Consider the following 111,576-nt stretch of genomic DNA (forward strand, 5'->3'; position numbering starts at 1 on the left):
GGACCAGCGCGTCCACCTCTTCGCCCTCGACGCCGTACAGCTCAAGGAGGCCACGGGCGACCGGCGGCATGACGGAGACCTGGGCGTTCTCGATGCGGCTGATCGCCGACTTTGAGATGCCCACCTCCTTGGCGGCCTGGTCGGCGGTCATGCCGGTCTGCTCGCGGAGGCGACGAAGCGCGGCGGCCAAGCGTCGACGCCGAACGGTCGGACTTCCAGTCATGTCCGTCAGTGTGGCGGAACGGGACAGACTCCGCAACGACACACTCCCGGATCGGGAGTTGCGCAAAGGACGCGGTTCAATGCACGATGAGTGAGGCCACGGATCGACTGAGTCACGAACAGTGCTCGTCTTTCGGGCTGCTCGGCAGGCCCTGCCGTCGTACTGCTGGTTGAAGGCTGCGGTGGCAGGTGCCGGGGTGGGTCCGCCGGTGCGGGGCGGGCCGGTGGGCCCGCCCCTTCCACAGGTCAATCTCGACGGTGAGAGGCAGGTCCTGTCATGCGCGTCTTCTTCCGGCGTACCCGGCGTCGCCAGCGGTCGGTCAGCGGGCCGACCTGCTACCGCTCGGCGGCCTACCATCCGCTGCGCCCCTGGCAGGTGCGCGAGCGAGGCTTCCGGCCGACCCCGTTCGGGCGGCGTGGGCTCGACCCGCAGGAGGTGCGGGAGTTCCTCGACCGGATCGCCGGTGACCTGGCCGTCGTCTACGACGCGCTCGCGCAGAGCCGCCGGGAGACCGACCGGGTCAAGGACGCGCTGCGCCGCTGGCAGTCCGAGCAGGCCCGGGCCCGCAACGAGCGGGGGTACGACCGGTGACCGAGCGCTGGGTCATCCACCTGCCGGTGGTCGCGAACGACCTGCTCTCCGCCCAGCGCCTCGCCCGGGTGGTGGCGCACTGGACCCACGTCCTGCCGCAGACCGACCCGGGCGGCACCACCGTCTCGGCGGAGGACGACCAGGACGTACGCCACTGGGTCTTCTGCGACCGGATCATGCCCGGCGGCCCGCGGTGCCTGCTCCGGTCCGACCACGACGGCGCGTGTTCCCGGCGGTTCCGCTGGCGGTGACCGGCCGGGCCGGTCACCGCCGCGGCGCTCGCGGTGTACGAGGCCAGCATCAGCGGTCCGAAGGACGGTAGCTTCGCCTACGGGTACTACGTAGAAAAGAGCACTTCTCGTAGTCGGGCGCGAGGCCTGTTGATCTGTCTGAAGTGAGCCATGCGCGCGCTGCCATACGACGCCGGTACGGTTGCGAACCGCTTGTGCCCGGTATGCCGCGCCCCTCCGGGCACGACAACCGGGCATGAACGTCCGCGCCGGCGGTACGGCTCCCTACCAGGCTCGGTTACGCGGAGGCGGCGGTCAGCGCCGAGACCTCCGCCTCCGTCAGCGCGAGGTCAGCGACCGCGAGCAGTGCCGGCAGTTGCTCGACGGTCCGCGCGCTCGCGATCGGCGCTACGACGGTCGGCTGAGCGAGGAGCCAGGCGAGCGCCACGGTGGCCATCTCGGCACCCCGCGCGGTGGCGATCTCGTCGAGTGCTGCGAGGACCTTTTGCCCCCGTTCCGACTTCAGGTACTCCGAGGCGCCCTGCGCCCGTACGCTGTTCACCGTCGCGCCCGGCCGGTACTTGCCGGTCAGGAAGCCGGAGGCGAGCGAGTAGTAGGGAACGACTCCGAGGCCGTGCCGCGCGGCCGTCGTCTCCAGGTCCCCCTCGTACGTATCGCGCGAGACCAGGTTGTAGTGCGGCTGCAGAGCCACGTAGCGGGCGAGGTTCTGGCTGTCGGAGAAGGCGAGGGACGCCTCGAGTCGCTCGGGGCTGATGTTGGAGGCGGCGATTGCTCGGACCTTTCCCTCCTTCACCAGTTGGTCGAGCGTGGTGATGATCTCCTCGACCGGCAGGGTGGGGTCGTCGTAGTGGGTGTAGTACAGGTCGATGTAGTCAGTGCGCAGGCGGCGCAACGACTCCTCGACCCCGCCCTTGATGGTCGTGGCGGCCAGCCCCTTGTACGTCGGGTGGGCGCCGACCTTGGTAGCGATGATCATGGAATCGCGGTTGCCGCGTGCCGAGAGCCAGTTCCCAATGATGGCCTCGGACTCGCCGCCCTGGTTGCCGGGCACCCAGGCCGAGTACATGTCAGCGGTGTCGATGAAGTTGCCGCCCGCGGCGGCGTACGCGTCGAGCACGGCAACTGACTGCGCCTCGTCGGCCGACCAGCCGAAGACGTTGCCGCCGAGCGCGAGCGGGAAGACCTCGAGGTCTGACGAGCCGAGCTTACGAAGATCAACCATGTCTGGCACCAACATGCGTCACACGCCGTCCATTCCTACCTGGGAAAACATGTGAAAGACCTCATGTCGTGGTGGTGGCGAGGTCCACGCCGACGCCGCAGGCTGGTCGCCGCCGCTCTACTCGAAGCCGAAGAACTGGCCGAGTGCGACGCCGCGCAGTTGCGGCAGCCCTCGCAATAGGCGCTGATCATTACCACGCCAGCCCGGGACTGGGGACCTGCGGCGACGACGCCTTAGGGTCGCCGGTGACGCCAGCGTCACGGGGAGCGGTTGCGAGGCGTGAGATGACCCTGCTGCGGGACGTGATCGAGATCCCGACCTCGGTCGGGGACGGGGACTTCGTCGTCCGCGCCGCCGAGGGCGCCGACCTGCGCCGGTACGTCGTCACCGACCAGCTCCGGGACAACTTCGCCGAGGCGCTGCGCCGGATCGGCCACGCCGTCACCACCGGCCGCTCCCGGGCGAATGCCACGTTGACCGCCACGCTGGGCGAAGTCGTCGATCCGGTGGAGCGTTTCGACGGCAACAGCATCCGACTACGGGAAGATGTCACACCTGCGACCTGGCGGGCACTCACCGCGGACGCGGCCACCCGACTGTGCCTGCCGGAAGTCAACGACAAGGCCCTGGACGGTCTCAAGTTCGGCGCGGCCCTGCCGAAACGGTTGGCCGCAGCGACGCTCGCGGCGCGCCTGGCCGACCTGGACGGCGCTGCCGTGGTGCTGGACGAACCTGTGCGGTTCGTCGTCCTTTAGTAGTGAATGCGCTAGTTCCTTCGTGAGGATCGGCGATGGCCGCTCAGCGGCGGGGGGCCTCGCTGGCGATCGTCGCCTCGCGGGGCAGCGCCGCCGCGCGCAGCGCCCAGTCCAGGGCGTAGTCGGCGACCGCCTCCCAGCCGGGCGCCCCGACGGTGAAGTGCGAACGCCCGGGGAACTCCTCGTACGCGGTGAGCGCCCGGGACTTCTGGTAGAGCCCCGCGTTGGCACGGACCACCGACGCGGGCACCACGTGGTCCTCCCCGCCGGCCATCAGCAGCAGCGGCGCGCGGTCGTCGCGTCCGTTGTCGACGCGGGCGGGTGAGCGCGGGTCGAGGTTGGCGAACGCCCCCTCGAAGAACACCCGACCGGCGCCGGGGACCGCATAGCGCTGCCAGGCCCGGTCGGAGTCCTCGCGGCTGAGCGTGTTGCCGAAGGTGTAGGCGAAGTCGTCCGGGGTGAACGGGACGGCCCTGTTCCGGTTGGCGGGGCTGCGCAGGATCGGGAAGCCGGAGCGCAGCTGGCTCAGCGGCACCTTGAGCACCCCCTTCACCGCCGCGGGGTGCACCCCGACGGCCGCCGCGCCCAGGCCCCGATCCACGAGGACCTGCGTGAACAGGCCACCGAACGAGTGCCCCATGATGATCGGCGGTTGGGGGAGCGCCCGGATGATCCGGTCGTAGTGGGCGATGATCGTGGCCATGCTCTGCTGCGCGATCGGGGTGGGGTCGTCGCGCAACTGCTCCACGGACCGGTCCATCCCGGGCCAGGCGGGGGCGATGACGTGCATGCCGCGCTCGGTGAACCGCTCGACCCACCCCTGCCAGCTGCGCGGGGTCATCCAGAGTCCGTGGATCAGCACGACCGTGTCGACCCGGCCCTGCGGCGTGGCACCCATCGCGTCCTCCCGGTGTCGCTGTCCGGCCCGGCGGTTACCCGCTGCCGCGCTGGCAATGCCTGCCGGTGGGCTCGGACCGGGCGGAGCGCAAGAGCCAGGGGCGGTGGCGGACCTGTCGGAAGGCGATATGACGCAGAGGTATATCTATGACTCTGAGTCATATCGCTCTGGGCCGTATCTCCTGCCATGGCCGTCACACTCCGTGTCCGGCCAGGCGTGCCACATCGACCCGCCGGCGGGCCGTCCCTGACAAATGTCACGGCCGGAACGTGACGGCCGCTCCGGGAGCCGACGTCCCCGACGCCGGAGCATCTATTGCATGACCAGTACGCATCCGGCCGTCGAGCTGAACGGCCTCACCAAGACCTTCGGTACGGTCACCGCGGTCGACGGGCTGAGCCTGCGGGTGCAGCCCGGCGAGGTGGTGGCGTTCCTCGGCCCCAACGGGGCGGGCAAGACCACCACCATCGACATGCTGCTCGGCCTGGCCCGCCCGGACGCGGGCACGGTCCGCGTCCTGGGCGGCACCGCCGACGACGCGGTGGCCCGGGGTCGGGTCGCCGCCGTACTCCAGACCGGCGGGCTGCTCAAGGACCTCACCGTGGGCGAGACCGTGCGGATGACCGCCCACTTCTACCGGCACACCCGCCCCGCCGCCGAGGTGCTGGAGCGCGCCGGCATCGCCGACATCGCCGACCGGATCGTGGGCCGGTGCTCGGGCGGTCAGCAGCAGCGGCTGCGTTTCGCGCTGGCCCTGCTGCCGGACCCGGACCTGATGGTGCTCGACGAGCCGACCACGGGGATGGACGTCGAGGGCCGCCGGGACTTCTGGCAGGCCCTGCGCCGCGACGCCCGCGACGGCAGGACGGTCATCTTCGCCACCCACTACCTGGACGAGGCGGACGCGTACGCCGACCGGATCGTGCTGGTCCGGCAGGGACGGATCGTCGCCGACGGCACCACCGCGGAGATCAAGAACCTGGCCGCCGGCCGTACGGTGCGGGCCACCCTGCCCGGCGCGGACCAGGCGGCGCTCGCCGCGCTGCCCGGTGTGGACGCCGTGGAGGTACGCGGCGACAGCGTGCTGGTGCGTACCGGCGACTCGGACGCGATCGCCCGTCACCTGCTCACCCGGACCGCCGCCCGGGACGTGGAGATCACCTCCCGCAACCTCGAGGACGCCTTTCTCGCCCTGACCACCGAGCGCATCGGAGCCTGAGATGTCCAGCCTGCCGGCCACCCCCGCCGCCGCCCGCACCGACCGATCCGACCGACCCAGCCAGCCCGACCGCCGGCTGCCCGCAATGGGTGGCTTCGCCCCGGCCGTCCTCGGCATCGAACTGCGGCGGGTGCTGCGCAACCGCCGCACCCTCGCCTTCACGCTGATCATGCCGGCTGTCTTCTTCCTCATCTTCGGCCTGCCGCAGCGGGGGCAGACACTGGACAACGGCCGACCCGTGACGGCGTACGTCATGATCAGCCTCGCCGTGTACGCGGCGATGGTGGCGACCACAAGCGCGGGCGGCGCGGTGGCCACCGAGCGGGCGTTGGGCTGGAGCCGGCAGCTGCGGCTCACCCCGCTGCGCCCGACCGCCTACGTGGCGACGAAGGTGGCCACGGCGATGACCCTCGGCCTGATCGCTGTCGTCATCGAGTTCGTGGTGGGCGCCGCGGCCGGCGTCCGCCTCCCGCTGGACGTCTGGCTGCTGTCCGGGCTCGCCGCGTGGCTCGGCTCGCTGGTCTTCGCCGCGTTCGGTCTGTTCATCGGCTACCTGGTGCCGGCCGAGAACGTCATGCAGTTCATCGGGCCGATCCTGGCCGTGCTCGCCATGTTCGGCGGCCTGTTCGTGCCGGTCGAGGTGCTGCCGCACGTGCTACAGCAGGCCGCGAAGTTCACTCCGGTGTACGGCATGGGTGAGCTGGCCCGCGCCCCGCTGACCGGCGACGGGGTGAGCATGGCCGGGGTGGCCAACATGGTCTTCTGGACCGTGGCCTTCGGCGTCGGCGCGGCCCGGCTGTTCCGCCGGGACACCGCTCGGGTCTGACCGCCGCGACCGCTAGCGTGGAGCCGATGGACCTCCCGACGGGGCAGCCCCAGCCGATGAACCGCCAGTGGCGGTACATCGGCTGGCTGCTGGCCGCCGTGTGGCTGTTCTTCCTCAACATCCCGATCTCCACCGCGCTGCAGCAGCCGGAGCCGTGGCGGCGGGTCGTCGGGGTGACCGCCCTGGTCGTCTTCGGTCTGGGCTACGTGCTGCTGTTCCAGTGGGCCCGCCGACTGCGCCAGCTGCTGCTGCCGATCCCGGCGGGGCGCGCGCGGGTGGGCCTGCTGGTGCTGCTCGCGGTGGGCCTGGTCAGCATCCCGGGCACCGGCGGCGACTGGCTGGCGACCCTGGTCTACGTGGCCGCGGCCGGGGTGTTCCTGCTGCCGCCGTGGGAGGCGGCGGTCACCGTGGCGCTCTGCGCCGTGACTCCCGCGCTGGCGTCCTGGCTGGTGCCGGGCTGGGAGGCGGAGCACGGGATCGTCTTCGCGGTGCTGCTCGCCTCGTTCGCCATGTTCGGCGTGTCCCGGCTGGCCCAGCGCAACAGCGAGTTGCAGGCCGCGCAGCAGGAGATCGGCCGGCTCGCGGTCGCCGAGGAGCGGGCCCGCGCCGCCCGCGACCTGCACGACATCCTCGGGCACTCGCTGACCGTGGTGGCGATCAAGGCCGAGCTGGCCGGACGGCTGATCGAGGTCGACACCGTCCGGGCGGCCGCCGAGATCGCCGAGGTGGAGAGGTTGGCGCGGGCGGCGCTGGCCGACGTGCGGCAGACCGTCGGGGCGTACCGGGAGGTCACCCTCGCCGGGGAGCTGGCCGGCGCGCGGTCCGCCCTCGCCGCGGCGGGCATCGCGGCGGAGTTGCCGGCCGAGGTGCCGGAGCTGCCGAGGGAGTGGGACCGGCTGTTCGGGTGGACGGTACGCGAAGGGGTGACCAATGTGGTCCGGCACAGCGGCGCGCGGTGTTGCACGATCCGGGTGCGCCCGGACGGGGTCGAGGTGAGCGACGACGGCCGGGGGCCGTCCACGCCGGACGCCGGCGCCGCCGGGTACGGGCTGGTCGGTCTGCGGGAACGGGCCCGCCGGCTGGACGCCGTGGTGACCGTGGGCCGCGGCCGGGACGACGGCACCGGCTTCCTGCTGCGCGTGCACGCCCCGGCGGCGGCCCGGTGAGCGCGGCGGGTACGCCGATCCGGCTACTGCTCGCCGACGACCAGGCGCTCGTCCGTGGTGCGTTGGCCGCGCTGCTGTCGCTGGAGCCGGACCTGACCGTCGTGGCCGAGGTGGGCCGGGGCGACGAGGTGGTGCCCGAGGCCCTCCGGCACACGCCCGACGTGGCCCTGCTGGACGTGGAGATGCCCGGCCTGGACGGGATCGCCGCCACCGCCGCGCTGCGGGCGGCGCTGCCGGCCTGCCGGGTGCTGGTGGTGACCACGTTCGGTCGGCCCGGCTACCTGCGTCGCGCCATGGAGGCCGGCGCGAACGGCTTCGTGGTCAAGGACACCCCGGCCCGGCAGCTCGCCGACGCGGTGCGCCGGGTGCACGCCGGCCTGCGAGTGGTCGACCCGACGCTGGCCGCGGAGACCCTGGCCACCGGGGCGAGCCCGCTGACCGAGCGGGAGACCGAGGTGCTGCGGGCGGCCCGCGCCGGTGGCGCGGTCGCCGAGCTGGCGAAGGCGCTGCACCTGTCCGAGGGGACGGTGCGCAACCACCTCTCCGCGGCGATCGGCAAGACCGGCGCCCGCAACCGGGCCGCGGCCGTGCGCATCGCCGAGCAGAACGGCTGGCTCCTCGGCGACTGAGCGGCCCCGCTCAGGCGGTCGGCGGCGGGGTGGCGAGCCGGTCGACCACCACCAGGCTGCTGCCGGGTCGGACCTCGGCGAGCAGTTCCCGCTGGCCGCTGCGGTTGACCCGGATGCAGCCGTTGGTGGTGTTCTCGCCCAGTTCGTCGTCGTTGTACCAGGTGTGCAGGCCGATGTGCGCGCCGCGCAGCCCGGTGGGCACCGCCTCCGGGTCGTCGGGCACCGAGCCGAGGGCGTAGATGTCCACCCCGCCGTAGACCTCCCCGGGCGGTGGGGTGCGGCCCAGGACGAAGGTCCGCCCGAGCGGCGTCTCCTGCCCGGACTGGCCGAGACTCGTCTCCCAGGAGCGCACCGCCTTGCCGGACCGGTACCAGGTGAGCCGGTGCGCCTTGCGCTCGACCACGATCTGGTCGCGCAGCGCCACGGTGTCGAACCCGCCGGGTGGCAGCCAGGCGAGACGCCGGTTGGCCGAGGGCAGCAGGACGGCCGTCCAGCCGACCCGACGCTCGGCGATCGGCACGGTCAGCTCGACACCGGCGAGCGTCGGTTCGAGGAAGGCGCGCGGCCGTCCGCCGGGCGCGTCGTACGCGGCGATCCGCCGGGTCGGGTGCACGCCCTCGGTCAGGGGTGTGACGTCCATCGTGGCCGGGTCGGCGGGAAAACCCTTGGGCGCGGGGTCGTAGTCGAGCACTGGCAGACCGGCCGGGGCGGGCGCGGCCGGCGGGACCGACTCCTCCGGGCTCTGCTCGACGCTGCTCGGCGTCGGGTCGGCTGCGGCCACATTCTGCCTGTCGGGGGCCGTCGAGCGTGGGGTGAGAGCCTGGCCGACCAGCAGCGCGGCGGCCAGCAGCACGGGTACGGCGATGCCGGCGGCGATCCAGCCGGCACGGCGGCGGTACGGGGACATTCGGTCAAACGACACCAAACCACTCTATGGCGGTGGATGGTCCGGGGCCCCCGGTTCGGCGATACGCGCCGGCCGGAGGCCCCGGGGTCGGTCAGACCCGCGCGCCGATGTGGATGGCCACCGCGTCGTGCGCCGGCACGTTCGCGGCGAACCAGCCGTTACCGTCCACGGTGATCACCGGTCCGCTGCACGTGCCGCCCGCGTACGTGCCGTGGATGACGTCGCAGTACCGGCCGGCGGGCAGCCCGGTGTAGTACGAGCGACCGTTCACGGCGGAGTCCTCGTCGTTGAGCGTGACGAAGCCCTTGCCGCTGCGGCTGAACGCGATGTGGTTGTTGCCGTTGTCGTACCAGTTGGCCACGCCCGCGCCCTCGGTGGCGTTGCGGAAGCCGACCATGTTGGCGATCACCGGCCAGCGGTGCTCGCACTCCCAGCCGGAGTAGCAGGCGGTGTTCAGCGTCTTGTTGTTGCCGTCCGAGGGCGGGCCGGCGTCGCGGTTGCTGAAGGTGTAGCTGGACATGACGGTCGGCGAGCCGTACGGCCAGGCCAGCATGAAGGCGTTGGCGAGGGCGTAGATCCCCCGGTCGCGGTAGGTCAGCACCCCGCTGTTGTCCCGCTGGGTGTCGTGGTTGTCCACGAACACCGCGGCCGACCCGGTGGGCAGGTGACCCCAGCCCTCGCCGAAGTTGCTCAGGTACGCCAGCTTCTCCGAGCGGAAGACCCGGGCCAGGTCCTTGCCGTAGCGGAACTCGTGCACGTCACCGTTGCCGGTGTACTCGGTCGGCTGGACCGGCTCGCCCGCGCCGTAGATGACCTCCTGCACGATGTACGCCGAGCGGGACAGCTTGCTCTTGATCGCGGCGATGTCGGCGGCCGGCATGTGCTTGCTGGCGTCCATCCGGAACCCGTCGACGCCGAGGGAGAGCAGGTCGTTGAGGTACGACGCGATCTTCGTCCGGACGTAGTCCGACTCGGTCTTCAGGTCCGACAGGTTGACCAGCTCGCAGTTCTGCACCTCGTACCGGTCGTTGTAGTTGGCGATGTCGTCGCCGCCGTTGCGCCCGCAGTGGTGGAAGTCCTGGGTCTGGTAGATGCCCGGATAGTCGTAGTGCGAGTACGACGAGCCGGCCCAGCCGGTGCCGCCGTTGTCCTGGCCGGACATGTGGTTGATCACCGCGTCGACGAGCACCTTGACGCCGGCCGCGTGGCAGGTGTTCACCATCGACTGGAACTGGGCCCGGGTGCCCTTGCGGGACTCGATCCGGTAGCTGACCGGCTGGTACGCCAGCCACCACTGGTTGCCCCGCACGTGCTCCTGCGGGGGCGAGACCTGGACGTAGCCGTAGCCCTTCGGGCCGAGCGTGCTCTGGCACTCGCTGGCCACCGACGGCCAGTTCCACTCGAAGAGCTGGACGATGACCTTCTTGGCGCCGGACGGGCTGGCGGCGGCCGGGGGCGCCGCCGCGGTGAGGGGGACGAGCAGGCTGGCGACCAGGCCGAGGGCGAGGATCGCCGAGCCGCGTCGACGTCGGTGCATCGGGACTCCTGACGGGAGCGGGGGTGGGGGTGGTGGTGCGGCGGGGGATCGCATCGGCTGCTCGAATCTTGCAACCCATGCTGAAATTTGCCGAAAGGTTACAAGCGTGTTGCAACGACTGTCAATGTATGGATGTCGATCACTGTCCACGGTGGCCGTTACACGCGTCCCGGCGTCGGTCGGTTCGATCCGGCCCAGAAATTTCCGTCCCCGGGTGATCCGCTCGCCCCGCCGGTCCGTACTGGATGGGGGAGCAGGGGTCGGCCGGTGGTGCGCCGCCGCGAGACGATCGAGGAGCAGATGGCCCGGGCAAAGCAGAACCAGAAGGCCACCGAGGTCCGGACCAGCACCAGCAGTCGGGGGGTGCGGACCAGGTCGCGCTCGGCGACGACGTTGCTGATCGCGTCCGCGCTGGCCGCGCTCTGGGCGGCGACCATGCTGACCGGCGCCGGCCAGACGGCGTACGCGTACGGCTTCTTCTTCACCGAGTTCTTCGCCGGGGTGATCGCCCTGGTGTCGTTGAGTCTCACCGTGATGCTGGGCCTGCTCGCCACCGACCGGCTGGTGCTGGGCATCTCGCACCGGGTGCTGATGCAGTCGGCGCACCGCGCCACCGGCGTCCTGGGCGTCGCCGGGCTGTTCTTCCACGTCCTCACCAAGATCGCTACCGGTCGCGCGGCGGCGACCGACTCGCTGGTGCCGTTCGTCGGCGGCCGGGGCCTCTACGTCGGCCTCGGCACGGTGGCGGCCCTGCTCATGGTCAGCGTGATCTGGACCGGCATCATCCGGGCCCGCTTCGCCGGCGTCGGTCCGAAGTGGCTGTGGCGCGCCCTGCACTCCGCCGCCTACCTCGCCTGGCCCTTCGCGATCGTGCACGGCCTCAACGCCGGTCGGGCCGCGAAGTCCTGGGTGGTGCTCAGCTACCTCGCCTGCATCCTGTTCGTCGTGCTGGCGCTGCTGGTTCGGCTCTCGGTCACCATCGGCCGGCGCAGCCGGGAGCAGCACCAGGCCGCAGTGCGCAACGCGGTGCTGGCCGGGCGGGCCACCGAGGAGGGCCGCGGGCGGTCGCTGCTGGCCGGCCTCAGCCGTCGCCGCGACACCAGCGAGGACAAGCGCCCCGCCTGGGCGGAGGCGACCACCGCCACCTGGACGGCGCCGCCCGGCCCACGGCGGCGCGACCCCGAGCGGTTCACCGTTCCGGTGGTGCCCGAGCCCGGCTCGCTCGCCGAGCCGGCCCGGCCCAGTCGACGGCGGCGGGACGAGGCGCCGGCGGCTCGGCAGGACGCCGACCGGCCGACGCGTGGACGGCGCGACGAGGCGGAGACCACGACCCGCCGGTCGAGCCGGCGCAGCGTCGAGGAGACCGGCACCCGTCTTCGCGACGAGGAGGAGTTGGAGCCGGTGACCCGGCGGCGCGCGTCGCGTACCCGTGACGAGGAGACCGCCCCGACCCGGCGCCGTCGCGCCGAGGAGCCGGCCGCCGAGCAGAGCAGCCGCCGGTCCCGCTCCGAGGACGAGGGCACCCGTTACTCGGCGCCGCCCCGACGGGCCGTCGAGGAGCCGGAGGAGCCGTGGGACAGCCCGCGCCGCTGGCAGGCCGCCGAGCCGATCTCCGCCGGCCCGGTCTCCGCCGAGCCGATCTCGGCCGGCCCGATCTCGGGTGGCCCGATCTCGGCGGCGCCGCGCAGCGGCAGCGGCCGGCACAGCGTCGAGGACGATCTGCCGGAGGAGCCGGACTACTGGCGCCCGCCGGCGCGGTACGTGCCCGAGGAGGTGCCGCCGCCCGTCGACGACACCCCGACCCTTGTCGACCTGGCGTCGCGGCGAGCCCGGCGGGCCGCCGGCGAGGGCCGGTCCGCCAAGCGCCGCAAGGCCAGCGCGGACGCCGTGGACGGGGCGTACTGGGCCGGGCTGCGGGGTGAGGCGAAGTGATGCGCACGACCGTGCCGCCGGTGGCCTGCGTCGGTGAGCCTCGGCTGACCGCCGGCTTCGCCGAGTTCGGCCGGCTCGACCTGGCCGCGCACGAGGAGGTGCACGGGCCGATCGGCCCGATGGAGCCGGCGCAGTTGCTCCGGCTCGTCGAGGGCATGCAGCTCAAGGGCAAGGGCGGGGCGGGCTTCCCGTTCGCCCGCAAGCTGCGCGCGGTGCTGGAGTCCTGCGAGCGGCAGGACCTCGCCGCGGTGGTGGTCGTCAACGCCAGCGAGGGGGAGCCGGCCAGCTGGAAGGACAAGGTGCTGCTCACCCGCGCCCCGCACCTGATCCTCGACGGCGCGGCGCTGGCCGCGTACGCGCTGGACGCCGAGGAGATCGTTCTCGGCGTGGCCGACGACGGTGTCGGCCGGGACTCGCTGATGGAGGCCCTCGCGGAGCGCCGGATGCCGGTGCGGACCACCATCGTCACCGTGCCGCACCGGTTCATCTCCGGCGAGGGCGGCGCGCTGGTCAACGGCATCAACGGGCTGCCGCACATCCCGCCGGGCACCAAGAAGCGCTCCAGCGACTCCGGCGTCGGCGGCCTGCCCACCCTGCTGTCCAACGCCGAGACGTACGCCCAGCTCGCCGTCGGCGCGCGACTCGGCCCGTACGAGTACGCGGCGCTCGGCACCGACGACGAGCCGGGCACCGTGCTGCTCACCGTGACCGGCGCGGCGGCCCGGCCGGCGGTGGTGGAGTGCACGGCCGGCATGCCGCTGCGCGACGTTCTCGACCTGTGCGAGGTCCCGGACGTCCAGGGCATCCTGATGGGCGGCTACCACGGCAAGTGGATCACCCCGGAGGCGGCGGAGAAGGCCGAGGTCTCCCGCAAGGGCCTGGCCGCGGTCGGCGGCACCCTCGGCGCCGGCATCATCATCCCGATCGGCGTCGACACCTGCCCGCTCGGCGAGGCCGCCCAGGTGGTGCGCTACCTGGCCGGCGAGTCCGCCGGCCAGTGCGGCCCGTGCAAGATGGGCCTGCCGGACCTGGCCCGCGCGGTCGACCTGGCCGTGGCCGGCAGCCAACCGGCCGACGTGGTGCGGGCCGCCGCCGGCGACGTCAAGGGCCGCGGCGCGTGCAGCCACCCGGACGGCACGGCCCGGTTCGCCCTCTCCGCGATCGAGGTCTTCGCCGAGGACCTGCGGCTGCACAGCACCGGCGACGGCTGCGGCCGGCGGGTCAAGGGCGTCATGGGCCTGCCCGGCGCGCCCGACCCCAATCCGCAGATGCTCACCCTGGACTGGTCCCGCTGCGACGGGCACGGCCTCTGCGCACATGTGGTGCCGGACTTCATCCGGCTGGACGGCAACGGCTATCCCGCGTTCCCGACCACTCCCGTGCCGACCTGGCTGCGCGAGGGCGCCCTGAAGGCCGTCAAGGTCTGCCCGGAACTCGCCCTGCGCCTCGCCAAGGCCGAGTAGGGAAAGGCACTGACCACCACACCTGTCGAACGGAGCTGCGGATGCGCAAGCCGATCGGGCGGACAGCGGCGGCGTACCCGCGCCGCGCCGCCATCGTGGGGGCGCTCGTCGCCACCCTGCTCGCCACGGCGTCCTGCACCGGCACGGTGCCGCCCGACGCTGCCGCCGCCGGGACCGCGCCGGCCCCGGCCAGCTTCCCGGCCACCCCGGCTGCCTCCGCGACCGGCTCGCCGTCGGCCGCGCCGGCCCCGGTCCAGGTCCCGGACGTCCTGCGCTTCAGCGGGACCACCCTCACCGGCAGCGCGTTCGACGCGACGCGACTGGCCGGCCGGCCGGTGGTGCTCTGGTTCTGGGCGCCGTGGTGCGCCACCTGCGCCAGCCAGGCGTGGACGGTGGCCGAGATCGCGCCGAAGTACCGGGACACCGTGCCGATCGTCGGCGTCGCCGGGCTCGGCGAGCAGCGGGACATGAAGAACTTCGTCAGCGAGTTCGACCTCGGCGACACGCCGCAGATCGACGACCGCAAGGGCGTGCTCTGGAAGCGGTTCAAGGTGACCGAGCAGAGCATCTTTGTGATCATCGACCGGGACGGCAAGGTCGTCCACCAGGGTTTCCTGGACGGTGAGGCGCTCAGCGCCCGGGTCGCCGCCCTGGCCGGGGCGTGACCGCCCCGCTGCTGCTCGCGCTGACCGCCGGCATGCTCGGCGCGGTCAACCCGTGCGGCTTCGCGTTGCTGCCCGCGTACCTCTCGCTGTTGGTCGCCGGAGCGTCGGACGCCCGCGGCGCGGTCGGCCGCGCGCTCACCGCGGCGGCCGGGCTCACCCTGGGGTACGTGGTGGTCTTCGGCGCCTTCGGCCTGGCGCTCGCGCCGCTGGCCGGCTGGCTGCGTCCCCGGCTGCCGTGGCTGACCGTGGCGCTCGGACTGCTACTGGTGGTGGCCGGCTGCTGGCTGCTCGCCGGTCGACGGCTGCCCGCACCCGGGTGGACCGCGCGGGCGCCCCGGCTGACCAGGTCCTGGCCGTCGATGGCGCTGTTCGGCGCGGTGTACGCGCTGGCGTCGCTCGGCTGCGCCATCGCACCGTTTCTCGCCATCGTGGTGACCAGCCTCCAGGCCGGCTCGACCGGCCGCGGGCTGGCTCTGTTCGGCGCGTACGCCCTCGGGATGGGTCTGGTGGTCGCGGTCGCCGCGCTCGGTGTGGCGCTGCTGCGCGACGGGCTGGTGGCTCGGCTGCGCGTCGCCGGCGCGCTGGTGCCCCGGCTCAGTGGCCTGGTGCTGCTGCTCGCGGGCGGGTACGTCGCCTGGTACGGCTGGTACGAGCTGCGGCTGGCCGCCGGTCGCCGCGACGCCCTGCGCGACCCGATCATCCGAGCGGCAACACAGTTCCAGCAAACCTTGTCGAACACCGTCGACACGCTAGGCCCGGCACCACTCCTGGCCGCCCTGGCAGCACTCCTCCTGGCAGCCCTCCTGCTCAGGCGCCGCCGCCCTCCCAGCGTCGATCATGAAGTTGTTGCCGCGACACGCCGAGGCGGCGGGCAATAACTTCATGATCGACAGCGGGAGGCGGGGTTTAGCGCGGGGACAGGCGGTCTGTGCCCAGGCGGTCCTGGAGCACCTCGGGGACCAGGACTGAGCCGTCGGCCTGCTGGTACTGCTCCAGGATGGCCGGGAAGAGCCGGCTGGTGGCCAGCGCGGAGCCGTTGAGGGTGTGCACGAAGCGGGTCTGCTTGGCACCCGGCTCGCGGTAGCGGATGGCCGCCCGGCGGGCCTGGTAGTCGCCGGCCCAGGAGACCGACGACACCTCCTTGTACTTGCCGGTGCTCGGCATCCACACCTCGATGTCGAGGGTCTTCTTCATCGAGGCGCTCGCGTCACCCGCCGAGAGCAGCGTCCGCTGGTAGTGCAGACCCAGCCCTTCGACCAGGCTCTCGGCGTGGGCGAGCATCTCCTCCAGTGCCGCGTCCGCCTGCTCGGGCAGGGTGAACTGGAAGATCTCCACCTTGTTGAACTGGTGCCCGCGCACCGTGCCGCGCTCGTCCGAGTGCGACCCGGCCGACTCCCGCCGGTAGCAGGGCGTGTACGCGAACGCCTTCAGCGGCAGCTTCGTGGTCTCCAGGATCTCGTCCTGGTACGCGCCCAGGATCGCCGTCTCCGACGTGGGCAGCAGGAACTGCCCGCGCGGCGCGGAGTCGGCGTCCAGGTGGTAGACGTCGTCGTAGAACTTGGGGAACTGACCGGCGGCGAAACCGGCCGAGTCGAGCAGCAGGTGCGGCGGGAGCAGGAACTCGTAGCCGGCCCTGATGTGCTGGTCGACGAAGTAGTTGAGCAGCGCCCACTCCAGCCGCGCGCCGACCCCCGTGTAGATCCAGAAGCCGGAGCCGCCGAGCTTGACGCCGCGCTCATAGTCGACCAGACCCAGCGCGCGGGACAGCTCCACGTGGTCGCGGACCTTCTCGATCACCGGCGGCTCGCCGAAGGTCTTGACGACCCGGTTCGCCTCCTTGCCGCCGGGCAGGACGTCGTCGCTGGGCAGGTTCGGCAGCTCGCTCATCGCGTCGCGCAGCCGGGCCTGCACCTCGTCCAACTGGGACTCCAGCTCGGCGAGCTGCTTGCGCTCGGACTCCGGCGCGGTGACCTGCGGCTCGGTGCCGGCGCGCTTCGCCTGCGCGTACGCACGGGCCTCGGCCTTGCGGCGCTGCCGCTCGGCGTCGATCTCCGTGATCAGGGCGCGCCGTTCCTGGTCGAGCCGCTGGATCTCGTCCAGGGCCCGATCGACCTCGGCGGGATCCAGACGCTTCGCCAGCGCGGTCGCCACCGCCTCGCGATCCTTCCGGATCAACTCCATGTCGAGCATGCTGCTCCGTACGCCTCCGTCCGGGGTTCACTGGTGAACCACCAGATGCTACCGTCGCGCACGTTTCCACCCGGGGACGGGGAGCGCGACAGGTTTTACAGCCGGATCGGCATCAGCACGGAGAAGGTGTCCTCGTCGTTCGGGCGGCGCACGGCCAGCGGGGCGATCGGCCCGTCCAGCTCCAGCACCAGCTGCGGGCAGCCGGCCGCGTCCAGCGCGTCGAGCAGGTACTCGCCGTTGACCCCGAACCGCAGCCCGCTCACCGGATCGGGCGTCGGGTCGGCCGCGGCCAGCTCGGTGGGGTGCAGCAGGCGCAGGCCGCCGGAGTCGTCGAGGCCGAGGACGGAGACCGCCAGCGGCGTGCCGGCGTACTCGCGGGCCAGCGTGGGAGCGGCCGGGTCGCGCAGTGCCGCGCGCAGCGCCACCACGTCCACCGGGATGCGGTACGCGGCCGGCCGCTCGCCGACCGCCTCGCGCAGCAGCCGACGGTAGTCCGGGAAGTCGTACGGCAGGGCGGTGCCCGTGAGCGTCCGACCGGCCACCGTCACCCGCAGGTCGACGCCGGCCACGGTCAGCCGCACCTCCCGGGCGTCGGCGGTGTCGAGCAGCCGGCGCAGCCGGTCGACGAGGTCCACCGGCACGAGCACCCGCGCGGGCGGTCCGTCGACGGCCGCCGCCGCCCGGGCCAGCGCGAGGCGGTGCCGGTCGGTGGCGACCAGGCGCACACCGTCCGGCTCCACGTCGAGCAGCACCCCGGACAGCGCCGGCAGCTCCGGGTTGGCCCCGACGGCGAAGCGCACCGCGTCGAGGGCGGCGGCCAGCTCGGCGGGGGAGAGCAGCAGCGTGGTCACCGTCGTGGGCGCCGGGTCGACCAGGGCCCGGAGCCGGACGATCTCGCGGCGGGCGTCGGCCAACCCGTCGGCCAGCCGGCGCAGGTGCGCGTCGAGCAGCCGGTGCACCTCGGCCGGCTCGGCGCGGACGGCGGCGGCGATCTCGGGCACCGGCATGCCGACCCGGCGCAGCCCCGCGACCAGCCGGGCCGGGCCGATCTGCTCGTCGGTGTACCAGCGGTAACCCGTCACCGGGTCGACCAGGGCCGGCGTCAGCACGCCCGCCGAGTCGTAGAAGCGCAGCGCGCTGACGGTCAGGCCGCTGGCCCGGGCCAACTCGCCGATGCTGTGCAGGTCGCTCACCACGTCGGGCATCCTGCCCCCTCGACCTGGTCGAGGGTCAAGCCGCCGGCTCCGCGTCCCGCTGCGCCGTCGGCGTGGCATCGTCCCGCTTGAGCACCCGGAAGGTGAGTCCGGCCCGGACCAGCCGGTCCAGCAGCGCGTCACCCATCGCCGCGACCGGGGTGAGCTGGCCGGCGGTCGGCGGCAGGTCGTCGAACGCCAGGCACAGCGCCGACTCGGCGAGCATCTTCGCCGTCTCGTCGTAGCCCGGGTCGCCCCCCGCGACCTCGGTGACCACGCGCTTCCCGCCGCCGGTGCCGACGAACCGGACCCGGAACCAGGACGACGCCCGCTGCTGCGGGGTCGGGCCCTGCCCGGAGGCGAGCCGCCCGAGCAGCCAACGTCGGGTGGGCGGCACCTTCACCAGGCCGACCAGCGCGCCGAGCCCCACCGCGCTGACCAGCACGGTCGGCAGCCGCTTCACGGCGGCGAAGTGCCGGTAGCGAAAGTCCGGGCCGTACTCCGGGCGGCTGGCAGCCGTTCGGCGGATCACCTGCGGGTCGATGGTGGGCAGCGGCACGGTCCAGATGCCCAGCTCCGCCGAGCGGGCCAGCCGGCCGGGCACCGCCCGGACGCGGCGGTCGGTGGGGCGCGGCTCGACCGCCCGGCGGGCCCGGGCGGCCCGGCTGGCCTCCCCGGTCCGGGCGAACGCGGTGAGCGCGGAATGGTACGTCCCGGCGGAGAACCGGCCACCGGCGCGTACGTAGCCGTCCACGGTGATCGGGACGCCGGCGGGCAGCTGCTTGACGGTGAACCAGACGCCCAGATCGTGGGGGATGGAGTCGAACCCGCAGGCGTGCACCAGCCGGGCGCCGCTGGCGGTCGCCTCGGCGTGGTGGCGGACGTACATCAGGTCGACGAACTCCGACTCCCCGGTGATGTCCAGGTAGTCGGTGCCGGCTCGGGCGCAGGCCGCGACCAGTGGCTGCCCGTGGTGGACGTACGGGCCGACGGTGCTGGCGACCACCCGGGCGCTCTCCGCCACGGCGCGCAGCGACCCGGCGTCGGTCACGTCGGCGGTGAGCAGCGGCAGGTCGGCCAGCGTGGGGTCGATCGCGGCGAGCCGGCCGCGCACGGCGGCGAGGCGATCGGGGTTGCGCCCGGCCAGCGCCCACCGCAACCCGGGCGGCGCGTGCCGGGCCAGGTACTCGGCCGTCAGCCCCCCGGTGAAGCCGGTCGCCCCGAACAGCACCACGTCGTACGCCCGCTCCCCAGCCATCCCCCGAGTCTGCCACCCGCCATCGCCCAGCGCCGATCGGAGGGCGCGGTCACGGCGTGAACACGGCCCGGACGCAGCCGTCGGCGCGGTCGGCGAACAGCGCGTACCCGCGGAGGCCGTCCTCCAGCGGCAGCCGGTGGGTGGCCAGGTGCTCGGTACGCAGCTCGTCGCGGGCCATCCGGTGCAGCAGCATCGGCACGTCGCGCAGGTCCGGCCGGCGTGCCCCCCGCACCGTGAGCCGCTTGTCGGTCACCGCGCCCAGCGCGAACGCGTCCACGTGCCCCTGGGCCCCGCCGAGCACCACCACCACGCCGTCCTTGCGGCAGGCGTGCACCGCCTCGCGCACCGCGTCCGGGCGGTCGACGTCCCGGCCGGCCAACCGATCGACGACCGACCGCGTCGGGGGTACGCCCACCGCGACCACGCACACGTCCGGGCCGCGTCCACCGCTGCGCTCCCGCAGCTCCGCCGCGACGTCGGTACGGCGGTAGTCCAGCGGCTCCGCCCCGGCGTGCCGCTCGGCCATCCGCAGCCGCTCCTCGTGCCGGTCGACGACGAGCACCCGGGCGGCGCCGCGCAGCGTCGCGGCGCGAGCGGTCAACTGACCCACCGCCCCGGCGCCCCACACCGCCACCACATCGCCGGGTCGCACCTCGCCCAGCTCGGCCGCCAGCCAGCCGGTCGGCGCCGCGTCGGCGGCGAACAGCGCCCGGTCGTCGCCGACCGCGTCCGGCACCCGGAACGCGCCCACGTCGGCGTACGGCACCCGGACGTACTCGGCATGGCCGCCCGCGAAGCCACCCGCCGCCCGGGGCCGGCCGAAGCAGCCGGCGTCCGAACGTCCCCGGTCCGGATCGACGCTCGCCACGTCGGTGCCGCCGTTGTCGCAGCAGGAGTGCCGGCCCCGGCGGCAGTACCAGCAGCCGCCGCACGCGACACTCGCGCCGACCACCACCCGGTCGCCGATCCGGTGTCGCCGGACCGCCGGGCCGGCCTCGACCACCTCGCCCAGGAACTCCGTCCCCAGCACGTCACCGGCACGCAGCAGCGGGTCCCGACCGGCCAGCAGCGGCAGGTCGGCGCCGCTGGTGGCGCTGCGGCGGACGCGGACGATGACGTCCCGCTCGTTGCGCAGCTCCGGGTCGGGCACCTCACGTACCGCCAGCTCGTCGGCGGCCACCCAGCACAGCGCCCTCACCCGCGGGCCGTCCGGCGGTCCAGCGCCGAGCGGTCCGCGCGCAGCACCTCGCCGGCCTCCACGCGCTGCTTGACCTGGCGCAGTGTCCGGCGGACCAGCAGCTGCGGGTCGTCGCCGACCAGATGCGCGGCCAGGCCGGGCGCCGCGGCGGCGCCGGCCACCGGGCGGGCGGCCAACTCGGTGCCCCGGTCACCCGGCGCCGGCCGCACCCGCACCTCGACCGTGCCGTCCAGGTCGCGCAACGGCTCCGGCCACCGGCCGCCGGGAAGGACCTGGTCCGCGGGTCGGTCGACGGTCACGACCTCCCACCCGGCCGCCGTGGTCCGGTGGCGGTCCGCGCCGGGCCGGCCGCGCCGCCGGGGTACGCGCAGCAGCCGCGCCGCCCCGGCCCGCGCACCAGTGCCGAGGGCGGATCTCGCCCGCGCCAGCCGTCTGATCGGTCCCATCCGTCCTCCCGGTCCACGTCTCCCGATCGTCGGTCGCGCCGGGGTGAAGCGGGCTCGCCCGGAAGGGGTGAACAGGTTCGGGCCGGGTAACCGCTCGCCGACCGGGGGTGGAACGCGTCGTGGGGGTGGGGCCGGGTGCCGGAACAGCAGGATCACGCGCGAGTCGGCACGGCACCGCGACGCCGGGGGGAGCAGCCGGCGCTGCTGGCGTCGCGGCTGACCCCGACCGTGCCGCCCGAGCCGGTGGTGGCCCGGCCCCGCCTGCTGCGCCGGCTCGACGAGGGCAGCGCCGGGCCGGTCACCCTGGTGGCCGCGCCCGCCGGCTGGGGCAAGACCACCCTGCTCGCCTCCTGGGTCCGGCTGACCGAGCCCGGGTCGATGTCCGGGCCGGCGTGGGTCTCGGTGGAGGCCGGCGACGACGGCGACCGGCTCTGGGCGTACCTGGCGGCGGCGCTGCGAACGGCCACCGGGGCGGCGGACGACGACCTGGTGACGCCGCTGCCCACCGGCCCGCCGCGCCCGGACCAGCTGGAACTGCTGGCGGCCGGGCTCGCCGCCGCGGAGCAGCCCGTGCTGCTGGTCCTCGACGACCTGCACCGGATCACCGACCCGGCGGCGCTGACCGGGCTGGAGTTCCTGCTGCGGCACTCCGAGCAGCGGCTGCGCCTGGTGGTCGGTGCGCGGGCCGGGCTGCCGCTGGCCCTGCACCGGCTGCGCCTCGCCGGCGAGCTCACCGAGATCGGCCCGGACGAGTTGGCCTTCACCGACGACGAGGTGGCCGACCTGCTGACCGCGCACGCCGCACCACTGCCTGCGGCCGCGGTGCGCCGGCTGCGCGAGCGCACCGGGGGTTGGCCGGCCGCGCTGCGGATCGCCGCGCTGGCGTTGCGGGGGCAGCCCGACCCCGAGCGCTGGGTGGGGCAGTTCGGCGGCGACCAACCGGAGGTCGCCGGCTATCTGCACGAGGAGGTGCTGGCCGCCATCGACCCGGCCGACCGGGACCTGCTGCGCCGTACGGCCCTCGCCGAGACCGTCTGCGCCGATTTGGCCGAGGCGTTGACCGGCCGCGTGGACGCCGAGCAGGCGCTGGCCGACCTGGCCGGGGCCGGCGGCCTGCTGCACCGGGAGGAGACCCGCCCGCCCTGGTACCGCTGCGACCCGCTGCTCGCCGACCTGCTCCGCGCCGAGCTGGCCCGGATGCCCGCTGACGAGGTGCGGGAGCTGCACGCGCGAGCGGCCGACTGGTACGCCGGCGCCGGCCGCCCGGCCGACGGGCTGCGGCACGCCCTCGCCGGCGGCCGGTGGGGCCTGGCCGGCGACCTGTTCGTCGCGCACTGGCCGGAGCTGACCCGCTACGACCGCGACCCGGTCAGTGGGCCGCCGCCGTCCCCGCCGTCCCCGCCGCCGGAGGTGGTGCACGCCGACCCGGAGGTGGCTCTGGCCTGTGCCGCCGAGCGCGCCTACGCCGGTGACCTGCCCGCCGCCGCCGGCCATCTGCGCACGGCCGCCGGGCACGCCGGCGCGCTGCCCGTGCCGCGGCGGGACCGGTTCCTGCGGTTGACCACCGCGCTGGAGCTGACCCTGGCCCGGCTCGCCGGTGACCTGCCGCAGGCGCGTGCCGCCGCCGCCCGGCTGCTGCGCACCCGCCCGACCGACGGCCCACCCGCCGGGGTGCCGGATCGCCGCGCAGCCGGGTCGCCGGATGACCAGGCGGCTCGGGTGCCCGAGCCCACGTCGACCCGCCCGTCGGACGCCGACGACGCCGACCTGCGGGCCTTCACGGGCACCGCGCTGGGTCTCGTCGAGCTGTCGGCCGGCGCGCTGCCCGACGCGCGGTTCGTCCGTGCCCGGGCGGCGGCCCGGGAGGCGGGTCGGCCGCGCACCGAGCTGGTCGCCGCCAGCCGCTCCGCGCTCCTGCTCGCCATCCGCGGTGACCTGCGCGCGGCCGAGGCGGCGGCCCGCGACGCGCTGGGCATGTCGCCCTGCCGGGGCTGGTCCTCCCGGCTCGACTGCGGCTACGCGTACCTGGCGTTGGCAGTGGTGGCCCTGCACCGCGACCAACCCGAGGAGGCTGCCGCGAACCTCGCGCTCGCCGCCCCGGCGACCGGCGCGGCCTTCGCGGTCGGCCCGGCCGGTGCGGTTGGCGCGGTGGGCTCGGTTGGCGCGGTGGGCTCAGCGGGTCCGGGCGGTGGGGTCGGCCTCGCGGAGGCGGGTCCCGCCGACGGGTCGGGGTCGAGCGCGGAGCCGGTGGCGGCGGCGGTCCTCGCGTGGTGTCGTGCGGGGCTGGACCGGGACGCCGGCGACCCGGCGGCCGCCCAGCGGCTGCTCGCCCGCGCCCGGGAGGCTCTGCCCGACGAGCCGGCCGCTGCCGAACTGTCGGGCCTGCTCCGGGCGGCCGAGGTCGAGACCCGGGCCGAGCGGGGTGACCTGGACAGCGCCCGCGACCTGCTGGCCGGTGTGACCGGCGACGCGGCCACCCCGGCGCTCGACGTGGCCCTGGCCCGGGTGGAGCTGCGGGCCGGCGACCTCGGCGCCGCCGGGCGGGCGCTGCCGGACTGGCAGGCGCCGCCGGCCGCCGCATGGCCCCTTCCGGTACGCCTGGACGCCGGCCTGCTGGAGGCGGTGCTCGCCGAGCGGGCCGGGGACGTACGCCGGGCCGGGCGCGTCCTGGAGCAGGTGCTGGACCTGGCCGGCCCGCAGGGCTGCCGCCGGGCGTTCACCCGGGCCCAACCGTCGGTGCGGGACCTGCTGGCCGCCCACCTGGATGCGGGCACCGCGCACTTCTCGCTTGTCAGCGATCTGGTCCGGGGCGTCGAGGAGAGCGCGCCCCGGCCGGCGGTCGAACCGGGTGGCCTGCTCGACGAGCCGCTGACCGAGCGGGAGCTGACCATCCTGCGCTACCTGCAGAGCATCCTGTCCAACGTGGAGATCGCCGCCGAGCTGTCGTTGTCGATCAACACGGTGAAGACCCACGTGCGCAACATCTACCGCAAGCTCGGCGCGACCCGCCGGCGCGAGGCGGTCCGGCGGGCGCGCGAGCTGCGGCTGATCTGAGCGGCCGGGCAGCCGCCCCGGTCAGTCGTTCGCCGCCGCGTCCACGGCGGCCAGCAGGTCGGGCAGGTCGTACCCGCCGTCGTGCCGGACGTCGTTGACGAAGAGCGTCGGCGTGCCGTTGACCCCGCTGCGGATCCCGCCGACGAAGTCCCGGCGTACCCGGTCGGCGAACTTCCCGCGCTCCACCTCGCCGTTCAGCTCGTCCGGCGGCAGCCCCAGCTGCTCGACGCCGAGCGAGAGGTGCACGGGGTCCAGCTGGTCCTGGTGCTCGTACAGCCAGTCGTGCATCTCCCAGAACTTGCCCCGCGCCGCGGCGGCCTCCGCCGTCTCCGCGGCCCGTTCGGCGTACGGGTGGACGTTGGCGATCGGGAAGTACCGGTAGACCAGCCGTACCGTGTCGGCGCGCTGGCGCAGCAACTCGTGCAGGTTCGCGTACGCGGCACCGCAGAACCGGCACTGGAAGTCGCCGTACTCGATCATGGTCACCGGGGCGTTGGACGGCCCGCGGGCGTGGTCCTCGATGGTCACCGGCTCCCGGAGCCGGGCGGTGACCTGAAGTGGGGTGGTCATCGGGCCATCACCTTCCGATCGCGGGCGAGGTTGTCCAGCGCGTCGAAGATCCCGTCCGCGCCCGGGTTGACGTCGGGTGCCGACAGGTAGCTCCACGCCACCGACCCGGCCTGGTCGAGCACCACCAGCGCGCGGGCCGCCTCGCCCTGCGGGGTGTACGCGCCGTACTGGCGGGCCACCTCGCCCTTGGGCTCGAAGTCGGACAGCAGCGGGAAGGTGATGCCCCGGCTCTCGGCGAACGCGCGGTGCGACCAGATGCTGTCCACCGAGATGCCGAGCACCATCGCCTGGTACTGGTCGAACACCGGTGCCGCCGCCTGGTAGAGCGACATCTGGTCCCCGCAGACCGGGCTCCAGTCGGCGGGGTAGAAGACGAGCACGACCGGGCGACCCCGGAACTGCTCGGGGCCGGTCTGGCGCCCGTCCGGAGTGCTCGCCAGGGTGAAGCCGGGCGCGGGGCGCCCGGGTTGGATCAGCCCGTTCGGATCACTCATGCGCCCAGCCTGCCTCCGGGGCGGGTGAGGCCGGCTCACCCGCCCCGGGTGGTTGCGCGCTCAGCGCAGGACCGGTGCGACCGCGATGTGGTTCTGGACCTCCCGGATGCCCGGTGCGGACCAGGCCACCTGCTCCACCTCGGCGCGTTCGGGCATGGAGTTCACCAGTCCGGCGAGCACCGCCGTGTCGCCGTGCACCCGGACGGTGATCCGTTCGGCCTCGGTGGCGCCGGCCCGGGCCAGCGCGTCCACGATCCGGTCGGCCACGTTCGCGCTGTCCGGCGGCGCGCTCGGCCGCACGGTGACGCCGTTGCTGACGCCCCGCACGCCGGTGAGCCGGGAGACCGCCCGTTCGGCGGCCCGGCGCTGGTACTCCCACTCGACCTCGCCGTGCAGCGTCACCCAGCCGGCTGAGACGGTGACCTGGAGCTTCTCGATGGGCACGAACGCGTCCCACTCCAGGGCGTGGCCCGCCGCGGCGGCCACGTCCGGGTCGGCGCGCTCGTGGCTGCCGGGCAGCTGCACGGTCAGATCGTTGGCGACCGCGCGGACTCCGACGACCCGGTGCGCGGCCCGTTCTGCGGCCCACTTCTTCGCGTAGCTGTCCACCCGCCCGGTCAACGTGACGACGCCCTCGGCGACGGTCACGCCGATCTCGTGCGGCTGCACCCGGGGTTCCCAGGTCAACTCGTCGAGTACGGCGGACTGGATGTCCTGGTCGGTGCGCGTGATCGTCGCGATGGCCATCGGCCCTCCCTCGCTGCGTGCGCTGGCTGGCGGACCGGTTGACGCGAGTGGCCGGCTGGCCCGCCGGCTCCGATGGTGTCGGCCACCGGGGTGAGCGGACCTCACCCGATCCGGACGACGGACCCACCGGACCTGCCCGCGCCGCGCGTCGACCGGTCCCGCCGTCGATGGTGGGAGCGCTTCCATAGCGGCGTCGAATCGGTTAGGGTGAGTGCGTTCCTCGATCGCGGGAGCCTCGCGTCGGGTGGTTGGAGCCAGGGCAAGCTCCGATCCGTCACCCGCGTCGTCGTCCGTCCCCCGGGCCACGGCGCACCACCTTCGGTCGATCCTTCCCCGCGTCGTCGCCCGTCCCCCGGGCCGCGACGCCACCCTGGTCGATCCCGTCTCCCGGGTCTACACCCCCGAGAGGAACCACAGATGCCCAGATCACTGGCCGGCGCTCTCGTGTCGGCGTTGGCCGTCGCAACGGCCGTCGTGGCGGTCCCCATCACCGCCGCTGGCTCGGCGCCGGCCCCGGCCGCCGCCGAGGCGTACACCTGGCGCAACGTGCCGGTCGGCGGCGGCGGCTTCGTGCCCGGCATCGTCTTCAACCCCACCGAGAAAAACCTGATCTACGCGCGGACGGACATCGGCGGGGCCTACCGCTGGGAGCAGTCCAGCCAGTCGTGGACGCCGCTGCTCGACTGGGTCGGCACGGACCGCTGGGGCTACAACGGCGTGGTCAGCATCGCCACCGACCCGGTGCAGACCAACCGGGTGTACGCGGCGGTCGGCATGTACACCAACGGCTGGGACCCGAACAACGGCGCGATCCTGCGCTCTTCCGACAAGGGCGCCACCTGGCAGGTCACCGAGTTGCCGTTCAAGAACGGTGGCAACATGCCGGGCCGGGGCATGGGTGAGCGGCTGGCCGTCGACCCCAACCGGAACAACATCGTCTACTACGGCGCCGAGGGCGGCAACGGGCTGTGGCGCAGCACCGACTACGGGGCGACCTGGGCCCGGGTCACGGCCTTCCCCAACGCCGGCAACTACCGGGCCGACCCCAGTGACCCGAACGGCTACAACGGGCAGAACCAGGGCCTCACCTGGGTCAGCTTCGACAAGAGCACCGGCACTGCCGGCTCCACCACCCAGACGATCTACGTCGGCGTGGCGGACAAGGAGAATCCGGTCTACCGCAGCACCGACGGCGGTGTCACCTGGACGCGCATCCCCGGGCAGCCCACCGGCTACCTGGCGCACAAGGGTGTCGTCGACCCGGTCGGCGGTCACCTCTACATCGCCACCAGCGACACCGGCGGCCCGTACGACGGCGGCAAGGGCGACGTCTGGAAGTTCACCCGCTCGACCGGGGCCTGGACGCGGATCAGCCCGGTGCCCTCCAGCAGCGCCGACGACTACTTCGGCTACAGCGGTCTGACCATCGACCGGCAGCACCCGAACACGCTGATGGTGGCCACCCAGGTCTCCTGGTGGCCGGACGCGATCTTCTTCCGCAGCACGGACGGCGGAGCGACCTGGACCCGGATCTGGGACTTCACCAGCTATCCCGAGCGGTCCCGCCGCTACACCATGGACATCAGCTCGGTGCCCTGGCTGACGTTCGGCGTCAACCCGGCGCCTCCGGAATCCGCGCCCAAGCTCGGCTGGATGAACGAGTCGGTCGAGATCGACCCGCACGACTCCAACCGGATGATGTACGGCACCGGCGCCACCATCTACGGCACCACCGACCTCACCAAGTGGGACACCGGCGGTCAGCTCACCCTCCGGCCGATGGTCCGTGGCCTGGAGGAGACCGCCGTCCTCGACCTGGTCAGCCCGCCCAGCGGGGCACCACTGATCAGCGCGCTCGGCGACGTCGGCGGCTTCCGACACACCGACCTCGACACCATTCCGTCGATGCTCTTCACCCAGCCGATCTTCACGAGCACCACCAGCCTGGACTACGCCGAGAGCAAGCCCGCCGTGCTGGTGCGGGCGGGCAACTTCACCGACGCCGACCGGCCCAACGACAGCCACGTCGCCTTCTCCACCGACGGCGGCACGAACTGGTTCCAGGGCACCGAGCCGTCCGGGGTCAACACCGGCGGCACGGTCGCCGCCGCAGCCGACGGCAGCCGGTTCGTCTGGGCGCCCGGCGACGCCGGCCAACGCGTCGTCTACTCAGTAGGCTTCGGCAACTCGTGGGCGCCGTCCGCCGGCATCCCGGCCAACGCGATCATCGAATCCGACCGGGTCGACCCCAACCGGTTCTACGGCTTTAGCGCCGGGCGGGTCTACCTGAGCACCAACGGCGGCGCGACCTTCACCGCCACGGCGGCGACCGGCCTGCCCACCTCCGACGTCCGGTTCAAGGCGCTGCCCGGTCAGTCGGGTGAGCTGTGGCTGGCCGGGCCGGGCGGGCTGTGGCGCTCCACCGACTCCGGTGCCAGCTTCACCAAACTGGGCGGCGTCAGCGCCTCCGGCAACGTCGGCTTCGGCAAGGCGGCACCCGGCCGGACCAACCCCGCCGTCTTCCTCTACGGCACGGTGAACGGTCAGCCCGGCGTACACCGCTCCGACGACGGCGGAACGACCTGGGTACGCGTCAACGACGACCGCCACCAGTACGGCAACCCGACCGAGGCGCTGACCGGCGACCCGCGTGTCTACGGACGCGTCTACCTCGGCACCAACGGTCGCGGCATCCTGGTCGCCGACCGCACCGGCGGCACACCGACCACGCCTCCTCCCACCACGCCACCGCCGACCACGCCTCCTCCCACCACGCCACCGCCGACCACGCCTCCTCCGACCACCCCGCCTCCGACGACACCGCCCCCGACCACCCCGCCCCCGACGACACCGCCTCCGACCACGCCGCCCCCGGCTGGTGGGTGTGCGGCGACCTACCGGGTGACCGGGTCCTGGTCGGGCGGCTTCCAGGCCGAAGTGGTGGTCAGCAACCCGGGCACCCGGCCCATCGCCGGTTGGACGCTGGGCTGGACCTTCCCCAACGGCCAGCGGATCAGTCAGCTCTGGGGCGGCACCCACACCCAGACCGGGGCGGTCGTCTCGGTCGTGGACAGCGGCTGGAACGGCGCGCTCGGCGCCGGTGCCAGCACCACGATCGGCTTCCTCGCTTCCTGGACCGGCAGCAACGCGCCGCCGGCCACCGTGAGCTGCACGAGTCGCTGACCCGGTGGCCCGGCGTCGTCCGGGCCACCCGAGAACACCGGTCCGCCGGGGCTGCCTGAGGGGTCCGGCACCCCGGCGGACCGGCCCCATCCCGATCGTCGAGCCACCCACCGAGAAATGCGAACGGGCCCCGTCGACCAGAAGGTCGGCGGGGCCCGCTCGGGGCTAGTCGTCCAGGCCGACGGGGGAGTTGGGGCGGTCGACGTCGACGAACTCGACGTCGTCCACCGCGCGGTCGTCCCGGCTGCCGGCGGCACGGGCAGCGGAGCCGACGGCCCAGCCGACCGCCGCGCCGACCAGCGCGGCCCCGATCAGGAGCGTCCACGGCAGCGCCGGCTGGCGCCCGGCGAGCGCGTCAAAGGCGCGCGAGGCCCGACGCCGGGCCTCCTCCGCCGCGGAGCCGACCAGGTCACCCGCCCCGTCGGCGAGATCGCCGCTGCTGCGACGGGCCGAACGGGCGGTGTCCCGGACACTGTCGCCTGCGGAGCTGACGGCGGAGAGCAGGTGCTCCCACGCCTGGTCCGCGATCCGCTCCGGCTTGCTGCGCCGGTCCAGCAGGTTGGTTCCGAACATCGTGGTTACCTCCTCGGGTGCCGAAGCCGCCGGCCACTTCGGACTTCGGCGTCTGTCCAGCGCGGCAGGGTTTCGCTGATTCCGCAGTGCCCCGGGCCGGTCGGCCGCAAACCCGGTCGGCCGCGGCTCACCCGCCCCCTCAGCGCACCGCCACCACGGCCGCACCGCGGGCGAAGTCGTCGTCATCGTCGTCGTCATCGTCGTCCCCGCCGCCGAAACCGCAGGCCAGTACGAGGGCGAGCAGTACGCCGACTCCGGCCAGCCCGGCCAATCGCTTGATCATCGAAGGTCCTCTCCGCCGCGGTGGGTGTCCCGGGGCTGATGCTAGGTGGCGTCGGCAACCGCCCGACCGGATCGGACCGGACGCGTTCGGGCGATCGTGGCGCGACACGCCGGTCCCAGGCGCGGCCGGCGTACGGGATGGGTTGGTTGTCGGGCGTGTCGGGTCACGCCCGTTACCCTGGTCCGGCGACGCGTCGGTTCCGACCGATCGTGGAGTGGTCAGATAACGAAAAGTATTGGTTGATCAGATACCGAAAAGTGGGGATATGGGCGACTTTGTTCGCCCGGATCCGTGAATTGCTCATCCCGAGGGGTGGCGACCGAGGCCGTCGGAGGAATACTCTCGGTCGCGGCCCGCGTACTGATGAGACGCCCGGGGGACGGGCGGGTGGAGGTGCTCGCGTGAGCCTGTCGATCGTGAAGTCGGTCCTGTCCGGTGGTGTCGTGGAGATCGCCCCCCGGGGCGAGATCGACGTCGACACAGCGTACGAGGTGCGTGAGGCGATTGCGGAGGTGCTGGCCAAGAGCCGTCCGGTCCGCATCGAGCTGAACATGAGGCTGGTCACCTTCATCGACTCGGTCGGCATCAGCGCCATGGTCGCCGGCTTCCAGACCGCCGAGGTCAGCGGCGTCAAGCTGGTGGTCACCGAGCCGAGCCGGTTCGTGCACCGTCAGCTCTGGGTGACCGGTCTGCTCGGTCTCTTCGGCGCACCGGAGCCCTACTTCGCCGGGGCCGCCACCCCCGAGGTGCTTCCGGGCGCCTGAGCGCCCTCCGTCAAGGCTGCTCGTCCAGACCGGTCAGGTCCACGTCGGTCACCTCGGTGACCGCTCGGATGGCCGTCACCGACGCGTACCCGGCGGCCAGCAAAGCCAGGTCCGTGCCGGGCTGCGCGGCCTGGCCGGGCTCCTCCAGCGCGGTACGCACGAAGCCGTGCCCCGACTCGGCCACCGTCATCTGCACCTGACCGAAGCTGGCCAGGGAGCCGCGACGTACCCCGCGCAGCCGTCCGTGCGGCAGGTCGGGGGCGTTGACGTTGAGCACGCTCTCCGGCGGCGCGGCGGTCAGCCGGGGGAGCAGGTCCAGGGCGACCCGCGCGGCGGTGACCCAGTGCCGTTCGGCGTCGCGTACGCGGGCTGCGGCGTCCACCGCGGCCCCGCCGCTGCCGGCCGTCGCCTCGCCCGCGGAGAGCACGTCCAGTGAGACGGCCATGGCCCGGCACCCGTTCGAGGCGGCGGTGAAGGCGGCGCCCACCGTGCCGGAGTGCAGCACGGCGCGGCCGGCGTTGGCACCCCGGTTGATCCCCGACAGCACCACCGACGGCGGCGGGCCGAACGCGCCGTGCAGCGCGATCAGCGTGATGAAACCGGGCGAGCCGGCGACCCCGTACGCCGGCACGCCCGCCAGGTCGGGCAGCGGGTGGTCGTGCACCACCACCCGCCCGTCCCGTTCCACCGCGCTCATCGCGGCGCTGGTGCCGCTGGCCTCCTCCATCGGCGCGGCGACCACCACGTCCAGGCCCCGCTGGGCGGCGGCCACGGCCAACGCCTGGATGCCCGGCGCGGCGATCCCGTCGTCGTTGGTCACGAGCACCCGCAGCGTCATCGCTCGACCGCCCGGTCGGCCAACTCGTCGGGGGTGGTCCGCTCCTGTTGCCGACTGTCCGCCGGGACGAGCCGGACCCGCTCCACCAGCCCGGTGATCGAGTCCAACCGTCCGGTGCCCAGCCCGTGCCGGGTCACGTTCAGTGCGCCGGCCGCGGCGCCGGTACGGATGGCCGTCCGGATGTCGCCACCACGGGCGATCACGGCCGCCACGCCGGCGGTCATCGAGTCGCCCGCGCCGCGCGGATCGGCGGCCTCCAGCCGGGGCATCTCCACCTCGAAGAGCTCCCCGTCGATGAGAGCCAGCGCCGGCTGGTCGGCTCGGCTCACCACCACCGTCTCGGCGCCGGCGGCGTGCAGGTCGTACATCGCCCGGGTCAGCTCGGCGCCGTCCCCACTGCGGGCCCGACCGTCCCGGATCAGCTCCTCGTGACTCACCTTCAGGAAGAACACACCGCCGTCCAGTACGGCGCCCAGGTGGTCACCGGACAGATCAGCCACCACCCGACTGCCGTTGGCGCCGAGGTCGGCGGCGAAGCGGCGGTACAGGTCGGCCGGGACGAGCCACGGCGCATTCGGGCCACTGAGGACGCTCACGTCGGCGCGCAGTCCCTCGCCGAGCGCCAGGTTGTACAACTCGTCCAGCTCGTGGCGGCTCAGTCGGTCCCCGGGCACGTCCACGACCTCCTGTCGGGACCCGCCCCGCCGGTCGTGCACGTACCCGCCGCTGCCGGAGTCGCGCATCACCACCTTCAGGTCCACCCCCTCGCTGACCAGCAGCGGCTCCAGCACCTGACCGACCTCGCCACCGAGCGCGGCGCAGAGCACCACGTCGACCCCGAGCGACAGCACCATGCGGGCCTGCCAGACGCCCTGGCCGCCGGGGTGCAGGTGCAGTTCGGGCTGGTCGTTCGGCTGATCCACGGTCACCGTCAGTTGCGGGGTGGGCGCGAAGACCATCACGTGCCCGCTCACCGGTCGTCACCGAACATGTGTCCACCCTCCGTCACAACCGGTGATTTCCCATCAGCCGACCGTAGTGGGAATGCTGGGCGAATACCGGGACAACGGACGGTGTCCGTCCGGGCGTTGCCAGCCTGAGCCGCGTACGGGACGATCGTGCGACCAGCGACGTCGGGAGACTGTGTGCTCAGCAGCGACAGCTTCAGCTACACCGTCCAGGCCCGCTGCTCACTCGCCGAGGCGGCGGCGTTGTTGAGCGACCTGACCCGCCAGGGCGAACTGCACCCCCTGATCGTCCGGGTCCGCCGGGTGCCGCCCCGTCCGGGCGCCCGAGCCAGCTACACGATCAACGACAGGCTGGCGGTGGGGCCGTTGCGCTTCCGCACCACCTACCAGGCGGACGTGCTGATCAGCGAACCTGACGAGATCGTCACGGTGGCCCGCCAGTGGCCGGCCACCACCGTCCGCAACCACACCCGGTTGCGCGCCGAGCCGGACGGCCTGGTCCGGATCGACGTCGACATCACCCTGCGCGCGCCGACGCCCCTGTTCCGGTACGCCTTCCAACAGGCCCGCGCCGCCCACCTCGCCCTGGCCACCCGCCTCGGTGCGGCCCTCGACCGCCCCGCGTCATGATCGTGCCTCGCCGATCATGGAGTTGTGGTGGGCCACAAAACGCCCATACAACGCCAAGGCAGGCACCACAACTCCATGATCGCCGGGCCATCCAGCACGGGTTGGCCGGCCGGAGCCCTAACGCAACACTGTTGACTTCCGTGTTGTTGCGCGATCTTGTGGCGCGTTGCGTGCCGGGCTCGCGGCGGCGGAGGTATGGCGTGCGCCGGTGGGTCGGGCGGGTCGGCGGCCCCAGGGCTTGTACGTGGAGAGCACGGTCGCGATGATCATGAGGCTGGTCGACACCGCGGGCGCGATCACCAGGTCGGCGCGATCCCGGGCGGGGAGGGCGGCGCCCAGCGCGCTCGCGTGCCGCAGGTTCGGGGTGAGCAGGAACAGCACCAGCCCGACCATCACCGTGGTGATCACGAGCTTGACCAGCACCCACCGGTAGCGCACCAGGCCCCAGGGGGTGAGCAGCGCGCTGGCGACGCCGACGAGCCAGACGAGCACGCTCAGCGGCGCGAACAGCACCGTGCCGACGAGCCCGGCGACCGGATAGACCACGGCCGGGTCGGCGCCGCGCTGTGCCGCGATGCCGAGGGTGAGCAGCACCAGGTCGGCCCCGAGCCAACCGAGCGAGGTGATGAGGTGCAGGGTGAGCAGCGCCTTGCGGGTGGCGGGTGGGATTCGCGGCATACCCGACATGCTGCCGGCCCGGCCCGGCCGGGTCGTCCGATCACCGGCGGCGTCCGGGGTACGTCCGCTGACGTACCCGGGGCCGGCGCACCCGCTCGACGGTGCGCCGGCCACCGGTGGGGTCAGTACACCGACAGGTGTACGTGGTTGGTGTGTTCGCTGGAGGGGTCGCCGTTCCCCCCGCTGTACGACTTCCACCCGCTGCTGGGCAGCCAGATCTGCCTGTACCAGATCACGTAGAGCACGGCGAGCCGGTCGGAGTTGCGGATGAAGTACGCGGCCAGGTTGTTGCCGTACGTCTTGTCGCCGCCGGTGGCGTCCCCGCCGAAGCCGCCCTTCTGGGCGGCGAAGTCGCAGGCCCGACCCTTCGGGTGTTCGCCGGAGCCGCCCGAGCGGTGGCAGGAGACGTACCGGGTGAAGCCGGCGGCCTTCGCCTGGTTGAGGGCGTGCAGGGTGCGGGGGGTGATGCAGCCGCTGGCCGGGGTGGGGTCGTTGATGCTGCACGACTCGGAGGGCCAGGAGCCGTCGGAGTTGCGCGGCGCGGGCTGGGCGTTGGCGGTGGAGGTGCCCCGGTTGGAACTGGTGTCGGCAGCGGTGGTGCGCGGCTTGCTGGTGGCGACCGCCAGGGCCCGTTCGGCCTGTTCCTTGCGCTTGGCCATCACCTCGACCTGCTTGCGCTGCTCGCGGATCTCGCCGTCCAGGGCGGTGCGGGTGCGGTTGGCCTCGTCCCGGGTGGCGTGCAGGTCGCGCAGCACCCGGTCCTCGTTGGCGGCCACCACGTCCAGCGCGGCCGCCCGGTCCATGAAGCCCTCGGGGGTGTTGGTGTTGAGCAACGCCGAGACGGTGCTGAGCCGGCCGGTGCGGTACGCCACGCCGGCGATCTCGCCGACCTTGCCGTTGCGCACGGTCATCTCGGCCTCGGTGGTCTTCAGCTTGGCCGCGAGTTGCTGCTGGCGCTTGACGGAGGTGTCCAGGGCGCGCTTCGCGTCCAGGTAGCCCTTGCTGGCGGCCTCCAGTTGGGCCCGCAGCGCGGGGGTGCCGCCCTCCTCGTCGCCGTCGGGCGCCGCGGCGGCCCGCAGGCCGCCGGGGGGAGCGGCGGTGGCGGCGCCCACCGGTAGGGCGACGCCGAGGGTGACCATCATGACGATCAGTGCCGCGAGTCGGGCGGCGGGTGGTCGTGCTGGTGCCACTACGCATGTCCTTCCGTCAGCCGCCGACCGGGTTAGCTGACGGGTTCGGGACGGAAGATCCCTACCGCTGACGCGGATGCACCCCAGGAACGTGGTTCCCCGGTTCGCCCTCTCGGGTGATTAGGCGGCGGCCGCCACCGGCGCCGGGAGGGCGCCGCCGGGTGGTGGCCGGGGACGAGCCTACCGGGGCAGGTGGGACGTGTGCAGTCGATGTGACGGAAGGTGTCTGCGCCGCCACCGAAGATGACGGCAAAACGGTCTTTTCGTCAGATAGGTGCTCACCACTCGATCGAACCGCAGGCGCCCGTGGCGGACCCGGGCTCGATCTGCAGCGTGGCGTGCTCGATGCGGAAGTCCTCCCGCAGGGCGGTACGCGCCGCGGTGAGCACCGTGCCGACCTCCCCGCCGGGCGCCATGATCAGGTGTGCGGAGGCCACCTCCATGCCCGAGGTGAGCGTCCAGACGTGCAGGTCGTGCACCTCCACCACGCCGGGCACCGCGGCCAGTCGGTCGTGCACGGCGGTGACCTGGAGGTGTTCCGGGGCGGCCTGCACCAGGATGCGGACGGCCGCGCGCCCCAGCCGCCAGGTGCGCGGCAGGATGAACACGCCGATGGCGACCGCTACCAACGGGTCGGCCCACCACCACTCGGTGACCGCGATGAGCAGCGCCGCGCCGATCACGCCGAGCGAGCCGAGCAGGTCGCCGAGCACCTCCAGGTAGGCGCCCTGGAGGTTGATGCTCTCCCGGGCGCCGGCGCGCAGCAGCGCGAACGCGATCACGTTCGCGAGCAGGCCGAGGACGGCCACCGCGAGCATCGGGCCGGTCAGCACCTCGTGCGGGTCGCCGAACCGGCCGATCGCCTCGATCACCACGTAGACCGCCACGCCGGAGAGCAGGACGGCGTTGGCCAGGGCGGCGAGCACCTCGAGGCGGTAGAGCCCGAAGGTGCGCTGCGGGTCGCCGGTGGCCCGCCGGGTGGCGGTGATCGCGGCGAGCGCCATCCCGATGCCCAGCACGTCGGTGAACATGTGCCCGGCGTCGGAGAGCAGGGCGAGCGAGCCGGTGTGGAAGGCGGCCACACCCTCGACCACCATCAGCGTCGCGAGCAGCCCGAACGCGGTCCAGAGTCGGCCCCGGTGCTGGTGGGCGGCGTTGGTGACCGACCCGTGGTGGTGGTCATGACCTGCTCCCACGAAATCCACCCTCCGTCGCCACCCGGGACCCGGTCAAATGTATGCTCACATCGCTATGTATGCAAGTGTACGGACCGGCCCACCCTTCGACACGGCAACCCGCAGGTCAGCCGGTCGGGTCGATGGTGGTGAGCCGCTGGGTGGCCCGGGAGAGCGCCACGTAGAGCGTTCGTACGCCGGAGCCCGGATCGGCCCGGATCTCGCTCGGGGCGACCAGCACCACCCCGTCGTACTCCATGCCCTTCGCCTCCAGGCTGGTCACCACCTGCAGCCGCGCCGCGCCGAGTGAGCCGAGCCAACCGGCGACCTCGTCGCGGCGGGTGACCGGCGTGATCACCCCGACCGTGCCGTCCACCTCGGCCAGCAGGCCGGTGGCCGCCTCCACGACCGCGGTCTCCAACCCGGCCGGCGGCACCACCAGCTCGACGGGGTCGATACCGGTGGAGCGTACGGCGTTCGGCAGCGGCAGGTCGGGGTAGAGCCGGCGGATCTCCGCCGCCGCCACCGCGAAGATCTCCGCCGAGTTGCGGTAGTTGGTGGTGAGCGTGAAATCGTGCCGCTTGCGACGGCCCAGCGCCTGGTCCCGGGCGTGGGTCAGCTCCTGGGGATCACCGATCCACGCGGTCTGCGCCGGGTCGCCCACGACGGTCCAGGAGGCCAGGCGGCCGCGCCGTCCGACCATCCGCCACTGCATCGGCGAGACGTCCTGCGCCTCGTCCACCACCACATGCGCGTACTCCCGGTAGTCCTCCGGACGCTCCCGGGCCGCCGCGCGGGCGGCCCGCTGCCGGTCGCTGGCGGTGCTCAGCTCGCGCACGCCGCCGGCGAGTTGGAACGGGTCACGGCGGGCCCGCGCCGGCTGCATGGGCTTGCCGAGCAGCGCGTCCAACTCGTCCAATAACGCCACGTCCGCGATGGTCAGGCCCGCGGTGTCCAGATTCTGGTACGCGGCGGTGAGCAGCCTGATCTCCGCGCCGGAGAGGATGCCGCCGGCGTACCGACGTAGCCGGTCCGGGCGGGCCAGCCAGCCGAGCACGTGTCGGGGGTGCAGGCGGGGCCACCACGCCTTGAGGAACTCCCGGAACTCTGGCCGCTCGGCGATCTCGCCCTCGAAGGCCCGGTGCTCGGGCAGCCGGGTGATGCCCACCGCCCGGGCCTGCGCCCAGAGCGCGGCGAACACCCCGTCGAAGCCGGCCCGGCGTGCCTCGTTGCGCCGGGCGCCACGGTGCAGCGCGCGGTCCCGGATCCGGTCCAGCTCGGCCCGGTCCAGCCGCAGCAGCGTGCCCCGGTAGAGCAGCCGCAGCTCACCCGGGCCGCCCGGCACCGCGTCGCGGGCCGCGCGCTCCAGCACCCGGCGCATCCGCAGCGAGCCCTTCACCGCCGCCACCTCGGGCGGGTCGGCGCGGGTGGCGGTCATTCCCGGAAAGAGGCTGCCCAGCGAGTGCAGGGTCGCCGTGTCCTCACCGAGCGAGGGCAGCACCGAGGCGATGTACTCGACGAAGACGGTGGACGGCCCGACCACCAGGATGCCCCCGCCGGCGTACCGGCTGCGGTCGGAGTAGAGCAGGAAGGCCGCCCGGTGCAGGGCGACCGCCGTCTTGCCGGTGCCCGGACCGCCCGCCACGATCGTCACCCCGGAACCGGGCGACCGGATGGCCTCGTCCTGCTCCCGCTGGATCGTCGCCACGATGTCGCGCATGCCCCGACCGGTGGCGCGGGACAGGGTGGCCAGCAACGCGCCGTCACCGACCACAGTCATCCCCTCCGGCGCGGCGGTCGGGTCCAGCAGGTCGTCCTCGATCCGGGTGACCCGCTCGGCGCGCGAGGAGATGGTGCGGCGACGCACCACGCCCAGCGGCTGCGCCGGGGTGGCCTGGTAGAACGCGGAGGCGGCCGGCGCGCGCCAGTCGACGACCAGCGTGGTGGCGTCCTCGTCGCGGATGCCGAGCCGCCCGACGTGCAGCACCTGCCGGTCGCGCAGGTCCAGACGGCCGAAGACCAGCCCCTCGTGCTCGGCGTCGAGGGTGTGCCGTCGCTGCGCGGCGTGGAAGACCATCGCGTCGCGCTCGACCAGCGCGCCGAACGTGCCGACCCGGGCCATCCGGTAACCGTCCCGTTCGGCCCGAACCGCGGACTGGCGCAGCTCGGCCAGTCGGGCGTACACCCGGTCGAGGTGCCGTTGCTCGACGGCGATCTCCTGCTCCAGGGCGGTCTGGTCGGTCAACGCACGCTCCTTCGATGTCGCCGGCAGACGGCGCGAACCGCGCGGGCCAACCGCAGAAGGGTACGGCCCCGGGCCCGGGGCTTCGCGCCCGAGGTGCGGGAACGTGCTCAGCGACCCGTCCCGGTCGCGCTCGCGTCGTGCCCGTCGCGCGCCGGCGCGGCGAGCACCCGACGCAGTACGCCGGTCAGCGCGGCGTTCACCTCGTCCGGGCGCTCCATCATCAGCATGTGTCCGGCACCCGGACAGACGGTCAGCTCGGTGGCCGGCAGGGCGGCGGCGATCGACTCGGCGCACGGCGGTGGGGTCAGCCGGTCCCGGTCACCGACCAGGGCGGCGGCCGGCAGGTGGGCCAGCGCGGTGAGGGTGTCCAGCCGGCGCTGGGCGCCGATCGAGGCGCGGAAGCCGCCGATCGAGCGCAGCGAGGCGCGGGCCACCGCCGAGGTCACCAGCCGAATGTCGGAGGGATCACAGCGGTCGCCGAAGAGCATCCACCGGATGCTCGGTTGCAACGCGTTCAGCAGCGCCCGGGGCGCGCGCCACGAGCCGCACCGGGCCAGGACACCGGCGCCCGTCGTCTCGGCGAGCCGGATCAGCCGGGCGATGCGCGGCGAGAGCCCGTAGACGGTGTGCGTGTGCCCCTCGGCGGTGGTCGAGACGAAGACCAGGCCGGCCGTACGGGCGGCGAAGTGGCCGGGGTGGCGGTGCGCGTACTCCATGATCGTCATTCCGCCCATCGAGTGCCCGACCAGGACCACCCGACCGGTCGGCGCGACCGCGTCGAGGACGGCGGCCAGATCGTCGCCGAGCTGGGCCAGGGTGGCCGTGGGCAACGCCATGCAGCTGGACCGACCGTGGCCGCGCGCGTCGTAGGTGACCACCCGCACCGCGTCGCCGGCCGAGGCGGTCAGCGCGTCCACCTGCCGGTGCCAGCTGCGCCCGTCCAGCGTCCAGCCGTGCAGCAGGACGGCCGTGACCGGGGCGTCCGCAGGCCCCGTGACCTCCACGTGCAGTCGTACGTCGTCGGGCATCCCGACCTCGAACCGCTCCGGCATCGCCACCTCCCCGGGCCGCCCCGGCCTCATCAGCACCGGGATACCCGGCGGTAACACCGGCTACCCGCCGGGACGCCACGCCAATCGCGCCGGGCGAACATTCCCGACCCCGCCCGTGACCGTCGGCGGCGAGCCAAGCTGAACGGCATGGAGGTGGCGGGACAGGGGCGGCAGGCCGGGGGTACGCCCCGCGCCGCGCTCGCCGAGCTGCTCGCCGGCAACCGGCGGTTCGTCAGCGGCCAACCCGTGCACGGCCACGACGTCACCGCCGCGGCGGCGGCCGCCTCCGGGGACCAGCAGCCGTACGCGGTGGTGCTCGGCTGCATCGACTCGCGGGTGCCGCTGGAGGCGATCTTCGACCAGACCTTCGGTGCGATCTGCGTGATCCGTACCGGCGGGCACGTGCTCGACCGCGCCGTGTGCGGCTCCATCGAGTACGTGGTCGGTCAGCTCGGCGTGCCGCTGGTGCTGGTGCTCGGACACGAGCGGTGCGGGGCGGTGGGAGCGACGGTGGACGCGCTGCGATCGGGGGAGCGGCCCGGCGGCTCGCTCGCTCACCTGGTCGACGAGATCGCCCCGGCGGTCACCGAGGCCGGGCTCGACGATCCGGCGGTGCATCCCCAGGCGATCCGCCGGCACGTCCGGCGTACGGTCCACGCGCTGCGCGCGGACGACCTGCTGGCCGGGCCGGTCGCGGCTGGTCGGGTGGCGGTGGTGGGCGGCCTCTACGACCTGAGCACCGGCGAGGTCGCCCTGCTCGACCCGAGCTGAACACGCCGGACGCGAAACCGCCCGCCGGGAACTCCCGGCGGGCGGTCTGCTGGTGCTGCGGTGGGGGAGGGCTCAGCCCTCGAAGACGCCGGCCGCGACCAGGCGCTTCTCGGTGGCCTCCCAGCCGTCGTTCGGGTGAACGGCAGCCAGGTTGTTGATCTCCGCCCGGATCTTGGCGGCGTGGCCGGCGGCGGCCAGCACCCGGATCTCCTCGACGAAGGCGTCGGAGTCGGTGCGCAGGTGCGCGGTCTTGCCGTTGGTCAGGTTGCGCACGTAGGCGTGCTTGCCGCCGTTGAGCGGGATGAGGTACTTGAACTCGCCCAGCACGCTGAGGGCGCCACCCTGGCCAGCCTGGCCGGCCCGGACGGACGCGCGCGCGGTCTTAGAGGTGTTGCTCGCCACGGAGGTACTCCTTGCAAGACGTACGGGAGGACTGGACGTCCGGGGGCTGTGTGCGGGTGACACTGAGTCGGCCCGCGAAGGTGTAACGCGGCAGAAGCCGCCGATGGAACTGTACAGGACCACGACATCAGGCTGGTCGTCGCGGTGTCCTGAGAGGCAACGGAGACCACCCGTCCGGCTATTCCGGCAGGCGTTTTTTCCGATTCCCTGGCGCACCATCCGTCACAGGAGTCATCATGTGTTGCAGCAACCACTCCGGTGGACGAGGTCGTAGGGGAAGACGCACCTCGCTCTCCGGGAGGTCACCGTGCCAACGCGTGGCGTCGTATACGTCCACTCGACCCCGCTCGCCGTGTGCTCGCACGTCGAGTGGGCGATCGCGCGCGTCCTAGCCGCGCCGGTCAACCTGCAGTGGACGGCTCAGCCCGTCGATCCCGGCGCCCGCCGGGCCGAGTGCGGGTGGACCGGCCGTCCGGGGACGGGCGCCGAGCTGGCTGCTGCCCTCCGGCAGTGGCCCATGATCCGTTTCGAGGTCACCGAGGAGCCGAGTCCCGGCGCCGACGGTGAGCGCTTCATGTACGTGCCCGCCCGTGGCCTCTTCCGGGCCACGGTCGGGGCAGCCGGCGACATCCAACTCGGCGAGGACCGGCTGCGGGCGCTGATGGCCTCCGCCCGGGCCCCCGAGGCGCTGTCGCACGCCCTCGACAAGGCGCTCGGCACCGCGTGGGACGCTGACCTGGAGCCCTACCGGTACGCCGGGGACGGGGCGCCGGTGACGTTGCTCACCCGGGTCGGCTGACCTCCGCCACCGCCCCGCTGGCCAGACGCTCCCGGGCGCTGCGACCGGTAAGGTCAAGTTGCCCCGATAAGGGGGAACCTGGTGGGATGGGCGGGTGCCGATTCGCCCGCGACACGCCGGTGTCGCCGTCGCCGCCCTGACCGCCCTGCTCGTCTCCGGCTGCTCCGGCGCCCCGGACCGGCCCGACCCGACGCCCGGTCCGACCGGCGTCTCGGCGGCCCCGAGCGCTCCCGCAGCGACCCCTGCCGACGATCCGGCCGCGCGGGCCGCCGCCCTCGTCGCGACGCTCTCCGACGAGGACCTGGTCGGGCAGGTGCTGATGCCGTACGCGTACGGCGACTCGGCCACGAAGGTCTCGCCCGGCTCCGCGGCCGGCAACCAGGCCCTCGCCGGCGTCGACACCCCCGCCGAGATGATCGCCAAGTACCGGCTCGGCGGGTTGATCCTGGTCGGCTTCAGCGCCGACGACCCGACCAAGGGCAACCAGGAGACCACCAACGTCGACAACCCCAAGCAGGTCCACGAGCTGACCACCGGGCTGCGGGGCGCCGCCGGACGGCTGGCCGCCGGCCCGGCGCCCTTTCTGATCGGCACCGACCAGGAGTACGGCGTCGTCACCCGGGTCACCGACGGGGTCACCATCCTGCCCACCGCGCTCGCCGCCGGTGCGGCCGGCGACCCGAAGCTGACCGAGGCCGCCTGGCGGGCCGCCGGCGCCGAACTCGCCGCGCTGGGCATCAACGTCGACTTCGCCCCGGTGGCCGACGTGCTGGCCACCCGCAGCACGGTGATCGGCTCGCGGTCGTTCGGCGCCGACCCCCAGCAGGCCGCCGCGCAGGTCGGCGGCGCGGTCCGGGGCCTGCAGGCCAGCGGCGTCGCGGCCACCCTGAAGCACTTCCCGGGGCACGGCCACAGCGCTGACGACTCGCACAAGGACCTGCCGGTGCTCACCCAGTCCGCGGCGGAGCTGCAGAGCGGCGCGTGGCCGCCGTTCACCGCCGGTTTCGAGGCCGGCGCGATGGCCGTGATGTCCGGCCACCTGGACGCGCAGGCCATCGACCCGGGCACCCCGGCGACCTTCTCCCACAAGCTGCTCACCGACGTACTGCGCGGCCAGCTCGGCTTCCAGGGCGTGGTGATCACCGACGGGATGAACATGCCGCCGGCGAAGCGCTGGGCGCCCGGCGAGGCCGCCGTCCGGGCGCTGAACGCCGGCAACGACCTGATCCTCATGACCCCGAACGTCGGCCAGGCGTACGACGGGCTGCTCGCCGCCCTGCGCGGAGGCTCGCTGCCCCGGGCCCGGCTGGTCGACGCGGTCACCCGGGTGCTGACCATGAAGTTCCGGCTGGCGACGGCCCCCACCGAGCCGATGTCCACGCTCAACAGCCCGGCGCACCGGGCGGCGGCGGACGCGCTGGCCGCCGGCGCGGTCACCGTGCTGCGGGGCGCCTGCGGCAAAGCGGTGCACGGGCCCGTCACCGTCACCTCCTCCGACGGCCGCGACGGCACCCGGGCGGCGCTCACCGCCGCGTTGACCAAGGCCGGCGTGACCGTGAAGCCGAGCGGCGGGACCGTGGTGCACCTGGTCGGCTACGGCGACGGCGACAGCGACCTGCGCGCCGACGCGGCGGTCACCGTCGCCATGGACACCCCGTACGTGCTGGCCAAGGCCACGTCGCCGACGCTGCTGGCGACGTACTCCTCCAGTCGGTCGTCGATGACCGCCCTGGCCGCCGTGCTGGCCGGCAAGGCCCGCCCGGGTGGTCGGTCCCCGGTGGCTGTGCCCGGCCTGCCCGCCACCACCTGCGGCGCCTGATTCCGCCGGGGCCCGCAGGTCGGAAATCGCGTCGCCGGCGAGGGCGTCGACCTGGCAGCCTCGCTGTCATGGCAACCGCACAGGGCTTCCGCTACGACCAGCGCGCCGACGGCACGGTGGTGATCATGCATCACGGCCGGGTGGCGGGCACGCTGCGCGGCGCCCGGGCGGCGGAGTTCCTCGCCGAGGTCGACGACGACCCACAACTGGTGATGGCCCGCTGGACCGGCAACTACCGCCACGGCAACGAACGCACCGCCAAGCAGCATCCCCGCAACCGGGGCTGAACGTGCCGAAGGGCCCCCTTTGCTGAGGGGGCCCCTTCGGTAAACCCGCAGATCGGCCGTCTCACGGCCGCTGTCTCACGGTCGTGCGAAGACCAGCGCCACGTTGTGGCCGCCGAAGCCGAACGCGTTGTTCAGCGCGGCGGGGATCTCCATGTGGCGTGCCTTGTGCGCGGCGACCTCCAGGCTGAGGCCCGGCTCCGGGTCGTCGAGGTTGATCGTCGGCGGGACGACGCCGTCGCGGATGGCCAGGATCGTGGCGATCGACTCCAGCGCTCCGGCCGCACCGAGCAGGTGACCGGTCATCGACTTCGTCGCGGCCAGCACCGGGTGGTCGCCGAGCGCCTTGTGCAGCGCGCCGATCTCCAGCATGTCGCCGACCGGGGTCGACGTGGCGTGCGCGTTGACGTGCACGATGTCCTGCTTGGCGATGTCCGCGTCCGCGATCGCCCGAGCGATGGCCCGGATGGCGCCCTCACCCTCGGCGTGCGGCTGCACGATGTCGTACGCGTCGGAGGTGATGCCGGCGCCGGCGAGGCGCGCGTACACCCGAGCGCCGCGGGCTGCGGCGTGGTCGGCGCGCTCCAGCACCACGATGCCCGCGCCCTCACCGAGGACGAAGCCGTCGCGGCCGGTGTCCCACGGGCGGGAGGCCCGCTCCGGGTCGTCGTTGCGGGTCGACATGGCCCGCATCGAGCTGAAGCCGGCGATCGGCAGCGGGTGGATGACCGCCTCGGTGCCGCCGGCCACCACCACGTCGGCCCGGCCGGCGCGAATGATGTCCAGACCGAGCGCGATCGCCTCCGCGCCGGTGGCGCAGGCGCTGGCCACGGTGTGCACGCCGGCCTTGGCGCCCAGCTCCAACCCGACCCAGGCGGCCGGACCGTTCGGCATCAGCATCGGGATCGTGTGCGGGGAAACCCGCCGCGGCCCGGACGCCTCCAGGATGTCGTCCTGGGCGAGCAGGGTGGTGGCACCGCCGATGCCGGAGCCGACGCTGACGGCCAGCCGCTCCCCGTCGAGGCCGGAGTCGGCGAGGCCGGCGTCCGCCCAGGCCTGCTGCGCCGCGATGATCGCGATCGCCTCGGAGCGGTCGAGCCGGCGCAGTCGGACCCGGTCCAGCACCTCGGACGGCTCCACGGCCAGCTGGGCGGCGATCCGGACCGGCAGTTGCGCGGCCCACTCCTGGGTGAGGGCACTCACCCCGGAGCGGCCGGCGAGCATGGCGTCCCAGGTCGACGCGACGTCCCCGCCAAGCGGGGTCGTCGCGCCGAGCCCGGTGACGACGACGTCAGGACGACTCATGATCAGGACTGCGCCTCGATGAAGCTGACGGCGTCCCCGACGGTCTTGAGGTTCTGCACCTCGTTGTCCGGGATCTTGACGCCGAACTTCTCCTCGGCGGCCACCACGACCTCCACCATGGAGAGCGAGTCGACATCGAGGTCGTCGGTGAAGGACTTCCCCTCGGCCACGTCGTCCGGGTTCACCCCGGCAACCTCTTCGAGGATCTCGGCGAGGCCGGTGGTGATCTCGTCACGGGTCATTGCGGTTGGTTCCTCTCATAGGGGGGTCTCCGGCGGCCGGCGTCGCCGACCGCCGCTCCTCGACGCGTACGCGCCTGAGGGGGTTCAGGGGCAGCGGACGACCTGACCGGCGTAGGTCAGGCCGCCGCCGAAGCCGAACAGCAGCACCGGGGCGCCCGACGGCACCTCCCGGCGCTCGACCAGCTTCGACAGAGCCAGCGGCACGCTCGCCGCCGAGGTGTTGCCGGACTCGACAATGTCCTTCGCGATGATCGCGTTGGGGATGTTGAGTCGCTTGGCGATGCCGTCGATGATCCGGGCGTTGGCCTGGTGCGGCACGAAGGCGGCCAGCTCCGACGGGTCGACCCCGGCACGCTCGCACGCCTGCAGGGCCAGCGGCGCGAGCGCGGTGGTGGCCCAGCGGAACACCGCCTGCCCCTCCTGCTGGATGTACGGGCGCCAGCCCTCGATGCGGACCGCGTCGCTCTTCTCCGGCACGGATCCCCAGACGACCGGGCCGATGCCGGCCGGCTCGTCCTCGGCCGTGGCGGTGACCACCGCGGCCCCCGCGCCGTCACCGAAGATGATGCAGGTGGAGCGGTCGGTCCAGTCGGTGAAGTCGGACAGCTTCTCGGCGCCGATGACTATCGCGTTGCGCGACGCCCCGGCCCGGATGGCGTGATCCACGGTGCCCAGGGCGTACGCGAAGCCCGAGCAGGCGGTGTTGACGTCGAACGCGCCCGGCGCGGCGATGCCCAGCTTGGCGGCGACCCGGCAGGCCACGTTGGGGCTGCGGTCGATCGAGGAGCAGGTGGCGACCACGACCAGGTCGATGTCGGCGGCGGTGAGCCCCGAGTTGGCCAGCGCCTTGCCGGCGGCCGCGGCGGCCATGTCGGCCACCGTCTCACCGTCGGCGATCCGCCGGGTGACGATGCCCACCCGGTCGCGGATCCACTCGTCGTTGGTGTCCACGAGCTGGGCGATGTCGTCGTTGGTCACCACCCGGGAGGGCTGGTAGTGCCCCATCGAGACGATGCGACTGCCGGTCATGAGTGTCCTCCGATGGGGGCGAGCGGTTGGCCCGGCGTGCCGTGGCGGGCGATCAGGTCCCGTGCGGCCGGCAGGTCGTCCGGGGTGTTCAGGGTGACGATCTCCGGGGCGCCCGCGCCCTTGAGCTCCCGCTTGACCAGACCGGCGAGGGTGCCGGCCGGGGGCAGCTCGATCACGCCGGTCACCCCGCGCTCGGCCAGCGTGCGCATGCACAGGTCCCAGCGCACCGGGGCGGTGACCTGGCGGACCAGCCGGCGCACCAGCTCCTGGCCGTCGGTGACGGCGGTGCCGTCGAGGTTCGACAACAGGATCCGGGCCGGGTCGGCGGGGGCGATCCCGGCGGCGACCGCGGCCAGCGCGGTCTCGGCCGGGGCCATGTACGGGGTGTGGAACGCGCCGGCCACCTGGAGTCGGATGACGCGGGTCTTCGCCGGCGGGTCGGCGGCGAACTTGTCCAGCCCGTCGAGCGCGCCGGCGGCGACGATCTGGCCGGCGCCGTTGCGGTTGGCCGGGTGCAGCCCGTGCGCGGCGATCGCGGCGAGCACCTCGTCCGGGTCGCCACCGAGCACGGCCGCCATTCCGGTCGGCTCCAGCGCGCACGCGGCCGCCATCTCCCGGCCCCGGATCCCGGCGAGGGTGAGCGCGGCTTCGGCCGAGAGCACCCCGGCCACCGCCGCGGCGCCCAGCTCGCCGACGCTGTGGCCGGCGGTGAGCGTCACGCCGTCCAGCGGCAGGTGCTCGGCGGCGAGCAGCGCCGCCGCGACGAGCAGCGGCTGGGTGCGGGCGGTGTCCTTGATCTCGTCGGCGTCCGCGGCGGTGCCCAGATGCACCAGGTCCACCCCGGCCAGCGCCGACCACCAGCGCAGTCGCGCCTCGGTGCCGGTCAGGTCGAGCCAGGGGGTCAGGAAGCCGGGTTTCTGGGAACCCTGGCCGGGACTAAGTACGGCGAGCACGCCTATGACTCTCCCGGATACGCGTGGGTAGCGCTGTGCCGGGGCCCACCAAACCGCACTAGAACCTTTGGAGGTTTCTCACAAAGATCGGCGAGGATCATCACTGCTTTGGGCGGATTTCCGGGCGGCCGGGGTCAATGTCTGGGTCGGGACCGCCGTGACCACCGGGACCACCGGATCCAGTCGACCGACGGTCAACGCCACCTGGAGGGCGAACGCGTCCCGGGGCGACAGCGGCGAGAAGCCGGTCACCTCGGCGATGCGGCGCAACCGGTAGCGCACCGTGTTCGGGTGCACGAACAGCGCCCGCGCCGCGCTCTCCAGCGTGCCACCGGCGGCCAGGAAGGCGTCCAGGGTCTCCAGCAACTCGCCACCGGCGCGCACCAGCGTCGCGTACACGTCGTGGCGCAACCGGCGACGCGCCTCCGCGTCGCCGGCGAGGGCCCGCTCCGGCAACAGGTCCGCGGCCGGCACCGGCCGGGGGGCGGTCGGCCACGCCGGCGCCGCCCGGAAACCGGACAGCGCGGCCCGCGCCGACTCCGTCGCCTCATCCAGACTGGGTACGGCCGGACCGACCACCACCGGGCCGTCACCGAACGCGTCCAGCAGCTTGCCGGTGGCGCTCAGCGGATCCGCCGCGCCGCCCAGGACGATCACCAACCGGTCGCCGTGCACTCCGCCGATCACCTCGACGCCGATCCGCCGCGCCTGCCGGTACACCACGTGCAGCACGGCGGAGACCTCACCGCCGGGGGAGCGGCCGACCGCCACCGCGACCGGCGGCGCGTCCGCCCAGCCCAGCGCGGCGGCCCGGCTCGCCAGGACGTCCGGCGAGTCACCGCGCAGCAGCGCGTCGACCAGCAGGGCCTGCAACCGGGCGTCCCACGCGCCGCGCGACTCGGCGGCCCGCGCGTACACCCGGGCGGCGGCGAACGCGATCTCCCGGGAGAAGCGCAGCACCGCCTCGCGCAGCAGCTGCTCCTCACCCTCGGCAGCCAGCTGCGACACCTGCTCCTCGACGACGTCGATGGTCACCTTGATCAGTGCCACCGTCTGCTGGAGGGTGATCGACCGGGCCAGCGCCTGGGGTGCCGCGGCGAACACCTCGTCGGAGACCTCCTGGGTGCTGTCCGCCGTGCCGCCGCCGTCGCGCAGCCACTGCACCAGCGACCGGGCGCCCGCCTGGGCCACCAGCATCACCCAGGAGCGCTGGTCGGCCGGCAGGGCGCGGAACCACGGCAGCGTCTCGTCCATCCGGGCCACGCTGGCGGTGGCCAGCGCTCCCGCCGATCGCTCGATCCGGCGCAGCGTGGCCGCCAACTCCCCACCGTCGGGCGTACTCACCGCCCTAGCCTGACACGTCGTGAGCAGGCCATCCACGCCGGCACCGGTCAGCGGGCCCGGGTCGGCCGGTCCCGGCGCAGGGTCACGGTGGCGCGAGCAGGCCCAGCTCCTGGGCCAGGATCGCGGCCTGCACCCGGCTGCGCAGGTCCAGCTTCGCCAGAATCCGGCTCACGTGTGTCTTGGTGGTGCTCTCCGCCAGCGCCAGCCGGTCGGCGATCTGCTGGTTGGACAGGCCCAGGCCGAGGCAGGCCAGCACGTCGCGTTCGCGCGGGGTCAGGGTGTCCAGCGCGGCCCGGGCGGCCGCCGACGCGCCGGGCGGGGTGGCCGCGAAGGCGGCGATCAGACGACGGGTCACCGTGGGGGCGATGAACCCCTCACCGCGCGCCACGGTGTGCACCGCCGCGACCAGTCCCGCCGCGTCGGTGTCCTTGAGCAGGAACCCGGACGCACCGGCGCGCAGCGCGCCGAAGACGTACTCGTCCAGGTCGAAGGTCGTCAGCACCAGCACGTCGGCGAGCCGGTCGGCGACGATCGCCCTGGTCGCGGCGATCCCGTCGAGGCGTGGCATCCGCACGTCCAGCACCGCCACATCGGGGCGCACCTGCCGGCACAGCCGGACCGCCTCGTCGCCGTCGGCCGCCTCGCCGACCACCTCGATGCCCGGCGAGCCGTTCAGGATCAGGGCCAGACCCGCCCGTACCGCCGGCTGGTCGTCCGCGAGCACCACCCGTACCGGCGCGGCGCCGGCGTCGCCCGAGCGCGGCGCGGTCACCCGCCCTCCCCGGTGGGCAGGGCGGCCCGGACCTGCCAGCGGCCGTCGTGCGGCCCGGCGGTGAACCGGCCGGCCAGCAGCGCGGCCCGCTCCCGCATCCCGATCAGCCCGGCCCCGGCGCCCGGCAGCCCCGACCCGTCCGGGCGCACCGGATTCTCCACCGTCAGCACCACCTCCGCCGGCCGGTACGTGATGGTCAGCTCCGCCTCGCCCGTGCCGTGCTTGAGCGCGTTGGTCAGCGACTCCTGCACGATCCGGTACGCGGCGAGGTCGACCCCCACCGGCAGCGGGCCCGGGGTGCCGTCGGTGTGCACCCGTACCGCGAGGCCGGCCGCCCGGATCCGCTCGACCAACCCGTCCGCCTCGGCGAGCCGCGCCGTGACCGCCTCCGGCACCGCGCCGACCACGCCCGCCGTGCCCCGCTCACCCGCGTCCGGCTCGCGCAGCAGCTCGATCATCTGCCGCATCTCGGCCAGGCCCTGCACGCTGCTCTCCCGGATCACCCGCAACGCCGACTCCACCTGGCCCCGCTCCAGCCCCGGTACGGACAGCACGGCGGTAGCGTGGATGGCCACCGCGCTCAGGTGGTTGGCGACCACGTCGTGCAGTTCCCGGGCCATCCGCGCCCGTTCGGCGCTGACCGCCTGCCGGCGGTCCAGCTCGACCAGCCGGGCGGTCTGCTCGGCCCGGGCCCGCTCGGCGGCGGCCTGGTCCCGGTACTGCCGCACGCTGATCCCGGTCAGCACCGGCAGCAGCCCGGCGAGCACCACCGGCACCCCGACGGCGGCCCCGCGCCACTGCCCGAAGCCGAGCACGCCGGCCACCACCGCGATCGCGCTCAACGTCGCGGTGATCCCGAGCAGCCACCGCCACAGCCGGGGCGGGCCGTACACGCAGGCGTCGTAGAGCACCTGCGTGTAGATCACGACGGTGCCCAGCGAGTTGCCCAGCGCCGTGTCCACCACGAGCGCCCCGGTCCCCACCGCCAGGCTGGCGCGTGGCGCGACCCGACGCAGACCGACGGCCACGCACACCGCCAGCAGCGGCGCCAGGAACAGCTCGGGCGGCACGTCCGGGTGCGGGACGATCTGCGGCTGCATGCCCAGGCCGTACAGCACCAGGCCACCGATCAGCGACGCGCCGGCCAGCGTGAGATCCCGGCCGGCCGTGCCGGAGCCGAGCCACGGTGGCGGTCGCATGCCCCGATCCCACCACAACCGTCGACCCTCCGACTCCGACCAGGGAAGGAGCCCGCCGGCTCCGACATGCGCCGAAAGGGGTACGTCGAGCGCGTCCCGGACGGTTGGTCCGTCGAAGGGAGGACCCCGATCTCGTCTCCGGCGTCGAGGCCCGGGCCCCGCCGATCGGCGACGCTGGGTGCCGACGACGGGGGGAGGTCGCCATGGTGGTCGCGGTGATCATCGGTTGTGAGATCGCGTTCTGGGTGCTGCTCGGCGCCGGGCTGGTGGTCCGCTATCCGCTGCGCCGGCCACGACTCGGCGCGGCGCTGCTGGTCTGCGTACCGCTGGTCGATCTGGCACTGCTCGCCGCGTCGGTGATCGACCTGCGCCGCGGCGCGACCGCAGGCGTCAGTCACGGTCTCGCCGCCGCCTACCTCGGCTTCTCGGTGGCCTTCGGGCACTCGATGGTGCGCTGGGCGGACCAGCGCTTCGCCCACCGGTTCGCCGGTGGTCCGCCGCCGGTGCGGCCTCCCCGCTACGGCTGGGCCCGCACCCGCCACGAGTGGCGGGAGTGGGCCAAGGCGCTCCTCGGCTGGGCTGTCGCGTGCGCCCTGCTCGGTGCGGCGATCCTCTGGGTCAACGACGCGGAACGAACCCGTGAACTGGGCAACTGGATCCGCAGCCTCACCGTCGTGATCCTGATCTGGCTGGTCGCCTTCCCGGTCTGGGAGACCCTGTTCCCTCGCCGCCCGCAGCGCTGACCCCGGGGTACGCCGTGCACAGGCCGTCGGTCCCGGCCAGTACGGTGACAGGGCACGTCGGGGGGAGCGCCCCCGCGCGTGAGTGCGAGCGTGAGGAGACCGGGGATGGCGCACGGGGAGGCCGAGCACGGCTGCGCCCAGGGCGAGCCCTGCCGGCTGGGGCACCACGACCCGCAGGCGGCCGGCAAGCCGCGCCGGCCGGTCGGCGGGGCGTCGGCGCACCCGGCGGAGTCGACCGGCGGCCGTCCGTCCGAGCGGGCCGACGACGACGTGGCCGTGCCACGCCAGCGGGCCACCGAGCCGGTGCCGGCCGAGCCGGACGACGTCACCGGCTGCCGCAGCGAACTGCCCGGGTGGGCGGGGGCGCACCGGCACGGCCCGGTCCGGCCGCGTCAGCGGGCCACCCGACGGGAGCGCCCGCCGCGCCGCTGGTGCTGACCGCGCGACGGCTGGTCTGACCCGCCGCCCGAGGTCAGCGGGTCCGGCGGCGGATCAGCAGGGCGATTCCGGCGAGACCGACCGTGATGGTCAGCATCACCGCGACGTTGAGCAGCAGCAGTCGCTGCAACTCGCCGAGCGCTTCGTCGATGTCCCGCGCCGGGTCCATCGTGTCCTCCGGGAGGACCCGCTCGCCGCCGCCCACGCCGCCGCTGACCGTGTCGAACTGCCGCTCCAGCGGCACCCCGGCGGTGCGCAGCGTCTCGGACATGCTGAGCCGGCCGAGGAACCAGCCGGCGCTGGTCTTGCGGCCGTCCGGCTGCTTGGCCGGTCGGTACACGCGCGGGCCGCCGGCCGCCTTGGGGTAGAGGTCGAACGTCTGCTTCGGCGTCTCACCGGCGAGCACCACGACCGTGTACTTCGGACCGAGGTTGGCTGCCTTCGGCCCGGTCGGCATGCCGGTACGACCGAAGAAGTTGACCTGGTCGATGACCGCCACCACGTGCGTGGGCTGGGTGTCCGACCGGAGCCGCAGCGGCTCGGTGAGCCCTTCGCCGGTGATGTCCACACCGGCGGGTGCCGGCTTGGGCGCCGCGCTGGCCGGGCCGGCGGTGCCGAGCGCCAGCAGTGCCGCCGCCAGCGTGCCCGCCAGCACGGCGACCCAGCGCCTCATCTGTCGGACCATCCCGCCTCCTCGCCCCGTTCGATGGATGGCTTCGTCATGACGTCCGGGTCGGTCGGCCGGTGACAACACCGACCGAGCGGTCGGGCCCACTCTCACAGACTCCGCAGAACGTCGATGAATTGCAGCTTGTGGAACAGTAATTGGAACTATCTGCGATCTCTGCTCGACTAATGAGGAGCTGTTTTGATCAGCGGGCGGATCGTACCCTTACGGAGGGGTTCATGGGGGGCAGGGTTACACGAATGGCGCGGGTCGTGCCAGTGGTGTTCGGCGTGGCGTTCGGTGTGTCGTTGCTGGCCCCGGCGACACCGGCCGCCGCGCACAACTCGCTGACCGGCAGCGATCCGCGCGACGGCGCCCGGGTGGCCACCGCGCCCGCCCGGGTCGAGCTTCGGTTCCTGGCCAAGCCGGCCCCCGCTACGACGAAGATCACAATAACCGGACCGGACAATGTGGTCGCCGGCGGGCAGCCGACCTTCGACGGCAGTCGGGTACGCGTGCCGTTCAAGCCCGGCGCGGCGGGGCTCTACATCGTCGGGTACCAGCTCGCGTCCAGCGACGGCCACCCGATCAAGGGCGAGGTGCGGTTCACCCTCACCACCGGCACGGCCGCCGACCCGTCCGCCAGCCCCTCGGCCGCCGGCACCGGCCCGGCGGCAGCGCCGACCGGCTCGCCCTCGGCCGGGCCCTCGGGAGTCAACCCGTCCTCGGGCGGGCCGCCATCGGCGCCGGCGGGCAGCTCAACGGCGTCCGCTGTGCCAGCGGCCTCGGAGCGGTCCGACTCTGGTGGCCGCTGGTGGCTCTGGGCGCTCGGCGGCCTGGTGTTGCTCGCTGCTCTCGCCGCCGGCCTGGTGTTCCGTCGCAGGAACCGGGCGCACTGATCACACGATCGCCGCAGGCCTGGTGAACGGGGTGTCCGCGTCCCCCTTTGCTCTGCTTCAGCGGAGGCAACACTTCGCGTCCGATATTCGGACACCGGGTGTTGCGTGGGTTGAAGCAGAGCAAAGGGGGCGACGCGTAGGTACGACGCCGGCCCGCTGCCGGTCGGACTGTCAGGGCAGGCGGAGCCGGGCGGCGCGCATCCGGGTCAGGGTGCGCTCGCGACCGAGCACCTCCAGCGACTCGAACAGCGGCAGGCCGACGGTGCGGCCGGTGACCGCGACCCGGACGGGCGCCTGCGTCTTGCCGAGCTTGAGGCCGCGCTCGGCGCCGACCGCCTCCAGCGTCGACTTCAGCGACTCGGCGTCCCAGGACTCCAGCGCCTCGAAGGCCGCGACGGCGGCGTCCAGCAGGTCACCCGAGCCGTCCTTCATGGTCTTGGTCCAGGCCGCCTCGTCGATCAGCGGCGAGGCCAGGAAGAGGAAGTCGACGTTCGGCACGATCTCGCTGAGCACCGCGAGCCGGGTCTGGGCCAGCGGCGCGACGGCGGCGAACGCGTCGGCGTCGTACTCCTCGGGCTGCCACGGCGGCGGCGCGATCGTCCCGGTGCCGGTCAGCCACGGCTGGCAGGCGTCGATGAACTCGGGCACCGGCAGCGCGCGAATGTACTCGCCGTTGAAGGCGCGCAGCTTCTTCTCGTCGAAGAACGCGGGGGAGGGGTTGACCTCCTCCAGCCGGAACTCGTCCTCGATGACCGACCAGGGCACGATCTCCCGGTCGCCCGACGGCGCCCAGCCGAGCAGCATCAGGTAGTTGCGCATCGCGGCGGCGAGGTAGCCCTCGTCGCGGTACGCCTCCAGGGCGACCTTGTCGCGGCGCTTGGAGAGCTTCTGCCGCTTCTCGTTGACCACCACCGGCACGTGCGCCCAGACCGGCGGCTTGACTCCGAGGGCGTCCCAGAGCAGCTGCTGCTTGGGGGTGTTGGGCAGGTGCTCCTCGGCCCGGATCACGTGGGTGATCCCCATGGTCATGTCGTCGACGACGTTGGCGAGCAGGAAGACCGGCGAGCCGTCGCCGCGGGCGATGACGAAGTCCTCGATGAGCTTGTTCTCGAAGGTGGGCTCACCCCGGATCAGGTCGACGACCACGGTGGTGCCCTCGTCCGGCGTACGGAAGCGCAGCGCGTGCCCAGGCCCCGGGCCGAGGCCGAGGTCGCGGTGGTAGCCGTCGTAGCCCTGGTACTGCGAGCCGGTACGGGCCTGCACGTCCTCGCGGGTGCAGTCGCAGTAGTAGGCCCGACCCGACTCGTAGAGCCGGGTGGCGGCGGCCCGGTGCTCGCCGGCGTTCGCCGACTGGAAGTAGGGCCCCTCGTAGCTGCCCCGGGAGATGCCGATCCAGTCCAGCGCGGAGAGGATGCCCTCGGTCCACTCGGGCTTGTTGCGGGCCGCGTCGGTGTCCTCGATGCGCAGCACGAACACCCCGCCCTGCTGCTTGGCGTAGATCCAGTTCTGCAGCGCCGAGCGGGCGCCGCCGACGTGGAACATACCGGTCGGGGAGGGGGCGAAGCGCACACGTACCGTCACGTCCTCCAGCCTACGGCGGCCGGCGACCGCTTTTGGCCACGGCCCCCCGACTCAGGGGACTGAGCGGATCTTGACGACCAGGGCGCTGCCCACCAGGGTGACCGCGGCGGTGACCGCGTAGAGCGTCGGGTACCCGCCCAGGTGGACGACGAGCGGGGCGGAGAGCGCCGGGCCGAGCACCTGCGGCGCGGAGTTGGCAATGTTGATCACGCCCAGGTCCTTGGCGCGGTCGGTGGCCCGGGGCAGCACCTGGGTGATCAGGGCGGCGTCCACCGAGAGGTAGACGCCGTAACCGGCGCCGAGCAGCAGGGCGGCGACGATCGCCATCGGCCAGACCGGCGCGATGGCGAGCAGCAGCGCCGCGACCGCCATGATCAGGCCGGAGACGATCACGTAGACCTTGCGCCGCCCGGAGCGGTCCGACAGCCGGCCGGCGACCACCGCGGTCAGCATCATGCCGAGCGTGTAGAGCAGGATCAGCACCAACAGACCGCCCTCGGGGTCGGGGTAACGCACCCCGTCGGTGAGGAAGTACAGCAGGTAGAGGGTGCCCAGCGCGTTGCCGAGCTGGACCAGGAACCGGGTGATCCACGCCCAGGCGAAGTCCGGGTGCCGGCGCGGGCTGATCCACATCGAGGCGAACAGCGCCCGGGCCCGCAGCGCCGGGCGGTGCGCGCGGGGCAGCCGGTCGTCGGGAGTGAGCAGCGCAAACGGCAGCGACAGCACCAGGATGGCCACCGCGATGGCCAGGTAGCCGGCGGCGTTGCCGGTGACGACTGCGGTGACCAGCACCGCGCCGAGCACCAACCCGAGCGCCTGCGGGATACCCACCCAGCCGGAGACCGCGCCGCGCTGCGCCACCGGAACCCGGTCCGGGATGGCGGCCGTGAGGCTGGCCAGCATCGCGTTGAAGCAGACCTGGGCGGCGACCCAACCGACGGCGACCCCGAGGATGGTCCGCTGCTGGGCCAGCAGCACCAGCGCCGCCGCGCCGAGCACCGCGCCGCCGGCGGTCCAGACGTGCCGACGACCGAACTCCCGGCCGAGGATCCGCAGGCAGGTCCGGTCGGACAGCGCGCCCGCCAGGGGGTTGGCCAGCACCGCGGCCAACGCGCCCAGGCCGGTGACCACGGCCAGCATGGTCTCCTTGTCGGCGGGCGCGATCCGCTCGATCTGCTGCGGCAGCAGCACCTGGATCGGGGTGAAGAACGCCATCCACACGCCGAGGTTTGCCGCGAAGACCAGACCGATCCAGCCGCGTCGCACCGGCACGGTCGGTTCGGCGAGCGCCGCCGGCAGCGCCGCCGGCGCGGGGTCGAGGGTGGTCACCGCGCCGAACCGTCCCGGGAGGCCGCGATCACGTCCCGCAACCAGGCGTACGACGACTTGGGTGTACGCCTCTGGTCGGCGTAGTCGACGTGCACCAGCCCGAAGCGCTTGGTGAACCCCTCGGCCCACTCCCAGTTGTCCAGCAGCGACCAGACGAAGTACCCGCGTACGTCCACCCCGTCGTCGATGGCGGCCCGGACCGCCCGCAGGTGCCCGTCGAGGTACGCGATGCGCTCCGGGTCCGCCACCTGCCCGTCCGCGTCGGGTGCGTCGTCGTACGCGCAGCCGCTCTCGGTGATCTCGATGGGTGGCAGCGCGTCGCCGTACGTGTCACGCAGCCAGCCGAGCAGCTCGCGCAGCCCGTCGGGGGCGACCGGCCAGTCGAAGGCGGTACGCGGGTAGCCGTCCAGCGGCACCAGGTCGAACGGCAGCGGCGAGCCCTCCTCGGCGGCCCGTACGCCGGTGGGGTTGTAGTAGTTGACCCCCAGCACGTCGATGGGCGCGGCGATGATGTCCAGGTCGCCGGGGCGGACGACGCCCGGGTCGAAGCCGGGCAGCTCCGGGTAGCCGCGGCCGAGCAGCGGGTCGGTGAAGAGCCGGTTGTGCAGCGCCTCGTACGCGGCCCCGGCGGCCCGGTCGGCGTCGCGGTCGCCGAGCACCCGCACCGGGGAGTAGTTGTTGGCGATCGCCACCGGGCTGGCGCTGCTGGCGCGCAGCGCGGCGACCGCGAGCCCGTGCCCGAGCAGTTGGTGGTGGGCGACGGGGAAGGCGTCGAAGAGCAGCATCTCGCCGGGGGCGTGCACGCCCATGCCGTAGCCGAGGCTCATGTGGATGAACGGCTCGTTGAGGGTGATCCAGAGCCGGACGCGGTCGCCGAGACGGGCGGCGGTCCGCTCGGCGTAGTCGGCGAAGCGGGCGGCGGTGTCGCGGTTGAGCCAGCCACCGGCGTCCTGCAGGGGTTGGGGCAGGTCCCAGTGGTACAGGGTGGCCACCGGGTCGACGCCGGCGGCCAGCAGGTCGTCGACCAGGCGGTCGTAGAAGTCCAGGCCGGCGGCGTTGGCCGCGCCGCTGCCGCTGGGCTGCACCCGGGGCCAGGCGATCGAGAACCGGTACGCGGAGACGCCCAGACCGGCCAGCAGCGCTACGTCCTCGGCGTACCGGTGGTAGTGGTCGCAGGCGATCTCGCCGCTGCTGCCGTCGCTGATCCGGCCGGGGGAGCGCGCGAAGGTGTCCCAGATGGACGCTCCGCGTCCGCCGGCCGTGGTGGCGCCCTCGATCTGGTGGGCGGACGTGGAGACGCCCCAGCGGAAGCCGGCGGGGAACTCGGGCATCGGTGCGGTCGGCATGCGCCCTCCCGGTCAACGTGAAACGTGTTCGGGACTCTAAGGCGCTGTCGATGAATGCGCCATAGGCCGGGTTGGCGCAATCCGCAATGGTTGATCGGCGTGTCTTTTTCCTAACCCGTCCACGTAAGTCCGATTTAGCGCATAGAGTGCCGATATCGTGGGATGTCCTCACTGGAGGAAAGACGGAAATGATCCTCGTGGAACGCAGTGCGCACGTGGCGGCGCCGGTGGAAGTGGTCTGGGACGTCGTACAGCGGGCCGAGCAGTTACCGGCCTGGCTGGCGGGGGTCCGCGCGGCCGAAGTGCTCTCTGGAGAGGGCTTCGGGCGGCGGCAGCTGGTCCAGGCGGGGCGCGGTTCGGCGCATGAGGCCGAGGTGATCGCCTATCAGGAGCCGACGCTGATCGGCTGGCGGGAACGGGCCAAGGGTGCCGGTGCTCGTGCGGAGGCGCGCACCGAGATCTACGTCCAGCTCACCGAGGACGAGGAGGAGGAGGGCGGGACGATCGTGCGACTCATCGTCGTCCGCTGGCCGGCCGGCCCGGTCAAGGCGGCCCTGCTGCGCCTGGGCCTGCGCCGGGTCGGCGCCGACCTGGAGGACTCGCTCGCCCGGCTCACCGACCTGGCCGCCGTCGGCTGACGGGCGCGTCTGCTCCCGGCGTCACCCGCCCCTGGCGGTGGCCCCCGGGCCCCCGCCAGGGGCCCCCGGACCGCCGCCGCTTCCCACTCACCCGCCGTCCGCCCGGTCGGTCGGGGCCGGGAGCGAGGGTGCGGGTGCACCAAGAAGGGCCCGGCGCGGGTGCGCCGGGCCCTTTCTCGATCGTGCTGGATCAGCTGTCGCCGCCGGTCTCTCCGACCGGGGCGGCGTTGACGTCGTCGATCGCGTACTTCTTGGCGGCCTCGGCCGGCACGGTGGCCGGCACCGCGCCGCTGCGGGCGAGCTGCCGCAGAGTGGCGACCACGATCGACTCGGCGTCGACGTGGAAGTGCCGGCGCAGCGCGTGCCGGGTGTCCGACATTCCGAAGCCGTCGGTGCCCAGCGACGTGTAGTCGCCGGGTACCCAGCGGGCGATCAGGTCCGGTACGGCGCGCATCCAGTCGCTGACCGCGACCTTCGGCCCGTCCGCGTCGGCCAGCTTCTGCGCGACGTAGGGCACCTTGGCCTCGGCGCCCGGGTTGAGCAGGTTGTACTCCTCGGTCTCCACCGCGTCGCGACGCAGCTCGGTCCAGGAGGTCACCGACCAGACGTCGGCGGCCACCCCCCAGTCCTGGGCGAGCAGCTGCTGGGCCTTGAGCGCCCACTGCATGCCGGTGCCGGAGGCGAGGACGTTGGCCTTCGGGCCGTCGACCTGCGGTGCCGGGGAGTAGCGGTAGATGCCCTTGAGCAGGCCCTCGGTGTCCACCCCGGCCGGCTCGGCCGGCTGGAGGATCGGCTCGTTGTAGACCGTCAGGTAGTAGAAGACGTTCTCCTGCGCGTCCCCGTACATCCGGTGCAGGCCGGCTTCCATGATGTGGGCGATCTCGAAGGAGAACGCCGGGTCGTACGCGACCACCGCCGGGTTGGTGGCGGCGATCAGCAGCGAGTGGCCGTCCTCGTGCTGCAGGCCCTCACCGTTGAGCGTCGTCCGCCCCGCGGTCGCGCCGAGCAGGAAGCCCCGCGCCATCTGGTCGGCCGCCGCCCACAGTCCGTCGGCGGTCCGCTGGAACCCGAACATCGAGTAGAAGATGTACATCGGGATCATCGGCTCGTCGTGGGTGGCGTACGCCGAGCCCGCGGCGGTGAACGAGGCGACCGAACCGGCCTCGTTGATGCCCTCGTGCAGGATCTGCCCGGTCGTCGACTCCTTGTACGACAGGAACAGCTCCCGGTCGACCGAGGTGTAGCGCTGCCCGTGCGGCGAGTAGATCTTCGCGGTCGGGAAGATCGAGTCGAGGCCGAAGGTGCGGGCCTCGTCCGGGATGATCGGCACCCAGCGCTTGCCGAACTCCTTGTCCTTCATGATGTCCTTGAGCAGGCGGACGAAGGCCATCGTGGTGGCCACCTTCTGCTTGCCCGAGCCGCGCTTGACGTCGGCGAACCGCTCCGGACCGGGGATGGTCAGCCGCTTGGTGCTGGTGCGCCGCGACGGCAGGTAGCCGCCGAGCTGCTCGCGGCGCTCCTTCAGGTAGGCCAGCTCCTCGGACTTCTCACCGGGGTGGAAGTACGGCGGCAGGTAGGGGTTGTCCTCCAGCGCCTTGTCCGGGATGTCCAGGTAGAGCCGGTCGCGGAAGGTCTTCAAGTCCTCCAGCGTCAGCTTCTTCATCTGGTGGGTCGCGTTGCGGCCCTCGAAGTGCGAACCGAGCGTCCAGCCCTTGATCGTCTTCGCCAGGATGACCGTCGGCTGACCGGTGTGCTCGGTGGCCGCCTTGTAGGCCGCGTAGAGCTTGCGGTAGTCGTGCCCACCCCGCTTGAGGTTCCAGATCTCGTCGTCGCTCAGCGGCTCGACCATCTTGCGGGTCCGTGCGTCCCGGCCGAAGAAGTGCTCCCGCACGTACGCGCCGGACTCGGCCTTGTAGGTCTGGTAGTCGCCGTCGGTCGTGGTGTTCATGAGGTTGACCAACGCGCCGTCGGTGTCCGCGGCGAGCAGCGGGTCCCACTCACGGCCCCAGACCACCTTGATCACGTTCCAGCCGGCGCCCCGGAAGAACGACTCCAGCTCCTGCATGACCTTGCCGTTGCCCCGGACCGGGCCGTCCAGCCGCTGGAGGTTGCAGTTGATCACGAAGGTGAGGTTGTCCAGCTCCTCGCGGGCGGCCACACCGATCGCGCCCAACGTCTCCGGCTCGTCCATCTCGCCGTCGCCGAGGAACGCCCACACGTGCTGCTGCGAGGTGTCCTTGATGCCGCGGTGCTGCAGGTACCGGTTGAACCGGGCCTGGTAGATCGCGTTCAGGCCGCCGAGGCCCATCGAGACGGTGGGGAACTCCCAGAAGTCCGGCATCAGCCGCGGGTGCGGGTACGACGGCAACCCGCCGCCCGGATGCGACAGCTCCTGGCGGAACCCGTCGAGCTGGTGCTCGCTGAGCCGCCCCTCCAGGAACGCCCGCGCGTACATGCCGGGGGAGGCGTGACCCTGGTAGTAGATCTGGTCGCCGCCGCCCGGGTGGTTCTTGCCCCGGAAGAAGTGGTTGAAGCCCACCTCGTAGAGCGACGCCGAGCTGGCGAAGGTGGAGATGTGCCCGCCGACGCCGATCTCCGGGCGCTGCGCCCGGTGCACCAGCATGGCGGCGTTCCACCGGACGTACGCCCGGATGCGCCGCTCGACGTGCTCGTCACCCGGGAACCAGGGTTCCTGCTCCGGCGGGATGGTGTTGATGTAGTCGGTGGTGGTCAGGGGCGGAACCCCGACCTGGCGCTCACGGGCCCGCTCCAGCAGGCGCAGCATGACGTAGCGGGCGCGTTTGGCGCCGCGCTCGTCGATGACACCGTCAAGCGACTCGACCCATTCGCTGGTCTCTTCAGGGTCGATGTCCGGAAGCTGGCTCGGTAGGCCGTCGCTGATCACCGGGCGCTTGCGTTCCGTAGCCACAGGCGTTCCCTCGGTTGTGTGTGGGATAGGTCTCTAGCGCCATCCTGCCCCCTGGTGGCACCCGTCGTCACGTCTAGGTGCCCCCGACGCGATGCTGAACACAGGTACCCGTCGGTAACTTAGCGCGACGACCCTTCCTTTCCCCATGCACCGGGGCTCCCGGCCCGCTGCGGCAGAATGCGACGTATGCGCAGTGACGTGATCACCGTCCAGACCGGGACCCGGCCGGCCGTCCGGGACATCACCGCCGAGGCCCAGAGCTTCGTCTCCGGCGAGGGAGACGGCCTGCTGCACGTCTTCGTGCCGCACGCCACCGCCGGGCTGGCGATCATCGAGACCGGATCGGGCTCCGACGACGACCTGCTCACCGCCCTCGACGCGCTGCTGCCCACCGACAACCGCTGGCGGCACCGCCACGGCTCGCCCGGCCACGGCCGGGACCACGTGCTGCCGGCCTTCGTTCCGCCGTACGCGACGCTGCCGGTGCTCGACGGACGCCTCGCCCTGGGCACCTGGCAGTCCATCTGCCTGGTCGACACCAACGGCGACAATCCCACCCGCCAGGTCCGCTTCTCCTTCCTCCCCGCCTGACCCCCGGGCGATCATGGTCGCCGTGTGGGGTCGAACCTGATCGTTGAGCTGGGCGGTCGTCGTGGTGCGTACGATGTGGCGGTGGCACCGGAGGTGGTTTCCGCGGCGGGTCGACCGGTGGACCGGGCCGGCCTCGCGGCCGACGTGGTGCGCCGGATGGCACACCTGACCGCCTCGCTGCGACACCGGCAGGGCACCGCGTTCGCCGAGTTGGGGCTCACCCCGGCCACGGCCCGGGCGTTGCACGAGCTGGACCCGGACCGTCCACTGCCCGCCCGGGATCTCGCCGATCGGCTGGGCTGTGACCGGTCCAACGTGACGGCGCTTGTCGACCGGCTGGAGCAGGCCGGCCTGGTCGAGCGTCGTACCGACCCGACCGACCGCCGGCAGAAGACGCTCGTGGTGACCGAGGACGGCCGGGGCGTGCGGGACCGGGTGACCGAGGTGATGTCCGACTCCCGACTCCTGGCCGGGCTGAGTGACCAGGAGCTGTCCACCCTGCGTGACCTGGTGTGGAAGGTGTCCGACGGCGGCTGTCCGGAGCCGTGCGACCCGGCGTGAGTCGACAGGCGCCGGCCGTGTCCCACTGGGCGAGCATGGCCCGCGTCGGTAATGCTGTCGGACGTGACCACCCCGCAAGATCTCGACGACCGGTTCCGGGAGACGCTGGCGGCGCTGCCCGCCGCGCAGCGGAGGCGTGACCCCGCCGACCCGGTCACCGACGACGCCCCGCTGACCGGCGCGCAGCTGCTGGACCTGTTCGACGCGCAGGTGACCAGCCGCCAGCTCGACCTCGCCGGTCGTTGGCTGCGCAGTTTCGGGGAGGGTTTCTACACCATCGGCTCGGCCGGGCACGAGGGCAACGCGGCGGTCGCCGCCGCGCTGCGCCCCACCGACCCGGCGTTGCTGCACTACCGCTCCGGGGCGTTCTACTGCGTGCGGGCGGCCCAGGTCGCCGACGCCATGACGCCGACCGACACCGCCGACGCCGAACCGGCCACCGGCCGGGAGCCTGCCGCCGACCCGAAGCGGGCAACCGACCAGGAGTCAGCCACCGCGCGGGAGGCTGCCGCCGACCCGGAGCCGGCCGCGGAGCCCGAGCCGGCCGGGTCCGAGCGGCCCACCGGCGGGTTCGCGGCGTACGCCGAGGCGGCCCGGGACGTGCTGCGCGGAATGGTCGCCTCCAGCGAGGAGCCGATCGCCGGTGGCCGGCACAAGGTGTTCGGCCGCGCCGACCTGGCGATCGTGCCGACCACCTCCACCATCGCCTCGCACCTGCCCCGCGCGGTCGGGATGGGGCTGGCCGTGGAGCGGCTGCGCCGGCTGGACACCGTCGGGCGCCGTGCCGGGGCCGGGGTACGGGTCGGCAGCGGGGCCGGCGCGGCGCACGCCCCCTGGCCGCCGGACGCCATCGTGGTCTGCTCGTTCGGCGACGCGTCGGTCAACCACGCCAGCGCCACCGCCGCCTTCAACACCGCCGGCTGGTACGACCACGCCGGACTGCGCATCCCGGTGCTCTTCGTCTGCGAGGACAACGGGCTGGGCATCAGCGTCCGCTCGCCGGAGGGCTGGGTGGAGGCGACGCTGCGCGCCAAACCGGGCATCCACTACTTCAGCGCCGACGGGGCCGACCCGGTACGGGCGTACGAGGCGGCGCAGGAGGCCGCGGCCTGGGTACGCCGGCACCGGCGGCCCGCCGTACTGCACCTGCGCACCGTCCGGCTGATGGGCCACGCCGGGGCGGACGCGGAGTCGGCGTACCGCAGCCCGGCCGAGCTGGCCGAGGACCTTCAGCGGGATCCGGTGGCCGCCACCGCCCGGCTGCTCGTCGACGCCGGTGTGGCGACCGCCGACGAACTGCTGGCCCGGTACGACGAGACCGGCTGGCAGGTCCGCCGGCTGGCCGAGGAGGTGCTGGGCGAGCCGAAGCTGGCCTCCGCCGCCGACGTGGTGTCGGCGCTGGCGCCCCGCCGCCCGGTGCGGGTGGCGCGGGCGGTGGCCGACGCGGCGGCACGGGCCAGCGGGCCGGGCTCGGCGGCGCGGGAGGAGGCGTTCGGGGGCAAACCGCCGGAGCTGGCCGGCCCGCTCACCCTGGCGCAGAGCATCAACGCGGCGCTCGCCGACGGGCTGCTCGACCACCCCCAGATGGCCGTCTTCGGCGAGGACGTGGCCGCCAAGGGTGGCGTGTACGGCGTGACGAAGGGCCTGCGGGACCGGTTCGGCGCGGCCCGGGTCTTCGACACCCTGCTCGACGAGACGTCGGTGCTCGGGCTGGGCCTCGGCGCCGGGCTGGCCGGGATGCTGCCGGTGCCGGAGATCCAGTACCTGGCGTACCTGCACAATGCCGAGGACCAGCTGCGCGGCGAGGCCGCGACCATGCAGTTCTTCTCGCGGGGCGCCTTCCGCAACCCGATGGTCGTGCGGGTGGCCGGGCTGGCGTACCAGGAGGGGTTCGGCGGGCACTTCCACAACGACAACTCGGTGGCCGTACTCCGGGATGTGCCGGGTCTGGTGATCGCGGTGCCGGCGCGGCCGGACGACGCCGCGCCCATGCTGCGGACCTGCCTGGCGAGCGCGGCGGTGGACGGCAGCGTCTGCGTGTTCCTGGAGCCCATCGCGCTCTACCACACCCGCGACCTGTACGCCGAGGGTGACGGGGAGTGGCTGGCCGGCTATCCGGAGCCCGGCTCGTGGGTGGCCGGGCACGTGCCGGTCGGCCGGGCCCGGGTCTACCGGGTCGGCTCGGCCGATGACCTGACCATCATCACCTTCGGTAACGGGGTACGGATGTCACTGCGGGCCGCCGCCGTCCTCGCCGAGGAGGGGGTGGGCACCCGCGTGGTGGATCTGCGCTGGCTGGCGCCCCTGCCGGTGGCCGACATCATCCGGGAGTCCTCGGCGACCGGCCGGGTGCTGGTGGTGGACGAGACACGCCGCTCCGGCGGGGTCGGCGAGGGGGTGATCGCCGCGCTGGTCGACGCCGGATACGTGGGTGCCGCGCGGCGGGTGGCCGGAGTTGACTCTTTTGTACCATTGGGTCCGGCAGCCCGTCATGTTCTGGTCTCCCCGGAAGCCATTACCGACGGTGCCCGTACGCTGCTGGCACGGTAAATTCCGTTCCACCCGGTGCGCCACTTGCGCGCAGAGGCACAACTGTGTGGACTTTGCCTGACGGCGTCGGTCCGACGCCGCGAGCAGGGACGAAATGAGGAGGCACGCGACAGTGAGCGCGACCGCTGGTCAGGCCGCCGACGGGGTACGCAGCCTGGCGGACCGGTTCGGCATCGAACCGGGGATGGTCGTCATGGAGATGGGGTACGACGACGACGTCGACCAGGATCTCCGCGACGCCCTGACCGACCGCTGTGGAGATCTGGTCGACGAGGACACCGACGAGGTGGTCGACGCGGTGCTGGTGTGGTACCGCGACGGCGACGGTGACCTCTTCGAGCTGCTCGTCGACGCCCTCGGCCCGCTGGCCGACAACGGGGTCGTGTGGCTGCTCACCCCGAAGGCGGGGCGCGAGGGGCACGTTGAGCCGAGTGAGGTCGCGGAGTCCGCGCCCACCGCCGGCCTCCAGCAGACCTCGACCGTCAACGCCGGCCGGGACTGGAGCGGCGCCCGCCTGGTGCTGCGCCGTGGGGCCAAGGCCAAGAAGTAGCCCGTCATCGCTTTCTCGCGCCCGGCGGTCCGCACCGCCGGGTGTGGCAGGCTGGCGTCGTCCCCCGACTCGACCCCGAGGAGTGCAGATGCCGATCGAGGTTGGCGCCGAGGCGCCGGACTTCGTGCTGAAGGACCAGAACAACCAGGAGGTCCGCCTGTCGGACTTCCGGGGCCGGCGCACCGTGCTGCTGGTCTTCTATCCGCTGGCGTTCACCGGCACCTGCCAGGGCGAGCTGGCCGAGGTGCGGGACAACCTCGACGAGTACGTGAACGACGACGTCCAGGTGCTGACGGTCAGCGTCGACTCGGCCTACAGCCACAAGATCTGGGCCGACCGGGAGGGCTACCAGTTCCCGTTGCTGGCCGACTTCTGGCCGCACGGCGCCGTCGCCCAGGCGTACGGGGTCTTCAACGAGGTGGCCGGCTTCGCCAACCGGGGCACCTTCGTCATCGACAAGGCCGGCGTGGTCCGCTTCGCCGAGATGAACGGCCCGGGCGAGGCCCGCGACCAGCAGGGCTGGCGCAAGGCCATCGCCGACGCGACCGCCGGATAGGGGTACGCCGTGCGGCCGGGCCGGCGGCGAGCAGGTAGGCTTGCCAGCCACCGGCCCGCCGCACACGGGCGATCCGGGCGCGTAGCTCAGTGGGAGAGCACCCGCCTTACAAGCGGGGGGTCGCAGGTTCGAAACCTGCCGCGCCCACCAATCAAACGCCCCGGGAAGGATCACTCCCCGGGGCGAGAAACAGCAACGGGTCTACGAGAGCCGCTATCGGCCGGCCTTTTGGCGGCGGGACGGCCAGACGCGCCGGCGCTCGGGCTCATGCCATCAATCGAGGCAGTGGACGTGGACGGCGATGTGCTGTGGCTGAGCGCCCGTGTCTCGGTGTAGGACCTGAAGCTCGACACGGTGCCGGTCGCCTGAGGCGGGCTCGTTCTCCTCGGCGACCAGGCAGGTTGGATACGTGCTGTCGTGGTGCAGTGTCCCGCGCACGTCCTGCCAGCTTTCGGCGATCACCGAGTAGATTGTGTCGCCATCGAGAGGGCCCTGCCGAGATGATGAGTCCTTCGAGCTGGCCTCCGGCTTGAATGCGGGCCTTCATCGCTCCACGTCTGGCGACGCGCCGGCGCTCCCCGAGCAGCCCACCTGCCCACGCACGTCCTACTTATGTGCTGGTGGAATTCTGGCCCCGCCGCCACACCTCGCCCTGCGCGCCATGTCGCTCGGCCGCGTGCCGCTCCTGGGCCGATCTCGCATCGCGCCCCGCAGCCGAGTCCTCAGGCGACGAAAGGCGCTTCCGATCGCGCCAAGCGACGAAGACGAACGCCGCGATCAGCAACACGACGACCGCTCCGAGAGACACCGCCAGACTGGTCATGCCATTGAAGCTACCGGGTACGCGCCAGAGTCCGAGCTGTTGGCCGAACAGGTCGACGAACTGGATGGCGAGCACATGAACGGGGATAGACGAACACTTCCTCACCGCCGGCGCGGGCCCGGTGACGGTCGTCTTCGTCGCTGGTGACCGCTTCAACACGGCGGCCTAAGTTCAGCCCCGGCTATTCCGCGACGAAAACTCCCACGCCGGGCAGGGTCTCGGTCATACCTTTGATCCGTAATACCTGCATGGCGCGGTCGATCACCGGCTCGGTGACCCCGTAGTGCTCAATCAGTTCTCGCCGACTGGGCAGCTTGGAGCCGGGCTGGAACTCGCCTGACGCGATGCGTTCGGCGAGGTCGTCGGCGATCTGCTCATAGCGGTAACGCGGCGGCACGTGGTTCTCCTCGGTTGGCAACACGAGTAGACCACCTACGTCAGCCCTTGACTACCCAACGGTACCTGTGGGAGGTTGCCGAGGAGGTCGATTCCCTCGGTTGGCGCTGTGGGCCGTCCTCGCCGGCGTGGATGTCCGGCGCGTCCCCCGCGCTCGGGCATCCACGCCCCCAGATTGCTGCGGCACGAGGAGGCGGCAGTGCGCCCTTTGACTTGGGCAACACGGCAGACCACGGCGCGAGCGGGAGTGGCGAGCTGGTGAAGCGAGTCTCGTACGACGAGTACGTCTTGGCGGTCGCGTTGACTCTGGCTCGCCGTCACCGGCCCGTCTGGTCCTGGCGACATTGGCGGCGTATCTGCCGCTGCGGAGGTGAGCTGCCATGCCGAAGCCGCCACCGCATTCCGATCAACCGCGGCCACTGGCCCCATCAGGACGGCCCGCAATGACCAATCACCGCCCGATCAAGCCAGCCTGGACGTGCGGCGGCTGTGCGGAGGAGTGGCCATGCCATACCCGGCGCCGAGAGCTGCGCGCCGAATACGACCGCGCCCGGGTATCGCTGGTTCTCTACCTGGCCGCCCATCTCGTCGACGCCGCCCAGGACCTGGCCCACGTTCCCGCCAGCCACCTGCACTACCGCTTTCTCGGGTGGACCCGATGAGCATCCTGCGGCCTGGCGACGAGAAGTTTCACTACAGCGACGGCTCGCACAAGTGGATCCCACCGGCCCCGGACTACGACCAGGAGGTCTGGGATGAGCAGGTCCACCAACACAAGCAGGGTCACCTCAGGAACGAGCGCCCGAAGGTCCGCATCCAACGCCTCGTCTGACGGCAGCGAAAGTACAGCAAGCCGCCAGCCGAACCGAGCCCTCGATCCCGTTGTCTCCCGACGGTTGACAGCGGGAGTCCTGGGCCGGCCCCGCCGTCAGACGAGAGCCGACTCAGTCTGTTCCCGCAGCGTCCGTACGTGCGTCAAGGTCGTCTTGACGTGAACGGCGATGTCAGGACTGGGTGCGGGTCCACTGCTGGTTGGTGCCAGTTCCGCAGGTGTACTGAGTGATGTCGGTGCCGTCTGCGGTGCCGCTGCTCACCACGTCCAGGCACTTGCCGCTGTGTCGGGCCCGCAGTTGGTAGTAGTTGCCGGTGGCGACCCACTGCCACTGCTGGTTGGTGCCCCCGCCACAGCTGTACTGGATGACGTTGGCGTTGTTGGCGGTGGAGGCGTCGGCGACGTCGAGGCATTTGCCGCTGTTCTGGTTGACGATCCGGAAGTAGCCGCTACCGGCGTCGCGGAACTCCCACTTCTGGTTCGCACCGCCGTTCCAGGACCACTGTTTGACTTCGGCGTTGTCGGTGACGGCCTGGTCCAGCACGTCGACCACCTTGCCGCTGTTGCGGTTGGTGATGCGGTAGTAGAGCGGCGCCTGCCCGGTGACGGTGCCCGCGGCGGCGTCGATGGTGATGGTGGGATACCAGGTCAGGCTCATGGTCGTGGCCGAAGGGAAGGCGATCGGCAACCACACGTACTGGGAGTCGTTGGCCGGCCCGCCCCAGGCGCCGGCCCAGCGGTCGCCGAGGTAGAGGTAGCTCGTCGACGACGTGCCCTGGATGGGGAGCACGAAGGCCGACTGGGAGCGGAAAGTGGTCGAGTCCCCGACGTTGGTCATGCCGGTCCACGGGCCGGAAATGCTGGACGCCGTGGCGTACCTGGCCTGGTTCGGGCTCCAACCGGTCAGGCCCGAGGTGAGCAGGAAGTACGTGCCACCGCGCTTGAACAGAGCCGGTGCCTCACGGTTGCCGTCGTTCCAGAAGTTGCCGACCAGCGTGGCCACGGAGAGATAGTCGGCGGTGAGGCGATAGATGAGCAGGTCGCGGTTCTCGTCGCCGGCGGAGGCCATGTAGGCGGTACCGCCGTCGTTGTAGAGCGTGATGTCTCGCGACATGTTTCCCAGCGGCCGGAAGCTGCCGTGGTACGTGTAGGTGCCGTCCACGGTGGCCGAGGAGGCGACGGCGGCCCTGGCCTCGCCGTAGTCGCTGCCGTTCTCCTTGTGCATCCACATCACGTACCGGTTGGTGCTGGCGTTGTAGATGACCTTCGGCCGCTCGATGTTGGCCGACTGCAGTTCCGCCGCCGACGACTGGGTCAGCACGTTGTTGCGGAACTCCCAGTCGCGCAGGTTGGTGGAGCGGTAGACGGAGACGGCCCGGAACGTGTTGTTGGCGTTGCGGTTCTCACCGAACCAGTAGTAGTAGTCGCCGACCTTGAGCACCCCACCGCCGTGCGCGTGCAGCACGTTGCCGGCGGTGTCGGTGAACTGAGTGCCGTTGGGGATCGTGACCGGCGCGGCCTGGGCCGGGGCTGCGGCCATGGTGGTTACCGCCACGATCGCCGTTCCGACCAGGGTGAGCGCCGCCATCAGGGATGCAAGCCGTCTGTTGCGTCTCACTACGTTCGTCCTTCCGTGGGCGGGCGGCGACCCGCCGCCGACTGCGGACGACGGCGCCACCGTCCGAACCAATCCATTCATGAATGTACATCTGTCGTCGTCGACTACCTCATCCGCCGGCTGGTGCCGTTGTGGGAGCCAGTGAGTCCCACCGGGGTCAGGCGCGATCCGCGACCATCACCCGACTGTGGGCGAGTGACGCACGGCGGATCGGCAGGGCGAGTGCCCGCGCCGTGTCGAGCAGGTCGTGGTCGCCGGTGACGGTGAAGCCGTGTCGGGCGAGCAGGGCGGCCATGGCGGCGGGCGTCCAGGTCGAGCGCCACGGCTCGGTAGCCCAGACACTCCGCCGGCCGGTGGACGCCATCAGCAGCCGTGCGACGAGCCGGCCCAGCGTCAGGGATTTCCCGGGGAGCTGGAAGTTGACGATGAGGCGGCTCGTCGGCGCAGAGCACGCGGCGATCGCGGCAACCGTCGTGGACACCTCGGCAGCCGTCAGGTACGGCACGACCCCCTCCCAGATCCACGTCGTCGGCTCGCCGGGGCGATGCCCGGCGGCTGCCAACGCCTCGGCGAGGCGGTCGCGGCCGAAGTCCACCGGCACGAACGTCGGTGAAGTGCCGGGCAGGCCCTCGGCGCGTTCGCGTTTGTCGCGCTGGCTGCTCGGCTGGTCGACCTCGAAGACCGTCTTGTCGGCGAGTTCCGGCATCCGCCAGGCGCGACCGTCCAGCCCTGCCCCCAGGATCACCACCTGCGAGCTGCGATGGTCACGTACGGCGTCGTCGATCGCGACCGTCCGGGGCACCATCATCTCGGCGCAGGCCCGTACGGTCTCGTAGTCGACCCGTTGCCGCCACGGCTTGGGCGCGGAAGCGCCGCGTACCCAGTCGACGGCCTCCCGTTCGTCGGCGCGGAGCAGGCGCATGGCCGTCGGGTCCGCGAAGCGGCCGGGAGCGATCAGGCCGTCCGCCGCCGCGCGGCCCTGGCAAACGAGCACCGCCGTACGGCTCGCGGATTGCGTCGTCGGCATAGCTCGCGCTCCTGTCCGTGTCGCGGCATCGGCTCTGGGTGCCGACGCTACCGTCGCGCGGAGCCGGTCGGCCCGTTGGTCTCGGTCTCCACGACCATCACTTGACCGCACCGGATAGCCTTCGCGGCTATGGGCGCGATCAAACCGTGGCACCTCGCGGTCCTCAGCATCTGTTGTCTGCTGCCGACGGTGGTGGCGATCGCCGGTGGAGTCTGGGCCGTACGCCGCAACCGCACCCGGCGCTGAGTCGAGGCGACACCCAGCCCGGCCAGACCTGTTAGCGTCGACGGCCATGACCAACGTGGATGAGCACGGTCACCCCGAACCGCCGGTCGCGGGCGACGAGACCGCCACCCTCCTGGGTTCCCTGGACCGCCAGCGCGCCACCCTGGCCTGGAAGACCGGCGGGCTCGACGCGGTCGGCCTGCGGGCGACGCTCGGCCCGTCGTCGATCACCCTGGGTGGGCTGCTCAAGCACCTGGCGCTGGTCGAGGACCTCTACTTCTCGCTCAAGCTGGCCGGACGTTCACCCGGGCCACCGTGGGACACCGTCGACTGGGACGCCAACCCCGGCTGGGAGTGGCGCTCCGCCGCCGAGGACACCCCGGAACAGCTCTACACGCTGTGGCGGGAGGCCGTGGCGCGCTCCCGGGCCACGGTCACCGAGTTGCTGGCCGACGGCGGCCCGGAGCAGTTGGCCCGGGGCGAGTGGCCCGACGGTCGGGTGCCGAGCCTGCGCCGGGTCCTGGTCGACCTCATCGAGGAGTACGCGCGGCACGTCGGGCACGCCGACCTGATCCGGGAGTCGGTGGACGGGCTCACCGGCGAGGACCCGCCCCGCTGAACGTGGCCCACTGCGACAGGGCCGCGGGGCACCGCCAGAATGGGCGCGTGCAGGACACCGTCGCCGTCGCGCTGATCACCTCACTGTCCACGTTGGCCGCCGCGGCCCTGACCGGGCTGGTCGGCGCGTTCAGTACCCGCCGGCAACTCGCCCACCAGCTCACCGTCGCCCGGCAGGAGAGCGCCGACCGGTGGGCGACCCGGCGTGACGAGCTGCGGCGCGACGCGTACGTCGGGTTCCTCAGCGCCTGTGACGCGGCGTACCGGCGGCTGGACCGCCGGTGGGTCGAGCCGGGCGTGGACAGGGCCACGCCCGGCTACGACGAGACGTACGCGGCGATGCGCGCCGTGGACGAGGCGTACAACCTGGTGTTGTTGGAAGGCCCGGCGGACGTCGCGGCGGCGGGCCGGTCGGTGCTGGCCAGCCTCACGACGGAGTACGCCGAGCAGCGCCGCCTCGCCGACGAGCCGGGCGACGCGGCAGTGCCGCTTCGCGACCGGCACCGGGAGCGCTGGCTCGCGGCCATCGAGGTACGGACCAACCGGCGCGTCGCGTTCGTCGACGTCGTGCGTTCCGTGTTGGGCCGGGAGGAGTGACGCAGCTGGGTGGGGTATCTCAGCTGGTGAAACCCCCGTCAGGTGCGCGACGGTCGCCGCGATGTCGGCGGGTCATGCAAACGATCATGTCGACGGCTCGTCTTCGAGTCTGGCGGCCATCGGACCACTCGTTCCCAGCGCCGGGTCCGTTTTCCGCCGCCGGCCAGGGAGGCCCTATCCTCGTGACGAAGCGTACGGGGGGAGCGTGATCGTGGAGCTGGCAGACGTCGACGCGGTGCTGTTCGACATGGACGGCACCCTGGTCGACTCCGACGCCGCCGTCGAGCGGGCCTGGGAGCGCTGGGCGTCCGAGTACGCCGTCGAGCCGGCGGCGGCGCTCGCGATCGCGCACGGCAGGCCCGCCGATCAGACGATCCGCCGGCTCCTTCCCTCGCTCGACGAGGCAGCGGTCGCCGTGGCGGCGGCACGGCAGTTGGCGTTGCAGTACGACGACCTGTCCGACGTGACCGCCACCCCGGGCGCCCTCGAGCTGCTGTCGACGTTGGCCCGGTTGGGGTTGCCCTGGGCGGTGGTGACCAGCGCCGACGTCCGGCTGGCCGAGGCCCGGCTCGGTGCCGCCGGCATCACCGCGCCCGTGCTGGTCACCGTCGAGGACGTACGCGCGGGCAAGCCGGCCCCGGAGGGCTACCTGCGGGCCGCCGCGCTGCTCGACGTGGCACCGGCGCGCTGCCTGGTCGTCGAGGACGCCGAGGTCGGGTTGCAGGCCGGGCGCGCGGCCGGCGCGATGACCGCTGCGCTCAAGGGACTCGACGGCGACCTGCGGCTGGTCGACCTGACGCAGCTGGCGTACGGGTTCACCGCGGCGCCCACGGCACGCTGACCCCAGCACCGCAGTACGGCACCCGGCAGCGCAACAGCGCCAACGGGCCGCATCAGGCGAGCCGCTCGGCCAGCCAGGGGAGCAGGGCGTCGGCCTGCGCCTGCTGGAACGCCCGTACGGTGGGGATGCCGGGCGGCGGCGGACGGCGGGCGCTGTCGGCGAAGAAGCCGGCCAGTCCGGCGTACACCCCGGTGAGCGCGGCCGGGTCGACACCGGCGGTGAGCGGCAGCCGGCGCAGCATCGCCTCGGTGTCGTGCCCGCCGTAGAGCCGGACGTTCACCAGCAGCAAGGCGGTGTCCAGCCAGGCCGGCCCCCGGCAGGCCCACGGCCAGTCGACGACTGTCACCGTGCCGGCCGCGTCGAGCAGCAGGTTGTCGGCCCGCACGTCCAGGTGGCAGAGCGTGTCCCCGCTCAACGCGGCGACGCCCTCGTCGGCGGCGTGCCGCAGGTCATCCAGGTGGGCCCGAACCCACGGATCGAGTCGTGGCGGCGGGTCGGCGGCGATCCGGTGCCAGCCGGCGAAGTCCCCGGCCAGCAGCTCGGCGGCGGCCGGCACGTGCGCGACGGGGTTCGGGGTGAGCGCGACGGCCATCGCCTCCAGGGCGTCCAGCACGCGGGTCAGCTCGTCCGCCCGCCACGGGGTTGTCGGGTGCCGTCCGTCCACGTCGGAGAAGACCAGTGCCACCCACTCGCCGTCGTCGTGGCAGCCCAGCAGGCGGGGCGTCGGCGCCGTCGGCGGTAGCGCGCCGGCGGTACGGGCCTCGGCGCGGTGCATGACCGGGCTGTCCGGGTTCTGTGCCGGGCTGACCGCCTTCACGAAAGCCCGCCGCCCGGTCGCGGTGCGGACCCGGTCGGCGGTGCCCGGCGAGAAGCCACCCGACTGGGACACCGCCTCGACCACCCGATCACCGATGATGCCCTCCACCGCGGATCGGACCGCCACCGGCAGATCACCCCAGCCGATCCGCGTCGCTGTCCCCTGCATCCCGCCACGGTGCGCCGGCCCCGCCCCGACGAACAACCCATTTCCCGGGCTCGATGATCATGTGGTTGCCGGGCCTCTTTGGGAAATCGGCCGGGTCGCGGCCCCGTCGCGGGTATCACGGTGGCGGCGTCTGCGTGGTTCTGCGGCACCCGGCCCGACGCGGGCCTGGATTCAGAACATCGAGGTACATCCGACGCACCGGGGGCGTGGCCACGCGCGGCGGATGATCCAGCTCATCGAGGCCGAACTGGCCGGACTCGGGGTGCCCGAGCTGGGGTTGAACGTCTTCGGAACGAACACCGTGGCGATCGGGCTCTACCGGAGCCTGGGCTTCGAGGTCACCGCGCAGCAGATGGCCAAGCGCATCGATCCGGCGGGCTGAGCCGCCCCGGCCCCGGTTCAGGACTGTTCGCCCGACCAGCGGGAAACCGCTGCGGACCGCACCCGGGGAGGAGCGACGGATGACGCATGGCGCCGGACTGACCATCGGTGTGCTCGGCTCGTACGGTGGCCGGAACCTCGGCGATGAGGCGATCCTCACCGGTCTCCTCATCGATCTACGCATGCAGGAACCGAACGCCCGGATCATCGTCTTCTCCCGCAACCCGGAACACACCCGTGCCGCCCACCCGGACGTCGAGGCGGTGCCCTGGGAAGGCGTCAGCCGTACCGACTCGGCGTTGGTGCTGGCTCAACTCGACCTGCTCATCCTCGGTGGCGGCGGGATCCTCTACGACCGGGAGGCCCGCCGCTACCTGCGGGTCGTGCGGGTCGCCCAGGAACGGGGCCTGCCCCTCCTCACGTACGCGGTGGGGGTCGGGCCGCTCAGCGACGCGGTCGACACCGGCATGGTCCGGGAGACGCTCGCCAGCGCGACCCAGGTGACCGTCCGCGACCAGGAGTCCCGGATGGTCCTGGAAGAGGCGGGACTGCTCAACCCGATCACGGTCACCGCCGACCCGGCGTTCCTGTTGCAGCCGGCCGACTTTCCGGTGCACCTGCTCAGCGAGGAGGGGGTGCCGGCCGGTAAGAGGCTGGTCGGGATCAGCGTGCGGGAGCCGGGACGGGCCGCCGAACGCCTCGACGTCGACGGCTACCACCGGCTGCTGGCCCAGATCGGTGACTTCCTGGTGCACCGCATCGACGCGTACGTGCTGTTCGTGCCGATGGAACGCGACGACATCCGGCACTCGCACGGGGTGTTGTCGCACATGGTCGCCGCCGAGCGGGGGCGGATCCTGCACGGCACCTACTCACCGGAGCAGGTGCTCGGGCTGATGCGCCACTTCGACCTGGCCGTCGGCATGCGTCTGCACTTCCTGATCTTCGCGGCGATGGTGGGCACGCCGTTCCTGCCGCTGCCGTACGCCGGCAAGGTCTTCGACCTGGCCCAGCGGCTCGGTGTGCCGGCGCTGCGGGGCGTGGAGCGGGAGGTGGAGGGGCCGCTGCTGGCCGAGGTCGACCGGCTCTGGGACGAACGCGAGGAACGCGCCGAGGCCACGGCCCGTCGGGTCGCGGAGGTCTGCGAGCAGGCGCGGGGCACCTCGGAGGTCACCCGTGGCGTGTTGGACAGGCTGCGCGCTCAGGCCCTCACCCGAGTCTGACCCGCGTCACACCGCCGGACCGGTCCACCGGTAGCGCCACTCGCGGCCCTCCTCGCGGGCGGACTCCAACTCGTAGATCTGCGCCTCCGCCAGCCCACCGGACCCGATGTGGTGGTGGGTGAGCGGCGGCCGGCCGTTGGTGTCCAGTTCGACGGTCACGGTCTGCCCGTCCGCCGCGCCGCCGACGAGGAGGATCTGCACGGATGAAGCCATGCGCCCATCCTGCCCGTCACGAGGGCGCCTCGCAGCGGGATACGGGGCAGCGCGAGGGGCCAGACGTGGTTACGGTCGGCGAATGACGGAGCAGACCATCGGCGCGCTCTGAGCCCGGCCGCCCGTCGTCATCCGGCGGGTAACAGGCCCGGCGGATACTCCATGCCGTCGTGGGCGCAGGCCGCCGCGGCGACCCGTGCCGCGTACCGGGCCGCCTCGGGCAGGGGCTCGCCCCGCAGCCGCCCGGCGATCAGCCCGGCCGCGAACGCGTCGCCGGCCCCGTTGCTGTCCACCACCGGCCCCGGCGCGGCGGCGGGCGGCACCGGCACCCGCGTGCCGTCGCCCGGGTACAGCTCCGCGCCGTCCGCGCCCCGGGTCACCACCACGGTCCGGGGCGCCAGCGTGCCGGCGAGGGCCGCGGCCCGCTCGCCCAGCCGCACCCCGCTGACCAGGACCAGGTCGGCGACCTCGGCGAACGGCCGGTGGTAGGGGTTCGTGCCGTCCCAGTCGTGCAGGTCGGTGGAGAGCGACACGCCCGCCGGGAGCGCGGCCCGCACGGCGGGCAGCAACGGCACCACCCAGTCCATGATCGAAAGGTGTACGTGCCGGGCGTCCGCGACCAGCTCGGCCACCTCCGCGGGCGAGAACGGCGGGTCGCCCCGCCACGGGCGCGGGTCGTACAGCGAGGTGCGCCGGCCGCCCGGGTCCACCAGGTTCACCGACCGTCGGGTCCCGCCGCTGTCCTGCGCCAGCACCGCCGGCACCGCGGCCCGGGTCAGCGCCGCCCGGATCAGATCGCCGGCCGGGTCGGCGCCGAGCGTGTCGACCACCCGTACCCGCAGCCCGAGCGCCCGGCCGGCCAGCGCCACCCCGGCGCCGGTGTTGCCGATCCGCAGCTCGATCGGTTCGACGGTGTGCGAGTCGGCGGCCGGCAGCGGCAGCGCGGGCACCCGAACCCGCACATCCACCCCGAGCCCGCCGACAACCAGGAGATCGACCATGGTGCCGACGCTAGCCCAGCCCGGCGTGGGCACCCCCACACCCCCGACCTGGAGTCGATCAACCCGTCGGCGGCGTGTGTCGTGCGGTGGGCGCTGACGCTCGTCGCCCCGGGCCGCCTATCCTGGGCGCGGGCGGCGGAGGGGGAGTAGGTGCTGGTCATCCATGGGCTGTGGAAGCCCTGCGACGACTCGACCGCTGGCCTCGCGGTCTGGGCCGAGGACAGCGCCGCGCCGCCGTCTCCGGTCCGCCCCGGCAGGCCGCCCCGGGAGCGCCCGCATCCCTTCGCCGCCGGGCACGCGGACCTGGTCGCGGCTCTCGCCGACGCCGCCGAGCCGGCCCGCCCGGCCACCGCGCTGCTCACCCTGCCCACCCGGGCGGGCGCGCCGACCGACTCACCCGAGCTGATCCGGACCACCGTCGCACCCCCGGCCCGCGGCCAGCTCACCCTCGCCGCGTGGCGGGTGCCCACCCTGGTGTACGCCCCAGACGACGCCCTCGCACTGCTGCGCGCCCTGGACGACCTCCCGGCGGTGCCCGGGGCGACCCTGCGCCACCTCGCCGAGCTGGCCGACTTCGCCGCCGACCTCGTGGCCCGGGGCCGGGTCCTGCCCGGCGTCAGCACGCCGATCCCCACGGCCGGCTCGGTCGATGCCCCTGTCGGCTCGCCGGATGCCGGCGTGGCGTCGCAGGCCGGGTCGGCCGATGTCGACGTGACCGGGCTGGTGGCAGACCGGGCAGCCCAGGTGGCTGCGCGGGCCGTCTGGCGTCCGCTGCTGACCGGCACCGACGCCGCCTGGGCGCGCTCGCTGGCACTGGCGCTGCCGCCCGCAGCCCGCGCCGCCGCTGCCCCCGTCCCGGTCGTCGTCCCCGCTGGGACTGCCACCGCGCCGGCCGTTGCCGCTACCGCTGCTGCGGTGCCGGCCGCCGAACTGGTGGCGGACGCGCTGGACGCGCTCACCGACGCCGCCGCCCGAGCGGCCCTCGTGACCACCACGCTGGCCCGAGGAGTACGCCCCGGCGGGCCCGCGCCGGCCTGGTTGGCCGCGCTCGCCGGCCCCCGCCGCGACTTCACCGTCGACCGGGCCGCACTGGACATCCTGCGCGCCGAACTCGACGACTGGCAGCGCGACGCGGCCGGCGGCGCGGTCCGGGCGAGCTTCCGCCTGGTGGAGCCGGCCCCGGACGAGGTCACCGAGCCGATCCTGGCCACCCGCCCGGTGCCGGGCGACGCGCCGCCCGCGTCTGTTCGCACGGGCGGCGGTGAGCTGGCCGAGGGTGGCCCGACAGGCGACGAGGACTCCCCGGCGGCGCGGTGGCGGCTGGAGTTCGGGTTGCAGGCGGCCGATGAGCCGGGTCTGCACATCGACGCCGGGGAGGTCTGGCGGGCGCACCCGCTCGACGGTCTCGCCGACCGTACGGCCAGCCCGCAGGAGACCCTGCTCGCGGAGCTGGGCCGGGCCAGCCGGCTCTGGCCCGACCTGGACGCCGCGCTGCGCACCGCCGCGCCCGAGGCGATGGAGTTGGACGTCGAGGGCGCCCACCGGTTCCTCAGCGAGGGCGCCCCGGTGCTGCACGCCGCCGGCTTCGGGGTGCTGCTGCCCTCCTGGTGGCGGCGTCCGTCGGCGCGGCTCGGCGCTCGGCTGCGCGCCCGCAGCCGGACCGCGCCCGGCACGGTGGCCAGCACCGAGGCCGGCGTCGGGTTGGACGCGCTCGTCGACTACCGCTGGGAGGTCGCGCTCGGCGACCAGCCGCTGTCGGCCGACGAACTGGCGGCGCTGGCCGAGCTGAAGACCCCGCTGGTACGGCTGCGCGGCCGATGGGTGGAGCTGGACCCAGGTCGGCTCGCGGCCGGTCTGCGTCTGCTGCGCTCGGCCGGCGAGCTGACCGTCGCCGACCTGTTGCGCCTCGGGCTCGCCGACGGCGACGACACCGAGGCGCTGCCGGTGCTGGAGGTGACCGCCGACGGGGCGCTGGGCGACCTGCTCGCCGGCGCGGTCGAGCGCCGGCTCACCCCGCTCGACCCGCCGCCGGGTTTCCAGGGGACGCTGCGGCCGTACCAGCGGCGGGGACTGGCCTGGCTGGCGTTCCTGCGGTCACTCGGCCTGGGCGGGGTGCTCGCCGACGACATGGGGCTGGGCAAGACCGTGCAGTTGCTGGCGCTTCTCGCCGGGGACCCGCCGGAGGCCGGACCGACCCTGCTGGTCTGTCCGATGTCGCTGGTCGGCAACTGGCAGCGGGAGGCGGCCCGGTTCACGCCGACGCTGCGGGTGCACGTACACCATGGGGCGGAGCGGGCGCGGGGGGCGGAGTTCACGACTGCCGCGCACGGCGCGGACCTGGTCCTCACCACCTACTCGGTGGCCGCGCGCGACGCCGTCGACCTGGCCGGCATCGACTGGCACCGGGTGGTGGTGGACGAGGCGCAGGCGATCAAGAACGCGTCGACCCGGCAGGCCGAGGCGGTCCGCGCGCTGCCGGCCCGGCAGCGGGTGGCGGTGACCGGTACGCCGGTGGAGAACCGGCTCGCCGATCTCTGGTCGATCATGCAGTTCGCCAATCCGGGGCTGCTCGGCCCGGCCGCGACGTTCCGCAAGCGGTTCGCCGAGCCGATCGAGCGCCACGGCGACGTCGAGGCCGCCGAGCGGCTGCGCCGGATCACCGGCCCGTTCGTGCTGCGCCGGCTCAAGACCGACTCGTCGATCATCTCCGACCTGCCGGAGAAGCTGGAGATGGAGGTGCTCTGCAACCTCACGGCCGAGCAGGCCGCCCTGTACCGGGTGGTGGTCGACGACATGCTGGCCCGGATCGAGACCAGCGACGGCATCGAGCGGCGCGGGCTGGTGCTGGCCACCATGACCCGGCTCAAGCAGGTCTGCAACCACCCCGCCCAGCTGCTGCGCGACGGCTCGGCGCTGGAGGGCCGCTCCGGAAAGCTGGCCCGGCTGACCGAGATCCTGGAGGAGGTGCTGGCGGCGGGGGAGCGGGCGCTGCTGTTCACCCAGTACGCGGAGTTCGGCGCGATGTTGCGCGGTCACCTGTCGGCGCGGTTCGGCCGCGAGGTGCTGTTCCTGCACGGTGGGCTCGGCAAGGCCGAGCGGGACGCCCTGGTGCAGCGCTTCCAGTCGGCCGACGGCCCGCCGCTGTTCGTCCTGTCCCTCAAGGCCGGTGGCACCGGGCTCACCCTGACCGCCGCCAACCACGTGGTGCACGTGGACCGGTGGTGGAACCCGGCGGTCGAGGACCAGGCCACCGACCGGGCGTTCCGGATCGGGCAGCGCCGGCGGGTGCAGGTCCGCAAGTTCGTCTGCGCCGGCACCGTGGAGGAGAAGGTCGCCGCGATGATCGCCGACAAGCGCGCCCTCGCCGAGCGGGTGGTGGGCACCGGCGAACAGTGGATCACCGAGCTGTCCACGGGTCAGCTGCGGGAGCTGTTCGCCCTGGAGGCCGGGGCGGTGGTGGAGTGATGAGCACGGACCGGTTCGCCGACTACGGCCGTCCCCGGCGGGTCGACGGTGGGCTTCGGGCGCGCAGCGCCCGAGGCGCGATCGGGCGGTCCTGGTGGTCCCGGCGCTTCCTGGAGGTGCTGGAGTCGTTCGCGCTCGGCACCCGGCTGACCCGTGGCCGGTCGTACGCGCGGGCCGGTCAGGTGCTCCGGCTCGACATCGCGCCGGGCCGGGTCACCGCCCAGGTGCAGGGTTCCCGGCCCCGCCCGTACGAGGTCTCCATCGCGCTGGCGACGTTCCCGGCCGCGCTCTGGACCCGGATTGAGGACGAGTTGGCCGGGCAGGCGTTCTTCAGCGCCCGCCTGCTCGCCGGGGACCTGCCCGACGAGCTGGAGGAGCTGTTCGTGGCGGCGGGCGCCCCGCTCTTCCCGGCCGCCGTGGACGAGCTGACCCAACGCTGCAACTGCCCCGACTTCGCGGTGCCGTGCAAGCACCTCGCGGCCACGTTCTATCTGCTCGCCGAGGCGTTCGACGCGGACCCGTTCGAGCTGCTGCACTGGCGTGGCCGCTCGCGCGCGGACCTGCTCGACCGGTTGCGCGCCCGTCGGGCCGAGGCCACCGGCACGGCGGTGTCGCCCGCGCCGGCTGCCGCCCCCGGGTCCACTTCGGACGACAGTTCGTCCGCGGTGGACGCGCTGCCGCCGGTCGGTGCGGCCCGGGCGCTCGCCGGGCTGGCGACCACCCCCCTCGCGGAGGCGGTGGACCGCTTCTGGGCGTCGCCGGTGCCGCTGCCCGACCGGCCACCCCGACTGGCGACCGGGCCGGATCTCCTGCTGCGCCAGCTCGGCCCGCCGGCGCCGGCCATCGGAGGGCCGGGCCTGCTGGAGCGGCTGCGTCGTGCGTACCGGGCGTTCGGCCCGGGGTGAGCCCTCACGTCCAGCGGCGGCGGAACCGCCACATGATCGCCGCGTTGGCCACCAGCACCACCGCGCAGATCGCGCCGGCCAGCCGGCCGGCGAACACGGCCATCGCCGGGAGCGACGCCCACAGCACGATGGTCAACAACATCAGGTAGCGGCCCCTGCGGGCTCGGACCCGGTGGTCCAGCCGGGCGAAGAAGGCCGGGTCACTCTCCCGGAGCTGACGGGTGATCTGGTCGAACCTGCGCTGATCCTCTTTGCTGAGCATGGCGCTGCCTTCCCCTCACGCGTTCAGCGGTTCGGCGGCATACCCGCTGCGGCGGCGGCTCACGCTCGCCCGCTCCTCCTTTTCCCAGCGTGAGGACACTTCACGTCCGGCTTAGCCGAGCCTTAAGTTTGCCTGTGGTGGTGAACGACGCGGAACGTGTCGCGTACGGCGGCCAGGTCCGATCCGTACCCGGCTGCCGCACGTCCGCCCTGCTGGGAAGGTCGGAGCCCGGCCCGCGTCCCCGGCCTGCCACGAACGCGGTGGTGAGGGCTGTCTTAAGTGCCCTCACCGGCGCGTTCGGCTCACCTTGAAGGCACCTGAGCGCTTGGTTACCTTGCCGTAGCAACCCCCTCAGGCAACAGTCGCCGCACCTGCCGCACCTGCTCGGTCGCAGCTTCCGGCGCTCATCAGAAATCGGGATTGGTACATGGCCGACCAGAATGTGCCACCACGTCGACCGCGGGACGACCGCGGCTGGGACGGACGCCAGCACCACACCTCGGACAGTTACGGCGACCCCACCGCGTCCGCGTCGTACGGATACGACTCGCCCCACCCCTACCAGGGCGGCTACCCGGCGCAGGGGGACCCGCGCGAGCAGTACGGCGACGGGTACGCGCACGCCGGACAACCCGCCCCCGCCCCGCGTGGGCCGCAGTGGGTCGGCCCGGAAGGTCTGGGTCGTCCGGCCCCGGCGCGTCCGGCCGGTGCTGCACTGCCCACCCTGGACGATGACGACGAGCCGGGCCGCAAGGTCGGCCGGCGCAAGGCCATTGTCGCGCTCGGTGGCACCGCCGCCGTCGTGGCCGGTGGCGCGGCGCTCGCCATGACGCCGCAGTTCCGCAGCCTCTTCGGTGACGAGGCGGCCGCGGGCGACGCGACGGGCAACACGGTGACCGACGGGACCGCGGCGCGTCCCAGCGGCCAGCAGCCCAGCACGGTGCGTACCTACACCGAGCAGAACGAGAGCTACATGGGCTCCCGGGCCGGCGAGGCGCTGAAGAAGAACGCGCCGACCGGTGGCCGGACCTTCTCCGGCCCGGCGGCGGCCGCCGCGGAGACCACGGTGACCGTCAAGACGGTGCTCGCCAAGGACCCGATCCTGCACCTGGCCCGGCGGGCCACCTTCGGCGCGACGCCCGCCGTGGTCGCCGACATCAAGCGCCAGGGCATCGACGCGTGGATCCGCGGGCAGCTCGACCCGGACAAGATCGAGCCGAGCAAGGCCGAGCTGAAGCTCGCCGAGCTGCCCACCCAGACGCTCTCGGTGGAGCAGCTGCGGACCCAGCGCGACAAGCTCAACGAGCAGGGCGCCCAGCCGGAGCGTGAGGTGGTCGACGCCACCCTGGCCCGCCAGATCTGGTCGAAGCGCCAGCTGTTCGAGGTCATGGTCGACTTCTGGAACGACTTCCTGCACGTCGCCGCCGACTTCGACGGCGGCGAGGTGTACCGCACGTCGTTCGACAAGGACGTGGTACGCAAGCACGCGCTGGGCAGCTACCCCGAGATGCTGGTCGCGGCGAACAAGCACCCCGCGCTGCTGATCTACCTGAACCAGAAGGACTCCCGCAAGGACGCCATCAACGAGAACCTCGCCCGGGAGAACCTGGAGCTGTACTCGGTCGGCGTCGACGGCGGCTACAAGGAGGGCGACGTCCGGCAGGCCGCCATGCTGCAGACCGGCCGTGGCGTCAACGACAAGGGCGAGTACGTCCTGAACGCCCGGAATCACTACCAGGGCAAGGTGAAGATTCTCGGCTTCACCCACGCGAACACGTTCGGCATCGAGGACAACAAGGAGCCGACGAAGCAGCAGATCGCCGCCGTGGACGCGGCGATCGACAAGTACATCACCTACATCGCGCTGCACCCCTCGACCGCGAAGTACGTGGCGCAGAGCCTCGCGACCCGGTTCGTCTCGGACACCCCGCCGAAGTCCCTCGTGGACCGGCTGGCCAAGTCGTACACCAGCAACAACGGCATGATCAAGCCGGTGCTGATGACGCTGTTCAGCTCGTCGGAGTTCTGGGCGGCGGTGGGTCAGAAGGTGCGCCGGCCGATGGAGTACCTGGTCGCCACGTACCGCACCCTGGGCGTCGCGCCGGAGGCGTCGGCGAAGAACGACAACGGCGACAACAAGCGCACCCCGTTCGCCCGGGGCCTGCGGCAGATCCAGGACAAGCTGCGTGAGCTGGGCCAGTACCCGATGGGTCAGCCCACCCCGGACGGCTACCCCGACGTCTACGTCGCGTGGACCTCGGCCGGCACGATGGTCAACGGCTGGAACGAGGCCGGCGAGATCGTGGCGGGCTACCGCACCGCCTTCACGTACACGGCGCCGGAGAAGCTGGTCGCCAAGCCGCCGGCCACCGCCGGGGCGTACGTGGACGCGCTCTCGATGCGACTGGTCAACCAGAAGCTGAGCACCCGGGAGAAGAACCTGATCCTCGGCGTGGCCGGCGTGCCGGCGACCGCCAAGGTCGATGCCACGTTCAACGGGGCCATCACCGCCGTCGCGCGGGCGATCCTCGCGTCCCCCCAGCACCACCTCCGGTGAGGCACCCGATGGAGAAGACTGTGTACAACTCTTTCCCCCTGCACCCCGAATGCCCCGACCTGCGGCGACTGGCCGACAACCCGGCCGAGGCGCTGCTGCGCGCGGAGGCCGACCTGGTCGCCGCCGAGAACGCGGCCGAGGCCGACCGCTACCGCACGCTGGAGGACCTGGAGGAGGCCCAGCAGGACGGGCGCGGCGTCACCCGGCGGACGTTCGTCGCCGGTGCGGCGGCCACCGCCACCGCCCTGGCCACCGCGCAGTTCGTCACCACCTCGGCGTCGTTCGCGGCGACCAAGACCGGCACGCTGATCCACGTCTTCCTCTACGGCGGCCTGGACGGGCTGAGCCTGGTCGCACCGGACAACGACCCGGTGCTCGCCAAGGCCCGGCCCGACCTGCTGCTCGGCAACGACTCGCTGGCCCTGAGCCGCGGCTTCAAGCTGACCAGCGCGTTCAAGCCGCTGGAGCAGTACCTCAAGGCCGGTCAGCTGGGCTTCATCCCGGCGGTCTCCGACGAGCGGCTGTCCCGCAGCCACTTCCAGGCCGCGGACGCCTGCAACCTGGGCGGCCTGCCCAACGAGACCGGCGGCCGGGGCTGGCTCGACGGCCTGGTCGACCACCTGGGCAAGGGCACCGCGTTCCGTAGCGTCGGCATCGGCAGCACGCTGCCCCGCTCGCTGGTCGGCAACAACGGCGCGCTCTCGCTCAACAGCGTCGGCTCGCTGCGGCTCAACGGCGACGACAAGTTCCGGGCCGCCACCGAGAAGGCCATCAAGGGGCTCTTCACCGGGATCAACCACCCGGTCGAGGAGGCCGTGCAGGAGGGCATGGGCGCGCTGGCCACGGCGCAGAAGCTCGCCGCCAAGCCGTACCAGCCCGCCGCGGGCGTCAAGTACGAGGGCGTCGGCAACGCGTTCCAGCAGCTCGCGCAGCTGATCAAGGGTGGTGCCAACGTCCGGGTCGCGACCGTCGGCATGGGCGGCTACGACACCCACGAGAACCAGGGCACCCGCGAGGGCGGCCAGCTGCACCGCCGGCTGAACGAGCTGGCCAGCGCGATGGCGGCGTTCTTCACCGACCTCGGCCCGCAGGCCGCCGACGTCACGATCATGGTGTCCAGCGAGTTCGGCCGCCGGGTCAGCTCGAACACCGGCGGCACCGACCACGGCCACGGCGGCGTGGTCACCGTCCTGTCCGGCAAGAAGCTGGCCGGATCGCTGCTCGGCACCTGGAACGGCCTGGACAAGCTGGACTCCGGTGACGTGCCGGAATACAACAACATGTTCAACGTGTACGGCTCCCTGGCGCAGGGCCGCTTCGGGCTCACCAACGCCGAGGTGCAGAAGGTGTTCCCCCGCATGAAGTACGCACCGATGAAGCTGTACGCGTGACGCATTCGCACACCCACGCCGCCGGCCGCCGCACCGGGACGACCTCGTCCTGGCACGGCGGCCGGTCGGCGGAACCCGTACCCCCGCAGATCCCGGCCCGGCGCGGACCCGGCGGCCGGCGGCTGCTGGCCGCGCTGCTCCTGGTCGGGCTGCTCGCCAGCGTGCTGCCCTGGTGGCTGGGCACCCCCGCCGGTTCGCTGCGGACCACCGCGGCCACCGTCACTGCGGCCGGCCGGATCACCGGCCTGATCGCCGGCTACCTGCTCCTGGTGCAGGTGCTCATGATGAGCCGGCTGCCGGTGCTGGAGCGGTGGATCGGCGGCGAGCAGCTCGGCCGCTGGCACCGCGACATCGGCGCGACGCTGCTGGTCGCCGTGCTGTCGCACCTGTCGCTGATCCTCGTCGGGTACGCCGACCTGCGAAACCACTCGGTCCTCGCCGAGGTGGGCACGCTGCTCGGCGGCTACGAGGACATGCTCTCGGCCTTCGTCGCCACCGGCATCATGCTGGTGGTCGGCTTCAGCAGCGTCCGGGCGATCCGCCGGGCGCTGCCCTACGAGGCGTGGCACCTGCTGCACCGGTCGAGCTATCTGGTGCTGCTGCTCGGCTACGGGCACCAGTTCACCCACGGCGCGCAGCTCTACAAGCCGGGCCCGGTGCGGACCGGTTGGATCGCCCTGTACCTGCTGGTGGTCGCCGCCCTGCTCTGGGGTCGGGTGATCGCGCCACTGGCGTTCAACCTGCGTTACCGGCTGCGGGTCGCCGACGTGGTCGCGGAGAGCCCGGACACCATCTCCATCTACCTCACCGGGGAGCGGCTGGGCCGCCTGGAGATGCTCGGCGGGCAGTACTTCCGCTGGCGCTTCCTCACCCCCGGCTGCTGGTGGCAGTCGCACCCGTTCTCCGTCTCGGCCGCCGCCAACGGCCGCTGGCTGCGACTCACCGTCAAGGTCGTCGGCCGGCACACCGCCGACCTGCGCGACCTGGACCCGGGAACCCGGGTCTGGGCCCACGGACCGTCGGGCACCTTCACCGCCGCGCACCGGGTGCGCGAGCGGGCGCTGCTGATCGCCGGTGGCAGCGGCATCACGCCCATCCGAGCCATGCTGGAGGAGCTGCCGCCCGGCGCGGCCCTGATCTACCGGGCCCGTACGCCGGCCGACGTGCTGCTCAGCCGGGAACTGGACTGGCTGGCCCAGGAACGCGACACCTCCATCTGGTACGTCATCGGCTCCCGCGACGACCCCGGCCCCCGCCAGCTCATGAGCCCGGACGGGCTGCGCCAACTGGTGCCCGACGTGGCCCGGCGCGACGTCTACCTCTGCGGGCCCTCCGGGCTGGTCGAGCAGTCGGTGCGCGCGCTGCGCCGTGCCGGCGTGCCCCGCCGGCAGATCCACCTGGCCACCTTCGAGCTGTAGGAAGGCATCGCATGCGTCGCGCGTTGTTCGCGATCACCGGTCTGGCCGCCAGCACCACCGCCCTGGTGGTGCTCAAGGGCTCGCCGGGCGCCACCCAGGTCGCCCAGAACCTGCCGACCGCGCAGCCGGTCAACCCCGCCGGGCCGGGCGTCGACCCGAGCGCCGACCCCGAGGCGCCCGGGACCGACCCGGCTGGCGCGGGCCCGAAGCCGTCGGTGACCGCCGGCGCCTCCACGTCGCCCAAGCCCAGCAAGACCACCGCCCGCCCGTCGGGCACGAAGACCACCGCGAAGGCGCCCTCGGCGCCGAAGACCACCACCAAGGCGCCCCAGTCGACCACCCGCCGGGTCACCGGCCCTCCGGTGGACACGGCCAATGGCTACGGGTACGTGCAGGTGCAGATCGTGGTCTCCGGCAGCAAGATCATCGAAGCCACCACCCTGGCGTTGCCGAGCGGCGGCGAGTCCGACATCCACAGCGGCGACGTGCGGGACACGTACAACGGCACCGGCGCTCCCAACACCCCCAGTGAGGTGGTGCGGAAACAGAGCGCCAACCTGAACACCGTCTCCGGCGCCACCGCCACCAGCAACGCCTACAAGAGCTCACTGCGGGCCGCGATCGAGCAGGCATTCTGACGTGCCGGCCGCGATGATCCGACCCGGGCTCTGCCGGGTCGAGCAGATCATGGGTACGACGATCACCCTGGACCTCGCCGACGACCTGCCACCGGGCCGCCTGCACGAACTGGCCGATGACGTCTTCGCCTGGATGCGTGAGGTCGACGGCCGCTTCAGCACGTACAAGGCCGACAGCGAGGTGTGCCGCTTCGACCGGGGCGAGGTGCTGCTCTCCGAGGCGTCGGCGGACCTGCGCTTCGTCCTGGAGGCGTGCGCCGACCTGTGGGGCGCCACCGACGGGTTCTTCGACGCGTACGCCACCGGCCGGCTCGACCCGTCCGGGTTCGTGAAGGGCTGGGCGGCGCAGGTCGCCTCCGACCGGCTGCTCGCCGCGGGCGCGGCGAACCACTGCGTCAACGCCGGCGGTGACGTGCGCGTCCGCGGCTTCTCGCCGGCGGGGGAGCCGTGGCGGGTCGGCATCCGGCACCCCTGGGACGCGATGGCGACGTGTCTGGTGCTCGCCGGCACCGACCTGGCCGTGGCCACCTCGGGGGTCTACGAGCGGGGTCGGCACGTGCTGGACCCCCGGCGGGGCGCGCCGGCCAGCGGGCTGCGCTCGGTGACCGTGGTCGGCAGCGACCTCGGCGTCGCCGACGCCTACGCCACCGCCGCCCTGGCCATGGGGGCGGCGGGGATCGGCTGGCTGGACCGTCTCGGCGACCACACGCACGCGGTCGTCACCGACGACGCCCGCCAGTTCCACTCCACCGCGCTTCCGCTGACGGTCTAGACGCGTGTCTTCTGGATCCGGGCGCGAGCCGGCGACGATCCGGAGAGACGGTCTAGCGCAGCGGGCGATGGGTGCCGGCGGGGCGGGTGCCGGTGGGGCGGGGCCGCCCGGGGCGCGAGCCGGCCGGGCGGGTGCCCGCCCAGCGGTGCCGCGGATAGCTGCGACGGGGCGGTTCGGTGCCGCCGGGATACGGCGACCTGTCGTCCGTGGACATCGTTCCCCCGTTCGTGGCGCGCGTTCGCGCTGTCACCTGCTCAACGAGCACCGGCCGTCCGGCGACGCTGTCGGTCACCGGATCGAATCGTCGGCCGGGGCCCGGGTCACCTGCCCCGGCGGGGCAGGGGCAGGTGACCCGGGAGCAGGTCGGGGGCGAGCGTCACGCCGCTGGCCCGCAGCGCCTCGATCAGGGTGTTCTGCACCAGGTAGGAGTCCGGAAGCCGCCAGCGGGCCTGCTCCGGGGCGACCGCCCAGCGGACGGTCCCCTCGGGCAGCCGGGTGGGTGGCGCCGGGATCCACGAGCCCGGCCCGTGCCGGACGACGTGGAAGCAGTGCTCCAACTCCGGTCGGAGCGGGTCGCCGGGGCGGACCAGGAACATCCACCGGCCGGTGGGGGTGACCAGCACGGGCCCGCGTACGCCGGTGCCGGCCGGGTGGACCTGCACGGCGTCGAGCACGTGCCGGCCGAGGTGGGCCGGCACCTCCAGCACGTCGAAGGTCCGGCCGGTGGGCAGCAGCACGCCGTGCGGGCGGGTGCGCCACCAGGTGGCCACCCGGGCCGGATCGGTGGTGGCGGCCAGCTCCCAGTTCTCCAGGGCGGGGTGGCAGCCCACCGTGGGGCAGCCGGCCCGACCGCACACGAACCGGCTGCGGGCGAGGCAGGCGCCGGGGGTCACCTCCCAGCCGTGTACGGCGTACCGGATGGCGACCCGGCGCAGCCGGACGCGTTCCAGCGGCGACAGTTCGGCGACGCGCGGTACGACGTTCCCCCACATGTGTGCCATCTCCCCTCGTCGGGCCCGGCGAACGCCAGGTCGCATGTCGAGCACCGTCACTGCCGTAACCCACGATCGTTGAGGTTGACGAACGGCTCGTGCAACTTGCACGAAAAGTACGAGGACTGGCTGTCCGGCTGACGTACAGGCTGTGCGACCAGCGAAAACTGCAAGACGAACGACGGATCGCCGCACCCGCGGACATCGCCGCCAACCGATGGGTGGCGGCGGCAGGGGAGGGATGGGGAGATGGACGAGCTACCCATTGGACGGCGAGTGGCCTACTGGCGGGGGCGACGCAAGATGTCGCAGCAGGTCTTCGCGGACCGTCTGGGCAAGTCCAAGAGCTGGGTGGACAAGGTCGAGCGGGGCGTCCGCCGGCTGGACAAGTTCTCCGTTCTCTACGAGATCGCCGACATCCTGCAGATGGACGTGCAACTGCTGCTGGGTCGTGACCCGGAGCGGCGTACCGACGCGCTGAACTGCATCGACCAGGTCGAGGTGCAGGAGATCCGGGCCGCCCTGGAGCGGTACGACTCGATGAGCGCCTACTTCGACGCCGTGCCGTACCCGCCTCCGCTGGACGACATGCGCAAGGCCGTCAACCACGCCTGGCTCACCTACCAGTACGGCCGCTACGGGATGCTCACCCGGGCGCTGCCCAAGCTGCTGCGCGACGCTCAGGCGGCCGACGCCGCCTACGGGGGAGCGCAGGCGCCGGAGGCGGCCCACCTGCTCGGGCAGGTCTACCAGATCGCCTCGTCGGTGCTGCGCAAGCTCGGCGAGTGCGAGCTGGCCTGGCTGGCCGCCGACCGGTCGATGGCGGTGGCCCAGCGGGCCGACGACCCGCTGCTGGCCGGCATCGCCACCACCCGGGTCTGCAACGCCCTGGTCGCCATGGGTCGGGCCCGGCCGGCGCTGGAGCTGAACGTCCAGATCGCCAACCGGCTGGCTCCCGGCGGCAGCAACGAGGTCTCCCCGGCCCGGTTGTCGGTCTACGGGATGCTGCTGTTGCAGGGGGCCATGGCCGCGTCCCGGATCGGCGACTCGGCCAGCGTCGACGACCTGATCAACTGCGCGCAGGAGGCCGCCACCCTGCTCGGCGGCGACCACAACCACTACTGGACCTCGTTCGGCCCGACGAACGTCGAGTTGCACCGGGCCGCCGCCGCCGTCGAGTTGGGTGACGGGGGCCGCGCGGTGGAGGTGCACCAGGTGCGCATCGTGGAGCCCGCGTTCAACGCGTTGCTGCCCGAGCGCCGCGCCCACCACCTGCTCGACATCGCCCGGGGGTACGCCCAGATCGGCGACGTGGCGAACGCCGGCGAGATGCTGCTGCTCGGCGATCGGCTCGCGCCGTCGGAGATCCGCTGCCGGCCGATCGCCCACGAGGTGATGTCGGACGTCCTTCGTCGCACACGTGGTGCGCCGCCTTCTCCGGTAGCGGAGTTGGCTGAGCACATGGGAGTAGGGGTATGAGCGCGGAGCCGGCTTGATGACCGGCGGACCACACACCAGCGAGCACCGTGCGGTGCTCTACGTCATCGCCTGCGGTTCGCCGCTGGCCCGCCACGTCGGCCGTCTGGTCGAGCTGGCCCAGTCGGATGACTGGGACGTCTGCGTGATCACCACGCCGGACGGCGCCAAGTTCGTCGACCGCCCGGCCCTGGTTCGGCAGACCGGCCACCCGGTGCGGACGCACTACAAGAATCCCGGTGACCCGGACGTGCTGCCGCCCGCCGACGCCATGATCGTCTGCCCGGCGACCGTGAACACGGTCAACAAGTGGGCGGCCGGCATCGCCGACACCCTCGCTCTCGGGCTGCTCGTCGAGGCGCAGGGCAAGGGCGTTCCGATCGTCGCGGTGCCGTACACCAATGTCGCGATGGCCGCCCACCCGGCGTTCCGGGCCGGTGTGGCCCGGCTGGCCGACTGGGGCGTCACGGTGCTCTTCGGTGATCATGTGGTCGCCCTGCACCCGCCGGGGACGGGTGAGCAGCACCTGCACGCGTTCCCCTGGCAGATGCCGCTGGCCGCGCTGCGGACCGTCGCGTACCGGGCCGCCTGAGCGCCCGCCGGTCGCCTCCCACGGGTCGACAGACCGGCGCGGCCGGGCCGGGCGTCGCCGCCCGAAGGTCCCCGCGCCGGTAAGCTGGCCCGCCGTGAGCATCAGCGCATCCACAGCCACGGTGACGGACGTCGTCGCCGAGTTGGAACGGCGCTATCCGCCGAGCTGGGCCGAGGAGTGGGACCGCGTCGGCCTGGTGCTCGGCGAGCCGACCGCCCCGGTCCGTCGGGTGCTCTGCGTGGTCGACGTGGTGCCCGAGACGGTCGCCGAGGCGCTGGCCGTCGGCGCGGACATGATCGTCGCGCATCACCCGCTGCTGCTGCGGGGGGTCTCCTCGGTCGCCGCGACGACAGTCAAGGGGCGGATCGTCCACCAGCTGATCCGGGCCGGCGTGGCGCTGTACGTGGCGCACACCAACGCCGACGTCGCGTCCCCCGGCGTCTCCGACGCCCTCGCCGCCCGGTTCGGCCTGACCGGCCTGCGCCCGTTGCAGCGGCCGGCGGCCGGCTCGGCCGCTCACGGCGACGACCGGGGCATCGGCCGGATCGGGGAGTTGCCCCGCCCGATGACCCTCGCCGAGCTGACCCGGCACGCCGCAGCCGTGCTCCCCGTCACGTCCTGGGGAGTTCGCGCCGCGGGGCATCCCGGGCGTAGGGTTCGTACCCTCGCCGTCAGCGGTGGGTCGGGGGACAGCTTCCTCGGCGCCGCGACCGCCGCCGGGGTGGACGCGTTTCTCACCTCCGACCTGCGGCACCATCCGGCCAGCGAGCACCTCGCCGCCGATGGTCCCGCCCTGATCGACGCCGCCCACTGGGCGACCGAACGACCGTGGCTGGACGACCTGGCCGCCCTCCTGCGAGAGGCGCCGGGCGTCGAGACGCTGGTGTCCGACCTGGACACCGATCCGTGGACCATGCACGCCGCCGCACCCGTTGTGGACGACAAGGAGCCCGACCGTGAAGGCTGACCCCCAGGTCCAGCGCCGCCTGCTCGACCTTCAGGCGATCGACACCAACCTCGCCCAGCTCGCGCACCGCCGCCGCTCGCTGCCGGAGCGGGCCGAACTGGAGGCGCTGGCCCGGGAGCTGTCGTCGCTGGAGGACGAGCGGGTTCGCGCCCAGGTCGCGGTCGACGACCTGGACCGGGACATCGCCCGCCTGGAGAAGGACGTCGAGCAGGTGCGGGCCCGCAAGGAGAAGGACCAGAACCGGCTCGCCGCCGGCACCGGCCCGGCCCGGGAGCTGGAGGCGCTCCAGCACGAGCTGGCCTCGCTCAACCGGCGCCAGGGCGACCTGGAGGACGCCGAGCTGGAGCTGATGGAGCAGCGGGAGACCGCGCAGGGCGTGCTGGACGGCGTGGAGCAGCGGCTGGCCGACACCCGGGAGAAGCGGGCCGCCACCGAGCAGCGCCGTGACGACGCGCTGGCCGAGATCGCCAAGGACGAGGAGTTCAAGCGGGGGGCCCGGCAGCCGCTCGCGGCCGACCTCCCGGCCGAGCTGGTCACCCTCTACGACAAGATCCGCGCGGACACCGGGTTGGGCGCGGCGCTGCTCACCGCGGGCCGCTGCGGCGGCTGCCGGCTGGACCTCTCCGGCGCCGACCTGGCCCGCATCCGCAAGGCGGCCCCGGACGACGTGGTCCGCTGCGAGGACTGCCGGCGGATCATGGTCCGTACCAATGAGTCGGGCCTGTAGGTCGTGGCGCCGCGCGTGGTCGTCGTCGAGGCCGACGGCGGGTCCCGGGGCAACCCGGGGCCGGCCGGCTACGGCGCGGTGGTGCGGGACCCGGAGACCGGCGAGGTGCTCGCCGAGCGTTCCGAGTCGTTGGGTACGGCGACCAACAACGTCGCCGAGTACCAGGGCCTGATCGCCGGTCTGCGGGCCGCCGCCGAGCTGAACGCCGCCGAGGTGGACGTCCGGATGGACTCCAAGCTGGTGGTCGAGCAGATGTGCGGCCGGTGGCAGATCAAGCACCCGGGCCTGCGCCCGCTCGCCGCCCAGGCGGCCACGCTTGTGGGCCGCTTCGGCGCGGTCCGCTTCACCTGGATCCCCCGCGAGCAGAACCGGCACGCCGACGCGCTGGCCAACGCCGCCATGGACGCCGCCGCCGGCCGGCCCACCCCGCCGCCGGCCTCCCTCGGCGCACCGGCCTCGGCCAGCGCCCCGGCCGGAGGCGCGTCGACGGGCAGCGATCCGGCCACCGCGCCGGCCTCCTGGGAGCCCCGCCCGAGCTTCACGGCCACCCGCCTGATCCTCGTGCGGCACGGCGAGACCGCGTACACCGAGCAGGGCCGCTACTCCGGCCGCGGCGACGTGCCGCTCTCCGAGCGCGGCCGGGCCCAGGCCCGCGCCACCGGCGCCCGGGTGGCCGCGCTGGCCCCGTCCGTCGCGGCCGTGCTCAGCTCACCCCTGTCCCGGTGTACGGCCACCGCCGCGGCGATCGCCGGGGCGCTCGGTGACGTGCCGGTCCGCACCGAGACCGACCTGATCGAGTGCGACTTCGGGCAGTGGGAGGGGCGCACCTTCGCCGAGGTACGCCAGGAGTGGCCGGGGGAGATGGACGCCTGGCTCGCCTCGCCGCGGATCGCACCGCCGGGCGGCGAGTCGTTCACGCAGGTGGCCGAACGCGTCCACCGGGTCGTCAACGCGCTGCCGGCGGCGTACCCCGGGGAGACCGTGGTGGTCGTCTCGCACGTCTCGCCGATCAAGCTGGCGCTGCGCGACGCCCTCGCCGCCAGCGACGCCTTCCTGCACCGGCTCTTTTTGGACGCGGCCGGCATCTCGGTGTTCGACATGTGGCCCGACGGCGGCATCGCGGTCCGCACGGTCAACGACACCGCGCACCTGCCCGCCGCCTGAGCCGCGCCCCTCCGGCACCCGTCGCACCTCGCCCGCCGGCGGAACTGTCGCGCCGTTCGGCGCAGCCGGTGCGCCGTTCGGCGCAGAGCCGTCCGCGCGCTGATCGTGACGGCGGTCACAGAGTCGTAGCCTCCGGCCGTTACATCGAGTGCCTCGACTCCCCGGAGGTGTGTCAGATGCCTGCACCGGAACCGGAGGCGCCCACCACGGCGCCAACCCGGGCGAAGGACCACAGTCCCTGGAACTGGTTGCTCTTTCTCCCCATCGTGGTGCCGCTGATCCCGGCGTTCTTCAACGGCGACGCGCCCCGGATCTTCGGGTTCCCGCGCTACTACTGGCTGCAACTGGCCTGGATCCTGCTCGGCGTCTCCACGACGACGCTGGTCTACCAGATGACGAAGAAGCGGGGTGAGCACTGATGTGGCGGGACCATCTCACCGAGATCATCGTCTTCTCCCTGCTGTTCCTGCTGGTCAGCGCGATGGGCTTCGTGGCCGCACGGTGGCGGCGGCCGAAGGACATGGCGCACCTCGACGAGTGGGGCCTAGGCGGGCGCAGCTTCGGCGGCTGGATCACCTGGTTCCTTATCGGCGGTGACCTCTACACCGCGTACACCTTCGTGGCGGTGCCGGCGCTGATGTTCGGAGCCGGGGCGGCCGGGTTCTTCGCGGTGCCGTACACGATCGTCGTCTACCCGCTGGTCTTCCTGGTGCTGATCCGGCTCTGGTCGGTCTCGCACCGGCACGGCTTCGTCACCCCGGCCGACTTCGTCCGTACGCGGTTCGACTCGCCGGTGCTGGCGCTGCTGATCGCGATCACCGGCATCGTGGCCACGATGCCCTACATCGCGCTGCAACTGGTGGGCATCGAGGCGGTCCTCAAGACGATGGGCGTCACGGGTGAGAGCACCCTGGCCCGGCACCTGCCGATCATCATCGCGTTCGCCATCCTGGCGGCGTACACCTACCAGTCGGGGCTGCGCGCCCCGGCGCTGATCGCGTTCGTCAAGGACAGCCTGATCTACATCGTCATCCTGGTGGCGGTCATCTACCTGCCGTACAAGCTCGGTGGCTGGGGCGACATCTTCGACGCGGCGGACGCGAAGTTCCAGGCGTCACCGAACCCGAACGACGGCATCCTGCTCAACGGCAACAACCAGCTGCAGTACGTCACGTTGGCGTTCGGCTCGGCGCTGGCGCTGTTCCTCTACCCGCACAGCATCACCGGCGTGCTGGCCAGCCGGAACCGCGACGTGATCAAGCGCAACATGTCGGCGCTGCCGGCGTACAGCCTCCTGCTCGGTCTGATCGCGTTGCTCGGCTACATGGCCATCGCGGCCGGGGTGAAGCCGCTGGCGGGAGCATCGGCCGGCAGCGTCGACAACAACACGATCGTGCCGCTGCTGTTCGACCAGCAGTTCCCGGACTGGTTCGCCGGGGTCGCGTACGCCGCCATCGGCATCGGCGCGCTGGTGCCGGCGGCGATCATGTCGATCGCGGCGGCGAACCTGTTCACCCGCAACATCTACAAGGAGTACCTGAAGCGGGACGCCTCCCCGGCGCAGGAGGCGAACGTCTCGAAGATCGCCTCGCTGGTGGTCAAGGTCGGGGCCGTGGCCTGCATCGTGTTCCTCGACCCGCAGTTCTCGATCGACCTCCAGCTCATCGGCGGCGTGATCATCCTGCAGACGCTGCCGGCCGTGGCGCTGGGCCTCTACACCCGCTGGTTCCACCGGACCGCCCTGATAGCCGGCTGGGTCGCCGGGATGGGGCTCGGCATGTGGATGCTCTACCAGGTGGCCAGCCCCACCCGGAAGCACTTCGGCGGGTCGGCGTTCCCGCTGGAGAAGTTCGGGTTCGACACGCCCAAGACGATCTACGTCGGCATCGTGGCCGTGCTGGTCAACCTGGCGGTCGCCGCGCTGTTGACGCTGATCCTGCGGGCCGCCAAGGCGCCCGAGGGAGTCGACGGCACCACGCCGGACGACTACTTCGCCGACGAGGGCGACCCCCGCATCACCCCCGGCGCCGACCGCGACGCCGACTCGGCCCGCGAACCGGTCGCCTGACCCCGTTCCCGTTCCCCGTTCCCCGGGCGCCCGCCGCGAGGTCGGCGCCCGGGGTGCCCGTGGCCCGGTCGCGTCGTCGCCTGTCGCGGCTTCGCCTCAAGATCGTGCTCGATCCTTGTTGTAGTGGTGTCGGGCCCTGGGGATGCCACTACAACAAGGATGTTGCGCGATCTGGGCGGTCGAAGGGTCACGCGTCGTCCGGCGCCCCGGGCGGTGGCGGGTCAGCGGCGTGGGTCAGCGGCGGTTGCGGTTCACCAGGGCCTGGTTGAGGCGGCCCAGCAGGGTCGCCAGGGTGGCCCGGTCCTCGGTGCTCCAGTCGGCCAGCATGTCGCCGTAGAGCCGGGTGCGGGCGGCCTGCACGGCGGCCATCCGCTGTAGCCCGGCCGGGGTGGGGGAGATGACCGTGCCTCGGCCGTCCGTCGGGTCGGGGGCGCGGACGATCAGGCCGTCGCGTTGCAGGGCGGAGACCTGCCGGGTCACCGTCGAGCCGTCCAGGTTGAGTCGCGCGGCGAGGGCGGAGACGTTCTGCGGGCCGGCGGCGTCCAGGTGGCGCAGGATGACGTACGCCGCGCGGTCGAGCACCCGGTGCTCGGCGGTGCCGGTGGCCCGCCGGGTGGCCTCGCCGAAGCGCATCAACAGGGCCACCTCGGTCTCGATCCGGCCGAGGGTGCTCTCGTGGTCGTCGCTCATAGCTGTATGATACAGCGTAAGTACCTGTACGATACAGCTAATTGGGGAGTCGGAGTGGATCGGTCATCCGAACCAAACCGCAGTGCCATCTACGCCACCACACTGGTGGCCTTCCTCGCGATCGCCGGCATCGCCGTGGTCGACCCGATCCTGCCGGCCATCGGCGACGCGATCGGGGTCACCGCCTGGCAGGTCGAGTTGCTGTTCACCGCGTACATCGCGGTCATGGCCCTCGGCATGATCCCGGCGACGCTCGCCAGCGGCCGCTTCGGGTTCAAGCCGGTGCTGATCACCGGGGTCTCGGTGGTCGGGCTGGCCGCCATCCTCGCCTCGTTCAGCGACAACATCGTGCAGCTGTCCGTGCTGCGCGGCGTCTGGGGGCTGGGCAACGCGATGTTCTTCGCCACCGCCATGGTGGTGCTGGTCAACCTGGCCGTCGACCGGGAGTGGGTGGTCGGCCTGTTCGAGACAGCCCTCGGCCTCGGCTTCGCCGTCGGACCGCTGATCGGCGGCCTGCTCGGCCAGGTCAGCTGGCGGCTGCCGTTCTTCGTCTGCGGCGTCTTCATGGTGCTCGCGCTCGGCGTGGCCGCCCGCAAGCTGCGCGAACCCACCAACCGGCAGGCCCCGGTACGCGTCGGCCAGATCTTCGCCACCTACCGCCGACCGGCGTTCATCGCCCTCTGCGTGGTGACCGCCGCGTACAACTTCGTGTTCTTCGTCGTGCTCGGCTACACGCCGCTCTTCCTCGGCCTGGACGTCGTCCCGCTGGGGCTCGCGTTCACCGGCTGGGGGCTCGGCCTGGCCACCGGCATCCTGGTGATCGGCCACCGGCTGGCCCACCGGATCGGCGCGGTGCAGACCGTCGGCGTGGCCATCGCCGGGCTGCTGGTCTGCATGGTCCTCTTCGCCACCTCCACCAGCACCGCCGAGGCGCTCGTGGTGCTCGTGCTCGCCGGCCTCTGCATGGGCCTGGCCAACGCCAACCTCACCGACCTGGCGCTCGGCCTCGGCTCCAGCGACCGCAGGCTCGCCACCGGCGCGTTCAACCTGGTCCGCTGGGGCGCCGCCGCGCCCGCGCCGATCATCTCCGGAAAGCTCGCCGAGCGCTCGCTGTCGCTGCCGTTCTGGGTCGGCTTCGGGGTGCTCGCCGTCGGCGTGCTGGTCTACCTGGCCTTCGCGCACGTGATGGCCGCCGGCTACGGCGAGCGGGTGCTGTGGTCCCGCTGGAACCGCAGCGCCGCGAGTGCCGAGAACACCGCCGAGGAGCCGGTCGGCGAGGCGTACTGACCCCCGGCTCCCGCCGGTCCGCTGCGCCGTTCGAGATCCGCGCACTTTCGGGGATATTGCCTCCGGGTTCGCCGAGGCAGCAACATCCCGGAAGTTGCGCGGATCTTGGCGTTGACGCCGCTCAGTGCAGGGCACGCCAGAGCAGGTAGAGGCCGATCGTCGTACCGAACACCACGATCAGCGTCTTGAGCAGCACCGGCGGCAGCCGACGGACGAGCCGGGCGCCCGCGTACCCCCCGATCAGCGTCGCCGGCGCGACCACCGCGACCGCCGCCCAGTTCACCGGGCCGAACAGGGCGAACACCACAAGCGTCGTGAGCCCCACCAATGCGGAGAGCAGATTCTTGATGGCGCTCACCCGCGCCAGCGTCGCGTCCAGCACCAGAGCCAGGCCGGCGACCAGCATCACCCCGAGCGCCGCGCCGAAGTACCCGCCGTACACCGCGCCGAGCGCGACCATCGTCTGCACCGCGACCGTCCGCCGCCGTGGCGACAGGTCGCGGGGGTGACCGACCAGCCGGCGCAGCGGGTCCTGGAAGGCCAGGACCGCGGTCGCGCCGAGGACCAGAAACGGTACGACCAGCTCGAACGCGCGGGCCGGGGTGGCCAGCAACAGCAGCGCCCCGACGATCGTGCCCACGATTGTGGTCGGCACCAGCGTGGCCAGCGCCCGCGGGCGCGGCAGGTCCTGCCGGCTGCCCGCCACGCTGGCCACGTACCCGGGGAACACGGCGACGGAGTTGCTCACGTTCGCCGGCACCGGCGGCAACCCGACCGCGATCATCGCCGGGAAGGTGATCAGCGAACCGCCACCGGCCACCGCGTTGACCGTGCCAGCGGCGAGACCGGCGGCGAGCAGCAGCGCGGCGTGGGAGAGATCCATAGCCCCACGAGGCTAGCCGCCGCCTTTTAGGCTGGCGTCGCCGGATCGCCTATGAGCTGCCCGATCTTGCCCAGGCGGGGCGGCAATACTGGAAGAGCGTCCGTCGTTAGGATGGGAGCGCGACGGACGAGTCGACCGGGCGGTCGCGTCGGCGGGCTCCGGCCCGCCGCCGAGGAACGTCCGGACTCCACAGGGCAGGGTGGTTGTTAACGGCAACCCGGGGCGACCCGCGGGACAGTGCCACAGAAAACAGACCGCCGACCCCAACGGGGACGGTAAGGGTGAAACGGTGGGGTAAGAGCCCACCAGCACCCCGGGTGACCGGGGTGGCTCGGTAAACCCCACCCGGAGCAAGGCCAAGCAAGGGCCGTCACCGCAAGATGACGACCCGGCGCAGACGCTTGAGGGCTGCCCGCCCGATGTCTGCGGGTAGGCCGCTAGAGCCTGCCGGCAACGGCAGGCCGAGATGGATGGCCGCCGCCGGCGCGGAACCCCTTTGGGGTACGCGCCGCGCACAGAATCCGGCGTACAGGTCGACTCGTCCGTCGCCCCCCAGCTCAGAGACCTGATCAAGGCTTGAGCTGGTTCGATGTTGAGGCGTCATTCATGGTCAAACGTCGGGCGGCATCCGGTGCCCTGGAGACGCCCTGAGGGTCGACTGAGTCGAACCTCGTCTCAGATCGGGCTGGCTGTGCCGTCGTGGGTCATCTTCAGGCCCCCGCTTGATAGTCCCCGAGTCGGGCAGCAGCTGTGGGGGAGGGGCGGGAACGTCCCGCCGGTGGAGATGGCGCCGCGACCTGTGATCCAGCGGCAAGCCAGTCCCAGGGTGGGACTGGCGCGGCAGACGGCGCCCTGTCGGCCTCAGTTCTGTTCAAGAGTGTGCCCGATGAAGTTGATGAGCGGAGTGCAACCTATCCCCAACGCCCGCCGGCTCACACTGAGGTTAAGGGGCCGTGTGACCGGATGAACGGACCTCCACCCTATGGCCGGGTCGCCTGCTCCTGTCGTGCTACCTGGTCCGCCTGATGAGCCAGGGCTGGTCCATCCCTGCCGACAGGCTCGACAAAGAGATTGCCAGTACCCGGCCTGAGGCTAGCCATTTCTGTATCTGCGGCTCCGGTATATCTTCTGCTCCACTCCGCGCGCCCACTTGGGCAACTTCTTCAGAAGAGGGATGTATCGCAGAGCCGGTGCAGCAAATTTGCTAGCAATTAGCAGAGTGCCGGCGCCGCCGCCGAGGAGCAGCAGATGACTGCGCATCGCCGTCCAGGTCCCACTGAATGCCCTAAAGAGGTAGCTCCGCTCAAATGTAACCGGGTCCTGGGTAAGAAACAGGAGAACGGAAACGAAGAGAGCTGCGGTCATAGCCGTCCGCATGACCGAACCACCGCGAGCTCTCGAAAACGCCGCAAAGGACCGGAACTCGTTATCTCGAGAAACTACGCCCTTGCTTCGCCAGAAGTAGACGAGGACCTTGCTTTTGCTGAACAGGTTTATCGCACGATCGAGATATGGTTCCCACACGAGGCCCTCGAGAATTCGCGTGTAGTGCATCTCGGGCGCCTGCTGGTAGCTCTGCAGTGAGGCAGGCACTACGGCAAGACAGTTGACATGCTGCACGTCCACGACCAGATGTGACCAGTCAAGGTCCGATGAAACCGCAACCGTCTCGCGGAGCTCATTTACTCGCATATCGAGAAGTGCGCCCGCACGGCGGTGTCCGAGGCGGTGCCAAGTCCACATCCGCCCAGGGTTCCTGACCGGAAGGCGAAATCTGAGGTAAACCTCCTCCTCTGCCTCTATCGCTCGAGCCGGGAAAATCTCCCACAGTGAGAACTCTGCCGTGCTTATCTTCGAGTCGCGAACGCATTTTCTTGTGTCGAGTGACATAAGGATCATCGGCCCATCACCGTCGTCGTAGACCCGCTCTCCGTTCCCGTCTGTGGCAACACTGACGGCCGTATTGCCGAAGACAAGATTCAGGTCTGCGGTGCGATTCAGCATCCGGGGAATTACGTCTGTCAACTCCCCTTCAGCGGTTCCGAAAGGTACGGCGATCCGGAAGGAGTCCAACGCTGAGGAGGATGGTCTTACCTTCAAGCCGATGTCACACAAGAACAAGGACCTGCGAAATAGGCCCGGCAGGCACCACAGATTGATGTCAAGCTTGCAGACTTCGAATGCAGGTGGCCTGGGATGGCGGACGACCGCGAAGAAGCCCATTAAGCTTCACCTTCGAAGAACCGAGGGGTGTAGCCGAGCGTGAGGGCACTCGACGGGGGGTGCAGGTGCCTTACTTTAGTTCGGCGTTGTCAAGCATGGAAGGTGTTGCGAAGTCCGCCGCCGCGAGCTGCTCCGCCAGTGACCACTGCAGGACAAGCTCATCCTCGCCAAAGCCGTATCTGTTCAACTCAAGAGAAGCTTGGTCAAAGCCGAACGGTACCAGAAGTGAGCGTACGCTCGCGGAGTGCTGGTTCCGCACTGTCAGAAATCCGACTTCCGTCTCTTCTCGAGCCCATCTGCAAAGACAATTCTGCACCAAACGACGGCCCACGCCTCTTCGGCGCATTGTCGGGTCAACCCAGAGCGTGCTGAGCTTGAAGCGGTCCGGGCCCTTTGGCGTTTCAACCGCTACCCCGACCAGATGTTGGCCTCCGGCACGCCCGAGGGCTACGGCGACGGTGCACCTAGCTTGCCCGTCTAGAACCTCGCCTAGCCTCCGGAAGAGTTGCTGGTCCCCCTGAGGATAGAGCTGCCTCACTGTGGGTCCTACCGACTGCATGACTGGCAGCAGATCGATGCCTTGAAGTGGCCGGATCAGGATGTCGTAGCAGGGCAGTTGGGCCAGCGAGGCATCGGGGGCGGTAGCGATAGCATCGACCAGAGGGGTTTGGGCGACTTTGGGCGTAACGGCCGAGACAGTGCCGTTTGGGCGGTGACCTGGAAAGAGTGCCACCGCTACCCCCTAACCATTCCGGTAGCCTCTGGTTGCCCGCGGCTAACGACTGCATGCCGCACGGCGATGTGCGCGCTGCCTAAAGATCGCGTCCGAAGGACGGCACCGTACCATGCCCGCGTTAACGGCAGCTACCACCCACAGTCGAGGCCTACCCGTAGTGCTGGCGTCCAAACAGAGCAGGGTTTGCGGCTCAACGCGGCATCCGCGACCTCAAGCGTACCCAACCTTGGTAAACGACCCGGTCCTTCGACGGAAACGCGCCTATCGGTCAAAGCTGGAATCCGAGGTGCGAATGAGTTCCCCCGCTTTGATGGAGCGGTGGTTACCTGCTCCCGGCTGGTGCAGGGATGGCGATAGGTGGCTCGGAGGGTTGCGTCTGGCGGCTGTGCCAGGCGGTCTCCTACTCGTCCGGGCTGAGGTAGCCCAGTTCCTTCTGGATGCGGCGGGTGTTGTACCAGCCGTCGATGTAGGCGAAGATCGCGTTCTCGGCCTCGTCGCGGGTCCGCCAGCTCGTGCGGTAGACGAGTTCGATCTTCAGCGTGGACCAGAAGTTCTCCATCAGGGCGTTGTCGTAGGAGTCGCCGACGGAGCCCATCGACGGCAGGATCCCGTTGTCCTGTAAGCGTTCCGCGAAGCGAAACGACGTGTAGTTCGACCCACGGTCCGAGTGGTGGATCAGTTGGCCGTCGCGGACGTCGCGGGACCAGATGCCGTATTCGAGGGCGGCGAGGATCAGGTCGGTGTCGCAGCGGTCGGAGGTCTTCCCGCCGACGGTCCGGCGGGAGAACGCATCCCGGACCGCGGCGAGCCAGAACACGCCCTCGCCGCAGGGGATGCGGGTGGGGTCGGCGACCCAGAGCCGGTTCGGCCCGGCGGCGGTGAACTGCCGGTTGACCAGATCTGGCGCCGGCGTGTGCCGTGGATCCTGCCGGGTGGAGCCGCCGCGCCAGCCTCGACGCAGGAACGCACCCTGCCAGCCGTGGGCCGCCATCAACCGCTCGACCCGCTTGCGACCCACACCGATGCCGTCACGGCGTAGCTGCCGGTGCACCCGGTCCGCGCCGTAGGTGCGTCCGGAGGTCTCCCAGATCTCGTAGATGTTCGACAACAGGCCCAGGTCGACCACGTCGCGGTCGCAGGGCTGCTCGGCCTGCCTGACCCACGCGTAGTAGGTCGAGGCGTCGATGTTCAGGACCCGTAGCAGGAGCGCGACCGCGAATTGGTCACGGTGTTCATAAATGAACGTCATGACCGTCGCCGGGTCGGGTCGAGCTCCGCCGCGAAATACGCGCTCGCCGCTTTCAGGATCTCGTTCGCCCGCCGCAGCTCGGTGACTTCTCTGCGCAGCTGGCGGTTCTCCTCAGCCATCTTGCTGGTCGGCCGGTCGTGACGCTCGCCGGCGTCGGCCTCGGCTTGGCGGATCCAGTTCCGCAATGCCTCGTGATGCACGCCCAGCTGCTCGGCCAGGCGCCGGATCACCGGCTTCGGGTCCGACTCGCGGTACAAGCGCACAGCGCGGACGTAGCTCGTCGGGGTACTTCTTCGGTGCTGCCACGGACGACTTCCTCCCCATGGCCATCAGGCCATGGTCAAGAAGCTCCATAAAGCGGGGGTGGCTCAGAAGCCCTGACGCACGACCGGACCGACCGGCTGGCTTCCGTAGCGGTCTTGGTGGTCCCATTCGTGGATGAGGTGGGACGAGTGCGTGCTGGAGGTGCTGGAGCACCTGGGGGAGATGGGTCTGGTCGGGCTGGTCAAGATTGACGGGGAGCGGGAGCGCAAGCCCTGGACCGTGGTGATCTCGGGTCAGGGGCTCGACGGCGCGTCGATCAGGGTCGACGGCCACAGCCTCGACTACTGCCTGAAGGATGCGGTCGCCGCGCTTCATGAGCGCTTCCCGGACGAACTCGCGCTGCGCTGAGATCCGACCGTGGGGGCGGTTTCCCGGCGGCTTGCCGCCGGCCGGGCTTGCCGCCCGCACCGCGCGGAGCGCGGTGCCTTGATCTACAACAGGCCTATTCGGCAATTCCTCGCCCAGGATGGATGCCCCAGGATGGATGACCAGGGCGGATCGGTGGGGTGGACTTGTCCGCTGGCTCCATTGCCACAGCGCGGTTGTGCGTTTGGCGTTGGCGAGCCGTCAAGAGCGCCGTCATTAATCCGACTGAAGGGCGATCGCATCCTTCACCGACTACGACTGGTCCGTTAGCCTGGCCTATTCCTTGTCGTTGGGAGGGGAAGTGGATCTAGTCCTATTCAAGCTTCGCGATGATCTCGACGAGGGTGATTGGGGTCTCAGGGCTGTGGTCGACGAGGAATATAAGCCAGTCCCCGTCAAGGAGATAGTTGGCCTAGAGATCGGCCTGTACGTTAAGACTGCCAAGGTTAATGTACCCAAATGGCAGAAAGACTTGATGCTTTTGGCGCTCGACCAGACTGCAGAGGAAATAATTGGGCTCAAGAATCAGAGCACAGGGGCGGTAGTCCGAATAGAGCGAAGCGGCCACCGCTTCCTGCTCGTCTACGGCACAGGTCGTCACGCGGTTGATTCAAGTTCGATTGAGGCTGGATTTGGCCTGAGGGTGGCGGCGAATGTAGTTGACCCTGAAGCGCTGAGGGGTGTAGATACACGGGCGATCGTCGGCTCGGGACGAAGTCAAGTTATCTCGATGCCGTCGGCTGGCTCTCTGCACAAGCTTGGCATCGAACCCACCGCTGATCTCGTTCGATACTTAGAAGGAAAGCCACCAGAAGAGCTTGGCACGGGTGTGGCGGGGGGTGATTCCCTACGGCTCACGATGAAGTCCTTTAGTTATAGATCGTTGCCGGAGAAGCTTGATGAAGTAATCGCGGCGTATGATTCGCGGGAGTACAAAGAGAAGTTTCCGTTCTTGGATTACTTTACTCGCGTTCCCCGCACAAGAGGCGAACTCCACTTGAAACTTAAAGCGGAGTTGGATAAGAAGATCCTGTCGGGTGGCGAGGACATCGAATTTATGAATCCCGACTCGGATCGGCTGGCCAGGCCTGATCGTGTTCTTCTTAAATGGGGTCGCAAGTCTTACCAAGTTCAAGGTGAGATAAACAAGGATGCCGTCTTGGGGGCCGTTTCTCAATGGGACATCCCCGATCCGATGGCATCAGTTCAAGTTCATGCCTTTTACGAGGGCGTCGAGAAGCCTGTTAAGACCTCGCTCATGCCCTACGTTGTGGCAGAGGTGGAGCTAGGCGAGGGGATTTATGCGCCATGCGCTGGCGCATGGTATCGCATCGATAGAGACCACCTTGCGGGCCTGCAGGAACGGATCCGGCGAATTCCTGACCTGACTGAAGAATTGTCGCTGCGCTCCTGGTTTGCTGGAGCGGAAGATGAAGGCGATTACAATCTCGAGGCGTTGGGTAGTAACATCGACCACGTGGTTTTGGATCAGTCCCTTTTCTACAGCAAAGGAGGAAGGAATCTAAAAGTAGAAATTTGCGATCTGCTGACGCGTCGCAAGGAGCTGATTTGTGTGAAGAAAATGAAAGAGTCCTCGCCTACGCTTTCTCACCTTTTTGCGCAGGGTGCGGTTTCGGCTCGACTCTTTAGTGACAGTAGGCAGTATCAGAGCGCTGTTCTACAACACTTCAACAAAATGGCTCAGGCTGCCAGGGTGGGAGCCTTGGGGGACTGGAAGATTGTTTTTGCAATAGCTACTGACAAGCCTGGAAAGCTTGCGGATTCACTGTTCTTTTTCAGCAAGGTCAATCTTGACCTTGCTGAGCGTGCTATCCGTGGCGCTGGACTGGGTGTCGCGCTAGCGAAGATCGATCTTGTTAAGCCTGGGGTGGTCCCATCCACCCGTCGGAGTGCAGGTAAAGACAGGGTGATACGTCGTGGTGACGATCGCAGCGAAAGACCGCGGCTCTTTTAGGGGCGCAAATAGCTCGATGGTTGGAATTTGCTCATCTTCGAAGCCAGCGGTGGTGGATCGCAATCGGGTCGAGCGGCGCGGCGGCACGTTAGGCGCGAAGATCCGGTGTGTGCTCCTAGCGGCCTGGATGGGAGTTGAGGCGGAGGGCCGGCGAGTACAGTTCAGGTTGGTCCATCTCCCGGTGCCTTGAGGGCTTCAAACTGCTATTGGTGGGGCTTTTCGTTGTCCAATGGCAGTATCTGCACGCCCTTTCTAAGAGCAAACAACTCCCTGCGGGCTATAGCTTCGCCTTCTTGGTGCAGTTGGTAGCCCGTCAAGCCACACCCACCCGTCATAAGTGTGGAGATCCCTGCGGATTTTAATCAGGCGGCAGAGGATCGGTTGTGCGAACTGTGGGCTTGCTGAAGTGGTCAGATACAACACGTCACCGGCCTTCACGTCGGCTCTTCCGGTACCTCCAGGCGCGTAGGGTCTCGCCGGCCGCCGTCAGTCGCGGGCATCCGTCGTCAGAGCACTTCGAGCAGACTGACCGGTGATGGAAGTCGATGACGTAGCCAGCCATCAGGACGGGGAACGAGGGCTCTGGCTGCCGCTGAGGAGTCAGCATGGTTCACCGCTGGTTGAGGCGCTTGAGGGCCTGCGACGAGCGCCAGGCGGCGGCCACGGTCATCAAGGGCTGCTCTGGGACCGGGACAGAGGCCTCCTCGACGAGGACTGACGACGGGTGGTGCGTCAGCTCCAGGCTCTCAGCTGCCACCTCGGCAGTTCTGTCGAGGTGGCAGAGGAAGGTGCTCGACAACCTGTTCGGGCTACAGACCGGGGGTCACTAATCGTCATCAGTCTGTGACGGAGTTGGGGTCGCAGGTTGACGCGGCGCTGCGACCGTCGGGCATGGCCGTTCAAATGCTGCTGAAGGCGCGGCGGCTCAGTGTCTTGCTGGCGGCTGCCATTCTCGTGCTGGCCGGGTTGACCGCTTGCACGCCTGAGATCAAAGGCGTTACCGGCGTGGGCGTGGATGCCGATGGGCAGCCCGTTGCGGTTTTGTCCTGGTGCGCGGACCGTCCGCCAGACGTTGTTATGTTCTTTGCCGAACGGGCGTCGATCTCGCCATCCCCGTCCGCCGTGGCGACTTCCACGAGCTGGCCCTACTGGCCGGGACGACGGTACGCCGTACCGCGTGCGGCGACCTCGCCGACGACGGTGCGTCTGGAGGGCTTCCCACGTGACCCGGCCCCCAGCCCGAACGCGGCCTTCCAGCTGTTCGGTGTCGCCAGCGACAGCAGCTTCACCTCGCGTTCGGTGACCTTCCGGCTTACTGAATTGGAAGACATGCGGCCCGGATCGGTTCTGATCACCGAAATTGTGGGCAACGGCGAGGTGCAGAGAAGCGTATCTGTCGATGAGTTCGCGAGTCTCGGAAAGGACGCATGCTGATCAGCGGTAGTGGGCCGCAGTTGTGTATGTGGGGAACCCGCCCGGTTTGTGGACTCCCCGATGCGCCGGGTGAGGCCGTAGTGCGTCGCGGCGCTACGGCCGCCCAGCGACCTGGGCGACGAACCTGGCCCAGGCTGCCGGGGTGAAGGTCAGTGCCGGACCGGCAGCGTCTTTCGAGTCGCGTACCGCCACGACACCGGGCAGGTTGCGCGCCACCTCGACGCAGTTGCCGCCGCTCGCGCCGCTGCGGGTGGACTTGCGCCACCGGGCGTTACTGAGGTCCATGATGGCTCTCAACTTCCTTCAGCAGGTGGACTAACGGCGCGGTAGCGCGGCGATTTGAGCCATGGTCGAACGCGGCGCATTGATCCGGCGCAAAGGGCTCGCGCGCCTGACTATAGTTACGGCCGCCCGGCGACCTGGGCGACGAACGCCCGCCAGGCTGCCGGGGCGAAGGCCAGGATCGGGCCCGCAGGATCCTTGCTGTCTCGGACACCGATGACGCCGGGCAGGTTGTCAGCAACTTCGACGCAGTTGCCCCCCGACGATCCGCTGCGCCGGGACTTGCGCCAGATGGCGTTAGTGAGGTCCATGGTGGCCGTGCACTTCCTTCATCAGCTCGTCGGACTGTCGGCGCGGGAGTGCTTCGTTCCGAACGTTCTCCCACCTCGCATGAAGAGTATGTAGCCCATCTTCGTTGTCGACCACGATCCCGCCCAGCTGATTTTCGAGGTGCCCGACCCAGGACCCGTCGCCAGCCCGCGCCAGCGCGAACGGCCCGGACAGCCCAATGTGGAGGCCGGCGCTTGCCGGGATCACGTGGATGTGAACGTGCGGCAGCTGGGCGACGGTGATGAGGTGGGCGACCTGTTCGGCCATGATGCCGGCGTGTTCGTCGCCCGCGCGGCGGAGCGTGGATTCGTCCAGCACAGCCACCACCTGCGGTGGGCTGTCGCCGGTGAGGATCTTGTGTCGACTCATGCGGGCGCTTACCTGCTGGTCGACCTCGGTGGCCGACATGAGGTCGTTCAAGCGCATCACGACATGGGCGTAGTTCTCGGTCTGAAGCAGGCCCGGGATCAGTAGCGGCTCGAAGAGACGAAGCTGCCGAGCGCCGCGCTCGGCGTCCAGCCACGGCAGAAACCACGACGGCGCGCCGAGTTTCACCACCAGGCGTCCGAACAGCCCGTCGTTGTTGAAGGCGCGGTCCGCTCCCCGAATGAAGTCCATCGTCAGCGCTCGGGTGCCGCTCTCCACGGCGCTGACATGCGAAGCGCTGAAGCCCGCCGCCCGGCCGAACGACTCCTGCGTCATCCCGGACGCTCCACGAGCACGGCGGATCTCGCTCACGATGAAGTCCGCGAGAGGACTCGGCACGTCAGCCATTCAACGCTCCTCAAATCGGAGATCGACTACCCGAGGTGCCACACGCCTGGAGCCTGTTCTGCCAGCTCCGGCCCGGACACCTGGAACACCTTCCGAGCGTAGTGGCCTTCACAGCAGAGTGTCACCAGGCGGCGCGGCTGGCAGGCCCACGAGATCCGGTGGTCGCGTGCGTAACGGGGCCGCTCCCGACGGGCGAGCACTCACGGGAGCGGCCCCTTCCCAACAGCACCCAGGGGAAGACCGTGCCCGACGACAAGTCCGAGAAGTTCGGGAAGATGAAGGCTGGCGACGTAATCCACCTGACCACCGCGGCGAGCGTGCAGTTCCTACGCCCGATCTTCGTACGCGTTATCCGCGAGTTGCCCGAGCGGCACACGTACGACGGGTGGGTCTGGATTGAAGGCTACGAGCTGAACGCGGCGGGCGACGCGGTCGCGCGGCGCGAGTTGTACGTGATGCGCGCGGGCGTACGGCTGCAACCCCTGCCCGCCGTACCAATCAAGCCCGTCAAACGCGGAGCGACCCGGCAGCCGGTGCGGGTCGGATGACCGTCCGCCCTCGCCCGCACCTGCCGATGCGTCCGGCGTGGCTGTGCCGCAACTGCGCCGCGCCCTGGCCGTGCGCCCCGGCCCAACTCGCCCTCGCCAACGAGTTCTACGGTCACTCCATTGCTCTGGCGTTCTACCTGGCCGCGTCGATGCACGACGCCATCGACGACGCGTACAACCTGGGGTTGCGCCCGGACCTGCCCACGCTGCACGCCCGCTTCCTCGGCTGGCTGTCGCTGGCCCGCCGACCCCGCCGACACTGAATCCAGCCCAATCAAACGAACCGGCCGGGCGGGGTTGCCCCCACCCGGCCGTCCGGATCTCTAAAAGTTCACTGCTTCTTGAACACCGGCATGGTGTCCAGCGTGGTGGTGATGTTCTGCGTGGTGCCGCCCCGGTACGTCTTCCCGGTGAAGATGTCGGTCCAGCTGTTGCCTGGCGGGAACCACACCGAGGTGGTGGCGGTGCTGCCGGGCGTCGTCACGGGTGCCACCAGGTAGTCCGGCCCGTAGAGGTACTCGGAACCGGCGGTGGCGTACGCGGCCTGCTCATTCGGGTACGCCAGGTACATGGAGCGGACGATTGGCGTACCCGTGCGGGTGGCCTCCTTCGCGGCGGCGTAGGTGTACGGCTGCAGTTCCTTACGCAGGTTGAGGAACTTCTTGGCCGACGCGTTCGCCGCCGGGCCGTACTGCCAGGGCAGCCGGTCGCTGTGGTTGGAGTGCAGCCGGTCGATCGGCTGGAACGTGCCGAACTGCACCCACCGGGCGTACAGGTCGTCGGGCAGCTTGGTGCTGCCCGGTTCGCTGCCCGGCTCCTGGAGGCCGCCGGTGTGCCCGCCGATGTCGTGGCTGACCGCGGCCAGTCCGGTCGCTGCCGACTCGCCCGGCGTGTAGCCGACCTCCATCTGCAGGGTCGACCAGTCGGAGGTGGTGTCGCCGGTGAAGTGCAGCGTGGTGCGCTTGTCGGCCCACGGGCCGGTCGCCACCGGGGTCGGGCTGCCGTAGCCGCCGGCCTGCAACGAGCCGTACGCCCGGGAGAACGCGAAGCCGGTCTTGTCGGCGTACTGCTGGTTGATCCACGCGTCCGCCGTCACCCCGGCGAGGGAGGACTTCGTGTTGTCGCAGCACCAGTCCAGCCACCAGAGGTCCGGGCCCTTGGTGCCCTTCGGGATCATCCCGTCGTGCAGCTGCATATATGCCTTGAGCTGGTCCGGGTCGCCGAAGTCGAACGCGTAGCAGTCGGGCCCGCCGTTGCAGCCGACGCGCTGGAGCTTGCCCTTCGCGGTGGCCTGCGCCTGGGCGAACTTCGGGTCCGAGCCGAGGATGCTGGGGTGGATGTTGATGCCGGTGTGCAGGCCCTGCTTGCGGGCCCAGTCGAAGAACGCCTTCGGGTCAGGAATCCGAGTGGGGTCGATGCTCCAGCCGTTCCACTTGTCCGGCGCCTTGATGTCGGTGTCAAGGACAAGAACATCCATGGGTACGCCCTCAGCCCTGGCCCGGGCCACCAGGTCCTGGAATTCGCTGGCGGTGCGGTCGTAGTACTCGGAGTACCACACCCCGTACGCCCACTTGGGCAGCAGCTTCGTGGGCCCGGTCAGGGTGGACAGGTCCTTGAGGCCACGGGTGAAGTCCTGCCCGTACGCGAAGACGTAGCCGTCCTGCTCCGAGGCGGGCCGGGGCTTGGTGGTGCGCAGGGCCGAGGCGGAGTCGTCGAGCAGGTACCAGCCGTCCTGGTAGAGCAGGCCGGGGGCGGTGAGCGCGGCACCGGTCACGCCGTCCAGACCCCGGCGGTAGCCGCCGAGCGGCGCGTGCGGGGCGAGCAGCGGGGAGTCCTTGCTCGTGACGGCGACCGTGTCGACGTTGACGTTGCAACTGGCGTCCGTGGGGCACCCCAGCGTCACCGTGTTGGTGCCACGGTCGAGGTGGACCGGGACGGAAACGGTGTTCCAGTAGTCCCACCCGCTGGTCGGCGCAAGGGTCGCCGTGACCGGCGCCGCCGTTCCGGCCGTGACCGACATGGTGCGCGCCTGGCTCGGCTGGGCACCGGCCTGGCCGTTGGCGTAGCGGATCTGCACCTGGTAGTCACCCGGGGCCGGGACATCCGTCACGGTGAGCGCGACTGCCGACGTGGTGCTCTCCAGGCCGGCCAGGAACCCCGTACCGGAAGCGCCGTTGTGGTCGTTCGCGGGCTTCGCGCCGCCGGTCAGCGCGCCGGTCTCGGCCTCACCCAGCGTGCCGAATCGCAGGGACTGCGGCTCGGGCGCGGCCGGCGCCGGGAACGGATCACCCGGGTTGACCACCGCGAGGCTGTCGATGTTCACATTGCCGGAGTCGTTGGGGCCCCGCACGACGCTGATCTCGTGCCGGCCGGCGGCGAGGTCGACCGGCACGGTGGCCAGGCCCCAGGTGTCCCAGTTTGCGGTGGGCGGCAGCGTCAGCGAACGGCCGGCGTCGCCGTCGATGAGAACCGTCAGGGTGCGGGTCACGTTCTGGCCGTCGCCGCCGGTGCTGTTGGCGTAGCGGACGGCGAGCTGCTTCGTGCCGCCGGCCGGCGCGTCGAGCGCGAACGTGACCGAGTCGCCGGACGAGGCGAAACCGGCCGCGAAGCCGCGCCCGGTGTACCCCCGGTGGTCGGTGGCCACGCCGGGACCGCTCAGCTGTAGTGATTCGGCCTCGCAGAGCGCGCCGAACGCGCACGCCGGAGCAGTGTGGCCGGCCCAGGGCTGGCCCTGCACGAGTTGCTTGCCGGTCTTGAGCCGCACCGTCAGGTTGTCGGCGGTGAACGCGCCCGAGCCGACCTGGTACCGCAGCGTCATCGCGCCGGTGTCGATGGTGAGCCAGCCGTGCTCGACGTGCTTCGTGAAACGCGTACGGGGGAAGTCATCGCGCCCGATGGCGTTGAACGTGGCGGCGTCGGTGAACCTGCCGTCCTTCTGGTACTCGGTGCGGATCAGGGTCGGGGACAGCACCTCGAAACGTGCGTTGCCCG

General features: G+C 71.9%; 108 protein-coding genes, 1 tRNA gene, 1 other RNA gene, 3 pseudogenes and 1 riboswitch (1 of these 114 only partly in view). Of the genes and pseudogenes, 58 read left to right on the forward strand and 55 right to left on the reverse strand.

Annotated features, from left to right (window positions below; translation table 11 throughout):
- The coding region (locus ACFYPR_RS09660; RefSeq protein ID WP_387259385.1) for a helix-turn-helix domain-containing protein at positions 1-223 on the reverse strand (223 nt) is incomplete at its 3' end.
- Positions 224-499: 276 nt separating this feature from the next.
- On the opposite strand from ACFYPR_RS09660, the gene ACFYPR_RS09665 reads away from it, so the two are divergent.
- Complete coding sequence (locus ACFYPR_RS09665) at positions 500-814, forward strand: DivIVA domain-containing protein (RefSeq protein WP_387259387.1); 315 nt, start codon at positions 500-502, stop codon at positions 812-814.
- Positions 811-1,065 carry a hypothetical protein gene (locus ACFYPR_RS09670; RefSeq protein ID WP_354856257.1) on the forward strand — a complete coding sequence of 85 codons (255 nt, stop codon included), beginning with the start codon at positions 811-813 and terminating at the stop codon, positions 1,063-1,065. The genes ACFYPR_RS09665 and ACFYPR_RS09670 overlap by 4 nt, the downstream gene beginning before the upstream one ends.
- Positions 1,066-1,342: 277 nt before the next feature.
- On the opposite strand, the gene ACFYPR_RS09675 is transcribed toward ACFYPR_RS09670, so the two are convergent.
- Positions 1,343-2,287 (reverse strand): aldo/keto reductase, encoded by a 945-nt coding sequence (locus ACFYPR_RS09675; protein WP_354856256.1) that lies wholly within the window; start codon positions 2,285-2,287, stop codon positions 1,343-1,345.
- A 284-nt stretch (positions 2,288-2,571) separates the two neighbouring features.
- On the opposite strand from ACFYPR_RS09675, the gene ACFYPR_RS09680 reads away from it, so the two are divergent.
- Positions 2,572-3,042, forward strand: a complete 471-nt coding sequence (locus tag ACFYPR_RS09680) for a hypothetical protein (RefSeq protein ID WP_387259391.1) — start codon at positions 2,572-2,574, stop codon at positions 3,040-3,042.
- A 43-nt stretch (positions 3,043-3,085) separates the two neighbouring features.
- Here the strand turns inward: ACFYPR_RS09680 and ACFYPR_RS09685 are convergent, their stop codons facing one another.
- Positions 3,086-3,940, reverse strand: coding sequence for an alpha/beta hydrolase (locus ACFYPR_RS09685; RefSeq protein ID WP_387180356.1), 855 nt, complete (start codon positions 3,938-3,940; stop codon positions 3,086-3,088).
- 319 nt (positions 3,941-4,259) lie between these two features.
- Here ACFYPR_RS09685 and ACFYPR_RS09690 point away from each other — a divergent pair, with 319 nt between their 5' ends.
- Genes ACFYPR_RS09690 through ACFYPR_RS09705 form a run of 4 tightly spaced genes read left to right on the forward strand, consistent with a single transcriptional unit; the run spans position 4,260 to position 7,780 of the window.
- Entirely contained in the window at positions 4,260-5,159 is a 900-nt protein-coding gene (locus ACFYPR_RS09690) for an ABC transporter ATP-binding protein (protein ID WP_234584431.1), read from the forward strand.
- A gap of 1 nt (position 5,160) precedes the next feature.
- A complete protein-coding gene (locus ACFYPR_RS09695) occupies positions 5,161-5,985 on the forward strand; it encodes an ABC transporter permease (protein ID WP_387259394.1) in 825 nt (274 codons plus the stop codon).
- Between the two features lie 26 nt (positions 5,986-6,011).
- A complete protein-coding gene (locus ACFYPR_RS09700; protein WP_387259396.1) occupies positions 6,012-7,151 on the forward strand; it encodes a sensor histidine kinase in 1,140 nt (379 codons plus the stop codon).
- Complete coding sequence (locus ACFYPR_RS09705; RefSeq protein ID WP_354856249.1) at positions 7,148-7,780, forward strand: response regulator transcription factor; 633 nt, start codon at positions 7,148-7,150, stop codon at positions 7,778-7,780. Before ACFYPR_RS09700 ends, ACFYPR_RS09705 begins: the two co-directional genes overlap by 4 nt.
- Before the next feature lie 10 nt (positions 7,781-7,790).
- On the opposite strand, the gene ACFYPR_RS09710 is transcribed toward ACFYPR_RS09705, so the two are convergent.
- Together ACFYPR_RS09710 and ACFYPR_RS09715 are read right to left on the reverse strand one after the other, a co-directional pair.
- Entirely contained in the window at positions 7,791-8,702 is a 912-nt protein-coding gene (locus tag ACFYPR_RS09710; protein WP_355064174.1) for a L,D-transpeptidase, read from the reverse strand.
- A gap of 76 nt (positions 8,703-8,778) precedes the next feature.
- Positions 8,779-10,224: an alpha-amylase family protein gene (locus tag ACFYPR_RS09715; RefSeq protein WP_387259401.1), complete on the reverse strand. Its 1,446-nt coding sequence runs from the start codon at positions 10,222-10,224 to the stop codon at positions 8,779-8,781.
- Positions 10,225-10,491: 267 nt separating this feature from the next.
- Here ACFYPR_RS09715 and ACFYPR_RS09720 point away from each other — a divergent pair, with 267 nt between their 5' ends.
- The 4 genes from ACFYPR_RS09720 to ACFYPR_RS09735 are packed head-to-tail and all read left to right on the forward strand — an operon-like array spanning position 10,492 to position 15,162.
- Positions 10,492-12,156 (forward strand): hypothetical protein, encoded by a 1,665-nt coding sequence (locus tag ACFYPR_RS09720; RefSeq protein ID WP_387259404.1) that lies wholly within the window; start codon positions 10,492-10,494, stop codon positions 12,154-12,156.
- Entirely contained in the window at positions 12,153-13,619 is a 1,467-nt protein-coding gene (locus ACFYPR_RS09725) for an NADH-ubiquinone oxidoreductase-F iron-sulfur binding region domain-containing protein (protein ID WP_387180342.1), read from the forward strand. The genes ACFYPR_RS09720 and ACFYPR_RS09725 overlap by 4 nt, the downstream gene beginning before the upstream one ends.
- Before the next feature lie 41 nt (positions 13,620-13,660).
- Positions 13,661-14,284, forward strand: a complete 624-nt coding sequence (locus tag ACFYPR_RS09730; RefSeq protein ID WP_387259406.1) for a thioredoxin-like domain-containing protein — start codon at positions 13,661-13,663, stop codon at positions 14,282-14,284.
- A complete protein-coding gene (locus tag ACFYPR_RS09735) occupies positions 14,281-15,162 on the forward strand; it encodes a cytochrome c biogenesis CcdA family protein (protein ID WP_387259409.1) in 882 nt (293 codons plus the stop codon). Before ACFYPR_RS09730 ends, ACFYPR_RS09735 begins: the two co-directional genes overlap by 4 nt.
- 28 nt (positions 15,163-15,190) lie before the next feature.
- Here the strand turns inward: ACFYPR_RS09735 and serS are convergent, their stop codons facing one another.
- From serS to ACFYPR_RS09760, 5 genes are all read right to left on the reverse strand, one after another.
- Positions 15,191-16,474 (reverse strand): serine--tRNA ligase, encoded by a 1,284-nt coding sequence (gene serS, locus ACFYPR_RS09740; RefSeq protein WP_355064184.1) that lies wholly within the window; start codon positions 16,472-16,474, stop codon positions 15,191-15,193.
- A 95-nt stretch (positions 16,475-16,569) separates the two neighbouring features.
- The gene (locus tag ACFYPR_RS09745; RefSeq protein WP_387259411.1) at positions 16,570-17,679 is read right to left on the reverse strand and encodes a MerR family transcriptional regulator; all 1,110 of its coding nucleotides are present in this window, start codon (positions 17,677-17,679) and stop codon (positions 16,570-16,572) included.
- A 25-nt stretch (positions 17,680-17,704) separates the two neighbouring features.
- Positions 17,705-18,925: a saccharopine dehydrogenase family protein gene (locus ACFYPR_RS09750; protein WP_387259414.1), complete on the reverse strand. Its 1,221-nt coding sequence runs from the start codon at positions 18,923-18,925 to the stop codon at positions 17,705-17,707.
- 49 nt (positions 18,926-18,974) lie between these two features.
- The gene (locus tag ACFYPR_RS09755; protein WP_354856238.1) at positions 18,975-20,123 is read right to left on the reverse strand and encodes an alcohol dehydrogenase catalytic domain-containing protein; all 1,149 of its coding nucleotides are present in this window, start codon (positions 20,121-20,123) and stop codon (positions 18,975-18,977) included.
- On the reverse strand, positions 20,120-20,569 hold the full coding sequence (locus tag ACFYPR_RS09760; protein ID WP_355064189.1) for a hypothetical protein: 450 nt from the start codon (positions 20,567-20,569) through the stop codon (positions 20,120-20,122). The genes ACFYPR_RS09755 and ACFYPR_RS09760 overlap by 4 nt, the downstream gene beginning before the upstream one ends.
- A gap of 135 nt (positions 20,570-20,704) precedes the next feature.
- Between ACFYPR_RS09760 and ACFYPR_RS09765 the strand changes: the two genes are divergently transcribed.
- A complete protein-coding gene (locus tag ACFYPR_RS09765; protein WP_387259417.1) occupies positions 20,705-23,623 on the forward strand; it encodes a LuxR C-terminal-related transcriptional regulator in 2,919 nt (972 codons plus the stop codon).
- Positions 23,624-23,644: 21 nt separating this feature from the next.
- Here the strand turns inward: ACFYPR_RS09765 and ACFYPR_RS09770 are convergent, their stop codons facing one another.
- From ACFYPR_RS09770 to ACFYPR_RS09780, 3 genes are read right to left on the reverse strand one after another with little or no spacing between them, the layout of a single operon-like run.
- Entirely contained in the window at positions 23,645-24,193 is a 549-nt protein-coding gene (locus tag ACFYPR_RS09770) for a DsbA family protein (RefSeq protein WP_387259419.1), read from the reverse strand.
- Positions 24,190-24,687, reverse strand: coding sequence for a redoxin domain-containing protein (locus ACFYPR_RS09775; protein WP_387259422.1), 498 nt, complete (start codon positions 24,685-24,687; stop codon positions 24,190-24,192). The genes ACFYPR_RS09770 and ACFYPR_RS09775 overlap by 4 nt, the downstream gene beginning before the upstream one ends.
- Positions 24,688-24,747: 60 nt before the next feature.
- On the reverse strand, positions 24,748-25,434 hold the full coding sequence (locus ACFYPR_RS09780; protein ID WP_355064195.1) for a BON domain-containing protein: 687 nt from the start codon (positions 25,432-25,434) through the stop codon (positions 24,748-24,750).
- 417 nt (positions 25,435-25,851) lie between these two features.
- On the opposite strand from ACFYPR_RS09780, the gene ACFYPR_RS09785 reads away from it, so the two are divergent.
- The gene (locus ACFYPR_RS09785; protein ID WP_387259426.1) at positions 25,852-28,617 is read left to right on the forward strand and encodes a cellulose binding domain-containing protein; all 2,766 of its coding nucleotides are present in this window, start codon (positions 25,852-25,854) and stop codon (positions 28,615-28,617) included.
- 165 nt (positions 28,618-28,782) lie between these two features.
- Here the strand turns inward: ACFYPR_RS09785 and ACFYPR_RS09790 are convergent, their stop codons facing one another.
- A complete protein-coding gene (locus ACFYPR_RS09790; RefSeq protein ID WP_234589221.1) occupies positions 28,783-29,190 on the reverse strand; it encodes a hypothetical protein in 408 nt (135 codons plus the stop codon).
- Between the two features lie 139 nt (positions 29,191-29,329).
- Positions 29,330-29,473: a hypothetical protein gene (locus ACFYPR_RS09795; RefSeq protein WP_354859433.1), complete on the reverse strand. Its 144-nt coding sequence runs from the start codon at positions 29,471-29,473 to the stop codon at positions 29,330-29,332.
- Between the two features lie 401 nt (positions 29,474-29,874).
- Here ACFYPR_RS09795 and ACFYPR_RS09800 point away from each other — a divergent pair, with 401 nt between their 5' ends.
- Positions 29,875-30,237, forward strand: coding sequence for an STAS domain-containing protein (locus ACFYPR_RS09800; protein WP_354859435.1), 363 nt, complete (start codon positions 29,875-29,877; stop codon positions 30,235-30,237).
- 10 nt (positions 30,238-30,247) lie between these two features.
- Here the strand turns inward: ACFYPR_RS09800 and surE are convergent, their stop codons facing one another.
- Both surE and ACFYPR_RS09810 read right to left on the reverse strand, forming a co-directional pair.
- Entirely contained in the window at positions 30,248-31,075 is an 828-nt protein-coding gene (surE, locus tag ACFYPR_RS09805) for a 5'/3'-nucleotidase SurE (RefSeq protein ID WP_354859437.1), read from the reverse strand.
- On the reverse strand, positions 31,072-32,049 hold the full coding sequence (locus tag ACFYPR_RS09810; protein ID WP_354859439.1) for a PfkB family carbohydrate kinase: 978 nt from the start codon (positions 32,047-32,049) through the stop codon (positions 31,072-31,074). Before ACFYPR_RS09810 ends, surE begins: the two co-directional genes overlap by 4 nt.
- A gap of 171 nt (positions 32,050-32,220) precedes the next feature.
- Between ACFYPR_RS09810 and ACFYPR_RS09815 the strand changes: the two genes are divergently transcribed.
- Positions 32,221-32,673, forward strand: coding sequence for an SRPBCC family protein (locus ACFYPR_RS09815; protein ID WP_354859442.1), 453 nt, complete (start codon positions 32,221-32,223; stop codon positions 32,671-32,673).
- A 117-nt stretch (positions 32,674-32,790) separates the two neighbouring features.
- Here the strand turns inward: ACFYPR_RS09815 and ACFYPR_RS09820 are convergent, their stop codons facing one another.
- From ACFYPR_RS09820 to ACFYPR_RS09840, 5 genes are all read right to left on the reverse strand, one after another.
- A complete protein-coding gene (locus ACFYPR_RS09820; RefSeq protein ID WP_354859444.1) occupies positions 32,791-33,351 on the reverse strand; it encodes a hypothetical protein in 561 nt (186 codons plus the stop codon).
- 122 nt (positions 33,352-33,473) lie between these two features.
- On the reverse strand, positions 33,474-34,541 hold the full coding sequence (locus ACFYPR_RS09825; protein ID WP_387259430.1) for a coiled-coil domain-containing protein: 1,068 nt from the start codon (positions 34,539-34,541) through the stop codon (positions 33,474-33,476).
- Between the two features lie 5 nt (positions 34,542-34,546).
- A riboswitch (cyclic di-AMP (ydaO/yuaA leader) is annotated at positions 34,547-34,678 on the reverse strand.
- 141 nt (positions 34,679-34,819) lie between these two features.
- Positions 34,820-35,737, reverse strand: coding sequence for a cation diffusion facilitator family transporter (locus ACFYPR_RS09830; protein ID WP_355064206.1), 918 nt, complete (start codon positions 35,735-35,737; stop codon positions 34,820-34,822).
- Between the two features lie 106 nt (positions 35,738-35,843).
- Positions 35,844-37,961, reverse strand: coding sequence for a HelD family protein (locus tag ACFYPR_RS09835; protein WP_387259432.1), 2,118 nt, complete (start codon positions 37,959-37,961; stop codon positions 35,844-35,846).
- Between the two features lie 107 nt (positions 37,962-38,068).
- A complete protein-coding gene (locus ACFYPR_RS09840) occupies positions 38,069-39,013 on the reverse strand; it encodes an alpha/beta fold hydrolase (RefSeq protein WP_387180306.1) in 945 nt (314 codons plus the stop codon).
- 147 nt (positions 39,014-39,160) lie between these two features.
- Between ACFYPR_RS09840 and ACFYPR_RS09845 the strand changes: the two genes are divergently transcribed.
- A complete protein-coding gene (locus ACFYPR_RS09845) occupies positions 39,161-39,784 on the forward strand; it encodes a carbonic anhydrase (RefSeq protein ID WP_387259435.1) in 624 nt (207 codons plus the stop codon).
- A 72-nt stretch (positions 39,785-39,856) separates the two neighbouring features.
- Here ACFYPR_RS09845 and ACFYPR_RS09850 read toward each other — a convergent pair whose 3' ends face one another.
- The gene (locus ACFYPR_RS09850) at positions 39,857-40,186 is read right to left on the reverse strand and encodes a hypothetical protein (protein WP_007463527.1); all 330 of its coding nucleotides are present in this window, start codon (positions 40,184-40,186) and stop codon (positions 39,857-39,859) included.
- A 307-nt stretch (positions 40,187-40,493) separates the two neighbouring features.
- Between ACFYPR_RS09850 and ACFYPR_RS09855 the strand changes: the two genes are divergently transcribed.
- The 3 genes from ACFYPR_RS09855 to ACFYPR_RS09865 all read left to right on the forward strand — a co-directional run bounded on the left by ACFYPR_RS09855 (position 40,494) and on the right by ACFYPR_RS09865 (position 43,091).
- Entirely contained in the window at positions 40,494-40,985 is a 492-nt protein-coding gene (locus ACFYPR_RS09855) for a DUF3145 domain-containing protein (protein ID WP_007463525.1), read from the forward strand.
- A gap of 94 nt (positions 40,986-41,079) precedes the next feature.
- The gene (locus ACFYPR_RS09860; protein WP_387259438.1) at positions 41,080-42,804 is read left to right on the forward strand and encodes a glycoside hydrolase family 3 protein; all 1,725 of its coding nucleotides are present in this window, start codon (positions 41,080-41,082) and stop codon (positions 42,802-42,804) included.
- Between the two features lie 68 nt (positions 42,805-42,872).
- The gene (locus ACFYPR_RS09865; RefSeq protein WP_355135121.1) at positions 42,873-43,091 is read left to right on the forward strand and encodes a hypothetical protein; all 219 of its coding nucleotides are present in this window, start codon (positions 42,873-42,875) and stop codon (positions 43,089-43,091) included.
- A 75-nt stretch (positions 43,092-43,166) separates the two neighbouring features.
- Here the strand turns inward: ACFYPR_RS09865 and fabF are convergent, their stop codons facing one another.
- The 7 genes from fabF to ACFYPR_RS09900 form a co-directional block, all read right to left on the reverse strand.
- Positions 43,167-44,393: a beta-ketoacyl-ACP synthase II gene (gene fabF / locus ACFYPR_RS09870; protein WP_354859462.1), complete on the reverse strand. Its 1,227-nt coding sequence runs from the start codon at positions 44,391-44,393 to the stop codon at positions 43,167-43,169.
- A gap of 2 nt (positions 44,394-44,395) precedes the next feature.
- Entirely contained in the window at positions 44,396-44,635 is a 240-nt protein-coding gene (locus ACFYPR_RS09875) for an acyl carrier protein (RefSeq protein ID WP_007463517.1), read from the reverse strand.
- 84 nt (positions 44,636-44,719) lie between these two features.
- A complete protein-coding gene (locus ACFYPR_RS09880) occupies positions 44,720-45,664 on the reverse strand; it encodes a beta-ketoacyl-ACP synthase III (RefSeq protein ID WP_354859465.1) in 945 nt (314 codons plus the stop codon).
- Complete coding sequence (locus ACFYPR_RS09885) at positions 45,661-46,617, reverse strand: ACP S-malonyltransferase (RefSeq protein WP_354859468.1); 957 nt, start codon at positions 46,615-46,617, stop codon at positions 45,661-45,663. Before ACFYPR_RS09885 ends, ACFYPR_RS09880 begins: the two co-directional genes overlap by 4 nt.
- Before the next feature lie 78 nt (positions 46,618-46,695).
- Positions 46,696-47,997, reverse strand: a complete 1,302-nt coding sequence (locus ACFYPR_RS09890) for a helix-turn-helix domain-containing protein (protein WP_354859469.1) — start codon at positions 47,995-47,997, stop codon at positions 46,696-46,698.
- Positions 47,998-48,043: 46 nt separating this feature from the next.
- The gene (locus tag ACFYPR_RS09895; protein WP_354859471.1) at positions 48,044-48,733 is read right to left on the reverse strand and encodes a response regulator transcription factor; all 690 of its coding nucleotides are present in this window, start codon (positions 48,731-48,733) and stop codon (positions 48,044-48,046) included.
- On the reverse strand, positions 48,730-49,932 hold the full coding sequence (locus tag ACFYPR_RS09900; protein ID WP_354859473.1) for a histidine kinase: 1,203 nt from the start codon (positions 49,930-49,932) through the stop codon (positions 48,730-48,732). The genes ACFYPR_RS09895 and ACFYPR_RS09900 overlap by 4 nt, the downstream gene beginning before the upstream one ends.
- Before the next feature lie 203 nt (positions 49,933-50,135).
- Between ACFYPR_RS09900 and ACFYPR_RS09905 the strand changes: the two genes are divergently transcribed.
- Together ACFYPR_RS09905 and ACFYPR_RS09910 are read left to right on the forward strand one after the other, a co-directional pair.
- A complete protein-coding gene (locus ACFYPR_RS09905) occupies positions 50,136-50,675 on the forward strand; it encodes a hypothetical protein (protein WP_387259442.1) in 540 nt (179 codons plus the stop codon).
- 105 nt (positions 50,676-50,780) lie between these two features.
- Positions 50,781-51,113, forward strand: a complete 333-nt coding sequence (locus ACFYPR_RS09910) for a hypothetical protein (RefSeq protein WP_354859476.1) — start codon at positions 50,781-50,783, stop codon at positions 51,111-51,113.
- A gap of 34 nt (positions 51,114-51,147) precedes the next feature.
- Here ACFYPR_RS09910 and ACFYPR_RS09915 read toward each other — a convergent pair whose 3' ends face one another.
- Positions 51,148-51,798 (reverse strand): hypothetical protein, encoded by a 651-nt coding sequence (locus ACFYPR_RS09915; RefSeq protein WP_354859478.1) that lies wholly within the window; start codon positions 51,796-51,798, stop codon positions 51,148-51,150.
- 242 nt (positions 51,799-52,040) lie between these two features.
- Between ACFYPR_RS09915 and ACFYPR_RS09920 the strand changes: the two genes are divergently transcribed.
- A complete protein-coding gene (locus ACFYPR_RS09920; protein WP_354859479.1) occupies positions 52,041-52,679 on the forward strand; it encodes a copper resistance CopC family protein in 639 nt (212 codons plus the stop codon).
- A gap of 171 nt (positions 52,680-52,850) precedes the next feature.
- Here the strand turns inward: ACFYPR_RS09920 and gltX are convergent, their stop codons facing one another.
- The 3 genes from gltX to ACFYPR_RS09935 are packed head-to-tail and all read right to left on the reverse strand — an operon-like array spanning position 52,851 to position 56,935.
- On the reverse strand, positions 52,851-54,260 hold the full coding sequence (gene gltX / locus ACFYPR_RS09925) for a glutamate--tRNA ligase (RefSeq protein WP_387259445.1): 1,410 nt from the start codon (positions 54,258-54,260) through the stop codon (positions 52,851-52,853).
- Positions 54,261-54,311: 51 nt separating this feature from the next.
- Positions 54,312-55,589, reverse strand: coding sequence for an MFS transporter (locus tag ACFYPR_RS09930; protein ID WP_354859485.1), 1,278 nt, complete (start codon positions 55,587-55,589; stop codon positions 54,312-54,314).
- Positions 55,586-56,935, reverse strand: a complete 1,350-nt coding sequence (locus tag ACFYPR_RS09935; protein WP_387259448.1) for a GH1 family beta-glucosidase — start codon at positions 56,933-56,935, stop codon at positions 55,586-55,588. The genes ACFYPR_RS09930 and ACFYPR_RS09935 overlap by 4 nt, the downstream gene beginning before the upstream one ends.
- Before the next feature lie 188 nt (positions 56,936-57,123).
- Between ACFYPR_RS09935 and ACFYPR_RS09940 the strand changes: the two genes are divergently transcribed.
- Positions 57,124-57,573 carry an SRPBCC family protein gene (locus ACFYPR_RS09940; protein WP_354859490.1) on the forward strand — a complete coding sequence of 150 codons (450 nt, stop codon included), beginning with the start codon at positions 57,124-57,126 and terminating at the stop codon, positions 57,571-57,573.
- A 190-nt stretch (positions 57,574-57,763) separates the two neighbouring features.
- Here the strand turns inward: ACFYPR_RS09940 and aceE are convergent, their stop codons facing one another.
- Positions 57,764-60,502 carry a pyruvate dehydrogenase (acetyl-transferring), homodimeric type gene (aceE, locus tag ACFYPR_RS09945; protein WP_387259451.1) on the reverse strand — a complete coding sequence of 913 codons (2,739 nt, stop codon included), beginning with the start codon at positions 60,500-60,502 and terminating at the stop codon, positions 57,764-57,766.
- Positions 60,503-60,688: 186 nt separating this feature from the next.
- Here aceE and ACFYPR_RS09950 point away from each other — a divergent pair, with 186 nt between their 5' ends.
- From ACFYPR_RS09950 to ACFYPR_RS09975, 6 genes are all read left to right on the forward strand, one after another.
- Complete coding sequence (locus ACFYPR_RS09950) at positions 60,689-61,093, forward strand: YjbQ family protein (protein ID WP_354859494.1); 405 nt, start codon at positions 60,689-60,691, stop codon at positions 61,091-61,093.
- Between the two features lie 156 nt (positions 61,094-61,249).
- Positions 61,250-61,654, forward strand: coding sequence for a MarR family transcriptional regulator (locus ACFYPR_RS09955; RefSeq protein ID WP_354859502.1), 405 nt, complete (start codon positions 61,250-61,252; stop codon positions 61,652-61,654).
- 51 nt (positions 61,655-61,705) lie between these two features.
- Positions 61,706-64,204 (forward strand): thiamine pyrophosphate-dependent enzyme, encoded by a 2,499-nt coding sequence (locus ACFYPR_RS09960; protein ID WP_387259454.1) that lies wholly within the window; start codon positions 61,706-61,708, stop codon positions 64,202-64,204.
- Positions 64,205-64,316: 112 nt separating this feature from the next.
- Complete coding sequence (locus ACFYPR_RS09965; protein ID WP_030330240.1) at positions 64,317-64,754, forward strand: DUF3052 domain-containing protein; 438 nt, start codon at positions 64,317-64,319, stop codon at positions 64,752-64,754.
- A gap of 88 nt (positions 64,755-64,842) precedes the next feature.
- On the forward strand, positions 64,843-65,310 hold the full coding sequence (locus ACFYPR_RS09970; RefSeq protein ID WP_387259456.1) for a peroxiredoxin: 468 nt from the start codon (positions 64,843-64,845) through the stop codon (positions 65,308-65,310).
- A gap of 75 nt (positions 65,311-65,385) precedes the next feature.
- Positions 65,386-65,460, forward strand: a tRNA-Val gene (locus ACFYPR_RS09975).
- 123 nt (positions 65,461-65,583) lie between these two features.
- Here ACFYPR_RS09975 and ACFYPR_RS09980 read toward each other — a convergent pair.
- The 3 genes from ACFYPR_RS09980 to ACFYPR_RS09990 all read right to left on the reverse strand — a co-directional run bounded on the left by ACFYPR_RS09980 (position 65,584) and on the right by ACFYPR_RS09990 (position 66,554).
- Positions 65,584-65,772, reverse strand: coding sequence for a hypothetical protein (locus tag ACFYPR_RS09980; RefSeq protein ID WP_387259458.1), 189 nt, complete (start codon positions 65,770-65,772; stop codon positions 65,584-65,586).
- 148 nt (positions 65,773-65,920) lie between these two features.
- The gene (locus tag ACFYPR_RS09985; protein ID WP_387259461.1) at positions 65,921-66,208 is read right to left on the reverse strand and encodes a hypothetical protein; all 288 of its coding nucleotides are present in this window, start codon (positions 66,206-66,208) and stop codon (positions 65,921-65,923) included.
- Between the two features lie 106 nt (positions 66,209-66,314).
- Positions 66,315-66,554: a GntR family transcriptional regulator gene (locus tag ACFYPR_RS09990; RefSeq protein ID WP_088948848.1), complete on the reverse strand. Its 240-nt coding sequence runs from the start codon at positions 66,552-66,554 to the stop codon at positions 66,315-66,317.
- Between the two features lie 418 nt (positions 66,555-66,972).
- Between ACFYPR_RS09990 and ACFYPR_RS09995 the strand changes: the two genes are divergently transcribed.
- Together ACFYPR_RS09995 and ACFYPR_RS10000 are read left to right on the forward strand one after the other, a co-directional pair.
- On the forward strand, positions 66,973-67,191 hold the full coding sequence (locus tag ACFYPR_RS09995) for a flavin reductase (RefSeq protein ID WP_387259464.1): 219 nt from the start codon (positions 66,973-66,975) through the stop codon (positions 67,189-67,191).
- Positions 67,188-67,361 (forward strand): hypothetical protein, encoded by a 174-nt coding sequence (locus tag ACFYPR_RS10000; RefSeq protein WP_387259466.1) that lies wholly within the window; start codon positions 67,188-67,190, stop codon positions 67,359-67,361. The genes ACFYPR_RS09995 and ACFYPR_RS10000 overlap by 4 nt, the downstream gene beginning before the upstream one ends.
- A 172-nt stretch (positions 67,362-67,533) precedes the next feature.
- Here ACFYPR_RS10000 and ACFYPR_RS10005 read toward each other — a convergent pair whose 3' ends face one another.
- Together ACFYPR_RS10005 and ACFYPR_RS10010 are read right to left on the reverse strand one after the other, a co-directional pair.
- Positions 67,534-68,979: an RICIN domain-containing protein gene (locus ACFYPR_RS10005; protein ID WP_387259469.1), complete on the reverse strand. Its 1,446-nt coding sequence runs from the start codon at positions 68,977-68,979 to the stop codon at positions 67,534-67,536.
- Between the two features lie 157 nt (positions 68,980-69,136).
- Positions 69,137-70,006: a class I SAM-dependent methyltransferase gene (locus ACFYPR_RS10010; RefSeq protein WP_387180274.1), complete on the reverse strand. Its 870-nt coding sequence runs from the start codon at positions 70,004-70,006 to the stop codon at positions 69,137-69,139.
- Between the two features lie 292 nt (positions 70,007-70,298).
- Between ACFYPR_RS10010 and ACFYPR_RS10015 the strand changes: the two genes are divergently transcribed.
- From ACFYPR_RS10015 to ACFYPR_RS10025, 3 genes are all read left to right on the forward strand, one after another.
- Complete coding sequence (locus ACFYPR_RS10015) at positions 70,299-70,850, forward strand: DinB family protein (RefSeq protein WP_387259472.1); 552 nt, start codon at positions 70,299-70,301, stop codon at positions 70,848-70,850.
- 47 nt (positions 70,851-70,897) lie between these two features.
- Positions 70,898-71,446, forward strand: coding sequence for a hypothetical protein (locus ACFYPR_RS10020; RefSeq protein WP_387259474.1), 549 nt, complete (start codon positions 70,898-70,900; stop codon positions 71,444-71,446).
- A gap of 211 nt (positions 71,447-71,657) precedes the next feature.
- Positions 71,658-72,287, forward strand: coding sequence for an HAD-IA family hydrolase (locus ACFYPR_RS10025; protein WP_363940520.1), 630 nt, complete (start codon positions 71,658-71,660; stop codon positions 72,285-72,287).
- A 52-nt stretch (positions 72,288-72,339) separates the two neighbouring features.
- Here ACFYPR_RS10025 and ACFYPR_RS10030 read toward each other — a convergent pair whose 3' ends face one another.
- Positions 72,340-73,272: a phosphotransferase gene (locus tag ACFYPR_RS10030; protein ID WP_387259477.1), complete on the reverse strand. Its 933-nt coding sequence runs from the start codon at positions 73,270-73,272 to the stop codon at positions 72,340-72,342.
- Between ACFYPR_RS10030 and ACFYPR_RS10035 the strand changes: the two genes are divergently transcribed.
- Both ACFYPR_RS10035 and ACFYPR_RS10040 read left to right on the forward strand, forming a co-directional pair.
- Complete coding sequence (locus ACFYPR_RS10035; RefSeq protein ID WP_387259979.1) at positions 73,202-73,654, forward strand: GNAT family N-acetyltransferase; 453 nt, start codon at positions 73,202-73,204, stop codon at positions 73,652-73,654. The genes ACFYPR_RS10030 and ACFYPR_RS10035 overlap by 71 nt on opposite strands.
- 79 nt (positions 73,655-73,733) lie before the next feature.
- Positions 73,734-74,876, forward strand: coding sequence for a polysaccharide pyruvyl transferase family protein (locus ACFYPR_RS10040; RefSeq protein ID WP_387259479.1), 1,143 nt, complete (start codon positions 73,734-73,736; stop codon positions 74,874-74,876).
- Positions 74,877-74,882: 6 nt separating this feature from the next.
- On the opposite strand, the gene ACFYPR_RS10045 is transcribed toward ACFYPR_RS10040, so the two are convergent.
- Both ACFYPR_RS10045 and ACFYPR_RS10050 read right to left on the reverse strand, forming a co-directional pair.
- On the reverse strand, positions 74,883-75,089 hold the full coding sequence (locus ACFYPR_RS10045) for a hypothetical protein (RefSeq protein ID WP_354856579.1): 207 nt from the start codon (positions 75,087-75,089) through the stop codon (positions 74,883-74,885).
- Between the two features lie 128 nt (positions 75,090-75,217).
- Positions 75,218-76,090 carry a PfkB family carbohydrate kinase gene (locus tag ACFYPR_RS10050; RefSeq protein ID WP_355064260.1) on the reverse strand — a complete coding sequence of 291 codons (873 nt, stop codon included), beginning with the start codon at positions 76,088-76,090 and terminating at the stop codon, positions 75,218-75,220.
- Between the two features lie 150 nt (positions 76,091-76,240).
- Between ACFYPR_RS10050 and ACFYPR_RS10055 the strand changes: the two are divergent.
- The 3 genes and pseudogenes from ACFYPR_RS10055 to ACFYPR_RS10065 all read left to right on the forward strand — a co-directional run.
- Positions 76,241-76,711, forward strand: a pseudogene (locus ACFYPR_RS10055) (ATP-dependent helicase); the annotation flags it as partial.
- 306 nt (positions 76,712-77,017) lie between these two features.
- Positions 77,018-79,555: pseudogene (locus tag ACFYPR_RS10060) on the forward strand (DEAD/DEAH box helicase); the annotation flags it as partial.
- Positions 79,555-80,460 (forward strand): SWIM zinc finger family protein, encoded by a 906-nt coding sequence (locus ACFYPR_RS10065; RefSeq protein ID WP_387259482.1) that lies wholly within the window; start codon positions 79,555-79,557, stop codon positions 80,458-80,460. The pseudogene ACFYPR_RS10060 and the gene ACFYPR_RS10065, both read left to right, overlap by 1 nt.
- A gap of 4 nt (positions 80,461-80,464) precedes the next feature.
- On the opposite strand, the gene ACFYPR_RS10070 is transcribed toward ACFYPR_RS10065, so the two are convergent.
- Positions 80,465-80,722, reverse strand: a complete 258-nt coding sequence (locus ACFYPR_RS10070; RefSeq protein WP_234586377.1) for a DUF3040 domain-containing protein — start codon at positions 80,720-80,722, stop codon at positions 80,465-80,467.
- A gap of 427 nt (positions 80,723-81,149) precedes the next feature.
- Here ACFYPR_RS10070 and ACFYPR_RS10075 point away from each other — a divergent pair, with 427 nt between their 5' ends.
- The 5 genes from ACFYPR_RS10075 to ACFYPR_RS10095 are packed head-to-tail and all read left to right on the forward strand — an operon-like array spanning position 81,150 to position 87,498.
- Complete coding sequence (locus ACFYPR_RS10075; RefSeq protein WP_387259484.1) at positions 81,150-83,279, forward strand: DUF1800 domain-containing protein; 2,130 nt, start codon at positions 81,150-81,152, stop codon at positions 83,277-83,279.
- 8 nt (positions 83,280-83,287) lie between these two features.
- On the forward strand, positions 83,288-84,670 hold the full coding sequence (locus ACFYPR_RS10080; RefSeq protein ID WP_355064268.1) for a DUF1501 domain-containing protein: 1,383 nt from the start codon (positions 83,288-83,290) through the stop codon (positions 84,668-84,670).
- Positions 84,667-86,088: a ferric reductase-like transmembrane domain-containing protein gene (locus ACFYPR_RS10085; RefSeq protein WP_387180250.1), complete on the forward strand. Its 1,422-nt coding sequence runs from the start codon at positions 84,667-84,669 to the stop codon at positions 86,086-86,088. The genes ACFYPR_RS10080 and ACFYPR_RS10085 overlap by 4 nt, the downstream gene beginning before the upstream one ends.
- An 11-nt stretch (positions 86,089-86,099) precedes the next feature.
- Positions 86,100-86,726, forward strand: coding sequence for an FMN-binding protein (locus ACFYPR_RS10090; protein ID WP_355135067.1), 627 nt, complete (start codon positions 86,100-86,102; stop codon positions 86,724-86,726).
- Between the two features lie 49 nt (positions 86,727-86,775).
- The gene (locus tag ACFYPR_RS10095) at positions 86,776-87,498 is read left to right on the forward strand and encodes an FAD:protein FMN transferase (protein ID WP_387259982.1); all 723 of its coding nucleotides are present in this window, start codon (positions 86,776-86,778) and stop codon (positions 87,496-87,498) included.
- Positions 87,499-87,818: 320 nt separating this feature from the next.
- On the opposite strand, the gene ACFYPR_RS10100 is transcribed toward ACFYPR_RS10095, so the two are convergent.
- Positions 87,819-88,490 (reverse strand): bifunctional DNA primase/polymerase, encoded by a 672-nt coding sequence (locus ACFYPR_RS10100; protein ID WP_354856687.1) that lies wholly within the window; start codon positions 88,488-88,490, stop codon positions 87,819-87,821.
- A 249-nt stretch (positions 88,491-88,739) separates the two neighbouring features.
- Between ACFYPR_RS10100 and ACFYPR_RS10105 the strand changes: the two genes are divergently transcribed.
- The 7 genes from ACFYPR_RS10105 (at position 88,740) to mctP (ending at position 95,484) form a co-directional block, all read left to right on the forward strand.
- Positions 88,740-89,969 (forward strand): helix-turn-helix domain-containing protein, encoded by a 1,230-nt coding sequence (locus tag ACFYPR_RS10105; RefSeq protein ID WP_355064271.1) that lies wholly within the window; start codon positions 88,740-88,742, stop codon positions 89,967-89,969.
- 16 nt (positions 89,970-89,985) lie between these two features.
- Entirely contained in the window at positions 89,986-90,558 is a 573-nt protein-coding gene (locus ACFYPR_RS10110) for a flavoprotein (protein WP_387259487.1), read from the forward strand.
- 94 nt (positions 90,559-90,652) lie between these two features.
- Positions 90,653-91,525, forward strand: a complete 873-nt coding sequence (locus ACFYPR_RS10115) for a Nif3-like dinuclear metal center hexameric protein (RefSeq protein ID WP_387259489.1) — start codon at positions 90,653-90,655, stop codon at positions 91,523-91,525.
- Positions 91,515-92,252, forward strand: coding sequence for a C4-type zinc ribbon domain-containing protein (locus ACFYPR_RS10120; protein WP_354856603.1), 738 nt, complete (start codon positions 91,515-91,517; stop codon positions 92,250-92,252). The genes ACFYPR_RS10115 and ACFYPR_RS10120 overlap by 11 nt, the downstream gene beginning before the upstream one ends.
- Positions 92,253-92,255: 3 nt before the next feature.
- Positions 92,256-93,416, forward strand: a complete 1,161-nt coding sequence (locus ACFYPR_RS10125; RefSeq protein WP_387259491.1) for a bifunctional RNase H/acid phosphatase — start codon at positions 92,256-92,258, stop codon at positions 93,414-93,416.
- Between the two features lie 176 nt (positions 93,417-93,592).
- Complete coding sequence (locus ACFYPR_RS10130) at positions 93,593-93,835, forward strand: DUF3311 domain-containing protein (RefSeq protein ID WP_354856610.1); 243 nt, start codon at positions 93,593-93,595, stop codon at positions 93,833-93,835.
- Entirely contained in the window at positions 93,835-95,484 is a 1,650-nt protein-coding gene (gene mctP / locus ACFYPR_RS10135; RefSeq protein WP_387259494.1) for a monocarboxylate uptake permease MctP, read from the forward strand. The genes ACFYPR_RS10130 and mctP overlap by 1 nt, the downstream gene beginning before the upstream one ends.
- A 234-nt stretch (positions 95,485-95,718) precedes the next feature.
- Here the strand turns inward: mctP and ACFYPR_RS10140 are convergent, their stop codons facing one another.
- Positions 95,719-96,174 carry a MarR family transcriptional regulator gene (locus ACFYPR_RS10140; RefSeq protein WP_363940961.1) on the reverse strand — a complete coding sequence of 152 codons (456 nt, stop codon included), beginning with the start codon at positions 96,172-96,174 and terminating at the stop codon, positions 95,719-95,721.
- Positions 96,175-96,228: 54 nt separating this feature from the next.
- On the opposite strand from ACFYPR_RS10140, the gene ACFYPR_RS10145 reads away from it, so the two are divergent.
- Complete coding sequence (locus ACFYPR_RS10145; RefSeq protein WP_354856616.1) at positions 96,229-97,461, forward strand: MFS transporter; 1,233 nt, start codon at positions 96,229-96,231, stop codon at positions 97,459-97,461.
- A 121-nt stretch (positions 97,462-97,582) separates the two neighbouring features.
- On the opposite strand, the gene ACFYPR_RS10150 is transcribed toward ACFYPR_RS10145, so the two are convergent.
- The gene (locus ACFYPR_RS10150) at positions 97,583-98,344 is read right to left on the reverse strand and encodes a sulfite exporter TauE/SafE family protein (RefSeq protein WP_354856618.1); all 762 of its coding nucleotides are present in this window, start codon (positions 98,342-98,344) and stop codon (positions 97,583-97,585) included.
- A gap of 127 nt (positions 98,345-98,471) precedes the next feature.
- Here ACFYPR_RS10150 and rnpB point away from each other — a divergent pair.
- An RNA gene (rnpB, locus tag ACFYPR_RS10155) (RNase P RNA component class A) lies at positions 98,472-98,889 on the forward strand.
- Positions 98,890-99,436: 547 nt separating this feature from the next.
- Here the strand turns inward: rnpB and ACFYPR_RS10160 are convergent.
- The 4 genes and pseudogenes from ACFYPR_RS10160 to ACFYPR_RS10175 form a co-directional block, all read right to left on the reverse strand.
- The gene (locus ACFYPR_RS10160) at positions 99,437-100,567 is read right to left on the reverse strand and encodes a hypothetical protein (protein ID WP_355064281.1); all 1,131 of its coding nucleotides are present in this window, start codon (positions 100,565-100,567) and stop codon (positions 99,437-99,439) included.
- Positions 100,568-100,637: 70 nt separating this feature from the next.
- Positions 100,638-101,126: a GNAT family N-acetyltransferase gene (locus ACFYPR_RS10165; RefSeq protein ID WP_355064350.1), complete on the reverse strand. Its 489-nt coding sequence runs from the start codon at positions 101,124-101,126 to the stop codon at positions 100,638-100,640.
- Between the two features lie 577 nt (positions 101,127-101,703).
- The gene (locus tag ACFYPR_RS10170; protein ID WP_355064283.1) at positions 101,704-102,552 is read right to left on the reverse strand and encodes an IS3 family transposase; all 849 of its coding nucleotides are present in this window, start codon (positions 102,550-102,552) and stop codon (positions 101,704-101,706) included.
- Positions 102,549-102,836: pseudogene (locus ACFYPR_RS10175) on the reverse strand (transposase); the annotation flags it as partial. The gene ACFYPR_RS10170 and the pseudogene ACFYPR_RS10175, both read right to left, overlap by 4 nt.
- Before the next feature lie 154 nt (positions 102,837-102,990).
- Here ACFYPR_RS10175 and ACFYPR_RS10180 point away from each other — a divergent pair.
- The 3 genes from ACFYPR_RS10180 to ACFYPR_RS10190 all read left to right on the forward strand — a co-directional run bounded on the left by ACFYPR_RS10180 (position 102,991) and on the right by ACFYPR_RS10190 (position 106,651).
- The gene (locus ACFYPR_RS10180) at positions 102,991-103,224 is read left to right on the forward strand and encodes a hypothetical protein (RefSeq protein ID WP_355064285.1); all 234 of its coding nucleotides are present in this window, start codon (positions 102,991-102,993) and stop codon (positions 103,222-103,224) included.
- A 319-nt stretch (positions 103,225-103,543) separates the two neighbouring features.
- Entirely contained in the window at positions 103,544-105,217 is a 1,674-nt protein-coding gene (locus ACFYPR_RS10185) for a DUF6119 family protein (protein ID WP_355064287.1), read from the forward strand.
- A 903-nt stretch (positions 105,218-106,120) separates the two neighbouring features.
- Positions 106,121-106,651 (forward strand): hypothetical protein, encoded by a 531-nt coding sequence (locus tag ACFYPR_RS10190; RefSeq protein WP_355064291.1) that lies wholly within the window; start codon positions 106,121-106,123, stop codon positions 106,649-106,651.
- Positions 106,652-106,744: 93 nt separating this feature from the next.
- Here ACFYPR_RS10190 and ACFYPR_RS10195 read toward each other — a convergent pair whose 3' ends face one another.
- From ACFYPR_RS10195 to ACFYPR_RS10205, 3 genes are all read right to left on the reverse strand, one after another.
- Positions 106,745-106,936, reverse strand: coding sequence for a DUF397 domain-containing protein (locus tag ACFYPR_RS10195; RefSeq protein WP_355064293.1), 192 nt, complete (start codon positions 106,934-106,936; stop codon positions 106,745-106,747).
- Positions 106,937-107,052: 116 nt separating this feature from the next.
- Complete coding sequence (locus ACFYPR_RS10200; protein ID WP_355064295.1) at positions 107,053-107,244, reverse strand: DUF397 domain-containing protein; 192 nt, start codon at positions 107,242-107,244, stop codon at positions 107,053-107,055.
- The gene (locus tag ACFYPR_RS10205) at positions 107,231-108,037 is read right to left on the reverse strand and encodes a helix-turn-helix transcriptional regulator (RefSeq protein ID WP_355064297.1); all 807 of its coding nucleotides are present in this window, start codon (positions 108,035-108,037) and stop codon (positions 107,231-107,233) included. Before ACFYPR_RS10205 ends, ACFYPR_RS10200 begins: the two co-directional genes overlap by 14 nt.
- A gap of 275 nt (positions 108,038-108,312) precedes the next feature.
- Here ACFYPR_RS10205 and ACFYPR_RS10210 point away from each other — a divergent pair, with 275 nt between their 5' ends.
- The gene (locus ACFYPR_RS10210; protein ID WP_355064351.1) at positions 108,313-108,585 is read left to right on the forward strand and encodes a hypothetical protein; all 273 of its coding nucleotides are present in this window, start codon (positions 108,313-108,315) and stop codon (positions 108,583-108,585) included.
- Positions 108,582-108,848: a hypothetical protein gene (locus tag ACFYPR_RS10215; protein WP_355064299.1), complete on the forward strand. Its 267-nt coding sequence runs from the start codon at positions 108,582-108,584 to the stop codon at positions 108,846-108,848. Before ACFYPR_RS10210 ends, ACFYPR_RS10215 begins: the two co-directional genes overlap by 4 nt.
- 68 nt (positions 108,849-108,916) lie before the next feature.
- Here ACFYPR_RS10215 and ACFYPR_RS10220 read toward each other — a convergent pair whose 3' ends face one another.
- Positions 108,917-111,576, reverse strand: partial view of a TIM-barrel domain-containing protein gene (locus ACFYPR_RS10220; RefSeq protein WP_355064301.1) — the 3' portion only. The gene runs 136 nt beyond the window's last position; the window shows 2,660 of its 2,796 coding nt (coding positions 137-2,796); its start codon lies off the right edge, out of view; its stop codon occupies positions 108,917-108,919.

The organism is Micromonospora sp. NPDC005254, assembly GCF_042872525.1.
GTDB lineage: Bacteria > Actinomycetota > Actinomycetes > Mycobacteriales > Micromonosporaceae > Micromonospora.

Coding starts and splice junctions, on each gene's coding strand:
- ACFYPR_RS09665 (WP_387259387.1), top strand. CDS start 500: ATGCGCGTCTTCTTCCGGCGTACCCGGCGTCGCCAGCGGTCGGTCAGC.
- ACFYPR_RS09675 (WP_354856256.1), bottom strand. CDS start 2,287: ATGGTTGATCTTCGTAAGCTCGGCTCGTCAGACCTCGAGGTCTTCCCG.
- ACFYPR_RS09680 (WP_387259391.1), top strand. CDS start 2,572: ATGACCCTGCTGCGGGACGTGATCGAGATCCCGACCTCGGTCGGGGAC.
- ACFYPR_RS09685 (WP_387180356.1), bottom strand. CDS start 3,940: ATGGGTGCCACGCCGCAGGGCCGGGTCGACACGGTCGTGCTGATCCAC.
- ACFYPR_RS09690 (WP_234584431.1), top strand. CDS start 4,260: ATGACCAGTACGCATCCGGCCGTCGAGCTGAACGGCCTCACCAAGACC.
- ACFYPR_RS09695 (WP_387259394.1), top strand. CDS start 5,161: ATGTCCAGCCTGCCGGCCACCCCCGCCGCCGCCCGCACCGACCGATCC.
- ACFYPR_RS09700 (WP_387259396.1), top strand. CDS start 6,012: ATGGACCTCCCGACGGGGCAGCCCCAGCCGATGAACCGCCAGTGGCGG.
- ACFYPR_RS09715 (WP_387259401.1), bottom strand. CDS start 10,224: ATGCACCGACGTCGACGCGGCTCGGCGATCCTCGCCCTCGGCCTGGTC.
- ACFYPR_RS09730 (WP_387259406.1), top strand. CDS start 13,661: ATGCGCAAGCCGATCGGGCGGACAGCGGCGGCGTACCCGCGCCGCGCC.
- serS (WP_355064184.1), bottom strand. CDS start 16,474: ATGCTCGACATGGAGTTGATCCGGAAGGATCGCGAGGCGGTGGCGACC.
- ACFYPR_RS09745 (WP_387259411.1), bottom strand. CDS start 17,679: ATGCCCGACGTGGTGAGCGACCTGCACAGCATCGGCGAGTTGGCCCGG.
- ACFYPR_RS09750 (WP_387259414.1), bottom strand. CDS start 18,925: ATGGCTGGGGAGCGGGCGTACGACGTGGTGCTGTTCGGGGCGACCGGC.
- ACFYPR_RS09760 (WP_355064189.1), bottom strand. CDS start 20,569: ATGGGACCGATCAGACGGCTGGCGCGGGCGAGATCCGCCCTCGGCACT.
- ACFYPR_RS09770 (WP_387259419.1), bottom strand. CDS start 24,193: ATGACCACCCCACTTCAGGTCACCGCCCGGCTCCGGGAGCCGGTGACC.
- ACFYPR_RS09775 (WP_387259422.1), bottom strand. CDS start 24,687: ATGAGTGATCCGAACGGGCTGATCCAACCCGGGCGCCCCGCGCCCGGC.
- ACFYPR_RS09780 (WP_355064195.1), bottom strand. CDS start 25,434: ATGGCCATCGCGACGATCACGCGCACCGACCAGGACATCCAGTCCGCC.
- ACFYPR_RS09785 (WP_387259426.1), top strand. CDS start 25,852: ATGCCCAGATCACTGGCCGGCGCTCTCGTGTCGGCGTTGGCCGTCGCA.
- ACFYPR_RS09790 (WP_234589221.1), bottom strand. CDS start 29,190: ATGTTCGGAACCAACCTGCTGGACCGGCGCAGCAAGCCGGAGCGGATC.
- ACFYPR_RS09795 (WP_354859433.1), bottom strand. CDS start 29,473: ATGATCAAGCGATTGGCCGGGCTGGCCGGAGTCGGCGTACTGCTCGCC.
- surE (WP_354859437.1), bottom strand. CDS start 31,075: ATGACGCTGCGGGTGCTCGTGACCAACGACGACGGGATCGCCGCGCCG.
- ACFYPR_RS09820 (WP_354859444.1), bottom strand. CDS start 33,351: ATGCCGCGAATCCCACCCGCCACCCGCAAGGCGCTGCTCACCCTGCAC.
- ACFYPR_RS09840 (WP_387180306.1), bottom strand. CDS start 39,013: ATGCCGGAGCGGTTCGAGGTCGGGATGCCCGACGACGTACGACTGCAC.
- ACFYPR_RS09845 (WP_387259435.1), top strand. CDS start 39,161: ATGGAGGTGGCGGGACAGGGGCGGCAGGCCGGGGGTACGCCCCGCGCC.
- ACFYPR_RS09865 (WP_355135121.1), top strand. CDS start 42,873: ATGGCAACCGCACAGGGCTTCCGCTACGACCAGCGCGCCGACGGCACG.
- fabF (WP_354859462.1), bottom strand. CDS start 44,393: ATGAGTCGTCCTGACGTCGTCGTCACCGGGCTCGGCGCGACGACCCCG.
- ACFYPR_RS09875 (WP_007463517.1), bottom strand. CDS start 44,635: ATGACCCGTGACGAGATCACCACCGGCCTCGCCGAGATCCTCGAAGAG.
- ACFYPR_RS09880 (WP_354859465.1), bottom strand. CDS start 45,664: ATGACCGGCAGTCGCATCGTCTCGATGGGGCACTACCAGCCCTCCCGG.
- ACFYPR_RS09900 (WP_354859473.1), bottom strand. CDS start 49,932: ATGCGACCGCCACCGTGGCTCGGCTCCGGCACGGCCGGCCGGGATCTC.
- ACFYPR_RS09905 (WP_387259442.1), top strand. CDS start 50,136: ATGGTGGTCGCGGTGATCATCGGTTGTGAGATCGCGTTCTGGGTGCTG.
- ACFYPR_RS09910 (WP_354859476.1), top strand. CDS start 50,781: ATGGCGCACGGGGAGGCCGAGCACGGCTGCGCCCAGGGCGAGCCCTGC.
- ACFYPR_RS09915 (WP_354859478.1), bottom strand. CDS start 51,798: ATGGTCCGACAGATGAGGCGCTGGGTCGCCGTGCTGGCGGGCACGCTG.
- ACFYPR_RS09920 (WP_354859479.1), top strand. CDS start 52,041: ATGGCGCGGGTCGTGCCAGTGGTGTTCGGCGTGGCGTTCGGTGTGTCG.
- ACFYPR_RS09935 (WP_387259448.1), bottom strand. CDS start 56,935: ATGCCGACCGCACCGATGCCCGAGTTCCCCGCCGGCTTCCGCTGGGGC.
- ACFYPR_RS09940 (WP_354859490.1), top strand. CDS start 57,124: ATGATCCTCGTGGAACGCAGTGCGCACGTGGCGGCGCCGGTGGAAGTG.
- ACFYPR_RS09950 (WP_354859494.1), top strand. CDS start 60,689: ATGCGCAGTGACGTGATCACCGTCCAGACCGGGACCCGGCCGGCCGTC.
- ACFYPR_RS09955 (WP_354859502.1), top strand. CDS start 61,250: ATGGCACACCTGACCGCCTCGCTGCGACACCGGCAGGGCACCGCGTTC.
- ACFYPR_RS09960 (WP_387259454.1), top strand. CDS start 61,706: ATGCTGTCGGACGTGACCACCCCGCAAGATCTCGACGACCGGTTCCGG.
- ACFYPR_RS09970 (WP_387259456.1), top strand. CDS start 64,843: ATGCCGATCGAGGTTGGCGCCGAGGCGCCGGACTTCGTGCTGAAGGAC.
- ACFYPR_RS09995 (WP_387259464.1), top strand. CDS start 66,973: ATGACCAATCACCGCCCGATCAAGCCAGCCTGGACGTGCGGCGGCTGT.
- ACFYPR_RS10000 (WP_387259466.1), top strand. CDS start 67,188: ATGAGCATCCTGCGGCCTGGCGACGAGAAGTTTCACTACAGCGACGGC.
- ACFYPR_RS10010 (WP_387180274.1), bottom strand. CDS start 70,006: ATGCCGACGACGCAATCCGCGAGCCGTACGGCGGTGCTCGTTTGCCAG.
- ACFYPR_RS10015 (WP_387259472.1), top strand. CDS start 70,299: ATGACCAACGTGGATGAGCACGGTCACCCCGAACCGCCGGTCGCGGGC.
- ACFYPR_RS10035 (WP_387259979.1), top strand. CDS start 73,202: ATGCCCTCCACCGCGGATCGGACCGCCACCGGCAGATCACCCCAGCCG.
- ACFYPR_RS10030 (WP_387259477.1), bottom strand. CDS start 73,272: ATGCAGGGGACAGCGACGCGGATCGGCTGGGGTGATCTGCCGGTGGCG.
- ACFYPR_RS10040 (WP_387259479.1), top strand. CDS start 73,734: ATGACGCATGGCGCCGGACTGACCATCGGTGTGCTCGGCTCGTACGGT.
- ACFYPR_RS10045 (WP_354856579.1), bottom strand. CDS start 75,089: ATGGCTTCATCCGTGCAGATCCTCCTCGTCGGCGGCGCGGCGGACGGG.
- ACFYPR_RS10050 (WP_355064260.1), bottom strand. CDS start 76,090: ATGGTCGATCTCCTGGTTGTCGGCGGGCTCGGGGTGGATGTGCGGGTT.
- ACFYPR_RS10065 (WP_387259482.1), top strand. CDS start 79,555: ATGAGCACGGACCGGTTCGCCGACTACGGCCGTCCCCGGCGGGTCGAC.
- ACFYPR_RS10070 (WP_234586377.1), bottom strand. CDS start 80,722: ATGCTCAGCAAAGAGGATCAGCGCAGGTTCGACCAGATCACCCGTCAG.
- ACFYPR_RS10075 (WP_387259484.1), top strand. CDS start 81,150: ATGGCCGACCAGAATGTGCCACCACGTCGACCGCGGGACGACCGCGGC.
- ACFYPR_RS10080 (WP_355064268.1), top strand. CDS start 83,288: ATGGAGAAGACTGTGTACAACTCTTTCCCCCTGCACCCCGAATGCCCC.
- ACFYPR_RS10090 (WP_355135067.1), top strand. CDS start 86,100: ATGCGTCGCGCGTTGTTCGCGATCACCGGTCTGGCCGCCAGCACCACC.
- ACFYPR_RS10095 (WP_387259982.1), top strand. CDS start 86,776: ATGGGTACGACGATCACCCTGGACCTCGCCGACGACCTGCCACCGGGC.
- ACFYPR_RS10100 (WP_354856687.1), bottom strand. CDS start 88,490: ATGTGGGGGAACGTCGTACCGCGCGTCGCCGAACTGTCGCCGCTGGAA.
- ACFYPR_RS10105 (WP_355064271.1), top strand. CDS start 88,740: ATGGACGAGCTACCCATTGGACGGCGAGTGGCCTACTGGCGGGGGCGA.
- ACFYPR_RS10110 (WP_387259487.1), top strand. CDS start 89,986: ATGACCGGCGGACCACACACCAGCGAGCACCGTGCGGTGCTCTACGTC.
- ACFYPR_RS10130 (WP_354856610.1), top strand. CDS start 93,593: ATGCCTGCACCGGAACCGGAGGCGCCCACCACGGCGCCAACCCGGGCG.
- mctP (WP_387259494.1), top strand. CDS start 93,835: ATGTGGCGGGACCATCTCACCGAGATCATCGTCTTCTCCCTGCTGTTC.
- ACFYPR_RS10140 (WP_363940961.1), bottom strand. CDS start 96,174: ATGAGCGACGACCACGAGAGCACCCTCGGCCGGATCGAGACCGAGGTG.
- ACFYPR_RS10150 (WP_354856618.1), bottom strand. CDS start 98,344: ATGGATCTCTCCCACGCCGCGCTGCTGCTCGCCGCCGGTCTCGCCGCT.
- ACFYPR_RS10160 (WP_355064281.1), bottom strand. CDS start 100,567: ATGGGCTTCTTCGCGGTCGTCCGCCATCCCAGGCCACCTGCATTCGAA.
- ACFYPR_RS10165 (WP_355064350.1), bottom strand. CDS start 101,126: ATGCAGTCGGTAGGACCCACAGTGAGGCAGCTCTATCCTCAGGGGGAC.
- ACFYPR_RS10170 (WP_355064283.1), bottom strand. CDS start 102,552: ATGACGTTCATTTATGAACACCGTGACCAATTCGCGGTCGCGCTCCTG.
- ACFYPR_RS10180 (WP_355064285.1), top strand. CDS start 102,991: ATGAGGTGGGACGAGTGCGTGCTGGAGGTGCTGGAGCACCTGGGGGAG.
- ACFYPR_RS10190 (WP_355064291.1), top strand. CDS start 106,121: ATGCTGCTGAAGGCGCGGCGGCTCAGTGTCTTGCTGGCGGCTGCCATT.
- ACFYPR_RS10195 (WP_355064293.1), bottom strand. CDS start 106,936: ATGGACCTCAGTAACGCCCGGTGGCGCAAGTCCACCCGCAGCGGCGCG.
- ACFYPR_RS10200 (WP_355064295.1), bottom strand. CDS start 107,244: ATGGACCTCACTAACGCCATCTGGCGCAAGTCCCGGCGCAGCGGATCG.
- ACFYPR_RS10205 (WP_355064297.1), bottom strand. CDS start 108,037: ATGGCTGACGTGCCGAGTCCTCTCGCGGACTTCATCGTGAGCGAGATC.
- ACFYPR_RS10210 (WP_355064351.1), top strand. CDS start 108,313: ATGAAGGCTGGCGACGTAATCCACCTGACCACCGCGGCGAGCGTGCAG.
- ACFYPR_RS10215 (WP_355064299.1), top strand. CDS start 108,582: ATGACCGTCCGCCCTCGCCCGCACCTGCCGATGCGTCCGGCGTGGCTG.